Raw genomic sequence first — 114,024 nt, forward strand, 5'->3', positions numbered from 1 at the left:
GGCGGCCTCACCGAGGAAGATGCCGCATACTCCCATGAACCCATGCAACCGGCCGGCGGAGAACACCCGCGGCATCGGATCTCCGGAGGTGTCGCGGTCAACGTCGTGGTACGCCAGGTGCAGTGCCGTCCGGGCCCGCCGTTCCGCAGGTGGTGCCCCGCGTGCGGCGATCTCCGCTTGGAGGGCGTGTGCTCGCGCCCGCATCAGCGCGCTTTTACCGCGGCGAGCGTCGGCGACGGCCGCGTCCGCGATCCGGTGGGCGGCAGCGATGTCGCCCGTGGCGTAGTAGGTGACCATCGTCTGACTCGTTCGGATCAGTGCGCGCCGCTCCGGAAACGCCGGGTCGGCGGCCCGCACGGCCTGCCGGTACAGGGCGAGCGCCGCACGTCATCGTGGGTTCGAACGCGAGGCGCGCAGCCAGCGCGAACGCCTCCGCCGCGACTCGCCTCAACGCCCCCGCGACCGGGGCCGGGACAGGACCGGCGAGCAGATGACGGCACGCTTCGGTGATCGCTGCCTGGGCGAGATGCAGCCGGACGAACGGAATGGTTCCGATCTGCCGGTCGACGGCGACGGACGCGACGCCGAGTGCGTCGAGGACGGAGTGGTCCAGCGTCGCCGGATCGGCAGAGCGCGGCCGTCAACGCCCCACGCAACGACGGGTTGAGGAAGGCCAGCAGGTGTCCGCCGCTCCCGGTGACCGACGCGGTGACGGTCGAGGCCAGTTCGTCAATGGCGGCCTTCTCGACGCCGTATCCCGCATACGCGTCGAGCAGCTCGGCCATATCGGAGCCGGGGCCGAGCGCGACGTCTCCGGCCGGGGTGCGCGTGTAGACGTACGCGAGCAGCAGCCGATACTGCTCGTCCGGAACGGCCGCCCCGGCTTCCCAACGGGCGATGGCACGTCGCACGCTGGCCTGCTGCGCGGACGCGATCCGGTCGATGCGCAGCCTCCGCGCGGTTTCCCGCAGCGCAGTGGCGAGAGCGGACCACGACATGCCACGCGCGACACGCAGTCGTTGCAGCGTCGCGGCTGCGTTGTCCCTGCCGACAGTCACTCTCGCAGTACACCACTGACATCTCAGACGGGCAGCACCATCCGCGGTTTGTCCAGCTTCGCGGCGTAATCGAGGGTGTAGTAGGTACCGCCGGTGGTGGTTCCCGCTCGTGGGAAGCCGATGACCATTCCCGACCGGTCGACCATCCACCGGTTCCGCGCGTGATAGCCCGGCGTCGCCAACGGGCCGCCGAGCTCGACCACTTCATCGAGCCGGTCGGCGTCCTTCGCAGCAGCGATGGCCTGGCGTGCGTCTTCGGGTTGGTCGGCCAGCCGAGCCGGTACGGCGACCGTCAGGTGTACGCGGGTCTCCCGCGTCAGCCACAGCAGAGCCAAGCTGTCGATGCCTTTCGCGCCGCCCAGATAGAACCGGACGCCGTCAAGGGCGAACGGGGCGAGGTACTCCTCGAACAGATGCCGGTATTCCTCGAACGGGCGATGCTCCGTTGACCGTGTCCCAGTGATCGTCACGGCGCGCGGCATGACGTCCCTTCCCGTGTCACCAGATGTCATCTCCTGCCGACCGCGACCGCCCGATTCACTGATCCGCATGACCGCGTTGACAGCGCTGGACCAGCTTGCCAGCTCCCTTACCGCCCGTGGACCGGCCGCCGCTTCCCTGCTGGGGGTGGCCAGTGAGTAGCGCGACTGTCGGTTCTCAAGATCATCCGATGCACCGAGCGAGTGAGATCGGGCGGTTAGTTCTTGGAACCGTGGCCGACCGGAGGTGGCGATCGCTGCCGGCCGTGCCCGAATCGGTGGCGCAGGCACGTCGGTTCACCGAAGGCGTCCTCGCCGAGGTGGCCGCGACCGACGCCGACCACCTCGACGATGTTGTCCTGGTGGTGTCGGAGCTGATCACCAACGCCGTCCGCGAGGTCGCCAGGATGAAGCGCGCGCAAGACGATGGCAGACCGGTTCATCTCGGCCTTGCCGTCCGCCCCCGCTGGACCCACATCTCCGCAGTCGACACGGCACCGGACCTGCCCAGAGAGACCGGCCACGGGCCACTTCCGATCTCGGGCCGGGGCATCCCGATCATCCGCCACCTCGCGGCCATGACCTGGGTCGAGCGGGCCGATGAGCACAAGACGATCCACGTGGTCGTGGCCCGCACCGGCGTGGAGCTGACGCCCGAGGAGGGAAAGTCACTCAAGCCCTGAGCCGTTATCGCGCCCGGCGATGGCCGTGCCGGACGTCCCGCTTCTAATACTCGACTGGATCGGCTCTCCCCCATGTCATCTGCCATTCCTGACTTCGATGATCTGCTCACGCCGCGTGAGGCGGCCGCGTTGCTGGGCGTACGGACCACCACGCTCGCCCGGTGGGCGCGGGACGGGATCATCAAGCCTTCCCTCCATACGCCTGGCGGTCATCGCCGCTACCGGCGCGGCGAGGTGCTGGCCCTGCGGACCGCGAACACCACCGAGCGGCAGATCGGGGAGGATGCGGCCCGGCTGTACGACCAGGGCTGGTCGATCCGCCGGGTTGCGGCCGAGTTCGGCGTGAGCTACGGCATGATGCGCCGGATTCTCATCGAACAGACGGCGTTGCGGGATCGTGGCGGATGGTTGTGATGAGGCGGTCTCCACCTGTTGCGGACGGCGCTTGCCGCGGATCGCCCCATTCGGCACCCGGATGGGGCGATCCGCGGGGTCAGCCGAAGAGCGCGTGAGGGAGGCCCGGAAGTGCCGGCGTCTGTCCGACCCGCGCGACGTCATTTGGGGTCACGTCCAGTTCCTCCGCCGGAACCGCGCGGGGGTGCTCGACGTCCACGCCGAATTGGTAGAGGCCTCCGGTCGAGGTGGTTTCGCGTTTGATCTGCTCCAGAAGCGTGTCGCCCTGGGGGATCGCGAGTCGTCGTGGCGGGTTGGGGAGAGTTCCGATCGACAACTCGCTGGTCACCGGTTCATGCCGGTGGATCCAACGCGTGGTGGTGGTATCTCGTACGACGGTGAAGTTGACCACCTGCCGGAGCCGCATGGGTGCCGTCGCCGCCAGTACCTGACAACTCGTCGCCGCGGCGTTGAGAGTGGCGGGGTTGGCGACGACGTAGGCCTGGAAGACGTAGGCGACGGCGACGCGGCGCAGCAGCGGCTGGTCGCCAGGGCCCATCCGGCTGTGGAAGCTGAACTTCGGCCGGTCCAGCAGCCTGATGTTCGTGGGGCCTTGCTGTGCCGGATCGGTGCCGTCGTTGATATCGAAACGAACATTCTGGTTCGCGTCGAACCAGGGCGCCGAACTCGAGCGACTGTCGCGAGTCGAGTCCAGCGTCGCGCCGTCGAGCGACCACTGTAGGAACACCGGCGCCGGCGTCGGCCCCGGCCCCTGCCCCCAGTAGTCCGCACGGATGTACGCGGCCGTGCACAGCTGGACGAACCCGAAGGTCCACGGACCCGGAGCCGGGATGGTCACGGTGTTGTTCCGGCCGATGCCGGCACCGACTGTGGCGGTGAACTCATAGGTATTCCGCTGGGGGTCCAGCGGGTTTTCTGAGAGCCAGCCCTGGGCGAGTTCGTACCAGCGTCTGTCGGGAACCATCCGCGCGAAGACCTCGGGATGGCTCTCGTTCGGGGTGAGTGTGGCACCCCACGACGCCCTCTGCGGAGGTCCGGCCGCCGGTGTGAGGGGAGTCCCGCCGTCAGGGCTCGAAGCGCCGCGCGGCGGGCGCCGCTGGGTCAGGGCGGCGTCCGGCATGAGGTCGGAGCTCTTGGCGAGCGGCGCGTCGGGAAGCGCGGTCAGGGGAAGCAACGGGTTCGTCACATCGACCCGCCGGCGTCCGTACTCGTCCCGGAACCGGTTCCGTCGTTGTCGAGGGTCACGTTCACCGAGGCGCTCCCGACCGGCGGGAAGTACACCTTGCGGAAGGCGTCCGCCTGGTCCCCGGTGGCCGCGGAGACGATCTGACGGGCGAGCAGCTTGTGCGCCACGTCGGCCTCCCGGTCGCCCACGGCCGCGTCCTGGATGCCGTGCGAGTAGACGTCCAGGGCATCACCCTGTCCGAGCAGGGCGTCCACGATCACACCCTCCGTACGCATGGTGAACCGGTTGACGGCGGTGATCACGCCGTCGACCTCGAAGGCGTCCCCGGTGGAGGGGTCGGTGAAGGATGAACGCTGCGGGATGACGCGCCAATAGGAATCACCGTCCGATCCGGGAACCGTTCGCTGCTCCACGAAGGGCACCGGATTCCCGAGGTGGTTCCAGACGGTCCCGGCGGCTTCCATGATGACGGCCTTGGCGGCGGCCGTATCGCCGGCGCAGACCTGCTCCAGCAGGTCGTCCACCTCATGCAAAGGCACCTCCCTGGAGGATTCCCCGTAGCCGTTGAAGAATCCGACGTGGACGTCGGTGACGTGCAGGAGCGAAACGTGCTCCTGATTGAGCTGCCGGAAGACGAAGTTCAAAGTGCGCCCGACGTTGATATTGGCGATCTCCCGAGTGATCGAGGTTTCCTCCCCGGAGGACTCTTTGACCTCGGCGCTGGTGTTGACGTTCACATCCCGCTTGGCGGAGGACTTGCTCGCATGTTTGTTGACCGCGTTGGTGACGTTCTTGGACGTCTGCTCGTGCTGGGAGGCCATGCCGCCCTTGACACCGGCATCGACCTTGGCGGAGGCGAAACCCCAAGAGCCCGAGGCCTCGGCGTCGACGTGGTACTCGAAACTGTCCTGCTTGGCGTCCTTGGAGGTCTGCTCGTCCTGCACGGCGTTCTCGAAGTCCTGGCAGGCCTCCTCGGTGACGGAATCCAGGATGCTCGAGGCCTGCTTGCGTTCGGACTCCGTCTTCGTCCAGGTCTTCATGCTGATCGTGGTCTTCTCGCCGGGCAGCAGCGAGAAGGTCTTGAGAGTGCGGCCGGCGCCGTAGGCTCCGAGGAAGGAGGACAGCCGGTAGGTAAAGACCAGCATGATGCGCGGACGCGTCTGGGCCGGCTCGTCCAGCCAGTTGTACCGGTACGTGCCCCACAGCGACCGGAAGACGTTGAGCCGGCGTCCCTGCTGGGCCTGGGCCTGAATGTCCTCCACGCTGAGGTTGACCAGCGAGCGCTGGATGGACTGCGCCGAAAGCGTGTCGGTGGCCGAGGCCGCGGCGCCGACCGCCGCCGTAAGACGGGTGGGCGCCTGGTAGTAGGCCATGGACCCCACTGCCGTGGCGGCCTCGCGCACCGATTGCTCCGTACCCGCGGCGCCGGGAAGCGGAAAGGCCGCCGGGGCGACCAGATCCGACAGTGGCGGCAGCACGGATCGCCCCAGAACACCCTGTGCCAACAGCCTGATGGTGGTGTGATCCAGGCTCTGCCCCGCATTGGCCACCGCGGTCTGCGCGGCGAAGAGCTGCTCATGACCACCCGCCGGGTTGCGAATGCCGGGGAAGACACGCAGGTCGCCCGTTGTCAGGGCACGGCGGATCGCGGTGACGTCAAGCGTGCGGAGCTGGTCGGCCGGCATGCGCTCAGGCGGGACCTGGTAGGCGGCCTCGCTGAACTTGACCGGGAGATTGGCCAGTTCGACCACTGAGCGAGAGGAGAATGACACGGGCTCGGGCACGTTGTAGGACAACACAGGCGCCCGGCCGTCGGGTTCGTAACGCATCATCGGCGCAGGCGCGGAATTCTGATCGGCCACCCAAAGCCTCCCCGGGTAACGTATGGCTCCAAAAGCGGAACGCCGTGGAGCATGGGGAGCTTACGACCGCGGGAAAGGGCAGCGCCAGACTTGTCTTAACTCGCGGCCGTTTATGGCCGTAGATGGCAAAAAGGGCGGCTGGACGATAGGGGCTCGGTTTTCAGCGTTCTTGTGAGACCAGAATTTTCTTGTAACACAAGAACGCCGAAAACGGATCACCTCTGCCCTCCGAGCTCGCCCGCCCGTTCAGCGGACGGACAGCCCGCCGTCGGCACGCAGTAGCTCGCCGGTCATTCCCCGGGCCGCAGGTGAGGCGAGGAAGAGGTACGACTCGGCCAGTTCGGTGGCGTCCAGGACCGAGCCGAGCGGGTTCAGCGCGGCCACGCCCGCGACGGCCGCTGCCGGGTCGGTGAAGACCTCGTCGCCGGTCGACGCGCGCAGGCCGGTCGGGATGCCGCCCGGTGCGACCCCGTTGACCCGTACGTCCGGTGCCAGGCGGTTGGCCGCCCAGCGCAGGACGCCGACCAACGCGTGCTTGGCCGCCGTGTAGGCGATGCCCGCGTGGTTGTCGCCCACGAAGTGGGCCGCGTCCGACAGGGTCATGACGACGCAGCCCCTGGCCCGTACCAATTCGGCCGCGCCCGCCCGCAGTGCGAGCACGTAACCGAGCACGTCGACCTCCAGGACCCGCCGCGTTCGCTCGGCGAGTTCGGCCGGGTCGGCGTCCAGGCCGAGTTCGCCGTCGTGCACGCCCGCGTTGGGGACCAGGACGTCCAGGCCGCCGGCCGCCTCCCGGGCCGCCCGTACGGCGCGTTCGTGCACGTCCGGGTCGCGTACGTCGCCGGTGACCGAGACGTGGGCGGCCGGGCTCGGCGTCAGGTCGAGGCCCACCACGTGGTCGCCGCGGGCGGCGAACGCACGCGCGACCGCCGCGCCGATGCCCGAGGCGCTCCCGGTGACCAGCACCGACCGGGGCGCGCCGCCGTCCGCGGTCACTTGCCGCGGGTCGCTCGGCCGAGCAGCAGGCCGATCACCAGGGCGAACAGGAGGGCTGCGGCGGCCTGCACGTACGTGCGCGCCCGGCCCGCCATGACCGCGCCGAGCACGTCGAACGGCTCCGGTTCCGCAGGAGCCGTGGACGCCGCCGGAGCGGCGGCGGACTTCGGCTCCGGCTCGGCGGGCGGCGCCTCGGTGGGCTCGTTCGCAGGTGCGGTGATCTCCTTGGCCAGGTTGGCGGCGAACTGGTCGATCAAGCGGGAGGAGACGTCGGCGAGGATGCCCCGGCCGAACTGCGCGGCCTTGCCGGTGATGGACAGCTCGGTGGCCACCTCCACCCTTGTCCCGTCGTCGAGCGGGACGAGCCGCATCTCGACCTCCGCGGAGGCGCGGCCCGCGCCGCGCTGTTCCTTGCCGGACGCGGTGATCCGCGCCGTGTGGGCGGCCTCGTCGGTGACGGTCACGGTGGCCGTCCCGGTGTAGGAGGCGGTGATCGACCCGATCTTGATCTTCACCCGGCCCGCGTAGGCGTCGCCGTCCTGTCCGTCCAGGACCGTGCCCGGCAGGCAGGGGGCGATGCGCGGGACGTCGAGCAGGATGTCCCACGCCTCCTTCACCGAGACCGGGACCTCGAACGCGTTCTCCAGCCGCATTGGCTCACTCCTTCGATGTGGGGTCGTCGTCCAGCCCGGGCAGCGCGACCTCGTCGTGCAGGTCGGCCTCGTGCATGAGGGTCCACATCCGGGACGGCGACAGGGGCGTCTCGACCAGGCGTTCGGCGATCTCGGGGACGGCCGCCGCGACCGCGTTGCCCACGGTGACCGGGGACAGGATGGTGCCGCCCTCGCCCAGGCCCTTCATCCCGCCGGGGATGTGGGGCGCCGGCGTGCACATGTGAGAGACGTCCATGTCGGGGATGTCCTCGGCCGTGGGCATCACGTAGTCGAGGTACGACGTGGTGATCGGCTGCCCGGCGGGGTCGTAGCGCATCTCCTCGTGCAGCGCGATGCCGATGCCGTGCGCCACGCCGCCGACCACCTGCCCGTCGGCGATCATGGGATTGACCACGGTGCCCGCGTCGTGGACCAGCCAGTAGTCCTCGACGCGCACCTGACCGGTGTCGAGGTCGACGGCGACCGCGGCGGCGTGCGCGGCATAGGAGTAGGAGACGTTCTCCGGGTCGTGGACGTCCTTCTCCTCCAGGTCCGCGCGCTCGCCCGGGGGCAGGTTCCAGCCGAGCCAGGCCCGCTCGGCGACCTCGGCCAGCGTGAGCGAGCTGCCCGGCACGCCCTTCACGCTGAACACGCCCTCCTCCACCTCGATGTCGCCCGGATCGGCCTCGAGCCGGTGGGCGGCGATGCGGACCAGGCGCTCGTGCAGCCGCGCGCCGGCGCGGACGACCGCGCCGCCGCCGACCACCATGGAGCGGCTGGCGATGGAGCCGGAGGCCGAGTACGGCGCGGTGGCCGTGTCGCCGAGCCGGACCCGTACCGCGCTCATCGGCACGTGGAGCTGCTCGGCGGCGAGCTGTGCCAGAGTCGTCTCGATCCCCTGGCCCATGCCGACCACGCCGGAGCTGACCAGCACCGAGCCGTCGGGCTCCACCCGTACGACACCGGTCTCGAACCCGCCGAGGTGGAAGCCGACGAGCTGCTGGGTCTTGGACGGGCCGAGCCCGGTGAACTCCACGTGGGTGGCGACGCCGATCCCCCGGCGGATCCGCCCCTCCGACGGCCGTGACCGTTTCTCGATCTCCGCGCCGACCCGGCGCAGCGCCTCGGGGTAGTCGCCGGAGTCGTAGCGCTGGTACGTGCGGGTGTCGTACGGCAGGTCCCCGGGCTCGAGCATGTTGCGCAGGCGCAGCTCCACCGGGTCGACGCCCAGCTCGCGGGCCGCCTCGTCGACCAGGCGCTCGCGCACCCACGACGCCTCCTGCATGCCGAAGCCCCGCATCGCGCCGGTCGGCGTCGTGGTGGTGACGACGCCGCGGATCGTGGTGCCGGCGCGCTCGAAGCGGTACGGGCCGGGCAGCATGATGGAGGAGATCCGGAACGGCCCGGTGCCGACGTTGGAGGCGTGCGCGCCGCAGTTGCCGAGGATGTCGCTGTGGATCGCCAGGAACCGGCCGTCCTCGTCGAGCGCGAGACGGGCGCGGTGGACGACGTCGCGGGCGTGGAAGGTCGCGCCGAAGTGCTCGCCGCGGTCCTCGATCCACTTCACCGGGCGGCCGGTCGTCATGGCCGCCAGGCAGGCCAGCGCCTCGTCGGCGTACAGGTGCTCCTTGCAGCCGAAGCCCCCGCCCACGTCGCGAGCGATCACGCGGACCTGGTCGGCGCGCAGGCCGAGCACGATCGCCAGATGGTCGCGGATGTGGTGGGAGACCTGGGTGGAGATCCACACGGTCAGCGACTCGGTGCCCGCGTCCCACTGGGCCACCAGGCCGCGAGGCTCGATCGGGTTGACGGCCAGGCGCTGCACCCGGAGCCGGCGCTCCACGACGTGCGCCGCCCCGGCGAACACCGGCTCGATCTCCTCCCCGGTGTCGCCGATGTCGTACGAGGCGACCACGTTGGTGCCCCATTCGGGGTAGAGCAGCGGAGCGTCGTCGGCCAGGGCCGCCTCGGCGTCCACGACGGCGTCCAGCTCGTCGTAGCCGACGTCGATGACGTCGAGGGCGTCCTCGGCCGAGGCGCGGGTGTCCGCGACGACCACGCCGAGCGGCTGGCCGACGTACCGCACCTCGTCCGTGGCCACCGGCACCCGCGTGTGCCGCTGCTTCGGGGCCAGCCACACCAGCGGCAGCTCGTGGGTACGCGCCATCGCCTGCTCCGGGGTGATCACCGCGTGGACGTCCTCGTCGGCGAGGGCCTCGGCGGCGTCGAACCGGGTGACGCGCCCGTGCGCGATCGACGCGCGCACCATGACGGCGTGCAGCATGCCGGGCAGGGAGATGTCGTCGACGTACGTGCCGCGGCCGGTGAGCAGCCGCGGGTCGTTGATGCGCGCCACGCGGGCGCCGACGAGCCGGTTCACGCCGGGGCCTCCTCTCCCCGCGCCGCCGGCAGGGTCGCCCAGCGTCGTCGTACGGCGGCGCGGATGCCCTGGTAGCCGGTGCACCGGCAGACGTGGCCGCCGAGGACGTCGCCGCACGCCTCGGCGCAGGAGACGCCCGCGCGCTCGGCGGCGAGCATGCTCATGAGGATGCCCGGGGTACAGAAGCCGCACTGCAGGCCGTGCTCGTCGCGCATGGCCTGCTGCATCTGCGAGAGCTCGCCTTCGGGGGCGAGCCCCTCGACGGTCTCCACCGCCGCGCCGTCCGCCTGGACGGCGAGCGCCAGGCAGGAGCGCATGGGCACACCGTCCACCAGGACGGTGCACGCGCCGCAGACGCCGTGTTCGCAGCCGACGTGGGTGCCGGTGAGGCCGAGCTCATGGCGGAGGAAGTCCGACAGCAGCGTGCGCACCTCCGTCCGCCGTGTCATCTCCCGCCCGTTCACCGAGATCGTCACCTCGCGGGTCTCCGCTTTCACGCCGCCGTTCCTCTCCGGCCTCTCCGGCCCCTCTGGCTCCGGTCCGGCCAGGTCTCGATCGTCCGGCGTACGAGCGTGGCCAGGACCGCTCGCCGGAAGTCACCGCTGCCGTGCACGTCGGAGGGCGGGTCGACGGCCCGGCGCGCCAGCTCGCCCACCGCCCGCGCCGTCTCCGCGCCGAGCGCCGCCCCGGTGAGCGCGGCCTCCGCCTCGCGCAGGCGTACGGGCCGGTCCCCGACGCCGGTCGCCGCGAACCGCGCCGCCCGTACGACGCCGTCCTCGACGTCCAGTCCCAGGCAGACGCCGGCCACCGGGAAGTCGCCGTGGTGCCGGGCGAACTCGGTCCAGCGGAACTCCAGCTCGGGCCGTACGGGGAAGACGACCTCGGTCACCAGCTCCTCGGGCTCTCGCGCCGTGGTGAACACCGAGACGAAGAACTCCTCCCAGCCGACCGTGCGCTCCCCGTCGGCGGACCGGAGCACGACCGCGCCGTCGAGGGCGGCGAGGACCGCCGGCAGCTCCGAGGAGGGGTCGGCGTGGGCGACGTTGCCGCCGATGGTGGTCCGGTTGCGGATCTGCGGATGGGCGATGTGCCGTACGGCGTCGGCCAGGACGGGAAGCGCGTCCGCCAGGGCCGGGTCCTTCTCCACGGTCGCGGCGCGGACCAGCGCCCCGACCCGGACCGCTCCGGCCTCGACCCGCGACGCGTCGAGGCCCGGCACCCGGTTGATGTCGACGACCACCTCGGGCCGTGCCAGCCGCATGTTGAGCAACGGGACGAGACTCTGCCCACCGGCGAGCACACTGGCGTCGTCGCCGTGCTCACCCAAGGCGTCGAGCGCCTCCTCCACTGTTCGTGGATCCAGGTACGAGAACACCGCAGGCTTCACACGACCCCCTTTCGCGGGGAGACATCGATCAACTGGGTCGGTATTTTTGTCATCTGTATGACAGAGCGCAAGAGGTTGGCCTGGGAATTTATGTTACGAAGCACTGTGTGTGCCCGAGCCGGCCCGCCGACCTGCGCACTCGGTATGATGAATGACAAGGTTCCGAAGCACGCGAGGAGGACGTCACATGCCCGGCTCTCCGAGCCGCCGCGGCGGGCGCGGCGCCCCCGGCGTCCTGCCCCGCATCGGCAACGGCTCGCTTGCCGAGCAGACGACCCGCACCCTCCTCGAAGCGATCATGGAGCGGCGCTTCCCCGGCGACCGGCTGCCCAACGAGCCCGACCTCGCCGAGCAGCTCGGCGTCAGCCGCACCACGATCCGCACGGCCCTGCAGACCCTCGAACGCCTCGGCGTCGTCAGCCGGGCGCCCGCCCGCGGCACCCAGGTGCGGCCGCACATCGGCCGCGAGAGCATCCTGCTGCACCGGCTCATCGGCTTCCGGGGCATGCTCGAGGCGGGCCACGACGAGGTGCACCTCGAAGAACGCATGGACGTCCTCGACCACGGCACCGAGCCGGCCGTCCGGGCCCTCGGCCTCGACGAGGGCACCGCCATGGTCGTGCACGACAAGACCATCGTCGCCGACGGGCGGCCGGCGGTGCATCTGCTCCAGGAGGTCCCCCTGGAGTACGTCGCCGAGGACGTGCGCCGCAAGCTCGTCGCGGGGCGGCGGTTCGACATCCCCGACACGATCTTCGAGTTCAGTCACTTCTGGCCCGGCCGGGAGATCGACCACTCGGTGGTCGAGATCGTCCCCTCCGTCGTGCCGGACGACCCCGCCTTCCCGCTCGCCCTGGCGCCGGGCACCCCGCACATCGTCCTGTGCGAGACCCACTACACGTCCGGCAACGAACCGGTCGCCTACTCCCGCGAGATCGTGGACGACGAGCTGATCCGCTTCCGCCTGGTCCGCAGCCGCTGACCTGGCCTTTTCCCGGGCCCATGAAGACCGTCGCCGGACGTTCGACTATCTTTGTCATACATATTCCAAGGAGGCAGAGATGCGCGCCGTAACCGTCCGCGAACCCGGCGGTGAACCCCGGGTCCACACCTTCGCCGGCCCCGTGCCCGCGGCGGGCCAGGTCGTCGTCGACATGCTCTACGCGGGCGTCAACCCCATCGACGTCTGGATCGCGCGCGGAGAGCTGGGCGACGCCGTTCCGTTCCCCCATATCCCCGGCTGTGAGGGCGTCGGCACCGTCGACGGCACGCCGGTCGCCCTGATCGCGCCCGGGGTCGGCCGGGCGCGGCCCGGCACGTACGCCGAACGCGTGGTGGTGGGCGCCGACGAGATCGTTCCGCTGCCGGCGGGGATCGACCCGGTCCAGGCCGCGGGCGCGAAGACGGCCGGCCTGACCGCGATGGAGGTCCTGGGCAGGAGCGGCCTGACCGGCGACGACGTCGTCCTGGTGCTCGGGGCGAGCGGCGGGGTCGGATCGTTCGCGACCCAGCTCGCCAAGAGCGCCGGGGCCCGGGTGCTCGCGCACACCACGGGGGCGGCGAAGGCCGAGGCGCTCGGGCGGCTCGGCGCCGACCGGGTGGTGACGGCACCCACGCCCGACTCGCTCGCCGCCGCCGTCGGCGACGACCGGCCGAGCCTCGTCCTGGACGGCCTCGCGGGCGGCTGGACGCAGGCCGCCATGGAGGCCGCCGCCGAGGAAGGGCGCATCGCGGTGTTCGGCACGAGCGCCGACCGGCGGCTCACGCTCGACGCGCGGACCCTGTACGGCAAGCGTCTGCGCGTCCAGGGCGGCAACCGCGCCAAGCCCGCCACCGCCGTGCTCCGCGAGGAGCTCGCCGGGCTGCTGGCATTGATGGCCGACGGCAGGGTCCGGGTGCCGGTCGGCACGCCGCTCCCCCTCGACCGGGCCGCGGAGGCCCACGCCGCGATCCTCGCCCGCACCGCCCTGGGAAAGATCGTCCTGTCCGTACGGGACTGATCGGCGTCAGGCCGGAAGCCGCCTCGCGCGTCATGCTCGAAGCGGCTTCCGGCCGGAGCACAGAGCGTCAGGCGGCTTCCACGGCGTCCGCCTGCGGGACGCTCTCGACGGCGCGCGTCCCGGGCTCGCGCCCCGCCAGGCCGACCAGCGCGAAGACCATGGTGGCGACGCCGAGGAAGACCCAGGCCACGGTGTACCCGCCGCCGGGCACGATCAGCCCGAACACCCACGGGAGCACGAACCCGCCGACGGCCGTGATCGACAACATGAGGCCGACCGCCGTACCGATGTTCTCCGGGCTGACCGACCGATCCTCGCCGGGCACCGTCTGCCAGACGGCGAAGCTGCCGTTGAAGGCGAAGCCGACGATGAAGGCGGGGACCCAGAACCAGCCCGCGCCCGCCACCGGGACGAGCAGGAGGCCGACGGCCTGCAACGCGGTCATGGCGACGACCACCGGGCGCCGCCTGCCGAACCGGTCGGAGAGCCAGCCCGCGACCACGCTGCCGGGGATCCCGGCGAGACCGATCACCAGCGCGGCGGCGCCGGCCACGCCCGACCCGAACCCGCGCCCGTCCTCGCCGTAGGTCTGCAGGAGCTGCGATGCGGCGAAGTAGGCGCCGTAACCGCCGAGGAACGCGACGCCGTACACCCAGAGCAGCGGGTTGCCCAGCGTCTCCTTGACCGCCTTGCGGCTGAGGCTGACTCCCGCGAGGTTTCCCGCGCCGGGCGGCACCCGGAACACCACGCCCACGACGACCCCGGCCAGGGCGCAGAGCGCTCCGCTGAGAACGAGCGCGTGCCGCCAGCCCAGGGCCCCGACGACTTCGGCCCAGACGTACAGGCCCAGCGCGGCGCCCAGGCTGAAGGTCGCCGACACCACGCCCAGGGCGAAGGCGTGCCGCCGTCCCGTGAACCACACGCTCACCGCCGCGATGCCGATCCCCGCGTAGACCGACGCACCGACCCCGCAGACGATGCGCAGCACAAGAAGGAGACCGTAGTTTCCGGCCATGCCGGACAGCACCGCGGCGACGCCCTCCACTACCAGCCCGATGACGAGCGTCGCCCGCAGCCCGAGCCGCGTGGACAGGAAGCCCGCCGGGATGTGACAGATGCCGTAACCGGCGACGAACGCGGAGATCAGCAGGGCGACCTGCGGAATCTTCATGTGGAACTCATCGCTCACCGCGCCGAAGGTCGGCGCGATGTCGAACCAGTTGAGCGTCATGAGCACGAAGCCGAGCGACACGACGGTGAGCACGGCCCAGCGGCGCGCGTCGGATTCGGGTGACCGGGCGGAGTGAGAGACACGGGAACTGGGCATGGGCGGCCCCCTCGGGTTCCGGAGAGATGGTCCTGGATGGTGGTTCGTCACCGGCCGATGAACGATGAGGTGCGTTGGCTCTTCGTCGAGCTGCTCAACCGAAGCGGGTGCTGATCAGCGATCTTGATGCCAAATTCAGGAGTTCATACTTTGTATGACCAAGATTCGGCTGTCAAGGGTGTCCACGAGCCGTCCATGGGAAGTAGTGAGGGCCCCGTGCGGTCCAACGACGAAACCGCCGCCCCGTGAGGAAGAGGGGGCGGCGGTACGGCGATCGGTCAGGTCAGTGCGCGACCTTCAGGCCGGCGACGCAGCCGACGATGCCGGCGAGGAAGAGCAGCTTCAGCGCCGAGACGGGCTCGGCGCCGGTGAGCATTCCGTAGGTCACCGTGAGCACGGCGCCGATGCCCACCCACACCGCGTACGAGGTGCCCACGGGCAGGGCGCGCATCGCGTACGCCAGACCGGCCATGCTCGCCACGATCGCGACGGCGAAGACGACGACGGGCACCGGTTTGGTGAACCCCTGCGAGCGGTCGAGGGCCGTGGCCCACACCGACTCCAGGACACCGGACAGCACGAGCACGAGCCATGACATGAGGTGTGCCTCCACCAGTGCCGTCTTGTCGCTGGTCGGGTACGGCACCCCTCGTCCGAGAGCGCGGTCGGGCTCGCTCGAAGGGTATCAAGCGAGCCCGACCGCGCTCCGTGGGCCGACGGCCCGTCAGCTCAGGTGGTCGGCGATGATCCGGGCGTAGTTCGCCTCGCCGCGCTGGTTCGGGTGCAGTGGCGCGGCCGGGTTGAGCGGCACGTACCCCTCGACCCATCTCACCGTGGCCGACCGGCAGGCGTCGTGGCCGGTGCTCGGGGTCTCCACGTCCACGTACTCCGCGTTGTGCGCCCGGGCCTCCGCCTCGATGACGCCGTTCAGCCGGTGCACGTTGCCCTGCAGGTAGTCGGCGTCCACCGGCAGCACCGGCTGGAGCGGCCAGCAGCCGCCCGGCTTGACGTACAGGCCGTAGCCGGTCACCAGCACGCGCGCCTTCGGGGACCGCTGGTGGATGCCGTCCAGCACGGCGGCGAGCCGTGGCCCGACCGCGTCGACGCGCTGGGCGACCTGGTCCACGCCGCCCTCGGTGTACCGCGTCTTGCAGGGGGTCGCGGTCGGGTCGAGGTTGACGCAGTCCTCGGCGATGCCGACCAGCCCGGCGTCGTTGCCGCCGATCGTCAGGGTCACCAGGGTGGTGTCCGCGCTCAAGGCGTCGAACTGCGGCGGCGCGGTGCCGGTGGACACGCCGGCCACGCTGAGGGACTGCGACTCGGTCATGTGCTTCGTCTCGGCCCCGCTGCAGGTCACGTCGTGCAGTTCGGCGCCCAGCCGGGCCGCCAGTTCGTGCGCGTAGTTGTGCGTCGAACGCCCACAGCCCACATTTCCCGTGATGTTGGGAATGAGCGGTCCCGACGCCATCGAATCGCCCAGCGCGACGTACTTCTGCCCGGCCGCGGAGGCGGGCGGTGCGGCGACGCCAATGGTCACCGCGAACGCGGCGGCGGCGCCGAGAGTACCGGCGAGAATGCGACGGAGGCCGTGGACGGAGGGCGAGGGCATGGCGGCTCCCGGCTGTCATGGAATGCTTTGCGCTCATCATGCAGACTCACAACGGATCCTTTAACTGGTGAGTAAGGCAGACTTCCGCGGGAGCTTTTGTGACGGATCACAATGAGGGAATCTCGCCGCTGCGCATCGCGGGACGGCCGGTGGCCGGCTACCTGCGGGCCCGTGTTCCGTCGCTGACCCGGCGGGTGGTCGACCGGCTCCGCGCCGAACTCCCCGTCTACGCCGAACTGCCCGCCGAGGAGGTCACCGGCGATATCGCGGATATCGTCCAGCACAATCTGCGGCTGTTCGCCGACGTCATCGAGCGCCGCGCCGAGGCCGATGACCACCGGTTCGCCGTGCAGCGCGATTCGGCGGCGCAGCGGGCCGAGGAGGGCGTTCCGCTGGACGCCATCCTCAGCGCCTACCTTCTCGGCGCGGAAATGGGCTGGAATGAGATTTCGGCCGGGGCGGAACCGTCCGATCTGGCCGATCTACAGGAGACGCTGTCGCATTTGCTGGCTTTCCAGCGGCGGCTCGTGTCCGAGGTCACCGCGGCATATCTGGAAACGCGCCAGGTGCTGGATGTCCAGCAGCATCGCGACCGGCATTCGCTGATGGCGGCGCTGCTGGCGGGCGACCCGCCGCCCTCCCTTCCGGCAGGGACGCGACCGTCGCCGCTCTACGTGGTGATGACGCTCACGCTGGGCCGGCATCCCGACGAGAGCCGCCCGGGGCCGCGGACCAGGGTCGCCGCCCGGCGGAAGATCCGCCGGGTGCAGTCGACGTTCGACCGCTTCGCCGGCGAACCGGCCCTGACCGCGCTGGACGGCTCGGGCGGCACCGCCCTGCTGCCCGTCGGCGCCCCGCCCGCGTGGGAGGACCTGTGCGCGCTGGTGACCCGTGCCGCGCGGGCGGCCGACGTGCCCGTCACCGCCGCGGCCTCCGTGGTCGAGCCGGCGGGCGTGCCGGCCGCGGTCACGCAGAACACCGAGATCGTGGAGCTGGTGACCCGGACGGGCCGGGCGCCCGGCCTGTACCGGCTCGCCGACGTACTGCTCGACTACCAGCTCAGCCGGCCGGGCGAGGCGCTGACCGCCCTCGCGTGCCTCCTGCGGCCGCTGGAACCCAAGCCGGAGCTGCTCCAGACGCTGGAGACCTACCTCCGGCAGAACCTCGACCGGCGGCGCACCGCCACCGCGCTGCACGTCCACCCCAACACGGTGGACTATCGCATCCGCCGCATCACTCAGCTCATCGGCCTGTCCCCGGCCCGTGCGGCGGACCTCCCCCGCATCAACGCCGCCCTCGTCGCACGCCGCTCGGTCGGCCCGTACGGCGACGGCCCCCGCCCGGCCGCGGATCGGCCGGGCTCATGATCGCGGGCGCGCCGCGCGGGCCGGCCGTTTCTCTGCGACAATCCCATACACACGCCGATGTCCATTTGAGTAGGGCCGCTTGCCGATGGAACCTTTGCGGGAGGGCGATCCGCAGCAGGTGGGTGCGTATCGCCTGCTGGGGCGGCTCGGCGGTGGCGGGATGGGCCAGGTGTTCGTGGGCCGGTCCCGTGGTGGCCGACTGGTCGCCGTGAAGATCGTACGCCCGGAGCTGGCGGACGACGCGGGGTTCCGCCGGCGGTTCGCCGAAGAGGTCGCCGCGGCCGCCCGGGTCGGCGGCTTCTACACCGCCCAGGTCGTCGACGCCGACACCGCCGCCGATCCGCCGTGGCTGGTCACGGCGTTCATCTCCGGCCCGTCGCTCCAGCAGGCCGTCGAGACGTTCGGGCCGCTCCCGGCGCACGCCGTCGTGGTCCTCGGGGCGGGCCTGGCCGAGGGGCTGGCCGCGATCCACGCCGCCGGGCTGGTCCACCGCGATCTCAAGCCCGCCAACATCGTCATCGCCGCCGACGGCCCGCGCGTCATCGACTTCGGCATCGCCCGCGCGCTGGACGCCACCCACGCCTCCACCTCCGTCATCGGGACGCCCGGGTTCATGTCCCCCGAGCAGGCGAAGGGCCTTCGGGTGGGGCCGCCCAGTGACGTCTTCTCGCTGGGCTCGGTGCTCACCTTCGCCGCGACCGGACGCGGCCCCTTCGGCACGGGTACGGCCGAAGCGATCGTGTACCGCGTCGTCCACGACGAACCCGACCTGAGCGGGCTCCCGGGCGATCTCGCCGGACTGATCGGCGCCTGCCTGGCCAAGGACCCGATGAGCCGGCCGGGCCTGCCCCAGGTCCTCGACCGGCTCGCGGCGCACCCGGCACCGGACGGCACCTGGCTCCCGCCCGCCGTCAACGCGATGATCAGCGAGTACGACCGGGAGCTGCCGAGCCGGACCCGTACGCCGAAGTCCCCGTGGCGCCCCAGCCGCCGCGACGTCATGGTGGCCGGGCTGGGCGCCGCCGCCGTGGCCGCGGCCGTCCCTGCCGCCTTCCTGCTGCGATCGTCCTCGGTGGGCGCGAGCGGCCATCCGACTCCCACGCCGGGCAAGGCCGGAGGCGTCCTACGCCCCGGCTCTCCGGTGACGCTCCACGAGGGAGGGGTGTGGTCGGTGACGTTCAGCCCGGACGGCAGGACCCTGGCCAGTACGGGCGCCGACGGTAAGGCGAGACTGTGGGACACGGCGACGAAGACGCCGGCCAAGACCTTCACCCATCGGGCCACCAACCCCTGGACGAAGCCGATCGCACAGGTCACCGCCTTCAACCCCAGGTTCTCCTACACCCTGTCGGCCGCGTTCAGCCCGGACGGGGCCCGCCTCGCGGTCGCCAACGGCGACGGGACGATCGACCTGTGGGACCTCGCCACGGGCAACGCCACCACCCTCCCCTACCTCAAGCCCGTTGGCTGGAACACGGCCGTCGGTGGTGTGGTGTTCGACCGTACCGGCACGACGCCGGCCTCCGCCTACGACGACGCGATCGTCCGGCTGTGGAACGTGAGCACACGCAGGAACGAGGCCACGCTGACCACCGGCCCCGACTACTGGGTCCAGTCCCTGGCGTTCAGCCCTTCCGGCGGACTCCTGGCGACCGCCAGCGGCAACGGCAACCCCGGGAACACTCCCGACGACGGGCTGCTCCAACTGTGGGACTCCTCCTCCCATACGAAGATCGCCACCCTCACCGACACCAATTCCGACGTGAACTCGCTGGTGTTCAGCCCGGACGGGAAGACGCTGGCGAACCTCCGGAACGACGGGATGATCACGCTGTGGGACGTCGCGAGCCGTTCGAGCACCGGCGTCCTCGCCGGTTCCGGTTCCGGCGCGACCTGCGTCGCGTTCGGTCCGGACGGCATCCTGGCGAGTGGTTCCGAGGACGGCACCGTGCGGCTGTGGAACGTCCGCGACCGCCGGATCACCGCCGTTCTCCGCGCCGACGGCGAGACCCGGACCATCTGCGTCGCCGTCAGCCCGGACGGCAGGACCGTCGCCGCCGGAGGCACCAAGCTCACCGTGTGGACGCTCACGTAGGGCCGCTGCTCGACCGTCGAGCGGATCCGGCTCACCGCATGTCGTCTCCCGCGCGGCCGGACCGGTTTCGGATCACGGCCAGTACGTGCCGGAGTGTTCCGGCCGCCACGACCAGCCAGACGGCGAGGGCCAGCCAGGACACGGCGCGCCCGAGGTCCCACAACGCCTTCTGGTGGAACACCCGCGACATCCGCAGGCTGACCAGGCCCGCCATGCCCAGGGGAAAGACGGTCGACCAGCGCCGCATGTCGAACCGCGGCCGCGGCCAGATCACCTCCGAGAACGCGAGCGGCACATAGGCCGCGGCGGCCTCACTTGCCAGACATATCGTCACCACCCGTAACACACCTCGCGCGCCCTCCGGCACGCCGAACCGGGCCGTGGCCTCCACCAGCGTCGTGCTCGCGAGCGTACTGATCGCGAGCGCCCCGCCCAGCACCCACTCATCGCCGGCCCCGCGGATCACCTGCCGCAGATCGAAACGCGACGCCACCACCCCGTACAGCACCACGCCCAGCACGAAGGCGGCCGTCGCCGCGTACAGCTCCCAGCGCTGCCCACTCCGCCGGGCCAGCAGCCCCGTTAATACGGCGAGCGACTGCGTCGCGACACAGACCATGAAGCTCGTGCCGACCGTCGGAGTCGACCAGTGCGCCAGCACCACCGGCAGCAGCACCACGCACAACAGCACCGCCACCGCCAACAGCCCGTACGCCGGCCACGACCACCCCGCCCCGGCCGAGCGGCTCCCCAGCACGGCCGTCCCCGCCACCAGCGTCAAAGACGCCGGAAGCCGCGCCTCCCGCCGCCACCGAGCCGGGTCGGCACACCAGCGCGCCACCAGGACGGGCAACAGCACGGCCCACACCGCGGCCGCCACGGCGAACAGCGACCAGGACAGCCACGACGGCCCCGTCACCGAGAAGCACACGGACACGATGCCGCCGGCCATCACCACGGCCCCCGCACCGGGCGGCACGGCACCCGCCAACCGTTGGATCACCATCATTTGATGCCCCAACCCGGCGCCCGGGGCGCCGCACTCCCCGCCGGGCTGTCGCGGAGTGCTCACGGCCGGTGCGCCTCGCCCGAATCTTGCCCCGTACAATACTTAACATATGGAAACTAATCGCGATCTTCCAGCCGATGACACGAATGAGGCGGTCGAGGCCCTGCCGGCGAGCGGACGCGCACGGCATCTGGGCGATTTCAACGTCACAGCCCGGGTCCTGGTCATCACCGCCTGGGCGGTACCGGTGGGTGTCGCCGCGGCCGGTGCGGCGTACGTGCTGCTCCGGCTGATCGCACTGATCACGAATCTGGTTTTCTATCAGCGGCTCGACACGACCATGACGGCGCCGGGCCTGGCGCATCATTCCCCACTGCTGATCGTGGCGGCGCCGGTGGCAGGCGGCCTGGTGGTCGGGCTCATGGCGCGGTTCGGGTCCGAGAAGATCCGCGGGCACGGGATGCCGGAGGCGATCGAGGCGATCCTGACCGGCGGCAGCCGGGTCCAGCCGCGGGTCGCGCTGCTCAAGCCGATCTCGGCGGCCATCAGCATCGGCACCGGCGGCCCGTTCGGCGCCGAGGGCCCGATCATCATGACCGGAGGAGCGCTCGGCTCCATCCTGGCGCAGGTGCTCCGCCTGTCGGCGGACGAGCGAAAGACACTGCTGGTCGCGGGCGCGGCCGGTGGCATGGCGGCGACGTTCAACTCGCCGCTCGCCTCCGTGCTGCTGGCGGTGGAGCTGCTGCTGTTCGAATGGCGTCCGCGCAGCTTCATCCCGGTCACGACGTCCGTCGCGGTCGCCACCCTGCTGCGCGGCCCGATGCTGGGCTTCGGCCCCGTCTTCGGCGTGCCGCCGCTGCACGTGCACATGGACGCCACCACGGTGGGGATCTGCCTGCTGGCCGGGCTGAGCGGCGGCGCGCTCGCGGTCGCGGCCACGTTCCTGGTCTACTTCGCCGAGGACGCCTTCTCCCGCCTCCGGTTCCACTGGATGTGGTGGCCGGCCATCGGCGGGCTCATCATCGGCGTCGGCGGCCTGGCCGAGCCTCGTGCGCTCGGGGTCGGGTACGACGTGATCGGTGAGCTGCTGTCCGGGCGCGCGGCCCTGAGCCTGATCGTCGGGATCCTGATCGTCAAGACCCTCATCTGGTCCCTGTCCCTGGGCTCGGGCACCTCCGGCGGGGTCCTCGCACCGGTCTTCATGATCGGTGCCGCGCTGGGCGCCGCCGAGGGCCATCTCATCCCCGCCGCCACCCCGGCACTGTGGGCGATCGCCGGCCTGGCCGCCGTCGTCGGCGGTGTCATGCGCTCCCCGCTCACCGGGGTGATCTTCACCCTCGAGCTCACCCACGCGTGGAACACCGGCCCGGCGCTGCTCATCGCCTCGGCCTCGGCGTACGCGTTGTCCGTGCTGACCCTCAAGCGCTCGGTGCTGACCGAGAAGATCGCCCGCAGGGGGCTGCACCTGACCCGCGAGTACTCCACCGACCCGCTGGAGGCGTTCTTCGCCTCCGACGTCATGGCCACCGAACCGACCGTGCTGCGTCCCGGCCAGACCGTCCAGGAGGCGCTGCGGCACATCGCGGCGGCGGACGGAGGCGGCCAGCACCTGTACCCGGTCACCGGAGAGGACGGGCGGCTGCTCGGCGTCCTCCCGCACGCCCGGCTGCTGTCGGCGCAGGCCGGCGGCGCGCGGCGTACCGCCGTCTCGACGTTGCTGGAGTCGGGCCCACTGTCCGTCCGCGACGACGACACGCTGCGGCACGTCGCGTACGTCCTCGCCGAGCACGACATCACGCAGGTGCCGGTCACGGCCTCCGACGGCACCGTCAACGGCCTGATCGCACTCCCCGACCTCCTGCACGCACGGCTGCACGACCTCACCGAGGAGCACCACCGGCAACGGCTGCTGCCGGTACGCCCCCTGCCTCGCCGTCCGGCCGAGGGGCGGCGCGACACCCGCGCACCGGGACGCGGCACCGCCGAACGCCGCCAGCACCGGTCACGGCACCGCGACGCGACCTGATCCGATGCCCGTTACGAGCTGACGACGTCCGTGCCGAGGTGCCAGCGCAGGCGGCGCGTCTCCTCGCTCCCGAGCGCGGGTCCGGCCGCGTCGAGCAGGGAGCCGAGCCGCCGCAGCACCTCCGGTGCGGGAGGGCGGTAGACGGTCGCGGCGTCACCGTGCGACCAGGCGACCAGATCGGCGCGCGCTCGCGCGAAGAGGTCGGCGTCACGGGCGGCGAGGAGTTCGAGGTCGACCTGAACGCGGGTCCAGGTGCCGGAGGCGCACAGCAGCTCATAGGCCGCCTGCCGTACGTGGCGGGGCGAGCCGGCGGCCAGCAGTTCCCGCAGACGGGCGGCCGGCACGGCATCGGGCTCCGTGCGCAGTGCCGCCCTGACGGCACGAACGACCACCGGCGCCGGGTCGGCGAACATCCCCGCGACCCGGGCCGGTGATCCGCCCAGCCGGCGGATGGCCCGTACCGCCGCCGCCCGGACCCGGGGACTCGTGTGCCCCAGGAAGGGCGTCAGCACGTCGATGTCGGGCACCGCGCCGCACTCGCCCAGCCCGGCGACCAAGTCGCGGGCCCGGCCGGCCACCGGGTCCGCTCTCAGGGCCCGGCGGTAGAGCACCGCGGGGGTACGGCCCGTCCGCCGGACCGCCCACTGCGCGGTGGCACGCATGAGCGCCGACCGGTCCGCGAGGTGGTCCGCGCCGGCCTCGGGACGGCCGAGCCGCACCAGAGCGGTGAGCGCCTCGATCCTGACCTTGGCGGTGCCCTCGTCCAGCAACCGGTTCAGCACGTCGAGGCGTTCGTCGCGTACGGCCTGGGCCGCGAGCCACTCGGCGCACCGGAGCCGGCAGACGGGGTCCGGCTCGCGCAGCGCGGCGTGCATCACCTCGCGCCATGGGGCGCCGCCCCGCTCCAGCCACAGGTCGTACGCCATGCGCCGGAGCCCGGCGTCCCGGTGGGCGCGGGCCCGCGCGAGCACCTCCTCCGGAGCCGAGCGCAGCGCCGCGGTCACGACCTCCAGGGCATGCCCGCCCCGCGCCCACGACCCGATCGCGAGGGCGACGTCGGCGGCCCGCAACAGCCCGGGCCCGTCCACCGCTCCCGCCGTGGCGGCCGTGAACTCCCGCGCCCGCTCGCGGACCTGCGGCACCCAGTCGGCGGTGCGCAGCAGCAGGACGGGGAACAGGAGTCCGTCCACGACGAGCGCCCAGCGCGCTACCGCGGACTCCCGGCGACGGCCGTCCGGGGAGCAGGCCGCCACCAGCCACCGCAACCGGTCGCGCGGTCCCGTCTCGACCACGGCCGGCCCGTCGTCGTCCGGGGCCCTGCCGGTGCGGAACGCCCGATCGAGGGCGATCCAGGTCTCCGCGTCGGCGTCCACCAGCGTCGCGGCGACCTCGTCCGGGTCGTCCCGCCCGGCAGCGGCCTCGGCGACGCGGACGGCGAGCTCCGCGGGGCCGGAACCGCGCATGTCACGGGCCATTCTGGCTCCCCTGTGAAGCCTGGTGACGCAATCGGAGTTATGCGGTCATTTCTCCTGATCGCGAAGTGCGGTCGCGACAGCGGACAGGCCCGCCTCGCTGGAGGCCTTGACCAGGACGACGTCCGCCGGCTGTAGCAGCTCCTGGACGAGGGTGGTCGCCGCGTCGCGGTCCGGGACCTCGTGCACGGTCACGCCCGCGGCGCGAGCGGCCCCGGCCAAGGTCTCCGGGCCCTCGCCGGTTCCCACGACGACGAGGATCTCGACGCCCAGCTCGCCGACCAGCCTGCCGAGGGCGGAGTGGTGGTACGTCGTCTCCTCGGCCTGGCCGGTCATCTCGCCGAAGACGGCGATCCTGCGGCGGCCGGCCGCCATCGTGGCCGCGGTGCGGAGCGCCGCCCGCATGGAGACGGGGTTGGCGTTGTACGCGTCGTCGATGATCGTGACGCCGTCGGCCCGCTCGGTCACCTGGAAGCGGTTCGGCGAGCGCCGGACGGCGGAGCTGAGCGCCTCGGCGATCCGGTCGGTCGCGACGCCGATGACGCCGGCGACGGCCGCGGCGGCCAGCGCGTTGGCGACCAGGTGCTCGCCCGGCAGGCTCAGCCGTACGGGGGCCTTGCCCGAGGGGGTGTGCAGGGTGAACGACGCGTGGCCGTCGGGGTCGACGGTCACGTCCTCCGCCCGTACGGTCGCGTCCGGGCCGGTGCCGTAGAACACGACCTGCGCGAGGGTCTGTTGCGCCATGGCGACGACGCGTTCGTCGTCGGCGTTGAGCACGGCGAAGCCGCCCTTCACCGCCGGCGGCAGGGCCCGCGGCAGCTCCGCCTTCGCCTTCGCGACGCCCTCGACCCCGCCGAGCGTCATGATGTGCGCCGGCCCGACGTTGAGCACCAGGCCGAGCTGCGGCCGTGCCACCCGCATGAGGTGGGTGATGTCGCCCGGCTTCCCCGCGCCCATCTCCAGGACGAGGTAACGGGTCCGCCGGTCGGCGCGCAGGATGGTCAGCGGCAGCCCGATCTCGTTGTTGTACGAGCGGTCGGTGGCCACGGTCGGCCCGTTCTGCTCCAGGATCTGGGCGAGCAGGTCCTTGGTCGTGGTCTTGCCGACCGACCCGGTGAGGCCGATCACGACCGGGTCCAGCCGGTCCCGTACGTACACGGCCAGCTCGGTCAGCGCGTCGACCACGTCGTCGACCACCACGCAGGGGCCGTCGACGGGCCGGGAGCCCAGCACCGCGCTCGCGCCCGCGGCATAGACCTGGCCGGCGAAGTCGTGTCCGTCGCTGCGCGCTCCCACGATGGCGGCGAACAGCGCGCCCTCGGTCGCCTCGCGGGAGTCGATGACGACCGGACCGGTGACCGTGACGGGGCCGGAGGTTCCGTGCACGGTACCGCCGACGGCCCGTGCGATCTCTTCCAGGGTGAGTGTGATCAATGTCCTGCCTCGACGGTCTTGCTCTGCTTACGCGTGTGCCGGGCGAAGGCCAGGTCGATGAGCCGGGTGAGGATCTCCTCGTACGGGACCCCGCTCTCGGCGAAGCCTCGCGCGTACACCGAGCGGGAGGTGAACCCCGGCATGGTGTTGATCTCCCCGACGTAGAGCTTCCCGGCCGCCTCGTCGTACAGGAAGTCGACGCGGGCCAGCCCGCCCCCGCCGATGGCGCGGAACGCCCGGGCGGACAGCTCGCGCACCTCCTCGGTGACGTCGGCCGGCAGTTCGGCGGGCGACGTGATCGAGTCGGCCATGCTGAGGTACTTCTGCGCGTAGTCCGAGAAGCCGCCGATGATCTTCGCCTCGGACGGCACCGAGACCTCGGGCTCGTCCATCTCCCCGAGCACGCCGCACAGCAGCTCGCGTGCGGTGACGCCCTCCTCGACCAGGACGACGTCGTCGTAGCGGAACGCCTCCTCGACGGCGCTCACCAGCTCGTCCGGGCCGGTGACCCGCGAGATGCCGATGGAGGAGCCCATGTTGGCCGGCTTGACGAACCGCGGCCAGCCGAAGTCGCCGGCGAGCCGCAGCGGCTCGTCGCCGCCACGCCACTGCTTCTCGGTGAACCAGACGCCGGGGACGAACGGGATCCCCTCGGCGGCGAAGGCGCGTCTCATCGCCACCTTGTCCATGCCGACCGAGGAGGCGAGCACGCCGCACCCGGCGTACGGCAGGCCGAGGGCCTCCAGGTGACCCTGGATCACTCCGTCCTCGCCGTACGGCCCGTGGATGACGGGGAAGGCGACGTCGAGCCGCTCCAGGACGACGTCCGGGGCGTCGGGGGACACCAGGCGCCCGCCGCGTCTGAGCTCGACCTCGCCGCCCTCGACGGGCAGCCGGTCCTGGATCGCGGGCCCGGCGGACTTGCGGGCCGCGACCTCCTCGACCGTCTCGGCCGGGACCAGCACCCAGCGCCCGTCGCCGGTCACCCCGATCACGACCGGGCGGTACCGGTCCGGGCGCAGGCCGCGGACGACGGACAGCGCCGAGGCGGCGGACACCTCGTGCTCCGCGGACGGCCCGCCGAAGATCACGCCGACGGCGATCCGCTCGTCAGACATCGTCGCCTTCCTTCGCGAGGAGATTCACATCGTGCTGCCGGTACAGCGCGGCCGGGCTGTTCGTGCGCATCGCCCAGTAGCGGTCACCATAGGACCAATGCCACCACTCGGTGGGATAGTTCACCATTCCGGCGGCGGTGAGCACCGTGCTCAGCAGCTCCCGGTTGCGCCGTGCGCCGGCGGGGATCCCGGTGGCGGCGGTGTAGCAGTCACCGTCGCTCTCTTCCGGATTGGCGTTCACCTCGGTGCCCATGGGCAGTTCGGCGCCGTCCGCGTCGCACAGGGTGACGTCCACCGCGGCACCGGCCACGTGGGGCGCGACCTCCGGTGGCGCGACGAACCGGCTGGCCTGCGCGTGCACACGCGACGACGGCCACTCCGGATGCAGGCGGGCCAGCTCCGACGCGTACTCGTCGAAGTAGCGGCGCTGGAGCTCGGGCGGGCGGTACGCCTCGACGACGCGCAGCCGTACGCCGTCGTTCAGCATGCTCTGCGCCTCCAGCAGCCGGGTCGCCACACCGGCCCGCACGTGGGCGTACGCGCCCAGCGGATCGGCGAGCCGGTCGTCGAGCACGAGCTCGGGATGTCGTCTCAGATCGACGAACGGTTCGCCGATCTCGGCGACCGGAATACCGGCCACACGCTCGTCCGACATCAGCGTGATCTCCGTCAAGCTCCCCACCGGTTCTCTATGGCGCATCGGTTTCTGCGTGACGGTAGGGCGGGAGTGCACGCCGGGGATACCGGGCATTTCGGTGAAGTCAACCGGGCAATCCGGGTTTTCGCACCGAGTGATTTCCGCTGACGGCCTGAACAGTGCCGCGGCGGCCCCACGCTGGCCGCATGCACTCGATCATCGGGCGGACGGAGATGACGGACGTCGCCCACGGCACGCACGCGCGCATCGACCTGGCCGCGATCTCCGCGAACACCTCGGTGCTGGTCTCGGCCGCCGCCGGTACGCCGGTGATGGCGGTGGTGAAGTCGAACGCCTACGGCCACGGCCTCGTCCCCTCGGCTCGCGCCATGCTCGACGGCGGAGCGAGCCGGCTCGGCATGGCGCAGGTCGAGGACGCGCTGACACTGCGCCAGGCGGGCGTCGACGTGCCGATCCTGGCCTGGCTGCCGTGGCGTCAGGCCGACTACGACGCCGCCGTCCTGGCCGATGTCGAGCTCGGGGTGGAGGCGCCGTGGCGGCTCGCGCTCATGGCCGAGGCCGCCGAGCGGAACGGCCGTCCGGTCCGGGTCCATCTCGAGGTCGACACCGGGCTGTCGCGCGGCGGGGCCACCCGTGACGACTGGCCGCAGCTGGTGGAGGCGGCGCGGCGCGCGCAGGCGGCCGGGCACGTCACGGTGACCGGGGTGTTCTCCCACTTCGCCTGCGCGGACGATCCGGGGCATCCGTCCATCGCCGCGCAGATCAGTGCGTTCGACGACGCCGTACGGTACGCCGCGGCGTCCGGCGTGGAGCCGGAGGTGCGGCACCTCGCGAGCTCCGCGGCGGTGCTCACCGTGCCCGAGAGCCGCTACGACCTGGTCCGCGCCGGGCTGGCGCTGTACGGGCTGAGCCCGCTGGAGACCGGCGGGGACTTCGGGCTGCGCCCGGCGATGAGCCTGCGCTCGACCGTCGCGGTGGCCAAGCGCATCCCGGCCGGGACCGGAGTGATGTACGGGCTGAAATACCAGGTCGCGTCCGACAGCACGATCGTGGTCGTGCCCGTCGGGTACGCCGACGGGCTGCCGCGCGCGGCGGGCACCGCCGGAGTCGAGCTGCTCGTCGCCGGCCGCCGCCACCGCATCGCCGGAGTGGTCGGCATGGAGCAGACCGTGCTGGACGTCGGGCAGGACCTGCCCAGCCCCGGCGAGGAGGTGGTGCTGTTCGGCCCCGGCGACGAGGGCGAACTCACCCTCGCCGAGCTGGCCCGGCAGCTCGGCCTGCTGCCCGCCGAGATCCTCGCCCGGATCCCGGCGGCGCTTCCCCGGGTCTACGTGTCCTGACGCGCCGCCGCTTCCGGGCTCACGACGCGGCGTTGGCGCACAGGGTGAGTACTTCGCTGGTCAGGGCGGCCGCCGCGTCGGGCCGTCCCATGCTCCGCGCCCTCGCGGCCATGTCGGCGAGACGCGCGCGGTCGCCGAGGAGCCCGAAGAGCTCCTCGGCCAGCCGGGGCGGCGTGGCGTCCTCGCCGATCAGCACGCGGGCGGCGCCGTTCCCGGCGAGGTGCTCGGCGTTGCGGACCTGTTCGTTCCCGCCGGTCGGGATCAGCGGGATGAGCACCGACGGCTTCCCGATCGCGGTGAGCTCGCTGACCGTGCCGCCGCCGCTCCGCGCGATGACCACGTCGGCGAGGGCGAGCAGGTCGGCGAGCTCCTCACCGACGAAGCCGCGCACCATGTACCGGGGACGCAGGTCGGCGGGCAGCCGCTCGGCCACCGCGACCGCGGCGTCGGCCAGCTGGCTGCCCGCCTGGTGGAAGACGTTGGCGTGCCGCAGCAGGTCGGGCAGGATCGCGGCGACCAGCTCGTTGACCTGCCGGGCGCCGAGCGAGCCCCCCGTGACGTAGACCGTCGGCAGCGACGGGGTCCAGCCCGTCCAGCCGAGCCGTTTCGGCGCCTCGCCCGCGTCGCCGTCGCCCAGGCCGGGGCGCAGCGGGTTGCCGGTCACCACCGCGCGCCCCCGCAGGCGTTCGGGCAGGAGTTCCAGCGACGGCTCCGCGCTGAGCGCGATGCGCGTCGCACCCCGCATGGTGATCCGGTTGGCCAGTCCCACGCGCACCGTCTGCTCGTGCACGAGCAGCGGGCGGTGGCAGAACCGCGCGGCCAGCCCGACCGGCACCGACACGTAACCGCCCGTGCACAGCACGGCGTCGGGCCGGAGGTTGCGGACCACACTGATCGCCTCGCCGACGCCGGCCGGGACCTTGCCCGCGTCCTTGATGTTGGCCGCCGTCAGCATGGCCAGCGGGTTGCGCGCACGCCGCAGCTTCCCGGTGGGGATCGCGGTGAACGGTACGTTCTCCGCCTCGGCGATCCCCTTCTCGATGCCGCCCTCGCTGCCCACCCAGAACGGGTCCAGGGCCAGGCCGTACCCGCCCAGCGCCACACGGGCCGCCCGGATGACCGTGACGGCCGGGAACGTGTGGCCGCCGCTCCCGCCGCCGCTGACGACGAGCCGCACCGGGCTCCCGCGGTCGATGAGGGCCTGCGGGACGACGACATGCATCATTCGAACTCCTGGAAGAAACCGACTGGTCCGGACGCGGCGGCTCAGCAGGACAGGGCCGCGGCCAGTTGGGGTCGCCCGGTGATGCCGAGCTTGCGGTAGACGCTCGTCAGGTACTGCTCGACGGTGCGCTGTGTGAGCACCATATCGTCGGCGATCTGGCGGTTGGTCGCTCCTGCGGCGGCCCGTTCGGCGGCGGCGCGCTCCTGCGCCGTGAGCGCGGTCACGCCGCCGATCCGGCCCAGGTCCGGCCGGTCGCCGGCGCGCTTGATGTGCCGGGCCGCCCGGAGCCAGACGGGCCGGGCACCGACCACCCGGGCCAGGGCGAACCCGTCCTGGAGGTGCTCGCGGGCCCGGTCGGCGGCGCCGGTCTCCAGCTCGACCGCGCCCAGGTCCACCAGTGCCACCGCGCGGTGGAGCTCCGCGTCGATCCCGTCGAGGACCGTGACGGCCTCGATCGCCGCCTCCGGATCCACCGCGACCACGCCGGACGCGGCGAGGGCGGTGCTGAGCGCGCGGGGGCTCCCCCAGCGACGGGCGAGCTCCACCTCCTCCGCCGCCAGGGCCAGCGCCGCCGCGCGGTCGCCGAGCAGCGCGTGGCACCGCGCGGCCTGCGAACGCCACGGGAGGGCCGCCGGGTTGTCGATGCCGAGCGCGCGCAGGATCCGCCCCGTCTCCAGGAAGCCCTCCAGCGCCTCCTTGCGCTGGTTCCGCGCCGCGCACAGCGACGCACGGGCGAAGCCGAACACCGCGGTCGCCCACGTCGTGGCCGCGGGCGCCGCGGGGGTGTGCTCCCGGATCAGCCGGTCGGCGGTGTCCAGGTCGCCGAGGTCCGTCAGCACGCCCACCAGCCGGGCGACCCCGTCCGTACCGGCCACAAACGGGTGCTTCAGCGCCCCGCCGAGCGCCGCCCGGGCCACCTTGAGATCGCCGCGTCCGTACGCGAGGCGCCCGCGGAGGCAGGCCGAGACCGCCGCGTCGCCCGCGGCGCCCTGCCGGTGCCCGAAGCGGCCGTCGGTCCCGCCGAGATCGCCGACGAGGTCGTACTCCTCGGCGTCGATGAGCGCGCTGACGGCCGGCCACCGCAGCCGGAGCTCCCAGGTCCGCTGGTGGTCGATGGTCTCCAGCGCGGACCGCGCGCGGCGGACGCACTTCGCCCGGTCGTGCCCTCGCCGCGCGTCGGACCAGGCGTCGACCACGGCGGACAGCACGGTCAGGTGGGCGTCGCCGGCGGCCCGGTCCCGGAGCCGGGACATCCGCCGGGCGAGGAACTCCCCGGCGTCGGCGGAGGCCATGTACGCCGTGAAGGCGCCGAGCTCCGCCTCGGCGGCGAGCTCGTCGCTCCCCGGCGGCAACCGCGCGCAGACCTCGTCCACGATCTCCAGGGCCGAGGTGAGCGGGCGTCCGGCGAGGGCGTCCACGTAGGCCAGGTCGACCCCGATCCGCACCCGCAGGGACGGCTCGGTGGCGACCGCGAGGGCCTCGCGGAGCGTGCTCTCGGCGCCGGCGACGTCGGCGCCGATCTCGGTGGCGCCGATGCCGGCCAGCAGTTCGGCGCGCGCGGAGACGGGCATCGGCTCGGCGAGCGCCCGGCGCAGGTACCCGAGGGCCTGCTCGGGAAGCCCCCGGTCGAGGGCGGCGTCGGCGGCGGCCCGCAGCGTCTCCAGCGCCCAGGGCTCGCTGGACATGTCCACGGCCATCAGGTGGGCGGCGGCCCGCTCCGGTTCGGCGTAGTGGTCGCGGACCAGGCGTGCGGCGCGCAGCCGCCCCGAGGTGCGGAGCCCGGCGGAGATCCCCGAGTCCACCACCGCTCGTGTCAGCGCGTGGACATAGCGCAGCGGCGAGGTGTTGGTCAGGACGTCCAGTTTGATCAGCCGGTCGGCCGCCCGCGCGGCGGCGTCCAGGTCAACGCCCGCGAGCTGGGCGACGAGGACGAGTTCACTGTCCTCGCCGAGGACCGCCACCGCCTGGGCGACCGCCGGCGCCTCGGGCCCGCACCGCCTGATCCAGGACAGCACGCGGCGGGACACGGCGGCACCGCCGATGTCCTCGATCGCCGTCAGCGACTTTTCCACCGGTGGTACGGAGCGCGCCGCCAGAGCCGGCAGCAGGTCGGCGAGCAGCGCGGCGTTGCCGCCGGTGACCCGATGGCACTCCGCCACGAAGGCGTCGTCGGCGCCGGCGCCCATGACGTCGGCGATCCACCGGCTGAGATGGGCCGGGGTCAGCCGGTGGAGCGTACGCCGTTCACAGGAGGCGATCAGCTCGTCGAGCAGGAACTGCTGCTCGCTCATCTCCCGGGGGGAGCTGGCCAGTACGAGGGCGAGCGGCAGGTCCGCGCTCCGGTGCGCGAGGTAGGCGAGCCAGCGCAGGGACAGGGTGTCGCACCACTGCAGGTCGTCCAGTGTGATCAGCACCGGCGCGCCCGCGGTGACGTCGAACAGGTGGGCCGACACCAGTTCGAACACGTCGAAGGGCGAGGCGTCGTCCTGTGCCGGGCGGAGCGCGGGGACCGACCGGCCGTCCGGCGCGGGCGGAAGCCCGGCCAGGACCTGCCGCAGCACGCCGAAGTCGTTGGCGGCCTCGAGGATGGCCGCCCGGCCCGTGAGCACGGTCCACCCGCGCCGCCGCGCGTCCGCGCGCACCCGGGCCAGCAGGGCGCTCTTGCCCGCGCCCGCCGCGCCTTCGAGGGAGAGCAGCCGGGCGCGGCCCCCGGCGACCGCGTCCAGCGCGGACGCGAGCGCCGCCGTGTCGGGCTCCCTGCCGTAGAGCCGCCCGGAGACGTCCGGCCCGGCGTCACGGTCGTAGGGGCGCACCAGGCGCTCGACGCGCATGGCGCGCGGCGACACGCCGCCCGCCTTCGTGATCCGCGCGTGGTCCCGCATCGCCGCCACCGTCCCGTACAGGCGCCTGTCCACGATCCATCCCTCTTGTCGGCCCACACCAGTCTGGAAGACCGCCGACCGGTCGCCGAGGATAAACGCTAAGAAACACGACACCTCAACTGATGCCGGTGAGCCGACATCGGTTCGGAAGACTTCGGGAGACTCCGCGACCGCTGTCAGCGGGCGGCCGGCTCACGCAGGGCGACGCTCCCCCGCCGGCCGTCCCGGCGCGGGCGCCGGCACACGCCACCCCCGGCGCGATGAGAGTGGTGCGAATGCCGGACGGCTCGGCCTCGGCGGCCCGAGCGTCGTAAACGCCTTCGAATCCCCACTTCAGCGCATGTTACCGCGATAGCTGGCGAGGCGGTCCGGCCGCTCATGATCGCCGACCGCGTCAGCGATCCGCCGCACTTCGCGTGGCGACGCGCGGCTCTCCGTGTGGCGACGCGCGCCACTCCGTGTGGCGACGTACGGCTCCCGGCGCGGGCGCCGACCGGGCGGCCGGCGAGCCCCGGTCAAGGTCAGTGCGGCGACCGCCGCGGGGAGGGACGGAGGGCTCGATCTTTCTTGGAGGACTCTGAGAAAGCGTGGCTAGCTTCCGGACCGTTCGAACCGCTCGGATACCGGGAGGCCGCACATGCCGGAAATCGTGGATTATCTCATCATCGGAGCCGGCCCCGCCGGCCTGCAGCTCGGATACTTTCTGCATCGCGCCGGCCGGGACTATGTGATTCTCGAGGCCGGCGAGACCCCGGGAACCTTCTACCGCGATTTCCCGCGCCACCGGCAGATGATCTCCATCAACAAGCCGCACACCGGGTGGGACGATCCGGAGCTCAATCTGCGGATGGACTGGAACTCCATGCTCAGCGACGATCCTGAGCTGCTTTTCACCCGCTACACCGACCGCTATTTCCCGCACGCCGACGACTACGTGCGTTACCTGTGCGACTACGCGTCCCGGCCCGGGCTCAACGTGCGGACGAACACGCGTGCCGTCCAGGTGGCCCGGGACGACGGCGTGTTCGTGGTGACCGACGACAGCGGGAACACCCACCGGGGACGCCGGCTCATCGTGGCGACCGGGTTCGCCGCGCAGTACCTGCCGCCGGTTCCCGGGATCGAGCTCGCCGAGGCGTACGCCGAGGTGTCGGTCGATCCGGAGGACTTCACCGACCAGCGCGTCCTCATCATCGGCAAGGGGAACTCGGCGTTCGAGACGGCGGACAACCTCACCGAGAAGGCCGCCGTCATCCACGTGGTCGGGCCGAGCGCGATCAAGTTCGCCTGGCGCACCCACTTCATCGGGCACCTCCGCGCGGTGAACAACAACTTCCTGGACACCTACCAGCTCAAGACCCAGAACATGGTCCTCGACGGCACGATCCAGCGGATCGAACGCCAGGGCGACGAGTTCGTGATGACGCTGAGCTACGCGCGCCGCGACAAGGTCGTGCGGCTCGCCTACGACCGGGTCATCGCCTGTACCGGGTTCAAGCTCGACAGCTCGATATTCACCGACGGGTGCCGGCCGGAGCTGACGATAAACGACCGTTTCCCGGCGCTGACCAGCGAATGGGAGTCGGTCAACGTGCCGGGCCTCTATTTCGCCGGAACGCTGACGCAGGTCCGCGACTTCAAGAAATACACGAGCGCCTTCCTGCACGGGTTCCGCTACGGCGTCCGCGCGCTGTGGCACATGTTCGAGCGCAAATACGAAGGCGTCGAATGGCCGTCCAGGGAACTGTCGGCGCCGAAACCCTCCGAAATGGCCGACGAGCTGGCCGACGCCGTGCTGGCCCGGATCAACCGCACCTCGGCGCTCTGGCAGCAGTACGGCTTCCTCTGCGACCTGATCACCGTCGGGCCGGACGGGACCGCGCGCTACTACGAGGAGATGCCGTTCGACTACGTACGGGACAGCGACTTCGGCCAGGCCGACCGCTACTTCACGATCTCGCTGGAGTACGGCCGCGGCCACTCCTCGATCGACCCGTTCGACGTCGAGGCCGGCCGCGCATGGGAGGCCGACCCGAGCCTGGACGACCGGTACCTGCATCCGGTGGTCCGGCACCACCACCGCGGCCAGGTGCTCGCCGAGCTGCGGCTGAAGGAGGACATCTGCAACGACTGGTCGGGTGAGGAGGAGTACCGCCTCCCGCTGCGCGACTTCCTCGCGCCGAAGCTGGCGGAGGTCTGACCATGGACCCGGTGAATGTTCGCGAGTTCGAGGCCCTCGCCCGCGAACGCCTCGACCCCGTGCACTACGACTACTTCGCCGGCGCCGCGCAGGACGAGATCACGGTGCGGGCGAACGAGTCCGCCTTCGCCCGCCTCGCCCTCGTGCCCAGGGTGCTGCGCGGTGCCGCCGCGCCCACCCTCGACGTCACCCTGCTCGGCGCGGACGCGTCGATGCCGATCGTCATGTCGCCCACGGCCTTCCACCGGCTGGCCCACCCGGACGCCGAGCGCGCCACGGCCCGTGCCGCCGCGGAGGCCGGCACGATCATGATCGCGGCGATGCTGTCCACCGTGGCGATCGAGGACATCGCGGCCGAGGCCGGCAAGGTCGCCGCGGACCCCGCCCTGTGGTTCCAGCTCTACATCCAGCCCGACCTCGGGTTCACCGAGGCGATCGTCCGGCGCGCGGAGGCCGCGGGCTGCCGCGCCCTGGTGGTCACCGTCGACTCCCCCGCGCTGGGCCGTCACGAGCGCAACGACCGGAACGCCTTCCACGACCTGCCCGACGGGATCCGGTGTGAGAACCTGCGGGAGCTGCGCGGCGGCGAGCCGGGCAGCGTACGCCAGGTCGTGCTCTCCCCGGAGATCTCCTGGCGCCACATCGACTGGCTGCGCGAGATCACGCCGCTGCCGATCGTGCTCAAGGGCGCGCTGCATCCGCTGGACGCCCGCCTCGCGGTCGAACGGGGCGTCGACGCCCTCCTGGTCTCCAACCACGGCGGCCGTCAGCTCGACACGATGCCCGCGACGATCGACCAGCTCCCGCTCATCGCGGAGGCGGTCGAGGGGCGGGTGCCGCTGCTGCTCGACGGGGGCGTCCGGCGCGGCACCGACGTGGTCAAGGCGCTCGCCCTGGGAGCGCGGGCGGTCGCGGTCGGCCGGCCGGTCCTGTGGGGCCTGGCCGCCGACGGCGAGGCCGGGGTCGTGCGCGTGCTGGAGATGCTGCGCGCCGAGACCGCCCACACGCTCACCCTCTGCGGCTGCGACGGGCCGCGCGCGGTCACCCGCGACCTCGTACGGGAGACCCGGTGCTGCCACTGACCCTCACCGTTCTCGCGATCGTCGCCGTGGTGGGGAGCCTGCCGTACTGGCTGCCCCGGATCGTCGTGGCGCTGCGGATGTGGATCTTCGCCCGGATCAACGGCGACGAGGGCGTCCCGATCCCCGGCCGGAGCGTCGGCGTCCGGCACTTCACACGGGTCTACTCCGACCCGGCGGCCGACGGCCGCAGCCGGGGCGCGCGGCTGTCGGACCTGTTCTGGTACTGGCTGGCCCCCGGCCCCGAGGTGCACCAGGAGCATCTGGAACCGGGCGAGCGGTACGAGGAGGTCGCGCGTACCACCCGGCGGATCCTGGCCCGCCCCAAAGCGGAGGTCGAACGCCTCGCCGCCGCCTGCGCCGCCCGTACGCTCGACGCCACCCGGCCGGGCTTCGTCCGCCTGCGCGACCTGATGATGCCGATCTGGGCGGATCTCTACTACGAGCTCGTCTTCGGCCGGCCGTGCCCGCCGGAGGCCCGCGCCCTCATCGTCGGCAACGCCGACGACGTCGTGACCGCGCTCAAGTGCTGCGGCCTGCGGCACATGGACCGGCGCGCGCGGCTGACCGCGTACCTGCGGGAACGGCTGGAGGAGATCCCGCACGCGCTGCCGTCGTCGCTGTCGCGCGAGGAGCGGGTGTTCTACCTCCAGGGCGCCTTCTTCAACACGGCCGTCGTCCAGATGTCCGAGGCGATGGCGCACCTGCTGATGGCGATCGCCCAGCATCCGGAGGTGCAGGAACGCCTGGCGCGCGACCCGGGCGACGACGCGTACCTGGACCAGGTGATCAACGAGAGCCTGCGCCGCTACCCGCTGTTCGGCATCGCGCACCGCATCACTTCTGAGGACATCACCGTGGACGAGCGGACGACGTTGCCGGCCGGCTCGGTGCTGTGCTTCGACTACCCCGCCTTCCACACGGCCGGTTATGAGGACCCCGAGCGGTTCGACCCGGACCGCTGGCGGACGCTGCGGGTGCGCGAGGCCAACCACATCCCGTTCGGGGTCACCGCCAACCGGGCCTGCCCGGCCAAGGGCGTGGCGCCGCTGACGATGCGCGTGGTCGCGCGGGAGACGTTGCGCCGGTTCGCCGTCCGCTCGTCGGCCGCCCACACCCGGTCGCTGCCGAACCGGGGACCGTGCGTCCTCCTCCCCCGTACGGACGACGGCGCCCGTCCGGGAGACCGCGCCCTCCGCGCCCGGCTCGCGCTGCTCCGCCTGCGCGACCGGTGGGAGGACGTCTGGCGCAGCGTGGTCCAGCTCGGTTTCGGCACCTACATGGTCTGGGACGCCCGGCGCCGATCGCCGGCCGCCCGCTACTTCGCGGAGGCGACGCGATGAAACGGTACGGGTTCCCGGCCGGCTCGGTCCTCGTGCTGGCCGGGGTCGCGATGCACGTGCCCGACTATCTGATGGCCCGCCACGACCACTTCATGATGGCCGGCATGCCGATGAGCGGTCTCATGACCGCCGGCATGGTGCTGATCGCCGCCGGGCTGGTGCTCGCCGTCTGGGGCCTGCTGCCGGGCCGCGCCGAGCTGGCCGCGCGAGCGCGCCGGGTCCCGGCGACGCAGCGGTACGCGGCCCTGGACCGGGCCGAGCTGAGCCCGGCCCACCGTGTCCTGGCGATCGTGCTGTTCGTCGGCCTGGTCATCGACACGATGAAGCCGGCTTCGCTGGGGTTCGTCGCCCCCGGCATGGTCAAGGAGTACGGGCTCGACCGTTCGGAGATCGCGTCGCTGCCGTTCGCCGGCATCACCGGCACCGTGGTCGGCTCGCTGCTGTGGGGCTACCTCGCCGACGTCTTCGGCCGCCGGTCGACGATCCTGTTCACCGGGCTGATGTACGTCGCCACGTCGATCTGCGGCTTCATGCCGTCGTTCGGCTGGAACCTGGCGATGTGCTTCGCCATGGGCATCGCCGCCGGCGGCATGCTGCCCGTCGCGTACTCGCTGATGTCGGAGTCGATCCCGGCGCGGCAGCGGGGCTGGCTGCTGGTGCTGCAGAGCGGTATGGCCGCCGCGCTCGGCTACCTCATCGCCAGCGGCGCGACCTCGCTGCTGGTGCCGCACCTGAGCTGGCGCGTGCTCTGGCTGCTCGGGGCGCCGACCGGCGTGCTGCTCGTCGTGCTCACCCGGTGGATCCCCGAGTCGCCGCGCTTCCTGCTCGCCTGCGGCCGGGACGAGGAGGCGGCCGAGGTGATGCACCGGTACGGAGTGCGCGCCGTCCTCGCCGATCCCGCCTCCGCCACCGGCGCTCCCCCGCTGCGGCTGCCCGCGCTGCTGACGGGGTCGCTGCTGCCCCGTACCACCGGCATCCTCGTGTACGGGCTCGGCTGGGGCGTCGTGAACTGGGGTTTCATCACGTTCCTGCCGGTGTTCCTGCAGACGGCGGGCTCGGGGACGCGGCCCAGCGACCTGCTGCTCCTGTCCTCGGTGTTCGCGCTGCCGGCCACCGCGGTGGCCGCCGTGGCGTACGCCCGGTGGAGCAGCCGGCGGGCCATGCTGGCCTACGCGGGGGTCACGGGGCTGGTGCTCCTGCTGTTCGGCGTGCTCGACCCGAGCGGGCCCGGTCACGGGGCGCTGCTCGTCGCCCTGATCAGCCTCCTGCTGTCCGGCGCGGCCGGCATGATCGCGATGCTCGCCCCGTACGCCGCCGAGGTCTACCCCACGACGCTGCGCGCCACCGGCAGCGGCGTGGCCGCCGCGTCGAGCAAGGTCGGGGGCATGCTCGGCCCGGTGCTGCTGACCACGGCACCGCGCATCGGGACGCTCGCGCTCGTCTCCGCCGTCCCGGTCGCCGCCGCCGCGTACGCGCTGTGGCGCACCGGCATCGAGACCGCCGGCCGGCCGCTCGTGGAAGCCGTCACACCCGTCGAACAGGAGGGCTGAGACCTCATGGACCTGGACATGGAGGAGTTCGCCGAGACGCGGCTCCGCAAGCCGAACAACGCGCCGCACGACCGGTTCCTGGACGCGTACCGCGCCCGCATGGGCTACCGCGCCGAGCCGCTGCACCCGCCCGCCATCCGCGGCGTGGAGGGAGCGATCGACATCCACTGCCACGCGCACGAGGGGCAGCAGGACGCACTGGCCATCGCCAAGCTGGCCTCGGCCAGCGGCATGGGCGGACTGCTGTACAAGAGCGTGCAGGGCATGAACAAGCCGGCGGCGGCCGGCCCCGCCGCCGTCGTCCGCGAGATCGAGCGGGACCTGGCCGCCTGGAGCGGGGAGACCGGGATCGAGCCGATCCGGGTGTGGTCGGGCTGGATCGCGACCGACACGCGTGGGCTGCCGCTCGTGGAGGCGGCGCGCCGGCACCTGGACGACGGCGTCTCCGCGGTCTGGATGCCGGTCTTCCGCAGCGCGAACACCTTGAGCAAGGTCGGCGGGCCGCCGATCTGGTGGGGCGGCAGCACCGATCCGAAGGAGTGGAGCGATCCGCTGCCCTGGGACCAGGCGCTGAAGGTGGGCGCGTACACGCTCGACGAGCACGGGCGGCTCAAGCCCGAGTACAAGGAGATCTTCCGGATGGTCGCCGACCGGGACGTGATGGTCTCGTTCGCCCACGCGACACACGAGGAGATCTTCGCGATGGCCGAGGAGGTGCGGAACCTCGGCATCACCAAGGCGGTGATCGACCACCCGTTCAGCCCCTTCATCGACCTCTCCCTGGACCAGATGAAGGAGCTCGCCTCCGCGGGCGTGTACCTGAACTTCACCTACGACGAGATCTCGCCGCTGCTCGGGGTGAATCCGGCGGACATGTGCCGGACGATCCAGGCGCTCGGCACCGACCACGTGACGCTGTCCAGCGACGCCGGTGAGCCGCTGTTCCCCCACACTGTCGAGGCGCTGCGCCTGCTCCGGGCGCACATGAACGCCTTCGGCCTGACCGAGAAGGAGGTCCATCAGGTCAGCTCGGTCAACCCCGGAAGGCTGCTCGACATAACATGACATTCCTCCTCTCGCCGAGCCGATCACCGTGCGATGCTTTACCTCGTGGTGACCGAGCTGTCAGACCCACCGCGGCGAATGCTCATCGTCGAGGACGACACAGAGATCGCCGAGATGCTGAAGGAACTCCTCACCGGTGAGGGCTACCAGGTCGACACGGCCGCGGACGGCCAGCGCGGCCTGCACCTGTCGCTGACCCGGGCGTACGACGTCCTCGTCATCGACCGGGTGCTGCCCGCCGTCGACGGCCTCGACCTGATCCGGCGGATCCGGCGCAAGGGGATCGCCACGCCCGTGCTCGTGCTCACCGCTCTCGGCACGGTGGCCGACCGGGTCGCCGGGCTCGACTCCGGGGCCGAGGACTACCTCGTCAAGCCGTTCGACATCGAGGAACTGCTGGCCCGGATACGGGCGCTGCACCGGCGGCACCGCGACGCCACCCGCACGCTCCCGCTCGGCGCCGCCGAGATCGATCTGGTGCGCCGGCGGGTGCTGCTGCCGGACGGCGAGGAGGTCGAGCTCTCCAAGCGGGAGTTCGAGCTGCTGCGGACGCTGGCGAGCCGCCCGAAGGCGGTGCACACGCGCGAGGACCTGCAGCTGACGGTCTTCCAGGACGCGGCCACCGACTCCATCGTCGACACCTACGTTCACTACCTTCGCCGTAAGCTCGGCCGCGGGGCCGTACGCACCGTCCGGGGCTTCGGCTACCGGCTGGGAGAGCTATGAAAGGACCAGAGGAGTCCGACGGCCGGTCGCTGGCCAGGGCGCGATGGTTGCTCACCGCGCAGCTCGCCGGCGCGATCACCGGTGTGGTGCTGGTCGTCGGGGCGCTGATGTTCCTCACGACCACCGGGGGCCAGCAACGCGACGCCCAGCGTGACCTGCGGTTCTACGTGGCCCGCAGCAGCATCGAGAGCCCGCCGCCGTGTGTGTGGATGTTCGCGCAGGACCGCGGCTCGCTCCGCGGTACGCCGAGCGCACCGGCCGACCTGCCGGTCCGCTCCAGCCTGCGGCGGGTGGCGAACGGCGGCGCGACGCTGGTCGAACGTCGCAGGATCGGCGGGATCGACTACCTCATCCGGACCGGACGCCGCGGCGACATGGTCGTCCAGGCCGCCATGGACCTGCGGTACCAGCAGCAGGAACGGCAGCGGCTCTACCTCGCGCTCACCGTCGCCGAACTCGCCGGGCTGCTCGCCGCGCTGGTGACCGGGCAGGTGCTGGCACGGCGCGCCATCTCGCCGCTGGAGGAGGCGCTGCGCAGGCAGCGCCGCTTCGTGGCCGACGCCAGCCACGAGCTGCGCACGCCGCTGACCCGGCTGCACACGCGCGCGCAGCTGCTCGCCCGCCGGGCGGCCACCGCGGACATCGACAAGGACCTGCGCACGATCGTCTCCGACACCCGGCAGTTCGGCGAGGTGATCGAGGACCTGCTCATGTCCGCGCAGCTGGGCCAGGCGACGGCGCGCCGGGAGCTCGTCGATCTCGCGGCCGTCGTGGAGTCGGTGGCCGACGCCGAGTCCGCGCGGGCGCAGGCCCGGTCCATCGCCCTGGAGGTGCGCCGCGACCCCGGCGCGTACCTGGTCCTCGGCGTGCCCGCCGCCCTGCGCCGCGTCGTGGGCGCGCTGGTCGACAACGCCCTCGACCACACGACGCCGGGCGGGCACATCGAGCTGACCCTCGACCGTACGGGCAAGCGCCGCGAGGTGGTCCTCACCGTCCGGGACGACGGCGTCGGTTTCGACCAGGCCAAGGAGCGGCTGATCTTCGAACGCTTCAAGCACGGCAACGCCGGTGACGGGCGCCGGTTCGGCCTGGGCCTGGCCCTCGTACGGGAGGTGGTCGACAGCCACGGCGGCCGGGTGAGCGCGACCGGGGAGCCGGGCCGCGGGGCGGCGTTCACGGTGCGCCTGCCGTCGGTGTCCGTGGAGGCCGCCGCGGCCCGCTGAGCTCGCGGACGGGTCGGTCAGGACGGGCCGGTGAGCCGCGCGTAGTGAGCGCGTGCGGCCGACGTCCGGCCGTTGCCGTAGACGCGAGCGGAATATCGTGTGTGCCGTGGCGGAAGCGGTGGTCGGACGGTTCACTCTCGTCGATCCCATCGGGCGCGGTGCGACCGGGCAGGTGTGGCGCGCCTACGATCACCGTGCCCGGCGTTACTGCGCGGCCAAGGTGTTCCGGCAGCGTGACGCGGGCGGCCTGATCCGCGTCGTGCGCGAGCAGGGTGTGCGGCTGCACCACCCCCACGTCGTGTGCCCGTACGCCTGGGCCGCGGACGACGGCGACGTCGTGATCGCGATGGAGCTCATGCGGGGCGGCTCCCTGCAGACGCTGATCCGCGACCACGGGGCGCTGCCTCCGCCGTACGCCGCCCGGATCGCCGGGCAGCTGCTGTCCGCGCTCCGGCACGTTCACGAGGCCGAACTCTTACACCGCGACGTCAAGCCCGGCAACGTCCTGCTGGAGGCGACCGGTACGGGTGAGCCGCAGGCCCGCCTCGCCGACTTCGGCATCGCGCTCCAGGTGTACGAGGCGCCGGTGACGGACACCGGCGTCATTCTCGGCACGCCCGGCTACCTGCCGCCGGAGGCATACGAGGGAGCTCCCCCGGACCCGGCCCGCGACGTCTACGCACTCGGGGTCGTCGTGCGCCAGATGCTCACCGGGGAGGACTCACCGGAGAGGAGCGCGGCCCTTCCGGCGGCCGAGCCGCCGAGCGGTGTTCCGCCGATGCTGTGGGACGTCGTACGGGCGATGTGCCACCCGGACCCCGCCCACCGCCCGGCCAGTGCACGGGCGGCCGCGGAACTGCTCACCACGGTGTCCCTTCCGCTGGAGGTCCCCGCGTACAACGCGGACGGCGAGCCCATCGAGGTGTTCGACCAGCTCGGGCCGCTGCCCGCGAACTTCGGGCCCGAGGGGCCGGTGGGCCCGTCCGCCGCCGCGCCGCCGTCGCCCGGCGCCGACCTTCCGCGCCGCCGTGCGCGGGGCCTGCGGGGCCGTCGGGGGTTCCTCGCGCTCGGGGCACTGGTCGCGATGCTGACAGTCGCCGGGGCGGCGGGCGCCTACTCGCTGCGCGACCGCGGCACGCCGGCGACCACCGCGGGGCTCAAGGTCATGACCTGGGCGACCTGTGCCGACGGCGGCCCGTCGGCGGATCCGGCCCAGGCGAACGCCATCTGCGTCAACGGCCGGCAGACCGACAAGGTCGCGTACGGGATCCGCTGGCACATGCGCGCCGTGGCCGGCCTGCACGTGGTCTTCCTCCAGGAGCTGTGCTCGGCCGACCTCGAAGCGCTCGAACGCCTCGACGGGATGTCCGGCTGGCGGTTCCGTTTCGCCCCGATCCTCGACCAGGGCAGCGGAGCGACGCCGAACGCCAAGGCCGGACCGCGCCTCTGCCACCCGCAGAACGGCGCCTCGCGCGGCTACTTCGGCATCGCCGTCGGCGTCCACGAGAACACCTCGTTCGACGTCCGTTACTACCCGGACGCCGACGTGCCCCACACGCGCGACCGCTGGGGACACTGGAACGTCCACCAGGTCGCCGTCTGCGCCACGGTGCCGACGTACCGGGCCGGGGTCTGCGGCACCCAGCTGACGCCGCTGCTCGGCAAGGACCCCGCGGCCCCGGACGCGTTCTGGAAGGCACAGACGGCGCAGGTCACGGACCTGATCAAGGACGCTGGCGGCCAGGGCCGCGTCGTGCTCGGGGGCGACCTGAACTCCATCGCGCCCGACGCCAACGGGGGCGCCGGCGACCGCAGCCCGCTGGTCCCGCTGTACAGGAGGTACAAGGAGTGCGACCAGTCCGCCCAGGGCGGGGCGCGCACCGGCCGCGGCACCTACCAGCACGAGAACGGCACCCGAGGCGCCAAGCTCGACTACCTCTTCGTCCCTCGCGACGCCTCGGTCTCCTGCGGCGTCACGTCCCAGCACGTCAAGACGTCGGATCAGGTGCCGGTGATCGCCACCGTCGCCTTCCCCGCGTCCTGACCGGCGGGGCTCCCGAGATACCCGGCGCCGGCGATGCGCTGGTCTCCGGGCCTGGTCACCAGGCGTACGCCTCGGGCGCGGGCTTGGCCCCGTTGGGTGCGGGCGGCGGGAAGAGCTCGTCCAGCATGGCGAGCGTGTCGTCGTCCAGGGTGATCCGCAGCGCGCGCAGCGAGCCGTCGAGCTGTTCGGCCGTCCGCGGTCCGATGATCGGTCCGGTCACGCCGTCCTGCGCGAGCAGCCATGCCAGTCCGACGTGGGCCGGGTCCTCGCCGAGGTCGGCGCACAACTTCTCGTACGCCTCGACGGATTCCCGCTGCTCGGCGAACGCGGCGGCCCAGAGACCCGAGCCGCTGCGGACGGCGCCTCCCTCACGCTGCTTGCGCAGGACGCCGCTGAGCACTCCCCCGTGCAGCGGCGAGTACGGGATCACCCCGACCCCGTACTGGCGCGCGGCGGGCAGCACCTCAAGTTCGACCCAGCGTGACATCAGGTTGTAGATCGACTGTTCGCTGACCAGTCCGAGGAAGTGCCGGGACCGGGCGGCTTCCTGCGCCTGGGCGATGTGCCAGCCGGCGAAGTTGGACGAGCCGAAGTAGAGGACCTTTCCCTGCCGGTGCAGGACGCTGAAGGCCTCCCAGATCTCGTCCCACGGCGTGTTCCGGTCGATGTGGTGCATCTGGTAGAGGTCTATGTGGTCGGTCCGCAGGCGCTTGAGTGAGGCGTCGACCGCGCGCCGGATGTGCAGCGCGGACAGCCCGTTCTCGTTCGGCCCGTCGCCCGTTGGAAGAAAGACCTTGGTGGCCAGGACGGTCCTGTCGCGTCGGCCGCCACCCCGGGCGAACCATCGGCCGATGATCGCCTCAGTGGCGCCTTCACCCTGCTGCTCGCCGTAGACGTCGGCCGTGTCGAAGAAGTTGATGCCGTGCTCGTGCGCACGATCCATGATCGCGTGACTGTCCTCTTCGGACGTTCGCGACCCGAAGTTCATGGTGCCGAGGACGAGCCGGGACACCGTAAGGCCGCTGCGGCCGAGGCGGGTGTACTCCACGTGTTCCAACCTTTCCGAGGGCGCCCGCTAGACGCGTCGTCAGGGGCGCATTAAAAGTAGAACACGCAACATTGATGACGCAACTATGCCGTGAGCAGTGACACTGCCGTATGCTTTCCCCATGAAGACACAGCGGCCGCCGGCGCCCGCCGGCGGCCGACCGCTACGCGCGGACGCCGAACGCACGATGAGGGCGATCCTGGAGGCGGCCGAACGCACCCTCAGCCGCGATCCCGCGGCCACGATGGAGCAGATCGCCGAGGCCGCCGGCGTCGCGCGCACCACCGTGCACCGGCGCTTCGCCACCCGCGACGCGCTCATCGACGCCCTGGCGGTGTGGGCCACCCAGCGGTTCGCCGCGGCGGTGGACTCCGCCCACCCGGACACGGCTCCGCCGCTGGTCGCCCTCTACCAGACGACGGCGAACGTCCTCAGCGTCAAGATCAGCTGGGGCTTCGCGATGAGCCAGGCCTCCTCGGCCAACCCGGAGGTGGCACGCGTCTACAGCGAGATACGGGACACGTGCGAACGACTGCTCCGCCGGGCCCGGGAGGCAGGCGTCCTCCGCACCGACGTCGACATTCCCTGGACCCGCCGCGTCTACTACGCCCTTATCCACGAGGCCGCGCAGAGCAGGGACGACCAGGACACCGACGCCCTCGCGACGCTCGTCGTGGACACCCTGCTCCGCGGCGCGGGCGCCCCACACCCCGACCGCCTGTGACACCGCCCCGCCCCTGAGCGAGAGCCGGTCCGGCGATCAGCCACCGACGTTCGCTCGCCGGGCTTGTTCTCCTACCGTCCCGCGCTCAGCCGGTGACCGGGAGGTCCATCGGGACCGGAGTGGGACGCGGCGCCTCCTTGACGGGCACCGTGGACGGCGTGCCGCCGGCGGCGGCCGAGTCGGACGAGGAGGAGCTCTTCGTGCCGGGCACGGTCGGGGTCGGGGCCGGCTTGCCGTCCGCGCGTCCGCAGGTGGCGGAGGCGAGGTCGATCGTCTGGATGCTGCCGCCGATCGAGATGTCCAGCTCCAGGGCGATGACCGTCAGCGTGCCGTCGGGGTTCTGGACCTGCTTGTCGGGCGTCACGCGGAGGCCGAAGCCACGCGTCGGGATGACGACGTCGGTGTTGGGCGGGCCGCCGATCGGCACGTCGTGGCCCGCCACCGAGATGTCGGCGAGGTGGGCCGAGCCGACGCCGTTGTCGCACTTCGCGGCGATCGCCTGGGCGGAGAGCAGCCCGGTGGGGAGCTTCGTCTTGAGCCCGGGATGGCTCAGCTTCAGGTCCAGGACGCTGGCCGACGCGTGGTGGCCCTTGGCCTCCACGGTGAACAGCGCGAGGTTGAACACCGGGTTCTTCGGGAGCTCCAGCGCCTTGCGGTGCGGCTGGGTCGCGGAGGTCACCGCCGGCTGTGCCGGAATGGCCAGTGCGCCGCCGGCGTAGATGCCGTAGGCCGAACTCGCCGGGCCGGACGCGGAGGCCGGGCTCGCCACCGACAGGGGTGCGGCCAGTGCGCCGGCGAGGGCCGCGTACTTCGTCAGACGCGTCGCGCGCATGATTTCTCCCGGGGGACGGAGAGAGGCGGTACTTGACCGTACCAGTCGAACGGTACGTCGGTGTACCAATCGGTTGGATCTCCTCGGAAAGACGCGATCGCGCGACCGGACGGGTTCACGCCGAGGGAGCGGAAGCCTCCTCGCGATCGCGGCCCGCCCGTTCGAGACCCTCCATCATTGCCTCGCTATCAGTTTAATTCACGCATTTTCCGGCGGTTGTCGCCGCGATATTTTCCACTCTTTCGCCATCCCAATCCACCGGAGTATGCCCTGCTAGAGCGCCATAAAAAGGAGATACCGGCACCGGAGTCGCCAATTCTATGGCGCCAGAGAGCGTCGGCTATTTACGTTGTTCAGCGTCCGGTCTACGGCACATGCACTCCCTGGAACGCCGTAACCCGAAACAGAAGGAGAAGCTCATGCGCACACCGCGTCTCGCGGTTCGTATCGGCGCCGGCGCCCTCGCGCTCTCCGGCGCGGCGGCGGCCGTGTACGGGCTCACCGCGACCCCGGCGTCGTCCCTCTCCGAGACCGGCTCGACGAACCTCACCGTGCTGGCCGCGTCGCGGGACACGGGCGTCACGCGGCTCGCGACCATCAGTCGCGCCCGGGTGCTCGCCAACGCGCAGACGTGGCACCCGCACACCGCCATGCGCGTGCCGTACAGCCAGTCGAGGACGCACAACGGCTACCGCACCGACTGCTCGGGCTACGCCTCGATGGCCCTCGAACTGGGCAGGCCCGGCCTGAACACCGTCGGCCTGGCCGCGCCGTCGGTCAGCACGCGCATCTCGATGTCGCAGCTGCAACCGGGCGACCTGGTGATCGACGCGACCGGCGACAGCAACACCCGCCACGTCGTCATCTTCGAGAAGTGGGCGAACACCGCGCACACGCTCTACTGGGAGTACGAGCAGCGCGGCGGCTACGGCACGGACCACCGCACCCGCGACTACGGTCTGTCCGCAGGCAGCCAGTACCACGCCTACCGCCCAAAGAAGATCGCCTGATCCGGATGGCTCGGGGAGGCGGGGTCCGCCGCCCTCCCCGAGCCATCCGGCGCCGTTATCCGGCCGCCGCCCGCAGGTGCCGGCTGACGTCCCCGACGAGGTCGATGTGCACGCGCCGCTCGGTGAACCGCCAGCTCGTGCCGTCGCAGGCGAACCGGTCGTGGTAACGCCCGACGGCGATGGGCTGAAGGGGAAGTTCGGGTAGCGCCTGGTACACGGTGACGTACGACCGCGCGGCGGCCGTGTCCTCGTCGAGCTCGATGATGACGTTGGTGGTGACGTGCTTGGTCCGGGGCGTGCCGTCGCCGTACACGATCAGCGTGCGGCGGAACATCTCCTCGATCGCGTCCGCTCCGCTCACGGGTGAGCCGCTACCGGTGAAGGTGGCGCCGGCCAGGAGTGCACCGAGACCGGCGAAGTCACCGCCGTCGACGAGTTCGGCGTACCGCGCGATGAGATTCTCGATGGCCCGATGGCTCGCGGCCGGGTCGGGCCGGGCAGGCGCGCGTGGGGTCAGGGGCACGGTCGCTCCTCCGGGCCGCCGTCCCCGTCTTCGCCCCGGCCCGCCGGCTGACGGTGGGCCAGGAGGGCGATCGAGGCCTGGACGGCGACCTCGCTGACGTCGCGTACGCGACCGCTGTCCTCGACCGTGATGGCGGTGAGTTCGCGCAGGCCGCCGAGGAGCATGATGGTCAGCTGCCGCGAGACCGGGCCGGGGCCGTTGGCGCGCCACTCGTCGGTGTCGCAGAGCGTCTGAATCATGGCGATGAAGGCCTCGGTCATGTCGCGCTGGAGGCGGCGTGCGGCGTCGCCCAGGGACGGCACGTCGCGGATCCAGCTCAGCATGATGGCGGGTTCGGCCTCCGCGCAGTCGATCCACTCCTCGATCGCCTGGCGCACCTGGACCTTCCACGGGGCGGCCGGGTCGACGGCGGCGAGGATCCGCTCGATCATCTCCGCGTTCGCGGCGGTGAGCAGCGCGACGAAGCAGGCCTCCTTGCTGGAGAAGTACTCATAGAACGTCCGCCGGGAGGTGCGGGCGCGGCGGACGATGTCGGCGATCGTGGTGTTGCGGTAGCCCTGTTCCTTGATGGACGTGGCGAGGCCGTCGAGCAGCCGGCGGCGGAAGCGGCCGGCGTCGTCGTCCGCGGTCGCCGTCTCGTCCTGAAGGCGCCGGACAGTCGTCATCGGGCTCACGCTATACCTCTCACCTCGCACGAGGCCTTGAACCCGATCGTACGGGCATGGGGCCTTGAACCAGATGGTACGGCGGCGTACCGTGCGGCTGGTACCGTCGCGTACCCCCAGGGGAAGGTGCCATCGGACATGACGACCGCGACGCTCCCTCCTGGCCCGCCGAGCCCCCGGTTCCTGCAGGGCCTCTTCTCCCTTCTCGCACCCATGCGCGGGATGCGGCGCATGCGCGACCGGTACGGCGACGCGTTCTCCGTCAACGTGCCGGTCTTCGGCCGGGCCACGGTCATCAGCGCCCCCGCGCAGGTCAGGCAGCTGTTCACCGCGGGGCCCGACGTCGTGGAGAACGTCGAGCCCAACCTCGGGCGCGTGCTCGGGCCCGGCTCGCTCTTCGCGCTGACCGGAGCGGAGCACCGCGAGCAGCGCAAGCTGCTGGTCCCGCCCTTCCACGGCCGCCGGCTCACCGCGTACGAGGAGATCATCGAGGAGGAGGCCGTGCGCGAGATGGCCTCCTGGCCGCAGGACCAGGCGTTCGCCACGCTGCCGTCGATGATGCGCATCACGCTGAACGCCATCCTGCGCGCGGTGTTCGGCGCGGAAGGTGCCGAGTTCGCCCGGCTGCGCACGCTGCTCCCGTCGGCCGTCGCGCTCGGCTCCCGGCTGGCCGTCCTGCCCCTGCCCAAGGTCGACCTCGGCCGGTGGAGTCCCTGGGGGCGGTTCTGGATCGCGCGCCGGGAGTACGACGCGATCGTCGAGAAGCTGATCTCCAAGGCGGAACAGGACGACCTCGACCGGCGCGACGACGTCCTCGCGCTGCTGTTGCAGAGCCGCTACGAGGACGGCTCCCGGATGAGCCACGGCGAGATCGCCGACCAGCTGCTCACCCTGCTCGCCGCCGGGCACGAGACGACGGCGACCACCCTCGCCTGGGCGGTCGAACGGCTCCGCCGGCACCCGGACCTGCTCGGGGAGCTCGTCGCGGAGAACGACGCGGGCGGCCACGCGCTGCGCGAGGCGACGATCCTGGAGGTGCAGCGCACCCGCCCGGTCATCGACCTCGTCGGGCGGAAGGTCACGGCCGACGTCTTCGAACTCGGGCCGTGGGTCCTGCCGAAGGGGTCCACGGTTCTGGTCGGCATCTCGCTGATCCACGACGACGAGTCGATCTTCCCGAACCCGCGGGCCTTCGACCCGCACCGCTTCCTCGACGCGAAGCCGGACCTGCACCAGTGGATCCCGTTCGGCGGCGGCACGCGGCGCTGTGTCGGCGCGGCGTTCGCGACCATGGAGATGAACGTCACCCTGCGCACGCTGCTGCGTGACTTCACGCTGGTGCCGACGGCCGAACGCGACGAGCGGTGGCACTCGCGCGGCGTCGCCAACGCTCCGGCGAAGGGCGGCCTCGCGGTCGTACGCCGCCGGCGGTCCCCCGCGTCGCCGCCCACCACCGTGACGGCCGAGGCCCGGCCATGACGACGAGCTCCCTGACGGTACCCGCGACAAGGAGGGTGCCCTGGTGACCGAGCACTTCGACGTCCTGATCATCGGAGCGGGCCTGTCCGGCGTCGGCGCGGCGTACCACCTCCAGTCGGCCTTTCCCGGACGGACCTACACGATCCTGGAGGCCCGCGACGCGATCGGCGGCACCTGGGACCTGTTCCGGTACCCCGGCGTACGGTCGGACTCGGACATGAACACCCTCGGGTACCGGTTCCGGCCGTGGACGGAGGCGAAGGCCATCGCCGACGGCCCGTCGATCCTGCGCTACATCCGCGCCACCGCCACCGAGGCCGGCATCGACCGGCACGTCCGGTTCGGGCACCGGGTGGTCCGCGCGGAGTGGTCCAGCGCGGACGCCCGCTGGACGGTCGAGGCGGTCCACGAGGGCGAGACGGTACGCCTGACCGCCCGCTTCCTGTACGCCTGCAGTGGCTACTACCGCTACGACGCCGGCCACACGCCGCACTTCCCCGGCGTCGAGCGGTTCCGGGGCACCGTCGTCCACCCGCAGCACTGGCCGGACGATCTCGACCACACCGGCAAGGACGTCGTCGTGATCGGCAGCGGCGCGACGGCGGTGACGCTCGTACCGGCGATGGCCGAGCGGGCGGCCCGGGTGACGATGCTGCAACGCTCGCCGACGTACATCATCGCGCTGTCGTCCGAGGACGCGATCGCGGGCGTTCTGCGGCGGCTGCTCGGGGACCGCCGCGCGTACCCGGTCACGCGGTGGAAGAACGTCGTGACGACCTCGCTGTTCTATCGGCTCAGCCGCCGTCGGCCGCGCGTGGTCCGGTCGATCATCCGCCGGGCGACGGCGCGGCTGCTGCCGCCGGGGTACGACGTCGACACCCACTTCAAACCGCGTTACCAGCCGTGGGACCAGCGGCTGTGCGTCGCGCCCGACGGTGACCTGTTCGCCGCCATCCGCGGCGGACGGGCGTCGGTGGTCACCGACCGGATCGAGGAGTTCACCGAGAACGGGCTGCGTCTCGCGTCCGGCATCGAGCTGACGGCCGACATCGTCGTCACCGCCACCGGCCTGCGGCTGCTGCCGCTCGGCGGCGTACGCCTCACCGTCGACGGCCGTGACGTCGCGCTGCCGGAGACCATGGCGTACAAGGGCATGATGCTCAGCGGCGTGCCGAACTTCGCCTTCACGATCGGGTACACCAACGCGTCGTGGACCCTCAAGGCCGACCTGGTCAGCGAGTACGTCGTGCGGCTGCTGCGCCACATGGACGCCCACGGGTACGACCGGTGCGTCCCGGACAACGACGACCCCACCGTGACCGAACGCCCGCTGATGGACTTCCAGGCCGGGTACGTACTGCGCTCCATCGATGAGTTCCCCAAGGCCGGGTCGCGGCCTCCGTGGCAGCTCGGCATGAGCTACGCGCACGACGTGCTCAAGCTGCGGTACGGGCGCATCGACGACGGAGCGCTCCGGTTCTCCCGCCGGTCCGTGACCCCGGAGACGGGTGCCCGGTCTTCCACCACCGACACGCGCGCAGAGGAGACGACGCCGTGAAAGTACAGATCGACTCCGGACGCTGCCAAGGGCACGGCCGCTGTTACGACCTCGCCCCCGAGGTGTTCGGGGACGACGACGAGGGCTACGGCACGGTCCTCGGCGACGGCGTCGTCCCGGCGGGCCGGGAGCCGGACGCGCGCCTGGCCGCGTCGAACTGTCCCGAGCGCGCGATCGACCTCCTCGAAGAGGGCTGACGACATGACCGACCGGTTCGCCAAGAACTACGCGGAGCTGCGGGACGACCAGCCGCTCGGCACGCGCAGCGAGATCGTCACCGGCCCGGTCGCGGACTGGGCGACCGACTTCTCCCACCTGGAGCCCGAGTGGGCCGCCGACCCGTACCCGATCCTGGACGACCTGCGGCAGCGCTGCCCGATCGCGCATACCGACCGATTCGGCGGAGGGTGGCTGCCGACGCGGTACGAGGACGTCGCGTCGATCGCGTACGACACCGAGCACTTCTCCTCGCGGTCGATCATCATGAGCAACTTCCGGCCGCCTCGTGAGCTGGCGCCGGTGGGCGGCACGCCGCCGATCTCCTCCGACCCGCCGTTCCACCGGGACGCGCGCAAGCTGCTCCTGCCCGCCTTCACCAAGACCGCGGTCGGGAGGCTGGAACCGGCCACGAGGGCGTTCTGCCACTCCCTCATCGACGGGCTCGCCGGGCAGGACGTCATCGACGCCGCCCGCGACTACGCCCAGCACATCCCAATGCGCGTCATCGGTGACATGCTCGGCTTCCCTCCGGAGGACGGGCCGCGGTTCCGCGAGTTCGTGGAGAACACGCTCGAAGGCGTCAACCTGCCGCCGGAGGAGCGCATCGCCCGGATGGAGCAGCTGTTCGACTACCTGCTCGAACAGATCCGCGACCACGTCGCGAACCCCCGCGAGGACCTGACGACCTACCTCGTCGACGCCGAGTTCGGCGGTCAGAAGCTGGCGCCGTCGCACGTCGCGGGCACGATGGCCCTGCTGCTCATCGCCGGCATCGACACGACCTGGAGCGCGATCGGCGCGTCGCTGTGGCACCTGGCCAAGACCCCCGCCGACCGCGAGCGCCTCGTCGCCGAACCCGGCCTGCTGCCCACCGCGATGGAGGAGTTCCTCCGCGCCTACGCACCGGTCACCATGGCGCGCCTGGTCAAGGAGGACACGCACTGGTCGGGCGCCCAGATGAAGGCCGACGACTGGGTGCTGCTGTCCTTCCCCGCGGCCAACCGCGACCCCGCGCAGTTCGACCGCGCCGACGAGGTCGTGATCGACCGGGAGGTCAACCGGCACGCGGCGTTCGGGCTGGGCATCCATCGCTGTGTCGGCTCGCACCTGGCGCGCATGGAGCTCCGGGTCGCCCTGGAGGTCTGGCTCGAACGGATCCCGGTCTTCACCCTCGACGACCCGTCCGCGGTGACCTGGGCCGCCGGCCAGGTCCGCGGCCCCCGTACACTCCCCGTCCGCGTCGGCTGACGAGGGGTCAGGTGGCCTTCGGGGCGCCGGTCAGGTAGTCGGCATTCCCCTCGTCGTCGAGCTCGAACGAGCCTTGGGGGATGATGCAGAACTCGTTCCCCTCGGGATCGGCCATGACGAGGAAGCCTCCGGGGTCGTACTCCGTCAGCCGCCGTCCGCCCAGCGCCTCCACCCTCGCCTGCTCGGCCGCCGGGTCCTCCGACTCCAGATCCAGGTGCAGCCGGTTCTTCCCGGCCTTGGAGCCGTCGGTGCGCTGGAAGCCGACGCCCAGCCCGTTCCTGCGTTCGAGCCAGACGTACGGCCCGATCCGCCCGGTCACCGGCCGGTCGAGCAGCTCGCTCCAGAAGGCCGCCAGCCGGTCCGGGTCGGCGGAGTCGACGATCACGCAGTTGATGTCCATGGTCATCAACCTTCCAGTGCGAGACCCGAAAGCCCAACCGAGGATCAGCGGGCGCCGGCGGGCCCACGGGTCCCGCGTCCTCTCTTCCACCGCCGACCGGATGGCGCGGGTCGACTACTCTCTATGACATACGTCATGGAAGGTGGGAGTCCGTGTCGGGCGAGGAGCGGCCGCCGCGGGAGCGGATGGTCTACAGCGCCGCGCAGCTGGTGCGGTCGCGCGGGGTGTCGGCGACCGGCGTACGCGACGTGGTGGCGCACGCGAACGCGCCCCGCGGGTCGTTCCAGCACTACTTTCCCGGCGGCAAGGACCAGCTCGTCGGGGAGGCGCTGGCCTGGTCGGCCGACTACGCGGCGCGGTGGGTCACCTCGTACGGGCGGCACGCCGAGAGTCCGTCGCCGTCCGGGCTGTTCGCGCACATGGCGCGGCAGTGGCGGGAGGAACTGACCGCGCGCCGCTACGAGCGCGGCTGCCCGATGATGGCGACCGCCGCGGAGCTGGCCGGCGGCGACTCTCCGGTCAACGAACCGCTGCGCGCCGCCGCCGGCCGCTGGGAGCAGGCCGTGGTGGACGAGCTGGTGCGCATGGACGTGCCGGCCGAGCGGGCACGAGGCCTGGCCACCCTGATGATCAGTGCGCTGGAGGGCGCGATCATGCTGGCGCGGGTGTGCCGCGACGTCGGCCGGCTCGACACCGTCGTCAGCGAGCTCGCGCCGGTGCTGGACTCCTACGCCGGTTGAGCGGCGGCACCGGAACGGCCACGTCGACCGTCAGGTCGCAGCCCGACGCGCTGCTCGCCACGACGTCCGCGCGGGCGTACACGTACGCGATCAGGGACGGCTGCGACCGGCAGAGCTCGAAGCGCATCCGCTCCACCCCGGCGGCGTGCGCGTCGGCGAACAGCCGGGCGAGCAGCAGCCCTCCGACGCCCCGGCGCTGCCAGGCGTCCTCGACGAGGACACCCACCTCGTGGACGCACGGGTCGTCGAGGGCAGGACCCGAGCTGGCGAGGCCGACGATGTCGCCGCCGCCCGTGGGTTCGGCGACGAAGGCCCGATGCGGCCCGTCGAGACAGCGCCGCAGGTAGGACGCTGGAATCTCGGCGACGGGACCGTGAAAGCGGCGGTAGCGGGTCTCACGCGAGCAGCGCCCGAACATCGCCGCGAGCGCCGCGGCATCCCCCGTCCGGACGGCTCGGATCACGGCCATGCGTTTTCCCCTCGGCCCGCGGGCGTGACGGCGGCGTGCCGGGCCGTACGCTTCTCGATCGCGCGGACGACCGCGACCATGTCCGCCCCGCCGTGGCCCATCGCGACGGTCTCCTCGTACAGCGCGTGGCAGACGTCCAGCAGCGGCGAGGCCAGGCCGGACTCACGCGCGGCGCCGGCGACCAGCCGGTTGTTCATCAGGACGTCGGCGGCCGCCGCCTGGGCGGCGAAGTCCTGAGCGAGAAGCTTGTGAGCCTTTCCCCGGGAGACCGGGCTCGCCATCGGCCCGTTGTCGAGCACCTCCACGAAACGCCGCATGTCCAGCCCGTGCCGCTCGGCGAAGTGCGCCGCCTCGGCCAGGCCGGTGACCATCGTGATCAGGTACAGATTGACGGCGAGCTTCATGTACAAGGCTCCCGGGACCGCCCCGCAGACGGTCGTCTCGTGGCACATGGGCGCCAGCAACGGGCGTACCGCGCGCACCGCGGCCTCGTCACCGGCCAGCATGGCCACGAGCCGTCCCTCCTCGGCGGGCGTACGCGACCCGGAGACCGGGGCCTCGACGTAGACGCCGCCGGCGGAACGGACGTCGGCCTCGAGCCCGCGCGAGTACGCGGGCGAGGTGGTGCCCATATGTACGATCGTGCGCCCGGCGACGCGCGCGCCGAAGTCCGGGGTGCCCCGGGCCAGCACCTGATCGACGGCGTCCTCGTTCGCGAGCATGAGGATGACGGTCCGGGCACGGGCGAACAGCTCGGCGGCGCTCGCGGCGACCCGCGCGCCGGCGGCACGGAGCTCCTCACACTTGGCGGCCGTACGGTTCCAGACGACGAGCGGCGTGCCCGCGCGGGCCAGGTTGAGCGCCATGGGCCGCCCCATGAGCCCCAAGCCGGCGAACCCGATGTCCATGCGCCCTCCCGCGAAGCCCCGTTATGACGTTCGTCATGATAATCATGACACCCGTCATAGTCCACGCCGCGCGCAGCAGGTGGACCTGGCGACACCATGCGGCCGACCGCCCAGCCGCACCCGAGGACGCCTCCTGGAGCCAGGGCGCCGACCCGGTCGCCGCTGGAGGCTTGGTCTCGCCGGAACGAACAGAGGAGACCCACGATGAACGTCGAACTGCGCGAGATCGCCACACTGACCCAGCGGCTGCTGCGCCCCGACCAGGTCGCGCTGGACGAGACCGAGCGCGACCACGCCCGCCACCGCGTCGAGGACGCCGCGTACGCCGGTTCGCTGGACGACGAGCGCGCCAAGACCACCCTGGCCCACGTCGCGAACGCCCGTACCCGCGGCGACCTCCGCCGGGCGATGCGCGTCGTACCGGGAGGAGCCGCACCTTCCGGCCTGGTCAACGCCCTGCGCGGAGTGAGCGCCCTGTGGCTGGCGGGAACGGCGGTGCAGTTCGCCATCTGGACGCTGATCAGCCTGATCGGCTTTCACTGGACCGAACCGTGGTGGCTGTGGACGCTGGTCACCGGCCCGTTCGTGGCCGGCCCGCTGTGGTGGCTCACCGAGACGTATTACCGCCCGGCCCCGGGACCGGCCCGCGCCATCGGCACCTCCCAGGGCTGACGACACCGGGCACACGGCTCACCGGCACCCCGACGCCGGTGGGCCGCCCTGCTCCGGACACGGCGATCAGCGCGGCGGCGTATCTCTCACGAGGACCGTACGCGGAACCACAGGTTGGTCACGTGCGGCAGCTCGGTGACGCGGATCTGTTCGAGGTCGACCGGGTCCCCGTCCGGCCGGGCGAACATGCGGACGCCGTCACCGAGCAACACCGGGGCGACGATCATGATGATCTCGTCCAGCACTCCGGCTTCCAGGCACTGCCGGGCGACGTCGGCGCCGAGGATGTTGACGTACTTGTCGCCCGCCGCGGCCTTGGCGGCCTTGACGGCGGTGTGCAGGTCACCGGCGAACGTGACGCCCGGGATCACCGTTTCGGGCGCGTGATGGGTGAGGACGAACTGTGGTCCCTCCCAGCCGCCGCCGAACGCCTTGCCCTCCTTGTCGGTCCCCCGGTGCGGATCGTCGCCGCCGAAGGTGCGGCGGCCGACGAGAAGGGCGCCGATCCGGCCGATCAGCTCGTCGATCTCCGGGTTCGGGCCGAGGTGGCGCGTGAGCCAGGACATGTCCCCACCGGGACCGGCGATGAAGCCGTCGAGGGACATCGTGGCCGAGTACAGCAGCTTTCCCATGAGGTACCTCCGTGGAAGCGGTCGGGTACCCCGTTGAGACGGCGGGCCGCAGAGAAACTCATCGGTGCGCGGACGGCAGTTCCAGCGGCAGGCCGAACGCCGGAAACAGGCCGGAATCGTGGAACGCGGTCGCCTCCACGATCAGGTCCCCCTCAATCCGCAGGACGGCGATCGCGGCGGCGCGGTAGACCGGTGATGAAGGCTCGCGCAGATAGGCCGCCGCGGCCGGCTGCCGGTTGGCGGCGGCCGGCAGCATCGCGAACCGCCCCACGTACGCGGGAGAGGCCGGGTTCCAGCCTTCGGCCAGCGCGGCCAGTACGGCGCCGCGCCCCTGGAACCACATCGGGTACGGCGGCATCGTCGTCCGTACGTCCTCGGCCAGCAGACCGGCCATCGCGGTCACGTCGGCGTGTTCGACCGCGTCCATGTACCGCCGCAGCACCGCGCGCTCCCGTGGTGTGGGCTCGGCCGCCGCCCGCCAGTCGAGGCGGCGTTCGGGCAGGTGTTCGCGCATCGTCGCACGAGCCCGCTGGAGCGCGCTGTTCACGGACGCCACGCTGCCGTCGAGATGCTCGGCGGTCTGCCTGGCCGGCCAGCCGAGGACATCGCGCAGGATCAGCACGGCCCGCTGCCTCGGCGGCAGCCGCTGGATCGCGGCCAGAAAGGTCAGCTCGATCGTCTCGCGGGCCACCACCACCGCCTCCGGCTGGGCATCGGCCGGCGCCAGCCGGTCGGGAAACGGCTGCAACCAGGCGATGTCCGTACGCGGCGGGCGGCCGGCTCTCGGGTCGGAGGGCCCCTCGACGTGGTGCGGCAGCGCCCGGCGCGCCCGCCCATCGAGCGCGTCGAGGCAGACGTTCGTCGCGATGCGGTACAGCCAGGCGCGGAACGTCGAGCGGCCCGCGAAGCCATCGAGGTTCTTCCACGCACGCAGGAAGGTCTCCTGCACCAGGTCCTCGGCCTCCTCCAGTGAGCCCGTCATCCGGTAGCAGTGCACCCGCAGTTCCCGCTGATGGCGCTCGACGAGCGCCGTGAACGCCGACTCGTCGCCCGCACGAGCGGCGGCCACGCCGTCATCCGCCGTACCCATCGGCCCCTCCTCGCCCCTCGACACCGCCTTCACCGCGAGGGCGGAAGGCGCGACCGTATCGTCACCGGATCCCTGACGGTAGCCGGGAGCATCGACATACGAGCCGAGGTTCACGCTCTGACCCGGCGGCCCCTCAGCGCCGGCGGGGGCGGCGGCGGTGGCTCGTGTCGCACAGCGGAAAGCGGCGGCTCCGGCCACAGGCGCAGATCGCGACCATGAAACGGTCGGAGACGACCGTCGTACCGTCGGCGAGCACGATCTCGACCGGTCCCTCGACCAGGATGGGCCCGGCGGGTACGACGACCACGCGCCTGCGGACCGCGCCGCGGTGCCCACACGGCGTCGCGCCGGGCTGTTCGTATGACGCCGCGCCGGGGTCCGGGGGCGGCTCATCGTTGCCGTTCGGCACGGATCACCGCCAGTTCCTCATAGCGCTGTTCGGGGCAGATCAGCCCGCGCTCCTCCAGGTCGCGGGCCCGGGCCATCATCACCGGGCCGAACGGCTGGCGGCGGCGCGGCCCGACGGTCACGCGCAGGCCGGCCGTACGGAGGAGGTCCACGGTGCTGTCGATCCCGCACAGCGCCGACTGGACGATCAGCAGCGTGCCGCCCGGGGCCAGCAGCGCGGGCGCAGTGGCGCAGAGACGGTCCAGGACGACGCGCCCGCCGGCACCCCCGTCCCAGGCGCGTTTGGGCCCGCGCGGCCGGACGGGATCGGTGGCCGTGGAGCAGACGTACGGCGGGTTGGCGAGGATCAGGTCGAACGCCTCATCGCGGACGGCGTCCACCAGATCGCTCTGGACCACCCGTACGGGAAGCCTCCGGAGCCACGCGTTGACCCGTGCGGAGAACACGGCCTGGGCGCACACGTCCACGGCGATCACCTGACCGGCACCGCTGCGCGCGGCGGCGAGCGCCAGGGCTCCGGTGCCGGTGCCGACATCCAGCACCCTGGCTCCGAGCCGTACGGTGCGCAGGGCCTCGGCCAGAAGCCAGGTGTCACCCTGCGGTCGATAGACGCCCGGCGGCCTGAAAAGCCACACGAACAGCACATACCGCATTTATGGTGCAAAAATACGCAGGCGACGGTTCAAGAAGCCGTGGAGATCTCTTGGGTTCTCGATGAACCGCGCCGTCCGGCGGCCCGCCGATCGGAACAGGATCAGGCGAGGACGGGGGCGCGGAGCGACGACTCGCCCGCGCGCCAGGCGCCGAGCAGCCGGCCGCTCAGCCGGTCCTCCAGCATCGCGGTCGCCTGCGCGCCGAATACGACGTCCTCGGCCAGGTACGGTTCGGCCGCGAGGAGGTCGCCGACGACGTCGCGGCGGAGGACCTGCTCGTGCACGGCGTCGGCCTCGACGTGCTCGGTGAAGAACACACCGGCACGTGTCCCGGCGCCCAGGCGTTCGAGGGCGTCGGCCAACCGCTGGGCGCTGGGCGGGGTGCTGATCTCGGCGGCCGCGAAGTGCCCGACCATCGCTCCGCGCAGAGCCCGGTGCAGGCCGAACAGCGACATCATGTTCACGGTCGCCAGCGTCACGGCGGGAACCACGTCGAGATAGCGCCCGTACGCGGGGTCGAGCCCGGTCTCCCGCATCAGCTCAGCGAACAGCCGCGCGTGCATCCGGTCCCCGCGCCCGCCCCCGAACTCGTCGTACTCGACGGCGACGAGCGAGGCCTTCGCCTGCCCGCGCAGCCGCGGAATCACCCAGGCGTGCGGGTCGGCCTCCTTGAGGTGGTAGATCGAGCGGTGCACCAGGTATTCGCGCAACTGCCACCACTCGCCGTGATCGCGCAGGTGGGCGCTCACCCCCGTGGGCTCGGTGGCCTCGGCGGTCACCCGGCGCAGCGCGGCCTCCACGTCGTCGCCCCCCGGGACCTCCCTGCGGATCGCGCCGAGGAAGACCCGCTCCATCCCGGCCCGCAGCCGCAGCAGCCCCGGCTCCCACTCCCACTCAGGGTCGACCCGGTCGAAACCGCGATAGTGCAGCTCGTAACAGGTGTAGAGCGCGAGCTGCAGATCCTCACCGAAGGGGTCCGCGCCGAAAAGGGCCGCATCCAACCTGACCACGGAGGCCGGCGTGCCGTCCCGCAGCGCGGAGACGACCGCCGCCGACAGCGGCCCACGCGCCTCCGGCAACAGCGGAGCGACGACGATATTCGACGTCACGATGTCCCTCCCTCCCTGACAGCATCACGGGCGGCCCGTTTGCTGGACGAGCATGTCGACGACGCTTCGCAGGCCGTGGACGGCGGCGATGCGCTGGCGGGCCGCGCCGGTGCCGCCGTAGCCGATCTTGCGGATCAGGGCGCGGACGGCCCGCAGGTCGCCGGTCTCCTCCAGGGCGGGGCGGATCCGGCGCAGGAGTTCCTCCAGCAGGTCACGGGCGGTCGTCCGGCGCTCCTCGATCGGGTGGATGCCCTGGCCGGTCAGGCCGTAACGGGCCGCCGACCACAGCGCGGCCGTGCACAACTGCTCGCCGACCGGCGGCGCCTCCCTGCCCCCGGCGAGCTCGCCGAGGGCGGTCACCACGAGTGCCCGTACGAGGGCCGCCTGCAGCACCGCCTCGTCGACCGTCGCCGCCGCGTCGCTCGCCCGTACCTCGATCGTGGGCAGCCTCGGCGAGGGTCTGGCCAGCCAGAACGTCGTCGCCCGGTCCGCGAGGACGCCGAGTTCGACCATGCGGTCGAGGAACTCGTCGTACGCGGCGGCGGAGGCGAACCTCGGCGGAACGCCGCCGCCGGGAAACCGCGCCAGCACCTGGATCCGCCAGCTCCCGTACCCCGAGTCGCGCCCGTGGTCGAACGGCGAGTTGACCGACAGTGCGACCAGCGTCGGCAGCCAGGGCCGCAGATGGTTCAGCACGCCGACGGCCAGTTCGCGGTCCGGGACGCCGACGTGCACATGGCAACCGCAGGCCTCGTGGCCGACGACCGTGCCCGCCAGGATGTCGGCGATCCGCGCGTAGTGCGCGCCGGGCATGAACGGCGCCGCGCGTCCGGGCAGGACCGGGTTGCCCGTCGAGACCAGTCGCACTCCCTCGGCCCGCGCCGCGCTCGACAGGCAGGTACGGGCGGCCCCGAGCTGCCGGCGGAGGGTCTCCAGGTCATCGCACACGCCGGTCGCGGCCTCGACCTGGGTGGCGACCAGTTCCGCCTGGAACGCCACCTCCGGCAGCGACGCCTTCGCCGCCCGGGCGAGCACCGCCGCCGCGTGCGGCGAGGTACGGCGGGTGACGGGGTCGACCAGGAGGAACTCCTCCTCGACCCCCATCGTCCGACCGTTCCTGCCCACCAGACCGCACCTTCCCGGCTCCGAACGGAAGAGGTTCCATCCACGGAAGGAGTCCCCGCCCGTACGACGCCGATGGCCACCCGCACTCCCGCCAGGAGGCACCGTCGCGTCCCGTGACGCCCGCCCGGCCGCCCGGGAGCCGCCCCATGCCGGCGACCCCCGGGACGCTCTCGATCCTGGTGATCGTGTCCGCCGCGCCGGGCTGCGCCGAAGGTCTTCTTCCTGGGGAGATGCCCAGCGGTGGCCGACGTCATACCGGTACGGCCCGAGCCTCCGCCGGACCAGATCCAGCCGTCACACCCGGCCCCAGCCCTCCCGGACCAGATCCAGCCGTCACATCGGTACGGCCAGGCTCCCCGCACCAGGTCCAGCCGTCATACCGATACGGCCGGCCCCCGAAACCAGGTCAGCTGACCGGCATCTTCTCGCGGGCGCGGCTCTTCATCCTCTCCACCCGCTCCGACGGCATGGTCTCGCCGAGCTCCTCCTCCATTCGCATCGCGTTGCCGAGCGCGAAGAAGGTCGGGGCCCACTGGCCGACGAAGATGCCCCACCGGTCCGCGCGGGCGAGGCCACGGGACTCGATGTTGCGGGACATCATCCAGGACGCCACCGACATGCCGATGGACGCGAACCCGGCGGTGTAGAGCATCGAGGACGAGATACCCGCTCTGCGGAGCATGCTGATCATGACGATTCCCCCCCTGAACTGTGCAATTGCCTGCCGTAGCAGTACCCAGCCCGCCCCCGCGCCACCCCCGCCCGCGACGCCGCCGGCCACGGCGAACGGGATCAGCCCGCCAGCGCCTGGCTGATCAGGAAGCCGTTGAGCGCGGTGATCAGGGCGGTGACGACCGCGCCGGCGACGACCGTACGCTGGCCGTTGACCAGGTCGCCCATCAGCGTCCGCCGGCTCGTCAGGGCGATCAGCGGCACCAGCGCGAACGGGATGCCGAACGACAGCGCCACCTGGCTGAGGATCAGTGCCCGGGTGGGGTCCACACCGGCGGCCAGGAGCGCGAAGGCCGGGGCCATCGTGAACAGCCGGCGGGCGAGGACCGGGATCCGCCGGCGCAGGAAGCCCTCCATGATGACCTGCCCCGCGTACGTTCCGACGCTGGAGGAGGCCAGTCCCGAGGCGAGCAGGGCGACGGCGAAGGCCACCGCCGCGCCGGGTCCCAGAACGTCACCGAGGCCGTCGTGGATGGCCCGCAGGCCGCCGGGGTCGTGGCCGTGGAAGGCGGCGGCGCCCACGGTCAGCATCGTGATGTTGACCAGCCCGGCGACGCCGAGTGCGACGACGATGTCCACGCGGCTCGACCGCAGCGCCGTACGGCCGGAGTCGCGGCGGGTCAGCGCCGAGTGCAGGTAGATCACGTGGGGCATCACGGTGGCGCCGACGATGCCCGTCGCGAGCAGGAGGCTGTCCGGGCCGGCGAGGCGCGGGACGAGCCCGCCCGCGGCCCCGGCGAACGACCCGGCCCGCAGCGCCTGGTACAGGAACCCGGCCAGGACGATCGCCAGCATGCCCCCGATCACCACCTCGAACCCGTGGCGTCCGCGGGGCGCCAGCGTCAGCAGCGCGCACGAGACGACCGCGGTGATCGCCGCCGCGGGCAGCAGGGCGACACCGAACAGCAGGTTGAGCGCGATCGCCCCGCCGACGAACTCGGCCAGGTCGGTGGCGGCGGCCACCAGCTCGGCCTGGGCCCACAGCATCCAGGTCAGCGGGCGCGGCAGGTGGTCGCGGCACAGCTCGGGCAGGGTACGCCCGGTGGCGATGCCGAGCTTGGCGGACAGGGCCTGGACGAACATCGCCAGGACGTTGGCGACGGCGATGACCCACAGCAGCAGGTACCCGTAGCGGGCGCCGCCGGACATGTTGGTCGCGAAGTTCCCCGGGTCGACGTACGCCACGGAGACGATGAACGCCGGTCCGCACATGCCGGCGATACGACGGATCCGCCGGGTCCTGGGGACGTCCGGCGCGGCCACCGGGCGGGGCGCGACCGGTGGCGAGGTCTGCTGGTACTGAGCCGGATCGAGCACGAAGGTCACCTGTTCTCCTCATGGCCGCGGAACCTCGGCCGGGGCGAGCCGGGAGAAACCCGGTGCCGGAGACCACGAGGACCTCCGGCACCGCTCGGATCTCAGGTGAGCTTGTCCTTGATCTTGCCCAGGGGGCCGGTCTCGGTGCCGAGGACGGGGCCCTTGGGTTCGCCCATGCTGCCGTCGTAGGTGGCGTACAGCTTGGGGTCGGGCGGCGGTGCGGAGGCGAGGTCGCCGAGCGCCTCGGGGTCCATCAGGTAGGTGAACTCGTGTTCGCCGTCGGGCTGCGGGCCCGTCGCCCAGCCGCCCTCGGCGGCGGCGGCACCGTCGGACAGGTGCCAGATCGTCTGGGCGTGTTCGGCGTACTCCTCGTCCAGGAGGGCGTTGGGCGCGACGGTGGTGGGTTCCAGACCGTCGGCCTGGAGCTCCTCGATCGCCTTGAGCCACATGTTCTGGTGGAGGGTGTCGCGGGCGAGGTTGAACTTCAGCATGTGCTTGACGCCCGGGTCGTCGGTCATGTTGTACAGCCGGGCCGTCTGGAGACGGCCCTGGGCCTCGGCGGCGGCGTTGGCGCGGAAGTCGGCGAGCAGGTTCCCGCTGGCGACGATGAACTTGCCGTTCCAGGGGTAGCCGTTGCTGTCGACCGGCATGGCCCCGCCGCCGGCGACGATCGCCTGCTGGGGATCCATGCCGCCGATGACGGCACCGATGACCGGGTCGGCCATCGCCGCCTTGGTCGTGGCGGTGGCGGGAGCGCCCTCCAGGAGACGGGCGACCATGACCGCGAGCATCTCCACGTGACCGATCTCCTCGGTCGCCACATCCATGATCAGGTCTTTGTACTTGCCGGGCATCCGGCAGTTCCAGCCCTGGAACAGGTACTGCATCGTCACGGTCATCTCGCCGTACGCACCGCCGATCAGCTCCTGAAGCTTGTGCGCGAACACAGGGTCGGGCTTTTCAGGCTTGGCGTCGAACTGCAGGTGGTCGGTGTGCCGGAACAAGGTCACTCCTCACGATCGGTTGGGCGGGCGGAGCGATGCCGGCCCGTGCCGCGAGGACACGGACGGCCGAATCCTTCAGACGTGGAGGACGCTATGCAGCACTCGTCTCCGGTCCGTCACCCTCGCGTCGCCGCCCCCGCGAACGCCCCGGCCCCGGCGAGACCCGGACGCCGGTGACCGGCCGTCCGAGGCGGTGACGGGCCCGTGACACGCGACCGGAGACCACGCTCCGTCACCACGGCCTTACCAGTACACAGACGGGCATTTGCCTCATAGCGGGTAGGCGACGTCTCAAGTGCGTATTTCGACTTCCGCCACCCGGAGGACGCGATGGCCGCCATGCCGCAGGCAGAGCACGTCACCGCCGGCTACACGGTGCGTCTGCTCGGTGGGTTCGAGCTCGGGCAGGGCGACCGGAGCATCGCCGCCAGCCCGTCCGCGCAGCGGCTGCTCGCCTACCTCGCCACCCGGCGTGCCCTGGTCAACCGGGCGACCGCGGCACGGGCCCTATGGCCGGACTATCCCGACCCGCGCCCCGCGGCCAATCTGCGGTCGGCCCTGTGGCGGCTGCGGCGGGAGCACGGCGGCGGGCCGGTCCTGTCGACCGTACGGGGGCTGGAGCTGCGGCGGGACACCGTCGTCGACGTCCACACGGTCCACGCGAAGACCGCCGCCCTGTCGTCCGCCCCGGACGCGGCGTGGGACCTGGACCTGGCGGTGCTGCGGCAGGACGTGCTGCCCGACTGGGCCGATGAGTGGCTGCTGCCGACGCGCGAGTGGTTCCGGCAGGTCCGGCTGCACGCGCTGGAGACCCTGTGCACGCGGCACTGCCGGTACGGCCGGTTCGACGCGGCGCTGGAGGCCGGTCTGGCGGCCATCGACTGCGAGCCGCTGCGGGAGAGCGCGCACCGCGCGATCGTCCGGGTGCACCTCGCCGAGGGCAACCCGGCCGAGGCGCTGCGCCAGTACGAGGTGTACCGGCGGCTGGCCGGCAGCGAGCTGGGCCTGCGCCCCTCACAGCAGTTCCGGGCGCTCATCGCCCACCTGCTCGGCCGCCCGATGGACGCCCACGCGACCTGAGCGCCCGGACGCGCCTCCGCACGGTCCATGGGCCGGGCGAAGGCCCGTCGGCCCTGCCCGTCAGGGCGTCAGCAGCACCTTGACGGCGCCGTCCTTCTTCTTCTGGAAGAACTGATCCGGTGGATCCGCGACATGCGGAGCCCCAGGCGTACCCGCTAGCTGACCTGCATGTCAGCAGCGGTCATCGGCTGTTGTTGGTCGCCCGTGGCCAGCCTGTGACGGCCCAGGGACGGCCCGGCGCCCTCGATCGCTATGCGTGAAGCAGGAGTCTCGCTGATCGATGTCGAGATTCTCCGCCTGTCCGACCCGCGGCACGCTACCGGTCCAGGGAGTCGGCACCGTCGTAGCGCTGCCGGGCGGCCTCCAGCGCCGGGGTGTTGGCGCTGAACCAGCCCAGTAGCGCGCACAGCTGCTGAGCCAGGCTCTGCCCGAGTGGCGTCAGGCTGTAGGTGACCTGCGGCGGGACGGTCGGCTCCACCAGGCGTTCGACCAGCCCGTACCGCACCAGCGACTTGAGGTACTGCGACAGCATCTTCTGGCTGATGCCGCCGATGTGCTGATGAAGGCCGGAGAAGCGCATCGGTCCGGGAGCCAGCGCAGCGATGATCAACGCGCCCCACCGGCCGGTCACCTGGGCCATCAACGGCCGCGTCGGACAGTCCTTGGCGAAAGTCTCCGCCGGAAGCCGGTCCTTGAACTGCTCGCTCACCGTCATGCCACCAGCTTACAAAAAGGTACGTACTTACGGAAGTACACCGACACTCCTAGAGTCGTCCACGGAACCGGCGGTCAAAAAAGATGAATGGATTCAAGATGGACACAAGCCGTGTATCCCCGGCCTTCCTGGGCTGGGACCTTGGAGGCGTCGTCGTACGCCGAATCGACGAAATCGACATGTCGCCGGCGACCAGTCAGTGGCTACTGCCCGATGCCACACCGGAGCACTTGCAAAGCCCCTGGCTGCAACCCCACTTCACCGACGGCACAGCCTTTGCGATGCACGTACACCTCTTCGCGATCGAGACGAACGGCGTGCGCATCCTGGTCGACACCGGCATCGGCAACGGCAAGCCCCGGCGAATACCCGACGCCGACAACCTCCAGACCTCGCTGCTGCACCGGCTGACCGCCGCGGGCTTCTCCCCGGACACCGTCGACTTGGTGATCACTACGCACATGCACGTCGACCACATCGGCTGGAACACTCACCTGGTCGACAGCCGCTGGACACCGACCTTCCCGAACGCCCGCTACCTCACCGACCGCAGGGAATGGGACTACTGGACCGCCACCGCCGAAAGCGACGAGGAAGTCGCCCAGGCGCACCGCGACTCCCTGCGACCCATCCGTGACAACGGCCTGTACGACCTGCTCGACATCCCCGCCGCAGGCCTTGAGGTGGCCGACGGTGTCCGCCTGGTACCGACACGCGGCCACACGCCCGGCCACCTGTCGGTGAAGCTGACCGGCGCCGGCCGCAACGCGCTGATCAGCGGCGACAGCCTGCATCATCCCGTGCAACTGGCGTACCCCGGCATGGGCAGCGTCGGCGACGTCGACCCCGCCGAGGCACGAACGACCCGCCACCGCCTGCTCACCGAACTAGCCGCCACCGACGACCTGCTGCTGGGCACCCACTTCACCCACCCCACCGGCGGCCGCATCCAGCACCAGGACAACCGATTCCAGCTGCTGACCGATTCCCCTGCACTTCTCTCGCCCGCCTCGTTCTGAAGGGCCACGGGCCGGCACCAAGCGGCCCCTCACCTACGGCGTTATATGCAGGTGAGGGGGCCTCTACCTGGTCAGTCAGGGCGTCAGTAGCACCTTGACGGCGCCGTCCTTCTTCTTCTGGAAGATCTCGTAGCCGTACGGCGCCTCGTCGAGCGGCAGGCGGTGCGTCGCCAGGTCCTCGACGCCGAGTGGGTCGGCGTCGCCGGTGACGAGTGGCAGCAGGTCGTCGATCCAGCGCTTGACGTTCGCCTGGCCCATCCGCACCTGGATGCCCTTGTCGAACATCTGCAGCATGGGCAGCGGGTCGGCCATGCCGCCGTACACGCCGCTGATCGACAGTGTCCCGCCCCGCCGTACCGTCTCGATGGCCTGGTACAGCGCGGCGAGCCGGTCGACGCCCGCCTTCTTCATGAGCGCTCCGGCCGCGGCGTCGGGCAGCAGGCCCGTGAGGCTCTGAGCGATCTTCGCACCCGGCGAGCCGTGTGCCTCCATGCCGACGGCGTCGATCACCGAGTCGGTGCCGCGCCCGTCGGTCAGGTCGCGTACGGCGGCCGGCACGTCGTCGCCGTCCCGGGCGTCCAGCACCTCGATGTCGTGGCGGCGGGCCATCTCCAGCCGCTCCGGCACACCGTCCACCGCGATCACGCGGTGTCCCAGGTGGCGGGCGATGCGGGCGGACATCTGCCCGATCGGCCCCAGCCCGAACACGGTCACGCTGCCGCCCTCGGGGATGTCCGCGAACGCGACCGCCTGCCAGGCCGTCGGCAGCACGTCGGACAGGTAGACGAACCGCTCGTCGGGCGGGCCCTCCGGCACCTTGACCGGTCCGAAGTGGGCCTGCGGCACCCGGAGGAACTCCGCCTGCCCGCCGGGCACCTGCCCGTACAGCTTGGTGTAGCCGAACAGGCTCGCTCCCGTGCCCTGCTCGCGGACCTGCGTCGTCTCGCACTGCGCGTACAGCTTCCGGTCGCACATGAAACAGCGGCCGCACGCGATGTTGAACGGGATCACCACCCGGTCGCCCGGCCCGATGTGGGTGACCTCCGCGCCCACCTCCTCGACCACGCCCATCGGTTCGTGCCCGAGGATGTCTCCCTCGTCGATGAACGGCCCGAGCACCTCGTACAGATGCAGGTCCGAACCGCAGATCGCGGTCGTCGTCACCCGGATGATCGCGTCCGTCGGCGCCTCGATCGCCGGGTCGGGCACCTCGTCCACGCGTACGTCGCGCCGCCCGTGCCAGGTCAGTGCCTTCATCGTCGTTCCTCTCCCTTCCCGACGTCGTCCTCCTGATGGCTGGGCGCTACCCCGGCATCCGGCGAACCAACAGTTCAGGGCAGGGCGGCGTCAAGGGCACGCCAAGGCGAGGCCGATCCGGAGCCGCCCGGTGTTGGCTGGTACCCGGGACACGCCGGGCCGCACTGGGGGGGGAGCATGCCGGGCCAGCACAGACTCGACCTGAGCATCACGCAACTCGTCGCCGGCGGCGCCGCCACGATCACCGCGACGGTGGCGGCGTCGTACTTCGGAGTCGGCGGCACTCTCATCGGGGCCGGGGCGGTCAGCGTGCTGTCCACCGTGGGCGCCACCGTCTACCAGCACTTCCTGGACCGCGGCAAGGCGCGGATCGCGGCGAAGATCCCGGTACGCGTCGGCGGCGGCCCCGGCGCGGATGACGGACCGCCGTCTGGAGCAGCGGCGCCGGCACGGCCGTGGCCGAAGTGGTACGTCGTGCTCGGCGCGGCGGCGGGGGTCTTCCTCGCCGTGATGGGGCTCGTCACGGCGTTCGAGCTGTTCACGGGCAAACCGCTGTCCAACACCGTACGCGGCAGGGCCGGTCAGGGCACGTCCGTCGACCCGGTCGTGGCGCCCGTACGTCCCACGCCGACGCCACCGGCCTCCCACCGGGCCACTCCGGAGGCCACCGCGACGTCCTCGGTGGCCCCGCTGCCGGCGATGACGGCCCGCCCCACGCCGACGCCCTCCCCGACCGGCACGCTCCGGCCGGTGCCCGGGGAGCGCTCCGCCGAGGCCGGCGCCGGTCCACCGGACGTCCACTCGGCGGCGCCACCGGAGACGCCCGATGACGGCGGCTCCTCGCAGACGCCCTGACCCCGGCCGAGCGCGGACCGCGAATGGCCGATAAGCGCGATAACCGCTTTTGACAGAAAGAGTCAGGAGGCCCGTCACGGATGTGACGGGCCTCCTTGCCGTGTACTGCTCTGTTATGCACTCACGCGTGGGCTACCAGCGATACCACCGGCCGCGCGAGCCCGACGACCCGGCACTGCGGAAGACGAACCCGAGCAGCCAGAGGACGAGGACGATGATCGCGATCCACCAGAGTGCCTTGAGGGCGAAGCCCGCCCCGAACAGGATCAGGGCCAGCAGGAGTACCAGAATCAAAGGAACCATTTCTCATTACCTCCCGGCCAACCCGTTACCCGCGTTCGAAGGGTTCATGCAACCCGCTTGAATCATTTCCGCCCGTTTCCGCCCCGGCCTGAGCCGATCACGACGGAAACGTTTGTGTTCGGCGTCCGGGGTAGCGGGGCGAGGATGAGAAGGCAGGAGGAAGGGCGTCACGGTGTCATGGATGAAGACCTCAGCTACAGCATGGAGGCGCGGGTGCGGGTCGCGTTGTCGGCCAGCGCGGCCGAGATCAGCGCCCTCGCGACCTCGCTCGTACCCACCCACGACGAATACGGCTGCCCGCGCGGCGAGCTGGCCGAAGTCTCCGGGCGGCTGGTCGCCGGCGCCACGGAGGCGCTGACGTACGCCGTCGCGTGCGAACGCCGGCGCGGAACGAGCTGGGAGCGGATCGCCGAGGTCCTGGACGAGGACGTCGCGGCGGTCCGGCGGCGGTTCGAGGAGCCGGTGGCACGGCTCGACCGCACCCTGGTGGATGCCTGGCTCGACCCCGATCGGTCGGGGCACCTGCCCGAGGGCGCCGACGACCCCGCCGGGCGGGCGGCACGCCTCGACCGGTGGCTGACCGGGGACTCCCGGCTCGACGACGCGTTCCGGCACCATCCCGACTCGGAGATCCGCGAACACCCGGTCAGCTCCGGGCTGGCCGTCATGTCCCTGAGCGAGCACTACGAACTCCTCGCCTCCGCCGCCCGTGTGATCGACGAGGAAGGCCATGACCGCGAGGCGACGATCAGCCTGCACCGGCGGCGGATCGCCCTGCTCGAATGGCTGCTGGCCGAGGAGCTCCTCGACCCCGAGATCGGCGAGGACGTCGACGAGGACACCCTGCGCACCCTCCTGACGGCGGCCCGGCGCCGCCTGGCCCGATTGTAGCCGCCCCTCGGTAGGTCCGTACGGCAGGCACTCATGACCAGGGCGATCCGGGGTAGCGGTCCTGTATGAGGATCGTCATTCTGGGCGCCACGGGCAACGTCGGTTCGAGCACGGCACAGGCCCTGGCGGCCGACCCGGCCGTCACGTCCCTGGCGTGCCTCGCCCGGCGCACTCCGGACCTGGAGTTGCCGAAGGCCGAGTGGACGGCCGCGGACGTCACCACGACCGACCTGGTCCCGCTCTTCCGCGGCGCCGACGCCGTCGTCCACCTCGCCTGGGCCTTCCAGCCCACCCACGACCCGGCGGCGACCTGGCGCACCAACGTCCTGGGCAGCCGGCGGGTCTTCGACGCGGTGGCCGCGGCGGGCGTGCGCTCGCTGGTGTGCGCGTCCTCGGTCGGCGCGTACTCCCCCGGGCCCAAGGACCGGGCCGTCGACGAGTCGTGGCCGACCGACGGCTGGCCGGGCGCCTCCTACACACGGGAAAAGGCGTACGTGGAGCGGATCCTGGACACCTTCGAGGCCGAGCATCCGGGCATCCGCGTCGTACGGCTCCGCCCCGGGTTCATCTTCAAGCGGGAGGCGGCGCAGGAGCAGCGCCGGATCTTCGCCGGGCCGCTGCTGCCCAACGTCGACGCCCGCGCACTGCCGGTCGTCCCGGACATTCCGGGCCTGCGGTTCCAGGTGGTGACCACCGCGGACGTCGCCGAGGCCTACCGGCTGGCCGCGCTCGGCGACGCTCACGGCGCGTTCAACGTCGCGGCCGACCCGGTGATCGGCACTCCCGAGCTCGCCGAGCTGCTGGACGCACGGCCGGTACGCGTCCCCGCCCGCCTCGTACGCGCCGCGGTCGCGGCCGGCTGGTGGCTCAACCTGCTCCCGGCCTCACCGGGCCTGTTCGACGCCCTGCTGCGCCTGCCGATCATGGACTGCTCCCGCGCGCGTGACGAACTCGGCTGGACGCCGCGCGGCAGCGCGATCGACGCGCTGGAGGAGTTCGTCATCGGCCTCCGCGAGGGCGCCGGCACGGTCACGCCGCCGCTGGCCGCCCGATCCGGCAGCCGGGTCCGCGAACTCCTCACGAGCCGCCGGCCGCTGTCCTAGAAGGTTCAGGGACGCATCAGGGACGATCCGGCGCCGACGCGGCGAGCGGTGCACGGCCCCGACGGTGCGTTCGGCGACGTCGCCGCCGCGCACGCGCTCGGGGACGGCCGCCGCGGCAACCGTCCCCGAGCTGACCGGCGCGCTGGTGGTCTCAACGCACCGGCTTGGTATTCGCCGCTACCCGCCCCGGGCCCGTCGATTCATCCCTCACGAATCCTTGAGCAACTCGGCCTGGAGCTGGGCGAGCGTGCGGGAGATGAGCCGCGACACGTGCATCTGCGACAGGCCCATCAGGTCGGCGATCTCGGTCTGCGTCTTGTTGCCGTAGAACCGGTACAAGATGATCATGCGCTCCCGCTCGGGCAGCTTGTCGAGCAGCGGGCGTACCGCGATGTGGTCGACGGCGTCCTCGATCGCCGGGTCCTGCGCGCCGATCAGCTCGCCGAAGGAGTCGGCGTCCTCCTCGTCGCCCACCGGCGTGTCGAGTGACATCGGCCGGTAGGCGTCGAAGGCGCCGATCACCTCGATGGCCTCCTCCTCGCTGATGTCGAGGACCTCGGCGATCTCCGGCACCGTCGGCGCGCGGTTGTGGTCGCGGAAGAAGTCACGCCGGGCCTCACGCATCGCCAGCCGCAGCTCCTGCAACCGGCGGGGCATGCGCAACAGCCACGTACGGTCGCGAAAGTGCCGTTTGACCTCACCGGTCATCGTCGGGCCGGCATAGGCGAGGAACCGCTCCCCGCGCTCGGCGTCGTACCGGTTGATGGCCTTGACCAGGCCGAGCATCGCGGCCTGTTGTACGTCCTCGATGGGCTCGTCGTACTGGGCGTAACGCCGGGCGATGCCGCGGACGATCGGCATGTGCATGCGGACGAGTTCCGCGCGGATGTCCTCGCGCCGTGGATCCTCCTGCGGCAGGCTGCCGAGCTCGCCCAGCAGAGCCTCGGCGTGGCCGTCGTCGTAGTCGATCTGGGTCGTCATGTGATCTCCCAGGAAGAGTTGCGGGACTAGCGGTACGCGCTGTTGTGTCGGGCGGGCCGCTAGGTCTCTTCGCCGGGTCGCCGGGCCGAGACTACGATCACCGGTCGCATGCGCAGCCGTCACCTCACGTTCGTCGGGGCACGTGAGGGCCACGCTGCTGGACCCTTCGTCCGGCGCCGGGCCGGATCGGTATTCCACCGCCTACCCGGTCCGGCGTTGGTCAATCCGACTAATTCCGCCCGTTCCACGAAACCGCTGCCGGGCGGGTCCGTCTCGAAGCCGGAGACGGCGGGGCTGCGGGGAGAGGCCTCAGTCGACCTCGGCGCTGCCGCTCACACGGAGCTTGCGGCGCGCGCGTTCGTAGAAGGTCGTGCCGCCCAGGCGCACGACCTGGGCCGCCGCGGGCAGCGCGGTCACGGCCAGCCGGTCGCCGGCCGACATCTGGGCGACGACCGCGCCGTCCACCTCCACGGCGAGGTCGCCCGAAGCCGGCAGCAGGTCCAGCGCCACCGCCTCGTCGGCCGAGAGCATGATCGCCCGGTTGAACGCCGAGTGCGCCGCCGCCGGAATCACCAGGAAACCCTCCACCGTCGGGGAGACGATCGGGCCGCCGGCGGAGAAGCTGTAGGCGGTCGAACCGGTGGAGGTGGCCACGATGACCGCGTCCGCGGCGTACCGGACGAAGGGGTGGCCGTTCACCGACACCGACAGCGCCGCGAGCCCGTCGCCCGGGATCCGCACCAGGGCGATGTCGTTGAACGCGGTCACGACGCGCCCGCCGGGCAGTTCGGCGCATACCGCCATGCGCGGCTCGACCTGGTAGTGGTGCGCGTCGATCGCGGTCAGCGCGCCGGCCAGGCCGTCGACGTCGATCTCCGCGAGGAACCCCAGCTTGCCCAGGTTCACACCGAGCACCGGCGTGGACGGCCCCGCGGCCAGCCGCATGGTACGCAGCATCGTGCCGTCACCGCCCAGGCTGACGAGCAGGTCGGCCCGCTCGATCATCTCCTCGGGCGGCACCGCGACCGCGCTGCAGTCGATCCGGCCGATCTCCTCGGGCAGTCCGAGAACCGTCCCGCCCCGGGTGGCGGCCCACTTGAGGATCGCGTCGATGGCGACCTCCGAGTCGCGCTTCGGGTGCAGCACGAGCCCGAGCGTGTTCACCATGCCCATGCCCGAAACTGTACGAGCCGCCGGGTGGTTCCCGGGCCGCCGCCTCGCGCCGGGGCTTCCGGATGGCGACATAATATGGCCGCACCATCTGGCGACGAGGCGTACGGCGTCCGCCGAGCGGGAGGAACACGTGGCGCGGCTCACCAGAGCGGAGACCCAGGAGCGCAACCGCGCCAAGGTGCTGGCCGCCGCGCGGGAGGAGTTCGCCGAGCGCGGCTACCGCGACGCCAAGGTCGACCGCATCGCCGAACGCGCCGAACTCACCCGCGGCGCGGTCTACTCCAACTTCCCCGGCAAGCGTGCTCTTTACTTCGCCGTGCTGGCCGACGACGCCGAGCGCGCGCCCCGGCCGGAGCGGCCGGGCCGTACCCCGTCCGAGGCGCTCGGCGCGTTCGCCCGCGCATGGCTCGCCCGGCTCCCCCTCTCCGGCGGCGAACCCGGCCGGCTCGGCCTCGAGCTCCTCCCCGAAGTGATCACCGATGACCGGACCCGGCAGGCGTTCGCGCAGCTCACGCGCCTCGACGCGCTGCTGCTCGGCCTCGCTCTCGAAGAGCTGGACGGCGGCGCGCTCCGCATGGTCCGGGCCGCGGAGACGGCGCTCACCACCCTGCACGGGGCGAGCCGCCTCGCCGCGGCGGCGCCCGGGTTCGTGGAGCCGTTCACCGTCGTCAGCGCCTGCGAGCGGCTGACCGACCTGGACCTGGGCGACGGCTGGCCGCCACCGCACCTGCCGTACACCCCCGACGCCCGCGCCGTCGACGAGCCGTGGGCCGCGCCGCCCGTGGTGGACGCCGTACGCGGCGAGCCGGCCCGGCTCGACGGCGACGGCGTGGTGGCGATCCTCGGCCTGCACCGGCTCGGCGCCGCCGAGGAGGCCGTACGCGCGCTGCCGCCGGGAGAGACGGTCACCGTCGTCCTGGTCAGCGGCGATCCGGGCGAGCTCGCGCCGCTCGCCCGGCTCACCGTCGCCGACGTGTGCGGCTGCCTGCGCCAGGCGTTCCCGTCTCCGCCGGCGCCGCGGGTCGTGCACGACCCGGCGGGCACGGTCGCGGCGGCGGCGGGCGTCCCGGCGGTGAGCGACGTCACCGAGACCGCGATCCGGGTCCGCGCGGGCCGGATCGTCGCCCGCGCCGACGGCCACGGCGCCTGCCACGCGGCCGCCTCGGTCTGAGAGACCGCCCGGAAAAAGCGCTCTTTCTCCTATGATCGCCACATTCGCCGTTGATCGCTAAAGTGACCCCGAAGGGGCCGGGGCCACCTCCGACAAGCGCGTGTGGGAGATGCGATGGAGCCGCTCGCGCCGGGGGATCCCGCGTCTGCCGGTCCGTACGAGCTGGTCGGCCGCCTTGGCGCGGGCGGGATGGGGCGGGTCTATCTCGGCCGTGACACCGCCGGCCGGCAGGTGGCCGTCAAGGTGGTACGGGCCGAGCTCGCCGAAGAACGTGACTTTCGCCGCCGGTTCGCCCGAGAGGTCAAGGCCGCCCGCGCGGTCGACGGCCGGTACACCGCCGCGGTGCTGGGCGCCGACCCCGATGCCCCGACCCCGTGGCTGGCCACCGCCTACATTCCCGGCCCCTCGCTGACCGACCATGTCGCCGACCACGGCCCGATGGGCGAGGGTGAGCTGCGCCGGCTGGCGACGGGCCTGACGCACGCCCTCGCGGCGATCCACGCCGCCGGGCTGATCCACCGTGACCTGAAGCCGTCCAACATCCTGCTCGCCGCCGACGGCCCTCGCGTGATCGACTTCGGCATCGCCCGGGCGGCCGAGGCCAGCGCGCTGACCCGCACCGGCGCGACGATCGGGTCTCCGGGATACATGTCCCCCGAGCAGATCGACGGCAGGCCGGTCCAGCCGTCCAGTGACGTGTTCTCGCTCGGCGCGGTCCTCGCGTATGCCGCCACCGGCCGCTCCCCGTTCGGCGCGGGTGCGACCCCCGCGTTGCTCTACCGGGTGGTGCACAACTCCCCTGACCTGGCGGGCGTGCCCGCCGCTCTGCTGCCGCTGATCACCGCCTGCCTGGACAAGCGGCCCGAGGCCCGCCCGACGATCCCCCAGATCCTGGCCACCGTCGTCCCCCCGGCGACGGTCGCCCCGACGGTCGCCGAGCACACCGGCACGCGCGTCGCCACCAGGACGCTGCCCGCGGCGGCGCCGGTGCTCAGCCGCCGGCGCGTCCTGGCCGCCGGCGGCGTGGCCGCGGTCGCCGTGACCGCCGCGGTCGCCGCTCCCGCGCTGCTCAGCGAGGTCCGGAACCGAACCGGGATGAAGCGAGGAGGTCCCCGGCCCGTCAACACGCGTCAGCCGCGCGTGGCCTGGAAGATGGTGACCGAAACCGACACCGGCGGGGTCGCCGCCAGCGTCGATGTCGATACGGTCTTCGTGGTCAGGCGCGAGGGCGATTACGTGCTGTACGGCCTGGACCCCACAACCGGCGCGCAACGCTGGACGTGGACCAGTCCCACCAAGATCAACGGCATCGTTGAGGACCAGGGCATGATTTTCGTGTCCGCCGGGTCCCGCATCCACGCGATGGACGGCCGGACGGGGAACAGGGCGTGGTCTGCCCGGCTGAGCACCTCCGTCTTCGGCGCGTCGTCCGAGGGCGTGGTCGGGTGGGACGCGGACGCCGACACCCCGACGCTGGCCTTCCTGAATCGCAAGGACGGCGACCGACGATGGACCTACCGCGCGGGCGCCGGTGCCGACACCACCGGCATCAGCGTCTCCGGCATGGTGGTGGCCTTCAACGACCACGCCGTGGCGGGCGCCGTCCAGCACCTTCACACCGTCGATGTGACGAACGGACACAAACGGTGGCTCTTCACCGCCGCCACGGCCCTCGGATCTCCGCTCGCCCTCGGCCAGCAGGTCTTCGTGGGCGAGAGCGGGTCCTTCCATTCGCTGGACGCCTCGATCGGCACGGTCGGCTGGACCGCCCCGTTCGGGCAGAACACGGCGCCCCCGGTGACCGACCTCCTGTCGGTGTACGTCATCGACCGCAGCGGCGGCACGCTGCACGCCCTGGACGCCGTGACCGGCGTGGAGCGTTGGAAATTCGAAGGCCGCGAGCTCCGGGGCGTCTGGGGACCGGTCAACGACACCGTCTACCTGGCCGGCTCTGACGTGGTCTACGCTCTGGCCGCCCAGACCGGGCACCCGGTGTGGAGCCATCACGCGACCGGACCGCAGCAGGTCGTCGCCGCCAAGGCCGCCACCGTCGGGGTCGTGTGCTTCACCGGCGGGATCCGCACGCTGTACGGCCTCCAGCCGTGACAAGCCGGTCCAGACGGCCCAGCACCAGCCAATGAAGATCGACGTCCTGCTGGGGACGGCCTGCGGTCTCGCCGTCGTGAGAGCCGCCCTGGCTCCGGCGATCCCCGGCGGACCGGATGAATGATCTCCCTCGTACGGGTATGGCTGCGTGTGTGACGGAAGGAGTGGTGATGGGCGACAAGAGCGACAAGCACGGTGCCCGGCTCGACGACGAGCTCCGGCACGAGACCGAGGGCCTCGTACGCGGCGGCGGTCCGACGCATGCCGAACGGGACCACGATCCCGAACCGGTGGAGACGGACGCGGGCCGAGATCCGACGGTTGCGGGTTCGTCGCGCACCGTGGGCAGCCCGCCCGGCATGTCCGCCGGCGACGTGGCCGCCCGTAGCGAGTTCGCCAAGGCCCTGGCCGGAGCGCGGTACCCGGCGACACCGGAACAGCTGTCCGCCCACGTGGCGGGCGAGGGCGCGCCGGACACGGCGGTGAGGGCGCTCGGCGACCTGCCGAAGCGGGAGTACGACGGCCTCCGGGACGTGATGGACACGCTCGGCTACGGCCACGAGACCGAGAGGTTCTGAGCGGGCGTACGGAAACGGGCCCGGCGCGGCGCCGGGCCCGTTTCCGCGTGCGTGTCTCAGAAGGCTCCGGTGCCGTTCGGCGTGCCGAGGCCGGTCGGACCGTCCCAGCCGGTGCCCGCCTTGCACCACTTGGTGGTGGAGCAGCTGCCGTTGCTGCCCGAGGTCACGTCGAACAGTGACGAGGAGTGGGTGTAGGGGTAGTTGTTGTCGATGTTCGCGGCGTTGCCGGCCAGGCCGTACACGCCCGCGATGACCGGTGCGGCGACGCTGGTGCCGCCGAAGACCATCCAGCCGCTCTGGCCCTGGTAGGCGGTGCTGTCGTAGACGGCGACGCCGGTGGCCGGGTCGGCCACCGCGGAGACGTCGGCGACGGCGCGGCGGGAGCAACCGGTGAGACCGGACTGGCCGCTCAGCGCGGTGTTGTAGCTGGAGCAGCCGCTGCCGGCGCCGCTCCAGGCGGTCTCGGTCCAGCCGCGGCTGTTGCTCGCGGTCTTCAGGGAGGTGCCGCCGACGGCGGTCACGTAGTGGGAGGACGCCGGGTACTCCACGCCGTAGCCGGAGTCACCGGAGCTGACCGTGATGGCCTTGCCGGGGTGGTTGTAGTAGGAGCCGTAGCTGGAGTCGGAGGCGTCGGAGCCGCCGTAGCTGTTGCTGATGACGTTGGCGAGCCGGGCCGCGGTGTTCTCCGCGGTGCCCAGGTTGGCGAAGGACGCGGAGCTGGCCTCGACGAGGACGATCTTGCAGTTCGGGCAGACCGCGGAGACCATGTCCAGGTCCAGGGAGATCTCCTGCGCCCAGCCGCCGTCCTTCTTCGGGTAGGACGTGCCGCCGTTCTGGTCGACCTTCTTGAAGCAGCCGTTCGCGGTCGTGCAGGCCGGCAGGCCGTACTGGCTGCGGTAGACGCCGAGGTCGGCCTCTGCGGTCGGGGCGTCGTACGCGTCCACGATCGCGACCGTCTGGCCCGAGCCGGCGCTGGAGGACGGCAGCTTGTAGGCGCTCTGAAGGTTGGCGGGCGAGAGGCCGGACGGGGCGGCGGCCGCGGCACGCAGGGTCGTCGTGCTCGTGGCCACGTCGTTGCGCACGAGGGCGTTACAGCTCGCGTACCCGGCCCGCGCCGTCGCGCACGAGTGGTGGAAGGAGTGGGAGACGGCCGGCGCCTGGGGCGCGGCGTCGGCCGCCGAGGACAGGAAGGGGACCAGGGCGAGAACCAGTCCGCCCAGGATGGTCCCGGACACGCGTCGTCGCATGGGCTCTCCTCAGAGCTGGCGGGGGAACGACGAGCGAATCCTGACATATAAGGCATCGCGCCATGAAGTACTAAATTCAAGCCGGATTTGCGGCGAGTTGGGCACTTCTGTCAGAAGACGGTCGAGGCCGCCGGCCGCACGGCCAGGGTGAGGAGAGTCAAGGATTGGCAAAGTCACCTGATGCGGCGCCGTGCGCTGCGTCGCTCGTCAAGGCGGCACGATCGCCGGCAACCGCGATTGACGCTTCCTGTCAAGCGAAATCAACGACGGTGTCGGACCACTGTCGGCCAGGAGCAGCGGCGGTCGCGTGCGGAAAAGCGCGGTCAGAAAGCCCATGGAGACCGCGCCCGTCGGACGGACCTTCCAGAACATGCCAGGGCCGCCCCGACGTCCGGAGACAGGGGGCGGCCCGGTGGTCGTCCGGTCAGCCTTCGCGTTCCACCCGGATCGCGGCCTCCTCCGCGGTGAAGCCGCCCGTGTCCGGGCCGACGTCCTCGGCGACCTCCTCGCTCTCGGTGTCGTCGCGTACGCCTTCGTCCTGCTGGACCAGCCGTCCCGCGCCACGCGGGGTCTCCGTGGCGCCGCGGGCGCCGACGTCGGGCTCCTCGCGGCTCAGCCGGCCGTCCAGCGACTCCCCCTCACGCTCCTCCTCGGCGGTCGTACCGAAGTCCTCCACCGCCACGGGTTCGTCGCCGGGCACGGGCGCCTGCTGGGGATCCTCGGCCCACTGCTGCTCGGGATAGCCGTCCTGCAGGTCCGGAATCCCCTGTTCCTCCAGCTCCGAACGCGGATCACGGTTCGTCATGTCGGGCCCCCTCAAAGGGATCGCAGGGCCGGGAGGAGTTCACGCTCCGCCCAGCCGAAGAATTCGTCCTGGTGGTCGGCGCCGATCTGGACGAGGGCGATCTCGTCGAAACCGGCGTCGACGAACGGCTTGATCTTGCGGACGTGCTCGTCGACGTCCGGGCCGCAGGGCAGTTGCTCGGCGACCTGCTCGGGCGTGACGAACTCCGTCGCGGCCTCGAAGGCGGTCGGGCCGACGAGGTCCGCGTTGACCTTCCAGCCCAGTCCGAACCAGCGGAACTGCTCATGGGCGCGCTTCACCGCGGCGTCGCGGTCGGCGTCGTAGGCGACCGCGATCTGCCCGACGCGGGGCTTGCCCGCGCCGCCGGCCGCGTCGAACATCTCGCCCAGCTCCCGCTTGGGCTCCGTCGCGATCATGAGGTCGGCCTTCTCGCCGGCGAGGCGGCACGAGCTCTTGCCGGACACCGCGACGCCGATCGGCACACGGGTCTCCGGCAGGTCCCAGAGCCTGGCCTGCTCGACGTCGAAGTACTCGCCCCGATAGGCGACGTCGCCGCCGTCGAAGAGCTTGGAGATCACCTCGACCGCCTCGGTGAGCATCTCGTGGCGTACGCCCGCCAGGGGCCAGCCCTGCCCGACGACGTGTTCGTTGAGGTTCTCCCCCGCTCCGAGCCCGAGCCGGAACCGCCCGCCGGACAGGATCTGCACGGTCGCCGCCTTCTGAGCCACCACGGCCGGGTGATAGCGGACGATCGGGCAGGTCACGAACGTCATCAGCGGGATCCGCTCGGTGGCCTGGGCGGCGGCGCCGAGGACGGACCACGCGTATCCGGAATGGCCCTGCGAGTGCAGCCAGGGCTGGTAGTGGTCGCTGATCACTGAGAAGTCGAAGCCGGCCCCCTCGGCCGAGCGGACGTCGCGCACCAGCTGGTCGGGAGGTGCCTGTTCGCACATCATCGTGTATCCGAAAGCGGTCATCTCGGCGTTCCTTCCCTCCTCCGTGCTACGGGCGCCTGCCGGTACGGCCCGGTACGGCGAGCCCTACCCGGGCACGCCTCACGCATTCGAGGGTTACGGCCGGGTCCGCATCTTCAGGCGGCGGCGCCTGCGGGCTCTGATCAGGGACCGGCGCTGCTGCTCGGTGCGCCCGCCCCAGATGCCGTGCGCGATGCGGTTGGCCAGGGCGTAGCGGAGGCACTCGGCCTGCACGTGGCACCCTTCGCAGATGGCGCGGGCCCGGTCGACCTGGTCGGCGCCGGCCTGGCTCGCGCTGATCGGGAAGAACAGTTCGGGGTCCTCGTCCCGGCAGGCGCCCTCGGTCATCCAGGGCGCGGGGGCCATGTCGATGAGCGTGGTGGTCATGATTCCGTCTCTCGGGGAAGATTCGCGGGCGTACCCGCTCGTCAGGTGGTGCGCGGGGCCGGAGCCGGGCGGGAGGGAGGACCGTCCCACGGTGAGGACGGCCTCGCCTCCCGATGAATCAGGGCTCCGGGCGGTCGACGTTGCCCCGCCAGGCGCCGGTCTCGCGGCCCCGGCGCTCGATGAACTCCTTGAACCGCTTGAGGTCGGACTTGGCCCGCCTCTTGAGCAGCCCCGCCTTGTCCGCGGCGGTCTCCAGGAACCCCTCGGGGTCGACGTCCATCTGCGTGGTGACACGCGTGGTGTCCGGGCCCGTGCGGTGGAACGTCACGACACCGGCGTGCTCCGGCCCCTCGGTGGAGTGCCAGGCGACCCGCTCGTCGGGGATCTGCTCGGTGATCTGCGCGTCGAACTCACGCGTCACCCCGGCCATCTTCACGCGCCAGTGCGTCATCGTGTCGGTGACCTGGTTGACCTCTTCGACGCCCTCCATGAACTCCGGGAACTCCGCGAACTGCGTCCACTGGTTGTACGCCGTATGGATCGGTACGTTGACGTCCACACTTTCGGTAACGGTACTCATCGTGTACCTCCACTGTTCGTGTTCGGGTACATGGCTCGCGCTACCCGGGCTCACCTGGGACAAACAGGACGTCCCAAGATCCCTCCAAGTTGGGCAAAAGCACCGCTGACCAGGGCGTTGGCCCGCAGGCGCCACGGTCGCTGAATCAACGTCCGCCGGAGGGGGTAGGGCGGGCGCATGACCGAAAAAGAAGAACTTGGCCACGAACCCGAAACGACCGACGACCGCCGGTTCGCCCCGGTGAACCGCGGATCGGACGCCCGCGGCCGTACCGTCCCGCCGGAAGAGGAGGGCATGTCCCGGCAGGAGGACGAGGCGGGCGGTACGGGAGTGCCCGGCGTGGACGTGGGGCACCCCGACGCGTTGCCGCCCGACGACGAGGGCGTACGCCGGGCGGAGGAGCACGACGACAGCCGGTGAGCGGCCGGCCTGGGTCACCGTCGGTGAATCTCTCGGAATCGAGATTGATCGCCTCCGCCGCGGGTAACGAGAGCCTCCGGCCGGTCAGCGGCGCCCGCTGACGGCGTCTCACTGGTCGAGAGGTGGTGACCATGGCGGTCCGCCGGCAGCACACCGAGTCCGTCGAAGAGGTCCGTGTCCGGTTGCTGGCACGGTTTCCGCACGAGGCCGTCGAGGTGAACCGGCAGTTCGACCTCGCGATCGCGTGCGCCGACCACCTCGGTGTCCGGCTGACCCCGCAGATGCTGGAGAACCTCGTCGTCGAACGTCTCCAGGCCAAGGCCGCCTCCCGGCCGGCCCCGGTCCGCATCTCCCCGGCCGTCCCGCTCGTGTGCCGTGGCCCGCGCACCCCCGACGCCGGTTCCCGCCGGCCGGGTAGCGCCGCGCCGACGCGGGGAGGGAAGCGAACAACGTCGTCCACGGGGGATGCATGATGAGAGACCACCTGATCGCGGGGGTGCTGGCCGGAGCGGCCGGCACGGCGGCGCTGAACGCCGTCACGTACATCGACATGGCGGTGCGCGGGCGGCCCGCCAGCGACATACCGGAGGAACTGGCCGGCCGCGCCACGGACTGCGCCGGCCTGGACCTCGGCGACGAGGAGACCGCCGCGAACCGCCGCCAGGGACTCGCCGGCCTGCTGGGCATCGGCGTGGGCGTGGGGGTGGGCGCCGCGTACGGCCTGCTGGACGGCCTGGTCGGCGGCACCCGGTCCTCGGCGGGCGAGGTCGCGGCGGGCGCACTCGCCCTCGGCGTCGTGGCGATGCTCGGCAGCGACACCCCGGCCACCGCCGCGGGCCTGACCGATCCGCGCGACTGGCCGGCCTCGTCCTGGATCTCCGACGCGGTGCCGCACCTGGCCTACGGCGCGGTCGCCGCGATCGCCTACGACCGCCTGATCCGGCGCCGGTACCCCGGTTGACGTGCCCGAGCTGCCCGACGTCGAGGGCTTCCGCCGCGTCGTCGCCGACCACGGCACCGGCCGGCGGATCACCTCCGTACGGGTGGACGACCCGCAGGTGCTGCGCGGCGTCGGCCCGGAGAAGCTCGCCGCGACGCTGACCGGGCTGTCGCTCGGCGAGCCCGAACGCCACGGCAAATGGCTGGCGGTGCCGCTGTCCGGCGACCCGGTCCTGCTCCTGCACTTCGGCATGACCGGCGCGATGGTGTGGGACGACGGCACGTCACCGGCGCACGCCCACGACCGGGTGACCTTCGTCCTGCCCGACGGCGAGCTGCGCTTCCGCGACATGCGCAAGCTGCGCGGCATCTGGCTCGCCGCCGACCGCACGGACGCCGACCGGCTGCTCGGATCGCTCGGCCCGGACGCCCTGACGGTCGGCCGCGAGGAGTTCACCGAGGTCGTACGGGGCCGCCGTCAGGTCAAGGCGACGCTGATGGACCAGTCGGCCCTCTCCGGCCTGGGCAACCTGCTGGCGGACGAGATCTGCTGGCGTGCGCGCGTGCACCCCCGCCGGCGCGGCGACGACCTCACCGAGGCGGAGCTCGCCACGCTGCGCCGGGCCATGCGCCGTGTCCTGCGCGGGGCGATTCCGACGGGCCGCGTCCCCGGCCGCCGTACGTGGCTGACCGGCCGCCGCGGCGACCCGGACCCGGTCTGCCCCCGCTGCGGCGCCCGCCTGGCGCACGGGCGCGCCGCCGGCCGCACCACCGTCTGGTGCCCCCGCTGCCAGCCGGAGCCGGGGTCCCGCTGACGGAACCACCCGCGGCCCGAGATCCGCTCACGCGGGTTCTTCCGGAAGATCGTCGCTCTCCCGAATCATTCACACCTTTGACGACGTTCCGCTTGCGGATGACTGCGTTGCGTAGCACCATCGAGAGTCCCCAGACCTCCGAGATCGGTACGGTCGAAAGAGGCACACGTGAAGACACCAGCGCTATTCCAGGCTTTTCGGAACGACACTCTCCCCGCTGGCGCGCAGTTGCTCCAGGCCGAGGATCCGGTCGCGGTCGGTGGCCACCGGCTGGCCGGGCGGCTCAGGTCCGGTGGTGCCGGGCTCGTCTACGTCGCGCACGGGCGCGGCTCCGGGCTCGTGACGGTCAAGACGGCCCACCCCGGCGCCGCCGCCGAGCCCGAACCGGTCCGCGCCCGCCTGCGCGCGGAGGCGGCGTGCGCGCGGCGGCTGCCGTCCTCCTGTTCGGTGCGGCTGCTCGACGACGGCACGGATCACACCCCGCCGTACCTCGTCAGCGAGCACCTCGACGGTCCCTCACTCGAACAGATCGTCGACGTCAAGGGCCCGCTGGCACCCGCGCTGGTCACGGCGCTGGCCACCGACCTCGCCCAGGCCCTCTCCGCCGTGCACGCCGCGGGCGTCATGCACGGCGACCTGGCTCCCGGCAACGTGGTGTTCACCAAGAACGGCCTGCGCATCCTCGACTTCGGCGTCGCCGAGGACATCCCAGGCGATCCGGCCGAGATCGGCGCCGTCGCCGACAACCCCGGATGGCTGGCGCCGGAGCTGCTCACCGGCGGCACGCCCGGCCCGGCCTGCGACGTCTTCGGCTGGGGCTGCCTCGTCGCGTACGCCGCCACGGGCCAGAGCCCCTACCGCGAGACCACGCCCGGCGAGCCCGCCCGGTTCCGGCCCGTCGACACCGGCGCGCTCCGGCAGCCGCTCCGCGCCCTGGTCGACGCTGCGGTCGCCGAAGATCCGGCCGTCCGCCCGTCCGCCACCGACCTCGTCGTCCGGCTCGCCGCCCACGCCGAGCCGGACGATCTTCCGGTCTTGGCGGCGCCGGCCAGGCCGGCGACCATGCCCCCTCCCGTCGTGCCGCACCACGTACGGCCCCCGCGCTCGGGGCGGGGCCGCGCCCTCGTGTCGGTGCTGCTCGTGCTCGCGGCGATCATCATCGTGGTGCCCGCCGCCACCGAACGACCGGCCGCACCGCCGCCGCCCAGGCTGAAGGGCCCCGCCGCCCCGCCCGCGAAACCCCGTCCGCGGCGCTCCTCCAACGCCGCCGCCATCGCGCTGTACAGCCGTCCGCGCACGACCGCACGGCGCACCCGGCCCACCCCGCACCGGCCGCCGCGCCTGCCCGGCGGCACCCTCTGGATGTCCTGCTCCGGCAACCGCCCGAGCTGGTGCACGATGTCCGGCGCGCCGGACGCCTCTCCCCCGTACTCCGGCTGGCGGTTCAGCTGGGGCGCGGGCGGCTGAGCCGTTCGATCCGTCTGCCGCCGGTCCGCATCGGCACGCCCCGCATGGGGCAGGGCTTGTGGGGTAGCGCGGGCCGGGACGCCGGAAGGAGAGGACCATGAACACCGTGACCGACGCCGCCCGTCAGGAGCGACGTGAGTACAGCCAGGGCGAAGATCGCCCGCTGGGATCGTACGCGGCGACACTCGCCGTCTACGGCCTCACCGTCGGCGGCGGCGCGCTGGTCGCGCGGCTGACCGGACGGCGCCCACCCGACCTCGGTCTCCGGGACGTCACGCTGATGGCGATCACCACACACCGGATCGCGCGGACCCTCGCCAAAGACCCGGTCACCAGCCCGATCCGCGCGCCGTTCACCCGCTACGCGGGCGTGTCGGGTCCCGCGGAGCTGAAGGAAGAGGCCCGTGGCACCGGCGTACGGCACGCGGTGGGCGAGCTCATCTCGTGCCCGTTCTGCCTGGCTCAGTGGGTGGCGACCGCGTACGCCGCAGGCATGATCTTCGCCCCGCAAACGACCCGTTTCGCCGGCGCGACGGTCACCGCGGTGGCGGCGGCGGACTGGCTGCAGCTCGCCTACGCCAAGCTGCAGCAGTCGGCCGAGGGCTGATCGACCAGGGGCCTTGCGATCAGCCCGCACCGGGCAGGCGCACCCGGAGCCGAGCTGGGGGTGTTGCTGGAGCAGGCCCGTGGGCTGCTGACCGATCCCACACAGTCGATGCTGGAGTTCGGCGCCGAGCCGAAGCCGACGCAGGATGGGGGAGCCAGCTGATGTTCGCCAATCTCACCGAACCATCAGCGCTGATCGTGCCGCCGGTTGTAATGAGGGCAGTCTGCCGATCGGCATCATTGCCGCGCTAGGACCCGTACGCTGCGATCGATGCCGCGATGAAGGACTCGACGTGGTCATCTGCGACGTTGAAGTCTCTTACCGGCTGACGAAGCGCCTCGTCATCGGCCCCAGAGTCAGCCATCCCGGCGACCCGCCTGGCGACGTCGACAGCTCCTTGTTGATCATGTGCATTGATTCCAGCCTTTTGAATGGCCATCAAGAAAGCGGAGTCAGGCGCATACGGCGAATAAGCTGCGATCGACGCCGCAATGAAGGAGTCAACATGGTTATCTGCGACGTTGAAGTCTCTTACCGGCTGACGAAGCGCCTCATCACTGGCCCCAGAGTCAGCCATCCCGGCGACCCGCCTGGCGACGTCGACAGCTCCTTGCTGATCATGTGCATTGATCCCGACCCTTTGAATGGCCACGAGGAACGAATGATCGGTGGCTGTTTCAGCTGATGTCGTACCCGGACCGAGTATCGCGACGACGAACAACCCAAAGGCGGCAAGGATAGGCCCTAGCCTAGGATTAGAATTTGATCCCTTCCCCATGATTACGATCCCCTCCGATGGATGCCAGGCATCTCTTCATGACACGAGATCGAATCCGCTATATCGCTATGTATCGTTCCGAGGATAGCCACCCCGGTACGCGATTGAGTTCGCCTGCCAGCCTCCACTTGCCACATTGCATACCGTAATTAATCATGATGGTCGCTGACGCTCACAGCCAGGGTCGAAGGTCCCATTAAACGTGCCAAGTACTACGGGAAGGGTAAATCTTCCTTGACCCGATCGAGTCGAACTTACATTCGACCACCCCAGACGTCCCGTATGAGTACCCCCTAACGATCAGGCCACGCGGATCGCGACAACCGCATACAGATCCAGGAAACGCGAGAGCGAGGCGTGTCCAAAGCGGACGCGAATGTCGTTTAGGTGCACCTTCTGGGTACTGTCATTATTGTGGCCGATGGATGGGATGGCGCTCCGCCCGCGACCTCGCCGGATTACGCAGTCTGGCCGCTGGCTCTCGCACTGGCGCTGTCGCCAATGGCGGCGTGTGTTGCGTCCGGTGGCGCCGGCAAGCCACAGGAACGGCCTTCTGTTCATGGCGCCACCCCACGGTCCCCGAAGGTCCGACGTGCCATACCGCTTGGAAGGTCGGTCGGCGGACGCCTCGTCGTCGCCAACGAACTCGGCGATCCGGCCAGCCCGCGGAGGGTGCTGGTCGTCGGGTGCATCCACGGAGATGAATCGGCGGGCGTCGCAGTCGCCCGTGCTCTGGCGGCCGGCCCCACTCCGGCCAACGCCGACCTATGGGTGATTCCGGAACTGAACCCGGATGGGATGGCGGCTCGGACGCGAGGCAACGCCCACGGCGTTGATCTCAATCGGAACTTTCCCGCCGGGTGGCGTCCTCTCGGGCCGCCAGGATCGGCTGAGTTCGCAGGTAAAGGACCACTATCGGAGCCGGAGACCCGTTTGGCCGCTGCGCTGATTCATAGAGTCAGGCCGACCGTAGGGATCTGGTTCCATCAGCCTATGGCCGTGATCGACACCTCCCAGGGGCCGAAGGCTACCGAGCGGCGTTTCGCTCGCCAGGTGGGGCTGCCCGAGCGTTCGTTGACCGTCCATCCAGGTAGCGCCACTCGCTGGGAGAACATGACCGTTCCGAACAGTGCGTTCGTGGTCGAGTTACCAGCCGGCTCGCTGTCCACGGCAAGCGTACGTCGCTTTGTTTCAGCTGTCCGAGCGATCATTGCTTATGGCTAGTGTCATGCGCCTAAAGTCCGGCAGCAAAATCGTACTAGTGATTCGCTGATCGCTTCAGCGGTCTTGGTCCACATAAACGGCCAGCGCGCCACGTGTGCCGGTGTAGCGCCATCATCAGGTGCTACAGACGCCCATGAGGCGGCTTCGAACGCCTCGTCATCGCCGCCCTGAGCAGCGACCGTGCGCGCCACATCGGCCGCGAACCACTCACACTGACAGGCGCACGAGTTCAGTCGTCGTCGGCCCTGCGCCGTCCACGGTGTACTTGGGCGATGGCGTCATAGGCAGCCTTGCCGTTCGCGCCGCACGGATCGCCAAAAGCGGTCCACAGACAAGCGGAGTGTCACTCTCAGACTCATAGTGCGGAGAGCCCAAGCTTCAGGTGGCCGCTTTAACGAAATCAGGGAGCATGGCGATTGGCGGTGGGCTCTGCGAGGGAACTCGCCGCCATTGTGCTCTTCACACCGCGCACGATCCGCTTCGCCGGCGCGACGGTCACCGCGGTGGCGGCGGCGGACTGGCTGCAGCTCGCCTACGCCAAGCTGCAGCAGTCGGCCGAGGGCTGATCGACCAGGGGCCTTGCGATCAGCCCGCACCGGGCAGGCGCACCCGGAGCACGCCGTCCCGTACCTCCGTCTCGAACACCGGCTGCGGCGCGGTGGCCGGGCCACGGGCGACCGAGCCGTCGGACAGCCGGAACACGCTGCCGTGCCAGGGGCACGTGACGCATCCGTCGCTGATCTCGCCGTCGGACAGCGGCCCGGACAGGTGACTGCACCGGTCGGCCAGCACGTCGGCGTCCTCGCCCCGCCGCAGCACCAGCAGCGGCACCTCGCCGAGCATCCTGCGCACCGGCCGCCCGTCGGGTAGATCGTTCAACGTGCCGAGGTCGTGCCAGCCGGGCTCCACCAGGTGCGGCACCGGCTCGGCGTGATTGACCCCTCCGGCCTGGCGGAACGACAGGCGCCCGCCGAGCAGCGCCCCGATGCTCGCCACACCGAGACCCGCGTACCGCAGCGCCCTGCGACGCGCGGGCGTACGAGCGAGCAGCGACGCGCCGTACAGCCCGATCGCGGTGCCGTTCGCCAGCGCGTGCACGACACCGACCCGCATCTGCTGTTCGTGCTGCTCGGACCAGTCGGCCGTACCCGCCAGCACGGCGGGCGCCGAGATCAGCAGCCCGAACGCGGCCAGCCGCCGGGCCGCGTCGTCACCGCCGCGCCACAGGTCGAGCACCCCGGCGGACAGCCAGGCCCCGACGGAGGCCTGGACGAGCATCGGGTGAACGGGATGCCCCAGCCAGGTGCCGTGCAGAGTGTCACGCACGGGCCCGCGAGGCAGCCGCCGCGCCACCTTCTGCGTCGGCTCCACGACGCGATCGAGGACTTCCGCGTCCTCCAGCTTGTTAAGGATGTCCATGAGAGGCCGCTTCCCCCACGCCCGTGATCGAACCATCAGCGCCGTACGACCGGCGCCGCGCCATCGACACACTGCCGGGCGTTCATCGTCTTTCGGTGAGTCGTGAGGGAGGCCGCGATGACGTAGAGCGTGTCCCCAGGCTCACTTACCTGCAGTACTACCTCCTTAAAGTGGAGATACCAGGTGATCCGGTCATATCGAGATCGCCCGTCTCGTCCGCGTCGATATAATTTGGCCGTCTTGGCAGCTTACTGCCGCATCATCGCGCCTTACACTTTCATTGAGCGGCACTTTCCATTCCACCATCTCGCTGGTCTCTAGAAATTTTCACAAATCACTTACATGTCATATCCGCGTTTTCTACCCTCCGTATCGACCGGTCAGCTGGACATACGGGGAAGAGAAATGCCGATCGTGCGAGAGCCGCTCAATCCCAAGATCTCTCTGTGGCACATGCTCGCCCATCTGCTCAGGTGGGAGCGCGAGAAGAACGGTCTGTCGCAGGCGCAGTGGGGCAAGATCGCCAGTGCCGCGCCGTCGTCCGTCGCCAACATCGAGGCCGGCCGGAGGAAGATCGACGAACGACAAGCGAAGATCATCGACAAGCACTTCCGAACCGGTGGCCTCTTCCAACTGCTGCTCTGGTACGCCCGAAACGGTCACAACCCCGACTGGGCCCAGTCGGTGGCCGCGTACGAGTCCGTCGCCCGGCTGCTCAAGATCTACCAGGGGCAGTATGTCCCCCCACCGTTCCAGACCGAAGAGTACGCGCGGGCGCTGTTGCGGGCGAGCAGCGACGTCAAGGACATCGAAGCAACTCTCAAGGCCAGGATGGCACGGCAGGCCGCAATCCTGGACCGGCCAGATCCGCCATACGTCTGGTTGCTGCTCGATGAGAGCGTGTTGGATGACCGCATCGGCAGTGTCGAGATCATGCAGTCTCAACTCCGTCACCTGCTGGAGTTGATGGCACACCCGCGCATCTCCGTCCGGATCGTCCCACAGTCGGCAGGCGCCCATGTCGGGAAAGATGGTCCTTTCCGTGTCATTACTGTCGATTCCCGCGATATTGCCTACGCTGGTGCACGGCGAGGCGGTCGGCTGATTGAGATGTGCAGCGAGGTCGACGACTTTCGGCTGGACTTCGACTTGATCGGACAGAAGGCAGCGTCCGACGACGCCTCAAGAGCCCTGGTCGAACGGCGATTGGAGGCCATCGAGTGACGACGCAGTGGCGCAAGAGCTCTGCCAGCGGAGGAGTCGACGACGAGGCGTGTGTCGAGGTCGCGCCGGTTTCTCGCCAGGAGGTCACCGACCTGATGACGCGATTCGGGGCCGCCCAGGCCCAGTCGACGAGTTCCGACTGGGCTTCCACCTGATCGGGTAGAAGGCCACGTCGGGTGATGCTCGCGTGTCCTGATCGAACGGCGATTGGAGGCAAGCGGATGACGGTGCAGTGGCGTAAGAGTTCTGCCAGCGGTGGAGTCAACGACGAGGCGTGCGTCGAGGTCGCCGGTTTCCCGGCAGGAGGTCGCCGCCTTGACGGCGCGGTTCGCGGGTGGCGGCGTCGGTCGCTGAGTCGTACGGGACGATGGTCGGTCGCCCGGTCACCGATACCTTGCCCCTGGAAGCGAATGAAGGGCGGGGATGTCGGTGTCCGGTGGACTGACCAACTGGGCGGGGAGCGTCACCTTCCAGGCGGAGCGGGTGGAGCGGCCCGGCTCGCTCGACGAGCTACGGGCGCTGGTGGCGAGAAGCTCCACGGTCCGGACGCTCGGCAGCGGGCACTCCTTCAACGACATCGCCGACACCTCCGGAGTGCTGCTGTCGCCGTCCGCCCTGCCCGGGGTCTTCGAGATCGACGACGCCGCCCGTACGGTCCGGGTCGGGGCGAGCCTGCGGTACGCGGAGCTCGGCCGGCGGCTGCACGAGGCGGGGTACGCGCTGGGCAACCTGGCCTCGCTCCCGCACATCTCGGTGGCCGGTTCGATCGCCACGGCCACCCATGGCTCCGGCGACGGCAACCGGAACCTCAGCGCCGCCGTGGCCGGGATGGAGATCGTCACCGCCGACGGTGACCCGGTCACGCTGCGGCGCGGCGACGAGGGGTTCGAGGGCGCGGTCGTCGGGCTGGGCGCGCTCGGCGTCGTGGTGACGGTGACGCTGGACATCGTGCCCGCCTTCGACATGCGCCAGTACGTCTACGAGGACCTGCCGTTCGCGACGCTGGAGGACCACTTCGACGACGTCTTCTCCAGCGCGTACAGCGTCAGTCTCTTCACGGGCTGGCGCGGCCCGGCGATCGACCAGGTGTGGATCAAGCGCCGCACCGACCAGGACACGAGCCCGCCCGGGGACTGGTTCACGGCGCGGCCGGCCGGCGAGCCCCGGCACCCGGTGCCCGGCATCTCCGCCGCGCCGTGCACCGAGCAACTCGGCGTGCCGGGCCCCTGGTTCGCGCGGCTGCCGCACTTTCGGCCGGAGTTCACGCCGAGCAGCGGTGTCGAACTCCAGTCGGAGTACCTCGTGCCCCGCACGCGTGCCGTCGAGGCCCTGCGGGCGGTGGACGCGATCCGCGACCGGGTGGCCCCGGTACTCCAGATCTCCGAGATCCGCACCATCGCGGCGGACGACCTGTGGCTCAGCACCGCGTACGGGCGCGACTCGGTCGGCATCCACTTCACCTGGGTGAAGGACCTGGACGGTGTGCTGCCGGTGCTCGCCGCCCTGGAGGAGTGCCTCGCGCCGTACGAGCCCAGGCCGCACTGGGGCAAGCTGTTCACCATCGCACCCGAGGCGCTGCGCGCGGCCTACCCGCGGCTGCCCGACTTCCAGGCGCTCAGGCACCGCTTCGACCCGACCGGCAAGTTCACCAACGCGTTCCTCACCCGCCATCTACTCACCTGAACACGAGCCGACCAGCACGGAGGCCACGGAGGCAGCAGCGAGATGGCGCCCTCGCGGCTGTGAGGGTGCTCCTCACCATGCCACGCACCGGTTACCTCGGAGCGGCCACTCTCCCAACTCGGACCAGGTGAGAATGCCCCTCACCATGCCAGGCCCGGGTGAGGGTGCCCCTCACCATCCCAAACCCGGACGAGGGTGCCCCTCACCATCCCAAACTCAGACGAGGGCCCCATCACCATCCCAAGCCCGGGTGAAAATGCCCCTCACCATCCCGGGCCCGGACGAAAGTGCCCCTCACCATGCCAGGCGCTGGTCAGCCTGGGACGGCCATCTCTCCCAGTTCGGACCAGTCGTCCTGGGGCACCGTGGTGTTCACGATGCGCGGGGTCTCGGAAAGGTGCGGCGGAAGCGTTTGCTGCGCCGTCTTGAAGTGGTCGGACTGGACGTGGGCCGCGCCGGCCTCGCCGTCGCGGAACGCCTCGACGAGGACGTACTCGTTCGGGTCGTCCAGGCTGCGCGACCAGTCGAACCACAGGCAGCCGGGCTCGGCACGGGTCGCCTCGGTGAACTCACGAGCGATCTCCGGCCACCGATCGGCGTCCTCGGGCCGAACTCGAAACTTGGCGGTGATGAAGATCATGAGAACTCCTCATGCTCGGCTACGCCCCCACGATGCCAGACGGCCCACGGCTCACGAAGGGCCGGAAGGCCCGTGTCTAGGATCAAGAACATGGAATATCGACAGTTGGGACGTTCGGGCCTGAAAGTGTCGGCGCTGACCATGGGCACCATGACCTTCGGCGGTCAGGGGAACTTCGCCAACGTGGGTGACACGGACGTCGACGAGGCGCGGCGGCAGATCGACATGTGCCTCGAGGCCGGTGTCAACATGATCGACACGGCCGACGTGTACTCGTCCGGCCGCTCGGAGGAGATCGTCGGCGAGGCGATCAAGGGGCGCCGGGACGACGTGCTGCTCGCCACCAAGGTCCGGATGTCGATGGGGCCCGGCCCCAACGACGCGGGCCTGTCCCGCCACCACATCGTGGCCGGCTGCGAGGCCAGCCTGCGGAGGCTCGGCACGGACCGCATCGACCTGTACCAGGTGCACGAGTGGGACGGCGTCACCCCGCTCGAGGAGACCCTGGAGGCGCTGGACTCACTGGTCCGCTCCGGCAAGGTGCGGTACGTCGGCGCGTCCAACTACACCGGCTGGCAGCTGATGAAGGCGCTCGGCACCGCGGACCGCCTGGGCTACCAGCGGTTCGTCAGCCAGCAGATCTTCTACTCGCCGCAGGCGCGCGAGGCGGAGTACGAGCTGATCCCGGCCGCGATCGACCAGGGGCTGGGCGTCCTCGTGTGGAGCCCGCTCGCCGGTGGCCTGATGTCGGGCAAGTACCGGCGCGGCCGTACGGCGCCGGAGGGGTCCCGGCTGCTCACCGAATGGAACGAGCCGCCGGTCCGTGACGAGGACAAGCTGTACGACACGGTCGAGGTGCTCGTCGACATCGCCGAGGGGCACGGCGTGTCCGCCGCCCAGGTCGCGCTGGCGTACGTGCTCGGCCGCCCCGCCGTGACGTCACTGGTCATCGGCGCGCGTACGAGTGAGCAGCTCGCCGACAACCTCGCCGCAGCGGACCTGACGCTCGGCGAGGAGGAGCGCGCCCGGATCGACGAGGTCAGCGCGCTGCCGCTGATCTACCCGTACTGGCACCAGGCCGCCACCGCGCGGGACCGCCTGTCCCCCGCCGACCTGGCCCTGCTCGGGCCGTACCTCGGCTAGGCCGAGCAGTTCCGCGGAGCCGCCTTACGCCGCCGAGGATTCGACGGCCCGTGCACGGACCGCTGCGCCGTTCGGGCGTCTCGTGGCCGTGCGGCACTCCTGGCTCGTCTCCGGCGCGGAAGGCCGGCACAGGCAAGGACTGACCTGCGCTCTCCTCGGCGACGCCGGTGTGCCGGTCAGTGAAACCGGGGCACGATCAGGTTGATCCCGTACGTCGCGATGGCGGCGCAGGCCGGGAAGCACAGACCAGCGGCGACGGACGCCCCGGCGGCCACCGGGGCGTCCGGCTCGGAGTCGCGAAGATCATCCGCCCAGGGGCGGGCGACGAGCAGGTCCGCCCAGCGCGGGCGGACGGCGACCGCGCCGTCTGTGACGAGAGATGGCCGTCCCGGGCGGACCGGCGCCTGGCATGGTGAGGGACCCCCTCACCCGGGCCCGGCATGGTCAGGGGCACCCTCACCCAGGCCCGGCATGGTCAGGGGCACCCTCACCCAGGCCCGGCATGGTCAGGGGCACCCTCACCCAGGCCCGGCATGGTGAGGCGCACCCTCACCCAGGCCCGGCATGGTCAGGGGCACCCTCACCCAGGCCCGGCATGGTGAGGCGCACCCTCACCCAGGCCCGGCATGGTCAGGGGCACCCTCACCCGGGCCGAGCTGGGGGCGGCCGACCCACACGAGCGCCTCGGAGTGTAACGCCATAGGGCGCTGTGACGCTGAGAAGGTGTTGACATCGGGATAACTGTGAGCATTGGGATTAAATGGGACAGAACCGGCCTGCGGTGACGCAGGTGCTGGAGCCGGAGCCGGTCTTCGTCGACCGGACGGGCAGGCGCCGGCGGCTTGCCCGTAACGTCGGCATCGCCGTCGGATGTCTACTCGCCGCCTACCTCGCGGTCGTCGCCTTCGGGCTGGTCAGCGGCGCCGACGCCCCCATGGCTCCGTGGCCTGGTCCCAAGCCCTCACACCGCGCCGCACCTCCCCGTCATGGCCGGATCGCGGCTCGGCCGGACACCCCGCGGCCGGACGACCGGCCCACGCCGAGCGCCACCGCGCGAAGCCAAGGCGCGCACTCGCCCGGCAGCACTCCCACCACGGCGCGGTCCACCGCACCGGCCGCCGCGTCGTCGGCCCAGCCCGGGCAGGGCCACGCGTACGGCCGCACGAAGAGCCCGAACCCCCGGAAGCCCTGATGGCCGGCCGAAGCCGGCGCCGCGATCCGCGGGGGCACTGGATCCTTCTCATCCTCTGCGGATTCATCCTGGCCGCCGGGCTGCTCCTGCAGGGATACGCCCACGGCGCGGTGGGAGAGTCATCCGGGCACGACCACACCGGCGCCGGCCCGGCGCCGGCCGCCGTGACCCACGGCGGCCCCGTGCTCAACCTGTCCGGCGGACGACCGCAAAGCGTCCGGACGCCCCGGCACACCATCGCGCTGACCTTCGACGACGGGCCCGATCCTCGCTGGACCCCGCAGATCCTCGATGTACTGCGCCGTCACCGGGCCCACGCCACCTTCTTCGTCGTCGGGGCACGCGCCGCCGATCACCCCGGCCTCGTCCGCAGAGCCCTTCGCGAGGGCAACGAGATCGGCTCCCACACCTACACCCACATCGACATGGCCGGTTCGCCGGCGTGGCGGATCCGGCTGGAGCTCGGACTGACGCAGCGGGCCCTGGCCGGCGCGGCCGGTGTCCACACGCGGCTGCTCCGCATGCCGTACTCCTCGTTGACCGCCGACATGTCCGCGCCCGAGTACCGCGCCGCGCAGGAGGCCGCGCGGCTGGGCTACGTACTGGTGAGCACCGACCGCGACACCGACGACTGGAAACGGCCGGGCGTCGCGCACATCGTCCAGGCCGCGACCCCGCGGAACGGAGCGGGCGCGGTCGTGATGATGCATGACGCCGGCGGCGACCGCGCCCAGACCGTACGGGCGCTGGACACGCTCTTGACCGACCTGTCCGCGAAGGGTTATCGCTTCACCACACTGAGCGCGGCGACGCACCTGCCGGCCGCCGACGTGAGCGCCTCGACCACCGCGAAGGTGACCGGCGCGGCACTGGTCGACGGTCAGCGGGCCGCCGGCGGGCTGACGAGCGCGTTCGCCGCGCTGTTCGCGGTGGCGGCCGCACTCACCGGCCTGCGGCTGCTGGCACTGCCGATCTTCGCCCGCACGCACGTCCGGCGCACCCGGCGCGAGCGACGGCGCCGCGCCAAGCCCTGGCTGGCCGCGGGCACGGCACCGCCCCCGGTCTCGGTCGTCGTTCCCGCCTACAACGAGGAGGCCGGCCTCGCCGCCACCGTACGGTCGCTCGTGCGGACCGACTACCCGGCACCGATCGAAGTGATCATCGTTGACGACGGCTCGACGGACGACACTCCGTTCATCGGCCACCGGCTCGCCCAGGAGTTCCCCCATGTCGAGCTGGTACGCCGCCCGAACGGCGGCAAGCCGGCCGCGCTCAACACCGGCATCGCCCGTGCCCGGTACGACATCCTCGTCCTCGTGGACGGCGACACCGTCTTCCAGCCGGACACGATCGGCAAGCTCGTCGGGCAACTCGCCGACCCCACGGTCGGAGCGGTGAGCGGCAACACGAAGGTCGCCAACCGGAAGGGGCTCATCGGCCGCTGGCAGCACATCGAGTACGTCATCGGCTTCAACCTCGACCGCCGCATGTTCGACGTCCTCGAATGCATGCCCACCGTGCCCGGGGCGATCGGCGCCTTCCGCCGCCGCGCCCTCGCCGCGGTCGGCGGCCTGAGCACCGACACGCTCGCCGAGGACACCGACCTGACCATGGCGATCTGCCGCGCCGGCTGGCGCGTGGTGTACGAGGAGAACGCCATCGCCTGGACCGAGGCGCCCTCCTCACTCCGGCAGCTCTGGCGGCAGCGGTATCGCTGGTGCTACGGCACCCTGCAGTCGATGTGGAAGCACCGGCGATCGCTCGTCGAGCGTGGCCGCTCGGGCCGGTTCGGCCGCCGCTGCCTGCCGTACCTGACGATCTTCCAGGTCGTACTCCCCCTCTTCGCGCCCGTGGTCGACATCTTCGCCGGCTACGGCCTGATCTTCCTTGACCCCCTCACCGTGACGGCGTCGTGGCTGGCGTTCGCGGGCGCCCAGGCACTGGCCTCCGTGTACGCCCTGCACCTCGACGGTGAGCGCCTCCGTACCCTCTGGGTACTCCCGCTCCAGCAGGTCGTCTACCGTCAGCTGATGTACCTCGTCGTCATCCAGTCCTTGGTCACCGCGGTCCTGGGCGCACGACTCCGCTGGCACGTCATCCGCCGCACCGGCACCTTCTCCGAGGAAGACCCCCTGCCGTCCCAGGCCAACGCCTGAGACCGTCCGACGGCCGGGGCCCAGGCCCCACGGGACGAGAGGCGGCCGGCGAGTGCCCGGCAGAAGAATTCTCCGGCGATGGGCTGCCAGGATGTCGAGAAACCGCGGCCGGCTTCTACCTGTGGGTGAGAGCGTCGGGAGGCGGCGCGACAGGGAGAGGACGAGACCGTGAAGTACATGATGCTGATGCAGTTCAGCGCCGCGCAGGCCGACTTCCCGAGCATCGACACCTGGTCGGCGGAGGAGGTCGCGGCGCATGTCGACTTCATGCGGCGCACCAACGAGGAGCTCGTCAAGTCCGGTGAGTTCGTCGACGGGCAGGGTCTGGCCATGCCCGACCAGGCCAAGATCGTACGCGCGGGCGACGGTGGCCGGCCGGTGGTCAGTGACGGGCCGTTCCCCGAGACCAAGGAGTTCCTCGCGGGCTGGTGGATCGTCGACTGCGAGACGCCCGAGCGCGTGGTCGAGCTGGCCGCCGCCGTGTCGGCCGCGCCCGGCCCGGGCGGCCGGCCGCTGAACATGCCGATCGAGGTCCGAGCGGTGATGGCGGCCCCGACCGAGGAGCTCTGACCTGGAGACGGGAGCCGATGACCTGCTGCGGACGCTGGCGCCGCAGGTCATCGGCGTGCTCTCCCGCCGGTTCGGCGACTTCGAGGCCGCCGAGGACGCCGTGCAGGAGGCGCTGCTGGCCGCCGCGACACAGTGGCCGGCCGAGGGCGTGCCCGCCAACCCGCGAGGGTGGCTGATCCAGGTCGCCGCACGCCGCATGACCGAGCAGGTGCGCGGCGAGCAGGCGCGGCGGCGCCGGGAGGACCTGGTGGCCCGGCGGACGCCGGACGACCGCCGGTCGGCACCGGCCGCCGACGAGGAGTACGCGGCGGACCGCGACAACACGCTGACCGTGCTGTTCCTGGCGTGCCACCCGTCGTTGACCCCGGCGTCGGCCATCGCGCTCACGTTGCGGTCCGTCGGCGGGCTGACGACCGCCGAGATCGCGGCGGCCTTCCTGGTGCCCGAGGCGACCATGGCGCAGCGGATCAGCCGGGCCAAGCAGCGCATCCGGGCCTCCGGCGTGCCGTTCCGCATGCCGTCGGAGCAGGAGTGGCCGGGCCGCCTGCGGTCGGTGCTGCACGTCCTCTACCTGATCTTCAACGAGGGCTACACCGGGACGACCGGTGCCGACCTGCACCGCGTCGAGCTGTCCCGGGAGGCGATCCGGCTGGCCAGGGCGGTGCACGCGCTGCTGCCCGACGACACCGAGGTGGCCGGGCTGCTGGCGCTGATGCTGCTGATCGAGGCACGGCGGCCGGCGCGCACCGGCCCGTCCGGGGAACTGGTGCCCCTCGCCGAACAGGACCGGAGCCGATGGGACGGCGCGGCGATCGCGGAGGGCGTCGCGCTCATCACCGCGGCCCTGTCCCGGGGCGCGGTCGGCCCGTACCAGCTCCAGGCCGCGATCAACGCGGTCCACGACGAGGCGGCCACGGTCGAGGAGACCGACTGGCCGCAGATCCTCGCGCTGTATGGCCTGCTCGAACGCATGTCGGACAACCCGATGGTCACGCTGAACCGCGCCGTGGCGGCGGCCATGGCCGACGGCCCGGCGGCCGGTCTGGCGCTCCTCGACGCGCTGGAGTCCGACGGCCGGCTCTCCGGCCACCACCGGTGGCACGCGACCCGGGCCCACCTGCTGGAGATGCGCGGCGACCGCGCGGAGGCCGCGGAGCACTACCGCACGGCCGCCCGGCTGACGATGAGCCTGCCCGAACGCCACTACCTCATCGGCCGCGCCGCCCGTCTCGCCGAAGGGACCCGGTAGACGTCCCGGTGATCCGCGCCGCCTGACCCGTTCCCGGTGCGGGTACGGATGAGGCATGGGGGATTCCGGAGTCGTACGGTGAGGGCGGTCGTCTTCGGGGGCACCCGTGCGGTCGCGGTCGAGAACGTGCCGGACGCCCGGATCGAGGAGCCGTCCGACGCCCTGGTCCGGGTGACCTCCAGCGCGATCTGCGGCACCGATCTGCACATGTACGACGGGCGTACGGGCGCCGAGCCCGGCATGGTCCTCGGCCACGAACCGCTCGGCGTGGTCGAGAGCGTGGGCGACGCCGTACGGATGGTCGGGCGCGGGGACCGGGTGGTGATCCCGACCCACCTCTACTGCGGGGTGTGCGTCAACTGCGCGCGCGGGCTGTCCGCGGCGTGCCTGCGCGTGCGTCCCGGCGGGATCGGCGCCGCGTACGGCTACGCGGGGATGGGCTGCTACCGGGGCGCGCAGGCGGAGCTGCTGCGCGTGCCCTTCGCGGACGCCAACTGCGTCCCGGTGCCCGGTGAGCCGGACGACGTGTACGAGGACGACTTCGCGATGCTGCCCGACGCGTTCGTGACCGGCTGGCACGCGACCGAGCTGGCGTCGGTGTCCGCCGGGGCGTCCGTCGCGGTCTTCGGCGCGGGCGCCATCGGGCTGCTCTCGGCGTACAGCGCGCTGCTCAAGGGCGCCGAGGAGGTCTACGTCGTCGACCAGGTGCCCGAGCGGCTGGACAAGGCGGCCGAGATCGGCGCCACCCCCGTCGACTTCCGCGCGGGCGACCCGGTCGAGCAGATCCGCGACCTGCGCCGCGCCTCCGGGCCGCCGCCGGGTGAGGAGGCGCTGAGCGGGGTGGACGCCGGCATCGACGCGGTCGGCTTCCAGGCCCGCGACCGCCTCCGGCCCGGCGAGGAGAACCCCACGCAGGTGATCAGCGACCTGGCCCACCTGGTGAATCCGGCCGGGCACCTGGGCGTCATCGGGGTGTACGCCGAGAAGGACCTGTCCCCCGCCCCGCGCGGCCATACCGACGGCCGGCTCACGGTGCCGTGGGCCACGCTGTTCGCCAAGGGCGTGTCGGTGCGGTTCGGCCGTACCCACGACCGGCGCTACACCGTGCTGCTCCGGGATCTGATCCTGTCCGGCCGGGCCCACCCGGGCATGGTCGTCACCCACCACGGGCCGATTGAGGAGGCGCCGGCGCTCTACCGGGCCTTCGGCCGGCGCGCCGACGGCGTCATCAAGGCCGTGCTTCGCCCCTGACGGGCGGTTCGTCCAGGACGGCGAGGTCCGGCGGGACCAGCGTGGTGGACAGGAGCAGCTCGCGGATCAGGTTGTGGTTGAGGGCGTTGCCGACCGGCTCGCCGATCTCGGCGCGGGTCAGGCCCGCGACGCCGCCGGCGGACAGCCGGTTGCGGACCCCGAGGACGAGGTGCTCGACCTTCTTGCGGGTCCAGCCGGCGTCCGGTCGCAGCTCGGCGAGCTGCGCGGCCGCCACGTGCCAGGACAGGGGCTGCGGGCGCGGCTCGTGCAGCAGGTAGCGCTGGCCGAGGACGATCAGCGCGAGGCGTTCGTCCTCGTCGAGCGCCCACATCCTGGGCGGCCGGGTGACGTCCTCGTGGCGGGGGGCGGGCCGCCGTCCGTCGGCGCCGGCGACGTACACCTCGAGCAGGTGCTCGCGCTCGTTGGAACCCCGGACGAACAGCGGCGTGTATCCCTCGGCCAGCGGCACCGGCTCCTCGTTCCCGAACAGCAGGCGCGCGCCGGGGAGCCGGATCGGCAGCCGTCCGGTGTTGTGCAGCCACCACTGCCGGTCGCGGTGCACCAGGCTGCCGTGCCGGCGGCTCACCCGCAGGTCGTCCTCGCCGAGGCAGACATGCACGTCGGGCCGGTTGCGGCCGAAGATCACCTCGCGGCCCTCGCCCGAGCCGAGCGCGATGCCTCCGGCGAGGGTCAGGGTGAAGATCGTGCCGGGCGCCGAAGGCGGGACACCACGGGCCAGGCTGCCGTGGCTCTCCGGCAACCTCGTGCCGCCGTCCATGGGCCGAAGCGGACTCACCGGTGTCCTCCCGTCATCGTGTGACCCGTGTCTTCGATCGACTCATTCGCTCGGTCATCGGCATCCCGGCTCCGCTCACGCCTTGGGCAGGCCGGCAGCGGCGGATGACGCGAGGGCCTTCGCGTCGGCGCAGAGCCGGCTCTCGGATCGCGATCCGGACACCACGAGGAAGACGATCTCGGCGGTCGTGTGCCCGCCGGTGTCGGTATAGGTGCGGTGCGTCACCTGGGCCACGCACGTGCCGTGGCCGTCGCCGCCGGGCTGGATGAAGGCGGCGTGGCCGGCGAGGCGCACCGGCGTGCCGTCGTCCGCGGTCAGCGGGCCGTTGCGGTCGAAGCGCAGCTGGACGCCGGTGCCGCCGGTGCCTTTCCAGTGGCAGTCCCAGCGGGCGAAGCCCGGGTCGGCACGGCCGGCGCCGACCCGCGACAGCGCGGCACGGGTGAGCAGCGCGCAGGCGTCCAGGCGGCCCAGCGACGCGGACGGCAGAGGCCGGGCGCGCCGTGGCATGACGCCCCGGGCCAACACCGCCGCGGCCCGGTCGGTGGCGACCGTCGCCGCCGCGCACAGGTCGATCGGGCCGGGGCCCGTGCGCTGCGCGGCGACCGCGACGACGTGCCCGTCGGCGAGCGTCAGCTCCTCGTCGCACTCACCGTCGCCGAGCGGCTCGCGGATGATGCCGACCGTCCCGCGCCGCTCGACCCGGTCGCGTGAGCCCGGCTCGGGCGCGGGGCCGTTCTCCAGCTCGACCTTGACGTCGGCGAGGTCGTCGTCGCCCCGCTGGATGAGCACGTCGCAGCGGTTGAAGTTGCCGTAGTCGGTGGACAGCTCGGTGCCGCCGAACCGCCGCAGGGACGCCGGGTCGACCAGAGCGCAGGGCTCGGCGGTACGGGGATCGCCGACCCCCGACGCGGGTGGGCCGGCCGACCGCGCCGGTGCGTCCGCGGAGGAGGAACGGCTCGCCCGGACGATCATCACGGTCGCGGCGGAGGCCAGGACGACCGTCGCCACGGCCGCGGCGACGGCGACGCGCCCCACCCGCCGGGGCTTCACCGGGCGCGGCGGCGGAACGGCATCGCCGGATTCGAGCAGGCGGCCCGCCTCGGCGGCGTCCGGCCGGTCGTCCGGATCCAGGCGCAGCATCGCCGACAGGGCGGCGCCCAGCGCTCCCGGCGCGGTGGGCGCGGCGACGTGACCGGACGCCGAGCGCCAGACGGCGGTCATCGGACCTCCGCCGTCGCCGAGCGGTGATTCGCCCTCCGCGGCGGCGAACAGGGTGGCGCCCAGCGAGAAGACGTCGGCCGCGGGAAGGGGCTTCGCGCCGCGGGCGACCTCCGGGGCGACGTACGCCGGGGTGCCACGGAACAGGCCGCTGTCGCTGACCGTCTCGTCGGCCCAGAGCGCGCGGGAGACGCCGAAGTCGGTGAGCTTGGCGTCGCCGGACTCGGTGATCAGGACGTTGGCCGGCTTCACGTCGCCGTGGACGATGCCTTGCGCGTGCACGGCGGCGAGCGCGTCGGCGAGATGGCGGCCGATCCGCGTGACCGCCTCCGGGCTGAGGACGCCGTCGGAGGCGATGACGTCGGCGAGGTCGCGCGAGGGGACGTACTCCATCACGAGCCAGGTCGCGGCGTCCTCGGTGACCAGGTCATAGAGGGTCACGACGCGCGGATGGTCGATGCCTCCGACGATGCGGGCCTCACGGGAGAGCTCGCGCAGACGCCGCTCGTCGGCGGCCGGGTGCGCGCGCTTGAGCGCCACCGGACGGTCGAGGCGCTCGTCGCGGGCGAGCCAGACGGCGCCCATCCCGCCCGAGCCGATCTGGCGCTCGACCCGGTATCGGCCCGCGACCAGCGCACCGATCCGTACCGTCACTCGTCTCACCCCACCGGGGGTCGTGGGTGCCCGCCTGTCACCGAAAGACTACGGCGCGGCGCCCCCGCATGGGGAGGGATCACCCGGACCGTTGGATTCCGGTCAGGCCGTCACCGAGCCGGCCGCGCCCGATTCCCGAGCCGTTCGCGCTGCTCGTGCGGGCCTGCGATTCCCGGCGTTTCGCATGGCGGTGTTCAGCCGATCAGGCCGACGAGCACACGGCGCGCCAGCCGCTCGAACTGGGGCTGGGGAGCGGCGAGGGCGTCCGCCTGACCCGCCAGTGCCTGCGCCAGGAGTGGATGACGTCCTGCGACGGCAGCATTGGCCAGGTAGGCGGCCTGGGCCTGTTGCCGGCCCGTGGATGAACGTTGAGCGTGCAGTTCGGCCCGCGAGAACTGTGTCACCAGTCCGTTCAACAGGCCGATGGTCTCAAGCTTGGCCTGGTCGGACAGCGACGCGGGAGCCAATGCCCGTAGCGCGTGTTCGAGGTAGTCGAGGCCGTTGGGCCCCAGTCGTAGGGGTTCGGACGGAACGTCCAGAAGCCACGGGTGGCGCAGCTGGATGGCCTGCGACTGGACGGCCAGGGCCAGGAGATCCTCGACCGGGTCACCACTGAGCCGGACGCCGAGGTCGATCTCCCCCACCATGGCATCGACCATCAGGTCCAGGATCTCGGCACGACCGGCGACGTATCGGTACAAGGAGGCCGGTCCGGTGGCCAGCTTCGTGGCCACTCGCCGCATGGACACCGCCGCCAGCCCGTCGGCGTCGGCGAGTTCGACCGCCGCTGCGGTGATCTGCGCGCGGCTGCGTTCGGGCCTGGGGCCACGCGCTCCCCGTTCGGGGCGTTCCCATACCGTCAGCGGTTCCTCGGCCACCGACCCTCCCCTGTCCCTTGTACGACCTCTCACTCTAATATTGCGAACATCGATCGCAGTAATTCGGAAGGATGTGAGGAGTGTGTCCTCGACGGAGGCATGGACCCCGGTCCGCTGGGCGGAGAACGGAAAGATCCGGTTGGCCTACGACCGACTGGCCACAGGTGGCGACGGAGAACCCCTCCTGCTGATCACAGGGCTGGGGGCCTCGCGTCGGTGGATGCCGGACGGGATGTGCGAGCGGCTGGCCGCTCAGGGCTTCGCCGTGGCCCGTTATGACCAGCGCGATGCCGGAGAGTCGACGCATCTGCCGCCGGCCGCCACCCGCAACCCCTTCGCCGCGTTGTTCGGCAAGCGCGGGGACGCCTACACCGCCGAGGACACAGCCGATGACGCGATCAGCGTCCTGGATGCTCTGGGATGGCCCTCGGCACACCTTTTCGGCCAGTCCCTCGGCGGCGCCGTCGCCCAACGCATCGCCCTGCGCCACCCCGACCGCGTCCGCACTCTGACCTCGATGTCCGCCGTCCCCGGGGACGCCGCGGGCCTGGGAACACTCCGCTACCTGCGAATGGGCACCCTTGCCAGGTTCACCCGCGTGAAGTTCCCCGACACGCCGGAAGGCGCCGTCGAGGCCGGCCTCGCCGTCGCTCGTATCTGCGCCTCACCCGGCTATCCGTTCGACGAACGGAAGGCACGCGAGACGGCCGAACGCATCGCCGACGCCGGCATCCACGACCCGGGAGCGCAGAGCCGCCAGATCGGCGCGCAGTGGAGCGGCCCCTCGATCGACTCGATCACCGTGCCCACGCTGGTGCTGCACGGCGACGGCGACCCCCTGATCCGGCTCAGTGCCGCCCGCAAGACGGCGGCACGCATCCCCGGCGCGCGTCTGATCGTCCTGCCCGGCGTCGGACACGAGATCCCCAGGCCCGTGTGGAACGAGATCGCCGTCCAGATCCGCGAGCTGGCGGATACCTCATCCGAGCAGCGAGGTCGCAACGGGGAGACCGCCGGCCACTGACGCGCCACAGGGGCTTCGCGGCCTCGGTGGAGAAAGGCGCATCGCGCCGGAGCATGCCCGACTCTCGACCAGAGCGGTCGGGGTCCCGGCGGCGGCTGTGGCCCTACGGTGAGGGCCGTTCGCGCTGCTTGGACGGGCAACCGATTCCCGACCCATCGGCCGTTATGGGTGACAGTGCTGGTGCGAGTTGCTTAACTAATGACCGATCTTGTCGTGAATCGCCGCCCGGTCCCAGGTCGGCGCCCACTCCGCGGAGGTGGTTGATGCGAGCCGGACCGCCCCTGATCGTGGCGTGGTTGATCATTGGCGGGCTCGCCGCGGGACAGCGCCACTACTACTCCCACTTCGACGCCAGCTGCGGCAGGTTCGCCACCATCGGCGTCACGATCATCTCCGGCCCGCTCAACTACGCCGGCCTCAACCCGTGGGTGGCCTGCAAGGTTCCGCAGCCCAGCCGGTGACGCCGCCCGGCCGTCCCACGATCGGCCCGCAGCGCACCGGAAGCGCGTCCTGAGCGGCTCGGAGGCCCTGGGCGCGCCGTTCCGACCCACCCGGCCAAGCTGTATACGAAATCCGTAACCTGCCCAGGTGGCTGATACGGAACTGCCCATAGAAACGAACAATTCAAGTGTGTCCTCGTCCCGGAGGCCCGCGCCGCGGACGTCCGGCCCACTGAGCCCGGCTGGGGGCGGCGGCTCAGCGGTCCGGAAGACGTGACCGGCGGCCCGACGTCGCCGCGGACCCGGCGAGGATACGGGCCGGCGGAGCCTCAGCACCGTTTCGGGGGGGTGTGCTGAGGCCCGCCGGCCGGACCCGCCCCGGCCCACTCCCGTGGCCCCGGGCTCCGGGACCGCCCGCACGACCGGCGCACACCCACCCACGCCGGACCGTCTCATAGGGGCCCTGACCAGGTAGGTTGTAAGTCTGGTGGCTGATGGACCCACGGCGGCGAGCATCCCGCCGCATGCCTTCGATGCTCAGACCGGAGTCGACCTCGAACGCTCGTCGCGGCGCGGCTGGCGTGGCCGCGGCCGGGAGTGGCAGGCCGTCGCGGCCGCGATCGAGGCCGCCCAGCACAGCCGGGGCGGCGTGCTTCTCGTCGAGGGCCAGTCCGGCATGGGCAAGAGCCGGTTGCTCTGCGACGCCGTCGAGGCGGCGGCCACCCGCGGATTCATGCTCGCGCACGGCGCGGCGGACGAGCCGAGCCGGCTCGCGCCGCTCGTCCCGTTGATGACCGCCCTCGGGGAGTCCCCGCAGACGTTGCGCGAGGGCCTGGACGCCGGCGTGGAAACGGCCGACCTGCGGCTGCGGCTGCTCGATCGGTTGCAGAACCGCCTGGAGGAGCGCGTGGCGCGCGGCCCGTTCCTGATCGCGCTGGACGACCTGCAGTGGGCCGACCCGACGACCCTGCTCGCGCTCCGGTCGATCGTTCCCGAGCTGGCCTCCTACCCGCTGGTGTGGATCCTGGCACGGACGACGGGGATCGCCGCGTCCGGCGCCGACCGGGTGTTCGAGATCCTGGCGCGGGACGGAGCCGTCCGCATCGCCCTGGAGCCGCTGAGCGAACAGGCGGTGGCCGAGGTGATCGGCGACCTGCTCGGCGCGGCGCCCGGACCCGACCTGCTCGCGATGACGGCGGCGGCCGGCGGTAACCCGTTCCTGCTGGTGGAGCTGTTGCGCGGCCTCTACGACGAGCATGCGGTGCGGGCCGCCGACGGCCGGCTGACGCTGGTCTCGCGACAGTTGCCCCGGCGAATGCAGGAGATCGCGCGCAGCCGGCTGGGCCGGCTGTCCCCGCACACCCGGCACCTGCTCCAGGTCGCCGCCGTACTGGGGCGTTCCTTCCGCGTGGACGACCTGGCCGAGATGTTCGACGAGCCGCCCAGCCGCCTGCTGCCCGCGCTGGAGGAGGCGGAGTCGGAGGCCGTGGTGGCCGCCGCGGGCGACCAGCTGACGTTCCGGCACGAACTGGTCTGGCAGGCCGTGACCGAGACCGTCACCGTGCCGGTCCGCCACGCGCTGCACCGGCAGGCCGCGGAGATGCTGCTGAGACGCGGCGGCTCGGCCATCCCGGCCGCCGCTCACCTCATGCACTACGCCCGGCCCGGCGACGCCCACGCGCTGAAGGGGCTCGACCAGGCCGTACGCGAGGTGCTGCCGTCCTCCCCGCAGAGCGCCGCCGACCTCGCCGTACGGGCCCTCGAACTGACCGCGCCCGGCGATCCGGACCGCGTCGACCGTACGGTGACGGCCGTCTACGCGCTGACGACCTGCGGGCGGCTGCCCGAGGCCGCCGACTTCGCCCGTACCGCGATGGGCCAGGCCGATCACCCCGGGCAGGCCGCGCGGCTGCGGTCCGAGCTGGCGTACGCCCTGCTGCTGGCCGGCCGGCCGGCGGACGCGGTGCGCGAGGCCGAGAAGGCGCTCGCCCAGCCGGACCTGACCGGCGACAAGCGCGGCCTGGCCGAGCAGGTCTTCCTGCGCGCCCTGTACGCCACCCACGACTTCCGGCGGGGGCGGGAACTGGCCGAGGAGATCATCGACTCCGGCCGGCAACACAGCCGCGCCGCCCGGGTGGGCGCGCGGATGCTGTTCTCCTACCTCGCCTGGGGCGACGGCCACGCCGCCGAGGGGATCAGCCACGTACGCGAGGCGGTGCGCATCGCGCCCCGCGACGACGTCGACGCACGGCGCGTGCACCCACGCCTGCACCTGGCCACCCTGCTCACCGAGATGCGGAGGCTGGATGAGGCCGAGACGCAGCTCAGCCAGGTCACCGAGGAGATCACCGAGTTCGGGCAGGCCGCGTACGCGGCCACGCCCGCGATCTTCCGGGCCCGGCTGCGGCTCGCTCAGGGGCGGCTCGACGACGCCGCGGCGGAGGCGCAGGCGGGACTGGCGATCGCCGACCAGATGGGCACGCACGCGTTCGTGCTGCTGGGGCACGCGGTGCTGATCTCCGTCGCCGTACGGCGCGGGGACCTCGACGCCGCCGCCGGTCACCTTCAGCGGTACGAGGAGCGGTTCCGGGCGGGCGCGAGGTTCGGGCTGGCCTGGGGCCGGTGGGCCGTGGCGACGCTCGACGAGGCGCGCGACGGCCCGGCCAGGGCCTTCGAGACGCTCCGTCCCATCTGCGCCGACCCGGCCGAACGACGCTGGCTGCTGATGTCCGAGCCCGACGCCGCCGCCTGGCTGGCGCGTACCGCGCTCGCCGCCGGGGACCGGCCCTCCGCCGAGGCCGTCACCGTGACGGCCGAGCAGCTCGCCCGCGAGAACACCGGTTTTCCCGCGCTGGCGGCCTCGGCCGCGCACGCCCGTGGCATCCTGCGCGGCGACCGGGTGACGCTGGCTCATGCCGCGGCGTCCCATCCCTGCCCGTGGGGACGTGCCTCGGCCGCGGAGGATCTCGGCGTCCTTCTCGCCAGGTCCCGAGGGGTGCACGACGGCGCGCCGATCGAGGCCCTGGACCGGGCGCTGGAGGGCTACCAGCGGCTCGGCGCGCTGCGCGACGCCGCCCGGATCCGGGCCCGGCTGCGCCGGCTGGGCGTACGGCGGCGCCACTGGACCCAGTCCGAGCGTCCGGTCTCCGGCTGGTCGAGCCTGACCGAGACCGAGCGGAACGTCGCCGCCCTGGCCGCGCAGGGCCTGACCAACCCGCAGGTCGCGACGCAGATGTTCGTCTCACCGCACACGGTGAAGTTCCACCTGCGCCAGGTGTTCCGCAAGCTGGGGATCGCCTCGCGGGTCGAGCTGGCCCGGCTGGCCACCGAGCACGCCTCGGAGCCCCCGCGTTCCGAGGCCTGACGCCCGGTCGTGATCAGCCCATGGTCTTGGCCCCGTCGAGGGACTCGCGGATGATGTCGGCGTGGCCGGAGTGCTGCGCGGTCTCGGCCAGGATGTGGATCAGCACGCGGCGCGCCGACCAGCGCTCGCCCGGCTTGAACCAGGGCGCCTCCGGCAGCGGGCGTGAGACGCCCAGGTCGGGCAGGCCCCGTACGATCTCCTCGGTGCGGCGGGCGGCCTCCTCGTAGCCGGCCAGCACGTCCGCGAGGGTCTCCCCCGCCGACATGCGGAAATGCTCCTCCCAGTTCCCACCACCCGTGGCGACGGTGTCGGTACCGTCGACGACGAAGTCCATCCAGGCGTTCTCGACCACTGTGACGTGCTTGATCAGCCCGCCGAGGCACAGCTCGCTCGCCGTCGTACGGCGCCCTGCCTGCTCGTCGGTCAGGTCGCGCACGGTGTGGCGCAGGAAGAACCGCTGCGTGGCCAGGGCCTCCAGCAGGGTCTCGGCCTCAGCGGTCGCGGTCGTGGCGGTCTCGTGCGTGGTGGTCATGTCCTCGCTCCTTCTCTCTCGGCGGTCACGAATGACACTAGGGACGATTGCGGCCGGTTTCCGTCCTCAATGACCGCCGCCGCGAAAAGAGGCCCCCGGGTTCGCCGGGGGCCTCGTTCGCGTGGCGTTCGGTCCGCTACCGCGTCTTGCCGCTGCTGGTGGCGGCGGGCGGCGTCGGGTCGCCGAGCTGCGAGACGTGCACCGTGTCGGTCTTCGGCAGGGTGCCGTTCAGGAAGTAGGCGTCGAAATAGGAGTCGACGCCACCGGGGCGCAGGTCGCCGCGGTGGACGATGCAGTGCGTACGGTCACCGTCCTGGACCACCAGGTGCGAACCCCGGAGGATCTTGTGCAGCTCCAGCGCGCCCGCGTACGGCGTGGCCGCGTCGTCGGTGGCCTGGAACATCAGGATGTTGTTCGGCAGGTTCTTGCTCTGGCCGACCTTGACCGGCGTGCCGGCCTTGGCGCCCCAGAACATGCACGGCGCGTTGAACCAGACGTTGCTCCAGGTCAGGAACGGGTTGTTCCGGTTGACGCGGACGGCGTCGGCGTGCCACTTGGCCCAGCTCTTCGGCCACTGCGTGTCGGTGCACTGGACGGCGTTGTAGACGGCGAAGGTGTTGTCGTCGCTGCCGCCGGTGGTCGGGGCGCCGAACGTCCCGGCGAAGGTCGCGACGTCACCGGCCTTGTAGGCCGACAGCGCCGCCGCGTACGAGTGCCAGACCGCCTGGCTGCGGCGGTAGGCCGCGTTCTGGATGTTGTCCACCAGCTCGTCCTCGCCGACCGCGACGGTCTTGCCGCCGGAGGTGTACGTCAGCGGGTGCGCGGCCAGCTTGTCCTGGAGGGAGTAGTAGTAGCTCCGGACGGCGGCCTGGGTGGTGCCGAGGTGGTAGGTGGAGTCGTACTTGGCGATCCAGCCGAAGTAGTAGTCCATGTTCTTGTTGAACGCGACGTCCTGGGTGAGCTGGGCGTCGTACCAGACGTTCTTCGGCGTCACGTTGCCGTCGAGGACCATGCGGCCGACGTTCTGGCCGAAGACCGTGGCGTAGACCTGGCCGAGGTAGGTGCCGTAGGAGGCGCCGTAGTAGTCGAGCTTCTTGTGGCCCAGCGCCTGGCGGATCGTGTCCATGTCGCGGACCGAGTCGATCGTCTTGATGTGGTCGAGCAGGTCGACCTTGGCACCGCTGCCGAACTTGCGCGTGCACGCGTCGGCGTAGTCCTTGGACTTCTCCAGCCAGGCGGCGTCGTCCTGGCGGCCGCCCGTGCCGTACTCCGGCCGCGGGGCGTCGCTGTAGTCGACGTCGCAGCTCAGCTTGGGCGTGCTGAACCCGACACCGCGCGGGTCGAAGCCGATGACGTTGTACGCCGCCTGCATCGGGGCGGAGTTGCGCGCGTAGACGCTCGCGCCGAACAGCGCGCCCTCGCCGCCCGGGCCACCCGGGTTGACCAGGATGTCGCCCTTGGCGGCGCCCGAGCCCTGGTGCGGCAGGCGGGTCAGCTCAAGGGTGATCTTCTGCCCGTCCGGGTGGGCGTAGTCCAGCGGCACCTGGAGCTCGGCACACTGAATGATCTTCGACACCTGGACGGGGCCTGCGCTGTCGTAGGCCTTGGCGCCGTTGACGATGTCCGCCCGGCAGGTGTGCCAGGCGAGGCTCGCCGGGTGGAACGCCCCCGACGTTCCCGTGGTCGCGGACGCGCTTGTGGCGCCGAGGCCGAGGCCGGTGAGGCCCAGCCCGGCCGTCGCGGCCACGGCAAGAAGCTTCTTCACGAAACCCCCTTACAGGTCGGGCTACGTTTCGCCCGAAATGGTGAACAAGGGGTGATTGTCGCGAGACCCCATGGTCGACTGAAGACAACGGTGCAGATGGTTGCCGAATCGTGACAAATTACCCAATCCGGTACAGCACCGTCGAGAGCCGTAATTTCGCATCAGATCGTACGTTTCCCCTGTTGAGTCTCAGTAACCCCAGAAATATGCCGAGACACGGAGATAACGGAGTTATCGCAGGACTCTCGCGTGGTGGGGGACGGGCACATCTCGGCCACCTCGGCGGATGAGGCGACGAAGGTCCGCGGTCAGGAGATCACCGACGACGTTTCCGCAATGTTTCCCGGCACGGTGCCGCGGCGCGGTCACGCCGTAGCGCGACACGGTCACGCTCACGGCCGTGAGGATCGCGATTGTCACTGAGTCGTTCCTGCCCCACGTCAACGGCGTGACCAACTCCGTCTGCCGGGTCCTGGAGCACCTGGCCCGCCGCGGGCACGAGGCGCTCGTGGTCGCGCCGGGCCCGGGCCCGGACGTCCGCGACGACCGGCTGCGGCTGACGGCCGGGGTGCCCCTCCCCTTCTACCGCTCGTTCGTCGTCGGCCTGCCCAGCCGGCACGTGACACCGGCGCTGCGCGACTTCCGGCCCGACGTCGTGCATCTCGCCTCGCCGCTGATGCTCGGCACCTCCGGCGTCGCGGCCGCCCGCCGGCTCGGCGTGCCGGCCGTGGCCGTGTTCCAGACCGATCTCGTCGGGTTCGCCCGGCGGTACGGCCTGCGCGGCGCCGACTCGCTCGTGTGGGCCTGGCTCCGGCACATCTACGAGCGGGCCGACCGTACGCTGGCGCCCTCCCGGCCGACACTGGACGAGCTGCGCAAACGCGGGTTCCCCCGGCTGGCGCTGTGGGCCCGCGGAGTCGATGACCAGCGTTTCCATCCCCGGCACCGGTCGACGGAGCTGCGCGAGCACCTGGCGCCCCGCGGCGAGGCGCTCGTCGGATACGTCGGGCGGCTCGCCACCGAGAAGCGCCCGTGGCTGCTCGCGCACCTGGCCGATCTGGCCGGCGTACGTCTCGTCGTCGTCGGGGACGGCCCGGCCCGGCGGCGGCTGGAGCGGCTGCTGCCCGAGGCGATCTTCACCGGCTTCCGCACCGGCCAGGAGCTGGCGAAGCTGACCGCGTCCCTGGACGTGTTCGTGCACACCGGCGCCGACGAGACCTTCGGCCAGGCGGTGCAGGAGGCACTCGCCGCGGGTGTGCCGGTCGTCGCGCCCGCCTCGGGCGGCCCGCTGGACCTCGTACGGCCGGGGCACAACGGCCTCCTCTACCCGCCCGACGACCCCGCCGCGATGCGTGCCGCAGTCGCGACACTGGCGTCCGACGCCGCCCTGCGGGCCCGGATGGGCGCTCACGCGCGGCTGTCCGTGCACGGCCGCGGCTGGGCCGGCGTCTGCGACGAGCTGATCGGCCACTACCAGGCGGTCCTCGGAGCGACGCCGGCCGAGCACGCGGCCTGACTCCGGCGGATGGCGATTCCGGAGCAGGGCCCGCGCGTCATGGCGCCGGTCAGAGTCCCGGCATGAGGCCAAGAGCGGTCAGCACGGCCGGCACGGCGACCAGGAGGGCGCCCAGCAGCACGGGCGCGCCCACGACGCCGAGCACCGCGACACCTCTGCGCAGCCCCTGACGCCGCTGGTAGGAGACCGTCAGGATCCCGTAGCCGGCGGCGAGCGACAGGAAGAAGAGCACGTAGGCGACGCTGCGGACGGTGAGCTGGTCGGTGCTGCCCATCAGGCCCAGGCCGATGCCGACCGCCTCGACCACGCTGCCCAGCACGTACAGGGTGAGCAGCGCGAACGCCCCCCACAACAGCACGCCCAAGCGCTCCGGGGACAGGAGCCGCGAGCGCCTGGCGATCGACAGCAGGGCCACCGCCGCCCCCAGCACCTTCAGCCCGACGACGAGCCAGTTCATCACGGCGATCCCGGACACGTATCCGGCGTACGGACCGTCGGCGAAGCGGTCCGTGATCTCGAAGGCGACGTTGACGACGGCGAACCCGAGGCAGAGCAGGGCCACCAGAGCGCCCGTCACGACGACACCGGCGCCGGGGCGCGCGCGTGGGTCGCGGCGATCGGTTACGGAAGCGGTCAGAGCCATGCCTAACAGTGAATTCGGCCCCGGCGACCGTGTCCTCCCCCGCGTGGGGGAGTTCGGTGACCGGGGCCGCTCCGGAGGGGGATCAGGCGGAGATCTGGACGGGAGTGCCGAGCGGCAGCATCTTCGCCAGCTTCGTGATCATCGTGTTGCTGATGCGGACGCACCCGTGGCTGACCGAGGTGCCCAGCAGCTCGGGCCGGTTGGTGCCGTGAATGCCGATGACCGGGTCATGGCCGTTGAACTGGGTGAGCGCCGTCGACTGCCCGGACAGCCCGTACGCGTACGGGCCGTAGTCGCCCTTCGGGTTCGGCGGCTGGAGGAGTTCGGTGAGGTAGTAGGCGCCGCCGGGCGTCGGGGTGTCGGACTTGCCGATCGCCGCCGGGGTGCTGATCAGCACCTTCTTGCCCTGGTAGAGCTTGAGGCGGTGGGCCGACCGGAGCACCTGGATCCAGTAGCCGGTCTTGGCGGTGCGGACCTCGCGGGTGGGAATCCAGCCGGTGCTGCCGTTCGGCTGCACCGGGAGGAAGGCGTGCAGCCATCCGGGCTTGCTGTCCATCACGAGGAACACGCGCGGTGCGCCGTCGGGGTTCGGGCTGTGCAGCTTCATGCTCGGCGACGCGTCGCCGGCCTGCTGGTAGATATCGACCGTCGCGTTCCGCGCGGTGGCGATCGTGCTGGGGCCGTTCCCGAAGTCGTACGACGCCGTGGTCGGCTTGACCTTCGGGGCGCCGCCGGAC

Annotated in this window: 108 protein-coding genes, 2 pseudogenes and 1 riboswitch (2 of these 111 cut by a window edge); of the genes and pseudogenes, 55 read left to right on the forward strand and 55 right to left on the reverse strand. The window is 71.7% G+C overall.

Annotated elements, in window-relative coordinates; all coding sequences use genetic code 11:
- Together OG417_RS48735 and OG417_RS48740 are read right to left on the reverse strand one after the other, a co-directional pair.
- Nucleotides 1-297: the beginning of a hypothetical protein gene (locus OG417_RS48735; protein ID WP_329244953.1), read on the reverse strand. Its footprint begins 297 nt before the window's first position; the window shows 297 of its 594 coding nt (coding positions 1-297); its start codon is at nt 295-297; its stop codon lies beyond the left edge, outside the window.
- A 784-nt stretch (nt 298-1,081) separates the two neighbouring features.
- Nucleotides 1,082-1,540: a hypothetical protein gene (locus tag OG417_RS48740; RefSeq protein WP_329244958.1), complete on the reverse strand. Its 459-nt coding sequence runs from the start codon at nt 1,538-1,540 to the stop codon at nt 1,082-1,084.
- Between the two features lie 188 nt (nt 1,541-1,728).
- Here OG417_RS48740 and OG417_RS48745 point away from each other — a divergent pair, with 188 nt between their 5' ends.
- Together OG417_RS48745 and OG417_RS48750 are read left to right on the forward strand one after the other, a co-directional pair.
- A complete protein-coding gene (locus OG417_RS48745) occupies nt 1,729-2,220 on the forward strand; it encodes an ATP-binding protein (protein WP_329244961.1) in 492 nt (163 codons plus the stop codon).
- Between the two features lie 72 nt (nt 2,221-2,292).
- The gene (locus OG417_RS48750) at nt 2,293-2,634 is read left to right on the forward strand and encodes a helix-turn-helix domain-containing protein (RefSeq protein WP_329244964.1); all 342 of its coding nucleotides are present in this window, start codon (nt 2,293-2,295) and stop codon (nt 2,632-2,634) included.
- Between the two features lie 79 nt (nt 2,635-2,713).
- Here OG417_RS48750 and OG417_RS48755 read toward each other — a convergent pair whose 3' ends face one another.
- The 7 genes from OG417_RS48755 to OG417_RS48785 all read right to left on the reverse strand — a co-directional run bounded on the left by OG417_RS48755 (nt 2,714) and on the right by OG417_RS48785 (nt 11,098).
- A complete protein-coding gene (locus tag OG417_RS48755; protein WP_329244966.1) occupies nt 2,714-3,820 on the reverse strand; it encodes a hypothetical protein in 1,107 nt (368 codons plus the stop codon).
- Nucleotides 3,817-5,571, reverse strand: a complete 1,755-nt coding sequence (locus OG417_RS48760) for a hypothetical protein (RefSeq protein WP_329244968.1) — start codon at nt 5,569-5,571, stop codon at nt 3,817-3,819. The genes OG417_RS48755 and OG417_RS48760 overlap by 4 nt, the downstream gene beginning before the upstream one ends.
- 357 nt (nt 5,572-5,928) lie before the next feature.
- Nucleotides 5,929-6,678 carry an SDR family oxidoreductase gene (locus tag OG417_RS48765; protein ID WP_329244971.1) on the reverse strand — a complete coding sequence of 250 codons (750 nt, stop codon included), beginning with the start codon at nt 6,676-6,678 and terminating at the stop codon, nt 5,929-5,931.
- Entirely contained in the window at nt 6,675-7,331 is a 657-nt protein-coding gene (locus OG417_RS48770; RefSeq protein ID WP_329244974.1) for an SRPBCC family protein, read from the reverse strand. Before OG417_RS48770 ends, OG417_RS48765 begins: the two co-directional genes overlap by 4 nt.
- Nucleotides 7,332-7,335: 4 nt before the next feature.
- Complete coding sequence (locus OG417_RS48775) at nt 7,336-9,711, reverse strand: xanthine dehydrogenase family protein molybdopterin-binding subunit (RefSeq protein ID WP_329244976.1); 2,376 nt, start codon at nt 9,709-9,711, stop codon at nt 7,336-7,338.
- Nucleotides 9,708-10,208 (reverse strand): (2Fe-2S)-binding protein, encoded by a 501-nt coding sequence (locus OG417_RS48780; RefSeq protein WP_329244979.1) that lies wholly within the window; start codon nt 10,206-10,208, stop codon nt 9,708-9,710. The genes OG417_RS48775 and OG417_RS48780 overlap by 4 nt, the downstream gene beginning before the upstream one ends.
- Nucleotides 10,205-11,098: an FAD binding domain-containing protein gene (locus tag OG417_RS48785; protein ID WP_329244983.1), complete on the reverse strand. Its 894-nt coding sequence runs from the start codon at nt 11,096-11,098 to the stop codon at nt 10,205-10,207. The genes OG417_RS48780 and OG417_RS48785 overlap by 4 nt, the downstream gene beginning before the upstream one ends.
- A 187-nt stretch (nt 11,099-11,285) precedes the next feature.
- On the opposite strand from OG417_RS48785, the gene OG417_RS48790 reads away from it, so the two are divergent.
- Both OG417_RS48790 and OG417_RS48795 read left to right on the forward strand, forming a co-directional pair.
- Nucleotides 11,286-12,080: a GntR family transcriptional regulator gene (locus OG417_RS48790; protein WP_329244986.1), complete on the forward strand. Its 795-nt coding sequence runs from the start codon at nt 11,286-11,288 to the stop codon at nt 12,078-12,080.
- A gap of 79 nt (nt 12,081-12,159) precedes the next feature.
- On the forward strand, nt 12,160-13,098 hold the full coding sequence (locus tag OG417_RS48795) for a quinone oxidoreductase family protein (protein ID WP_329244989.1): 939 nt from the start codon (nt 12,160-12,162) through the stop codon (nt 13,096-13,098).
- A gap of 67 nt (nt 13,099-13,165) precedes the next feature.
- On the opposite strand, the gene OG417_RS48800 is transcribed toward OG417_RS48795, so the two are convergent.
- From OG417_RS48800 to OG417_RS48810, 3 genes are all read right to left on the reverse strand, one after another.
- Complete coding sequence (locus OG417_RS48800) at nt 13,166-14,425, reverse strand: MFS transporter (protein WP_329244992.1); 1,260 nt, start codon at nt 14,423-14,425, stop codon at nt 13,166-13,168.
- Nucleotides 14,426-14,708: 283 nt separating this feature from the next.
- Nucleotides 14,709-15,023, reverse strand: coding sequence for a DMT family transporter (locus OG417_RS48805; protein ID WP_329244994.1), 315 nt, complete (start codon nt 15,021-15,023; stop codon nt 14,709-14,711).
- 14 nt (nt 15,024-15,037) lie between these two features.
- Nucleotides 15,038-15,105, reverse strand: a riboswitch (guanidine-III (ykkC-III) riboswitch).
- Nucleotides 15,106-15,149: 44 nt separating this feature from the next.
- The gene (locus OG417_RS48810; protein ID WP_329244997.1) at nt 15,150-16,034 is read right to left on the reverse strand and encodes an SGNH/GDSL hydrolase family protein; all 885 of its coding nucleotides are present in this window, start codon (nt 16,032-16,034) and stop codon (nt 15,150-15,152) included.
- 98 nt (nt 16,035-16,132) lie between these two features.
- On the opposite strand from OG417_RS48810, the gene OG417_RS48815 reads away from it, so the two are divergent.
- Entirely contained in the window at nt 16,133-17,401 is a 1,269-nt protein-coding gene (locus OG417_RS48815; protein ID WP_329245000.1) for a PucR family transcriptional regulator, read from the forward strand.
- Between the two features lie 85 nt (nt 17,402-17,486).
- Nucleotides 17,487-19,496: a WD40 repeat domain-containing serine/threonine protein kinase gene (locus OG417_RS48820; RefSeq protein ID WP_329245003.1), complete on the forward strand. Its 2,010-nt coding sequence runs from the start codon at nt 17,487-17,489 to the stop codon at nt 19,494-19,496.
- Nucleotides 19,497-19,527: 31 nt separating this feature from the next.
- Here the strand turns inward: OG417_RS48820 and OG417_RS48825 are convergent, their stop codons facing one another.
- Entirely contained in the window at nt 19,528-20,499 is a 972-nt protein-coding gene (locus OG417_RS48825) for a tellurite resistance/C4-dicarboxylate transporter family protein (RefSeq protein WP_329245005.1), read from the reverse strand.
- Nucleotides 20,500-20,614: 115 nt separating this feature from the next.
- Between OG417_RS48825 and OG417_RS48830 the strand changes: the two genes are divergently transcribed.
- On the forward strand, nt 20,615-22,531 hold the full coding sequence (locus OG417_RS48830; RefSeq protein WP_329245009.1) for a chloride channel protein: 1,917 nt from the start codon (nt 20,615-20,617) through the stop codon (nt 22,529-22,531).
- 11 nt (nt 22,532-22,542) lie between these two features.
- Here OG417_RS48830 and OG417_RS48835 read toward each other — a convergent pair whose 3' ends face one another.
- The 4 genes from OG417_RS48835 to OG417_RS48850 are packed head-to-tail and all read right to left on the reverse strand — an operon-like array spanning nt 22,543 to nt 27,237.
- Entirely contained in the window at nt 22,543-24,006 is a 1,464-nt protein-coding gene (locus OG417_RS48835; RefSeq protein WP_329245012.1) for a hypothetical protein, read from the reverse strand.
- Between the two features lie 45 nt (nt 24,007-24,051).
- Entirely contained in the window at nt 24,052-25,437 is a 1,386-nt protein-coding gene (locus OG417_RS48840; protein WP_329245015.1) for a UDP-N-acetylmuramoyl-tripeptide--D-alanyl-D-alanine ligase, read from the reverse strand.
- Nucleotides 25,434-26,555, reverse strand: coding sequence for a D-alanine--D-alanine ligase family protein (locus tag OG417_RS48845; RefSeq protein ID WP_329245018.1), 1,122 nt, complete (start codon nt 26,553-26,555; stop codon nt 25,434-25,436). Before OG417_RS48845 ends, OG417_RS48840 begins: the two co-directional genes overlap by 4 nt.
- Nucleotides 26,548-27,237, reverse strand: a complete 690-nt coding sequence (locus tag OG417_RS48850) for a M15 family metallopeptidase (RefSeq protein WP_442875626.1) — start codon at nt 27,235-27,237, stop codon at nt 26,548-26,550. The genes OG417_RS48845 and OG417_RS48850 overlap by 8 nt, the downstream gene beginning before the upstream one ends.
- A gap of 161 nt (nt 27,238-27,398) precedes the next feature.
- Between OG417_RS48850 and alr the strand changes: the two genes are divergently transcribed.
- The gene (alr, locus tag OG417_RS48855) at nt 27,399-28,553 is read left to right on the forward strand and encodes an alanine racemase (RefSeq protein WP_329245022.1); all 1,155 of its coding nucleotides are present in this window, start codon (nt 27,399-27,401) and stop codon (nt 28,551-28,553) included.
- A 19-nt stretch (nt 28,554-28,572) separates the two neighbouring features.
- Here alr and OG417_RS48860 read toward each other — a convergent pair whose 3' ends face one another.
- Nucleotides 28,573-29,778, reverse strand: a complete 1,206-nt coding sequence (locus OG417_RS48860; protein ID WP_329245025.1) for a UDP-N-acetylglucosamine--N-acetylmuramyl-(pentapeptide) pyrophosphoryl-undecaprenol N-acetylglucosamine transferase — start codon at nt 29,776-29,778, stop codon at nt 28,573-28,575.
- A 41-nt stretch (nt 29,779-29,819) separates the two neighbouring features.
- On the reverse strand, nt 29,820-32,693 hold the full coding sequence (locus tag OG417_RS48865; RefSeq protein WP_329245027.1) for a helix-turn-helix transcriptional regulator: 2,874 nt from the start codon (nt 32,691-32,693) through the stop codon (nt 29,820-29,822).
- A gap of 604 nt (nt 32,694-33,297) precedes the next feature.
- Here OG417_RS48865 and OG417_RS48870 point away from each other — a divergent pair.
- The 8 genes from OG417_RS48870 to OG417_RS48905 all read left to right on the forward strand — a co-directional run bounded on the left by OG417_RS48870 (nt 33,298) and on the right by OG417_RS48905 (nt 43,890).
- Nucleotides 33,298-34,860: an NAD(P)-binding domain-containing protein gene (locus OG417_RS48870; protein ID WP_329245030.1), complete on the forward strand. Its 1,563-nt coding sequence runs from the start codon at nt 33,298-33,300 to the stop codon at nt 34,858-34,860.
- Between the two features lie 11 nt (nt 34,861-34,871).
- A complete protein-coding gene (locus OG417_RS48875; protein WP_329245032.1) occupies nt 34,872-35,942 on the forward strand; it encodes an alpha-hydroxy acid oxidase in 1,071 nt (356 codons plus the stop codon).
- Nucleotides 35,930-37,282, forward strand: a complete 1,353-nt coding sequence (locus OG417_RS48880) for a cytochrome P450 (RefSeq protein WP_329245035.1) — start codon at nt 35,930-35,932, stop codon at nt 37,280-37,282. Before OG417_RS48875 ends, OG417_RS48880 begins: the two co-directional genes overlap by 13 nt.
- Nucleotides 37,279-38,832 carry an MFS transporter gene (locus OG417_RS48885; protein ID WP_329245037.1) on the forward strand — a complete coding sequence of 518 codons (1,554 nt, stop codon included), beginning with the start codon at nt 37,279-37,281 and terminating at the stop codon, nt 38,830-38,832. Before OG417_RS48880 ends, OG417_RS48885 begins: the two co-directional genes overlap by 4 nt.
- A 6-nt stretch (nt 38,833-38,838) precedes the next feature.
- Nucleotides 38,839-39,897: a DUF6282 family protein gene (locus OG417_RS48890; RefSeq protein ID WP_329245040.1), complete on the forward strand. Its 1,059-nt coding sequence runs from the start codon at nt 38,839-38,841 to the stop codon at nt 39,895-39,897.
- Nucleotides 39,898-39,930: 33 nt separating this feature from the next.
- A complete protein-coding gene (locus OG417_RS48895) occupies nt 39,931-40,623 on the forward strand; it encodes a response regulator transcription factor (protein ID WP_329245043.1) in 693 nt (230 codons plus the stop codon).
- Nucleotides 40,620-41,846, forward strand: a complete 1,227-nt coding sequence (locus tag OG417_RS48900) for a sensor histidine kinase (RefSeq protein WP_329245045.1) — start codon at nt 40,620-40,622, stop codon at nt 41,844-41,846. The genes OG417_RS48895 and OG417_RS48900 overlap by 4 nt, the downstream gene beginning before the upstream one ends.
- Before the next feature lie 106 nt (nt 41,847-41,952).
- On the forward strand, nt 41,953-43,890 hold the full coding sequence (locus OG417_RS48905) for a serine/threonine-protein kinase (protein WP_329245049.1): 1,938 nt from the start codon (nt 41,953-41,955) through the stop codon (nt 43,888-43,890).
- A 55-nt stretch (nt 43,891-43,945) separates the two neighbouring features.
- Here OG417_RS48905 and OG417_RS48910 read toward each other — a convergent pair whose 3' ends face one another.
- Nucleotides 43,946-44,938: an aldo/keto reductase gene (locus tag OG417_RS48910; RefSeq protein WP_329245054.1), complete on the reverse strand. Its 993-nt coding sequence runs from the start codon at nt 44,936-44,938 to the stop codon at nt 43,946-43,948.
- Nucleotides 44,939-45,059: 121 nt separating this feature from the next.
- Here OG417_RS48910 and OG417_RS48915 point away from each other — a divergent pair, with 121 nt between their 5' ends.
- Nucleotides 45,060-45,662, forward strand: coding sequence for a TetR/AcrR family transcriptional regulator (locus OG417_RS48915; RefSeq protein ID WP_329245057.1), 603 nt, complete (start codon nt 45,060-45,062; stop codon nt 45,660-45,662).
- An 85-nt stretch (nt 45,663-45,747) separates the two neighbouring features.
- Here OG417_RS48915 and OG417_RS48920 read toward each other — a convergent pair whose 3' ends face one another.
- Nucleotides 45,748-46,494, reverse strand: coding sequence for a choice-of-anchor P family protein (locus OG417_RS48920; protein WP_329245059.1), 747 nt, complete (start codon nt 46,492-46,494; stop codon nt 45,748-45,750).
- Between the two features lie 419 nt (nt 46,495-46,913).
- Between OG417_RS48920 and OG417_RS48925 the strand changes: the two genes are divergently transcribed.
- Entirely contained in the window at nt 46,914-47,504 is a 591-nt protein-coding gene (locus OG417_RS48925; protein ID WP_329245062.1) for a hypothetical protein, read from the forward strand.
- A gap of 55 nt (nt 47,505-47,559) precedes the next feature.
- Here the strand turns inward: OG417_RS48925 and OG417_RS48930 are convergent, their stop codons facing one another.
- Entirely contained in the window at nt 47,560-48,027 is a 468-nt protein-coding gene (locus OG417_RS48930; RefSeq protein ID WP_329245064.1) for a nuclear transport factor 2 family protein, read from the reverse strand.
- A complete protein-coding gene (locus OG417_RS48935; protein ID WP_329245066.1) occupies nt 48,018-48,692 on the reverse strand; it encodes a TetR/AcrR family transcriptional regulator in 675 nt (224 codons plus the stop codon). Before OG417_RS48935 ends, OG417_RS48930 begins: the two co-directional genes overlap by 10 nt.
- Before the next feature lie 138 nt (nt 48,693-48,830).
- On the opposite strand from OG417_RS48935, the gene OG417_RS48940 reads away from it, so the two are divergent.
- The 4 genes from OG417_RS48940 to OG417_RS48955 are packed head-to-tail and all read left to right on the forward strand — an operon-like array spanning nt 48,831 to nt 53,196.
- Nucleotides 48,831-50,171, forward strand: a complete 1,341-nt coding sequence (locus OG417_RS48940) for a cytochrome P450 (RefSeq protein ID WP_329245069.1) — start codon at nt 48,831-48,833, stop codon at nt 50,169-50,171.
- Nucleotides 50,172-50,214: 43 nt separating this feature from the next.
- Nucleotides 50,215-51,729 carry a flavin-containing monooxygenase gene (locus OG417_RS48945; RefSeq protein WP_329245071.1) on the forward strand — a complete coding sequence of 505 codons (1,515 nt, stop codon included), beginning with the start codon at nt 50,215-50,217 and terminating at the stop codon, nt 51,727-51,729.
- Nucleotides 51,726-51,926, forward strand: coding sequence for a ferredoxin (locus tag OG417_RS48950; RefSeq protein WP_329245074.1), 201 nt, complete (start codon nt 51,726-51,728; stop codon nt 51,924-51,926). Before OG417_RS48945 ends, OG417_RS48950 begins: the two co-directional genes overlap by 4 nt.
- Nucleotides 51,927-51,930: 4 nt before the next feature.
- Nucleotides 51,931-53,196: a cytochrome P450 gene (locus OG417_RS48955; protein WP_329245076.1), complete on the forward strand. Its 1,266-nt coding sequence runs from the start codon at nt 51,931-51,933 to the stop codon at nt 53,194-53,196.
- 7 nt (nt 53,197-53,203) lie between these two features.
- Here OG417_RS48955 and OG417_RS48960 read toward each other — a convergent pair whose 3' ends face one another.
- On the reverse strand, nt 53,204-53,596 hold the full coding sequence (locus tag OG417_RS48960; RefSeq protein WP_329245078.1) for a VOC family protein: 393 nt from the start codon (nt 53,594-53,596) through the stop codon (nt 53,204-53,206).
- Between the two features lie 152 nt (nt 53,597-53,748).
- Between OG417_RS48960 and OG417_RS48965 the strand changes: the two genes are divergently transcribed.
- Entirely contained in the window at nt 53,749-54,336 is a 588-nt protein-coding gene (locus tag OG417_RS48965; RefSeq protein WP_329245080.1) for a TetR/AcrR family transcriptional regulator, read from the forward strand.
- Here the strand turns inward: OG417_RS48965 and OG417_RS48970 are convergent.
- Both OG417_RS48970 and OG417_RS48975 read right to left on the reverse strand, forming a co-directional pair.
- Nucleotides 54,296-54,805: a GNAT family N-acetyltransferase gene (locus OG417_RS48970; protein ID WP_329245083.1), complete on the reverse strand. Its 510-nt coding sequence runs from the start codon at nt 54,803-54,805 to the stop codon at nt 54,296-54,298. The genes OG417_RS48965 and OG417_RS48970 overlap by 41 nt on opposite strands.
- On the reverse strand, nt 54,796-55,713 hold the full coding sequence (locus OG417_RS48975; protein WP_329245086.1) for an NAD(P)-dependent oxidoreductase: 918 nt from the start codon (nt 55,711-55,713) through the stop codon (nt 54,796-54,798). Before OG417_RS48975 ends, OG417_RS48970 begins: the two co-directional genes overlap by 10 nt.
- 204 nt (nt 55,714-55,917) lie before the next feature.
- On the opposite strand from OG417_RS48975, the gene OG417_RS48980 reads away from it, so the two are divergent.
- The gene (locus OG417_RS48980) at nt 55,918-56,385 is read left to right on the forward strand and encodes a hypothetical protein (protein ID WP_329245089.1); all 468 of its coding nucleotides are present in this window, start codon (nt 55,918-55,920) and stop codon (nt 56,383-56,385) included.
- A gap of 86 nt (nt 56,386-56,471) precedes the next feature.
- Here OG417_RS48980 and OG417_RS48985 read toward each other — a convergent pair whose 3' ends face one another.
- The 9 genes from OG417_RS48985 to OG417_RS49025 all read right to left on the reverse strand — a co-directional run bounded on the left by OG417_RS48985 (nt 56,472) and on the right by OG417_RS49025 (nt 64,455).
- Nucleotides 56,472-57,017 (reverse strand): dihydrofolate reductase family protein, encoded by a 546-nt coding sequence (locus tag OG417_RS48985; protein ID WP_329245092.1) that lies wholly within the window; start codon nt 57,015-57,017, stop codon nt 56,472-56,474.
- A 58-nt stretch (nt 57,018-57,075) separates the two neighbouring features.
- Complete coding sequence (locus tag OG417_RS48990; protein ID WP_329245094.1) at nt 57,076-58,107, reverse strand: sigma-70 family RNA polymerase sigma factor; 1,032 nt, start codon at nt 58,105-58,107, stop codon at nt 57,076-57,078.
- A 133-nt stretch (nt 58,108-58,240) separates the two neighbouring features.
- The gene (locus tag OG417_RS54710; RefSeq protein WP_442875627.1) at nt 58,241-58,516 is read right to left on the reverse strand and encodes a CDGSH iron-sulfur domain-containing protein; all 276 of its coding nucleotides are present in this window, start codon (nt 58,514-58,516) and stop codon (nt 58,241-58,243) included.
- Nucleotides 58,497-59,150 (reverse strand): HemK2/MTQ2 family protein methyltransferase, encoded by a 654-nt coding sequence (locus OG417_RS49000; protein WP_329245097.1) that lies wholly within the window; start codon nt 59,148-59,150, stop codon nt 58,497-58,499. Before OG417_RS49000 ends, OG417_RS54710 begins: the two co-directional genes overlap by 20 nt.
- A 119-nt stretch (nt 59,151-59,269) precedes the next feature.
- Nucleotides 59,270-60,277, reverse strand: coding sequence for an iron-containing redox enzyme family protein (locus OG417_RS49005; RefSeq protein WP_329245100.1), 1,008 nt, complete (start codon nt 60,275-60,277; stop codon nt 59,270-59,272).
- A 24-nt stretch (nt 60,278-60,301) separates the two neighbouring features.
- Entirely contained in the window at nt 60,302-61,402 is a 1,101-nt protein-coding gene (locus OG417_RS49010; protein WP_329245103.1) for a carboxylate-amine ligase, read from the reverse strand.
- A gap of 406 nt (nt 61,403-61,808) precedes the next feature.
- Nucleotides 61,809-62,093 carry a hypothetical protein gene (locus OG417_RS49015; protein ID WP_329245108.1) on the reverse strand — a complete coding sequence of 95 codons (285 nt, stop codon included), beginning with the start codon at nt 62,091-62,093 and terminating at the stop codon, nt 61,809-61,811.
- 101 nt (nt 62,094-62,194) lie between these two features.
- Nucleotides 62,195-63,460: an Nramp family divalent metal transporter gene (locus OG417_RS49020; RefSeq protein ID WP_329245112.1), complete on the reverse strand. Its 1,266-nt coding sequence runs from the start codon at nt 63,458-63,460 to the stop codon at nt 62,195-62,197.
- Between the two features lie 92 nt (nt 63,461-63,552).
- The gene (locus tag OG417_RS49025; protein WP_329245113.1) at nt 63,553-64,455 is read right to left on the reverse strand and encodes a manganese catalase family protein; all 903 of its coding nucleotides are present in this window, start codon (nt 64,453-64,455) and stop codon (nt 63,553-63,555) included.
- Nucleotides 64,456-64,794: 339 nt separating this feature from the next.
- On the opposite strand from OG417_RS49025, the gene OG417_RS49030 reads away from it, so the two are divergent.
- A complete protein-coding gene (locus OG417_RS49030) occupies nt 64,795-65,535 on the forward strand; it encodes an AfsR/SARP family transcriptional regulator (RefSeq protein ID WP_329245116.1) in 741 nt (246 codons plus the stop codon).
- A gap of 316 nt (nt 65,536-65,851) precedes the next feature.
- Here OG417_RS49030 and OG417_RS49035 read toward each other — a convergent pair whose 3' ends face one another.
- Nucleotides 65,852-66,250, reverse strand: a complete 399-nt coding sequence (locus tag OG417_RS49035; RefSeq protein ID WP_329245119.1) for a winged helix-turn-helix transcriptional regulator — start codon at nt 66,248-66,250, stop codon at nt 65,852-65,854.
- Between the two features lie 281 nt (nt 66,251-66,531).
- On the opposite strand from OG417_RS49035, the gene OG417_RS49040 reads away from it, so the two are divergent.
- Complete coding sequence (locus tag OG417_RS49040) at nt 66,532-67,269, forward strand: MBL fold metallo-hydrolase (RefSeq protein ID WP_329245121.1); 738 nt, start codon at nt 66,532-66,534, stop codon at nt 67,267-67,269.
- A 75-nt stretch (nt 67,270-67,344) separates the two neighbouring features.
- Here OG417_RS49040 and OG417_RS49045 read toward each other — a convergent pair whose 3' ends face one another.
- The gene (locus OG417_RS49045; protein WP_329245124.1) at nt 67,345-68,526 is read right to left on the reverse strand and encodes a zinc-dependent alcohol dehydrogenase; all 1,182 of its coding nucleotides are present in this window, start codon (nt 68,524-68,526) and stop codon (nt 67,345-67,347) included.
- Between the two features lie 177 nt (nt 68,527-68,703).
- Here OG417_RS49045 and OG417_RS49050 point away from each other — a divergent pair, with 177 nt between their 5' ends.
- Complete coding sequence (locus tag OG417_RS49050; protein ID WP_329245126.1) at nt 68,704-69,381, forward strand: hypothetical protein; 678 nt, start codon at nt 68,704-68,706, stop codon at nt 69,379-69,381.
- 132 nt (nt 69,382-69,513) lie between these two features.
- Here the strand turns inward: OG417_RS49050 and OG417_RS49055 are convergent, their stop codons facing one another.
- Complete coding sequence (locus tag OG417_RS49055; protein ID WP_329245129.1) at nt 69,514-69,684, reverse strand: DUF5670 family protein; 171 nt, start codon at nt 69,682-69,684, stop codon at nt 69,514-69,516.
- A 177-nt stretch (nt 69,685-69,861) separates the two neighbouring features.
- On the opposite strand from OG417_RS49055, the gene OG417_RS49060 reads away from it, so the two are divergent.
- Nucleotides 69,862-70,575, forward strand: coding sequence for a hypothetical protein (locus OG417_RS49060; protein WP_329245132.1), 714 nt, complete (start codon nt 69,862-69,864; stop codon nt 70,573-70,575).
- 65 nt (nt 70,576-70,640) lie between these two features.
- Entirely contained in the window at nt 70,641-71,678 is a 1,038-nt protein-coding gene (locus OG417_RS49065) for an NAD-dependent epimerase/dehydratase family protein (protein ID WP_329245134.1), read from the forward strand.
- Between the two features lie 207 nt (nt 71,679-71,885).
- Here OG417_RS49065 and OG417_RS49070 read toward each other — a convergent pair whose 3' ends face one another.
- Together OG417_RS49070 and OG417_RS49075 are read right to left on the reverse strand one after the other, a co-directional pair.
- On the reverse strand, nt 71,886-72,659 hold the full coding sequence (locus OG417_RS49070) for a SigB/SigF/SigG family RNA polymerase sigma factor (protein WP_329245136.1): 774 nt from the start codon (nt 72,657-72,659) through the stop codon (nt 71,886-71,888).
- Nucleotides 72,660-72,968: 309 nt separating this feature from the next.
- A complete protein-coding gene (locus tag OG417_RS49075) occupies nt 72,969-73,832 on the reverse strand; it encodes an NAD(+)/NADH kinase (RefSeq protein WP_329245139.1) in 864 nt (287 codons plus the stop codon).
- Nucleotides 73,833-73,962: 130 nt separating this feature from the next.
- On the opposite strand from OG417_RS49075, the gene OG417_RS49080 reads away from it, so the two are divergent.
- The 3 genes from OG417_RS49080 to OG417_RS49090 all read left to right on the forward strand — a co-directional run bounded on the left by OG417_RS49080 (nt 73,963) and on the right by OG417_RS49090 (nt 77,687).
- The gene (locus OG417_RS49080; protein WP_329245142.1) at nt 73,963-75,003 is read left to right on the forward strand and encodes a TetR/AcrR family transcriptional regulator; all 1,041 of its coding nucleotides are present in this window, start codon (nt 73,963-73,965) and stop codon (nt 75,001-75,003) included.
- 114 nt (nt 75,004-75,117) lie between these two features.
- Nucleotides 75,118-77,109 carry a protein kinase domain-containing protein gene (locus tag OG417_RS49085; protein ID WP_329245145.1) on the forward strand — a complete coding sequence of 664 codons (1,992 nt, stop codon included), beginning with the start codon at nt 75,118-75,120 and terminating at the stop codon, nt 77,107-77,109.
- A 170-nt stretch (nt 77,110-77,279) separates the two neighbouring features.
- A complete protein-coding gene (locus tag OG417_RS49090; RefSeq protein WP_329245149.1) occupies nt 77,280-77,687 on the forward strand; it encodes a DUF2795 domain-containing protein in 408 nt (135 codons plus the stop codon).
- Nucleotides 77,688-77,743: 56 nt separating this feature from the next.
- Here the strand turns inward: OG417_RS49090 and OG417_RS49095 are convergent, their stop codons facing one another.
- The 5 genes from OG417_RS49095 to OG417_RS49115 all read right to left on the reverse strand — a co-directional run bounded on the left by OG417_RS49095 (nt 77,744) and on the right by OG417_RS49115 (nt 81,680).
- On the reverse strand, nt 77,744-78,934 hold the full coding sequence (locus OG417_RS49095; RefSeq protein WP_329245152.1) for a S53 family peptidase: 1,191 nt from the start codon (nt 78,932-78,934) through the stop codon (nt 77,744-77,746).
- Between the two features lie 424 nt (nt 78,935-79,358).
- Nucleotides 79,359-79,739 carry a DUF5709 domain-containing protein gene (locus OG417_RS49100; protein ID WP_329245155.1) on the reverse strand — a complete coding sequence of 127 codons (381 nt, stop codon included), beginning with the start codon at nt 79,737-79,739 and terminating at the stop codon, nt 79,359-79,361.
- A gap of 11 nt (nt 79,740-79,750) precedes the next feature.
- On the reverse strand, nt 79,751-80,716 hold the full coding sequence (locus OG417_RS49105; RefSeq protein ID WP_329245158.1) for an LLM class F420-dependent oxidoreductase: 966 nt from the start codon (nt 80,714-80,716) through the stop codon (nt 79,751-79,753).
- A gap of 93 nt (nt 80,717-80,809) precedes the next feature.
- Nucleotides 80,810-81,100, reverse strand: coding sequence for a WhiB family transcriptional regulator (locus OG417_RS49110; protein WP_329245161.1), 291 nt, complete (start codon nt 81,098-81,100; stop codon nt 80,810-80,812).
- Between the two features lie 118 nt (nt 81,101-81,218).
- On the reverse strand, nt 81,219-81,680 hold the full coding sequence (locus OG417_RS49115; protein ID WP_329245163.1) for an SRPBCC family protein: 462 nt from the start codon (nt 81,678-81,680) through the stop codon (nt 81,219-81,221).
- Nucleotides 81,681-81,857: 177 nt separating this feature from the next.
- On the opposite strand from OG417_RS49115, the gene OG417_RS49120 reads away from it, so the two are divergent.
- From OG417_RS49120 to OG417_RS49145, 6 genes are all read left to right on the forward strand, one after another.
- A complete protein-coding gene (locus OG417_RS49120) occupies nt 81,858-82,100 on the forward strand; it encodes a hypothetical protein (protein ID WP_329245165.1) in 243 nt (80 codons plus the stop codon).
- A 131-nt stretch (nt 82,101-82,231) separates the two neighbouring features.
- Nucleotides 82,232-82,573 (forward strand): hypothetical protein, encoded by a 342-nt coding sequence (locus OG417_RS49125; protein ID WP_329245167.1) that lies wholly within the window; start codon nt 82,232-82,234, stop codon nt 82,571-82,573.
- On the forward strand, nt 82,573-83,061 hold the full coding sequence (locus OG417_RS49130) for a hypothetical protein (RefSeq protein ID WP_329245170.1): 489 nt from the start codon (nt 82,573-82,575) through the stop codon (nt 83,059-83,061). Before OG417_RS49125 ends, OG417_RS49130 begins: the two co-directional genes overlap by 1 nt.
- A 1-nt stretch (nt 83,062) precedes the next feature.
- The gene (locus tag OG417_RS49135) at nt 83,063-83,854 is read left to right on the forward strand and encodes an Fpg/Nei family DNA glycosylase (protein ID WP_329245173.1); all 792 of its coding nucleotides are present in this window, start codon (nt 83,063-83,065) and stop codon (nt 83,852-83,854) included.
- Between the two features lie 228 nt (nt 83,855-84,082).
- The gene (locus tag OG417_RS49140; RefSeq protein ID WP_329245175.1) at nt 84,083-85,321 is read left to right on the forward strand and encodes a serine/threonine-protein kinase; all 1,239 of its coding nucleotides are present in this window, start codon (nt 84,083-84,085) and stop codon (nt 85,319-85,321) included.
- Between the two features lie 97 nt (nt 85,322-85,418).
- On the forward strand, nt 85,419-85,928 hold the full coding sequence (locus OG417_RS49145; RefSeq protein WP_329245177.1) for a DUF1360 domain-containing protein: 510 nt from the start codon (nt 85,419-85,421) through the stop codon (nt 85,926-85,928).
- Nucleotides 85,929-86,175: 247 nt separating this feature from the next.
- Here the strand turns inward: OG417_RS49145 and OG417_RS49150 are convergent, their stop codons facing one another.
- Complete coding sequence (locus tag OG417_RS49150) at nt 86,176-86,649, reverse strand: DUF732 domain-containing protein (RefSeq protein ID WP_329245180.1); 474 nt, start codon at nt 86,647-86,649, stop codon at nt 86,176-86,178.
- 558 nt (nt 86,650-87,207) lie between these two features.
- On the opposite strand from OG417_RS49150, the pseudogene OG417_RS54715 reads away from it, so the two are divergent.
- From OG417_RS54715 to OG417_RS49160, 3 genes and pseudogenes are all read left to right on the forward strand, one after another.
- A pseudogene (locus OG417_RS54715) lies at nt 87,208-87,684 on the forward strand (M14 family zinc carboxypeptidase); the annotation flags it as partial.
- A gap of 15 nt (nt 87,685-87,699) precedes the next feature.
- Complete coding sequence (locus tag OG417_RS49155) at nt 87,700-87,930, forward strand: hypothetical protein (protein WP_329245182.1); 231 nt, start codon at nt 87,700-87,702, stop codon at nt 87,928-87,930.
- 422 nt (nt 87,931-88,352) lie between these two features.
- On the forward strand, nt 88,353-88,496 hold the full coding sequence (locus OG417_RS49160) for a hypothetical protein (RefSeq protein WP_329245185.1): 144 nt from the start codon (nt 88,353-88,355) through the stop codon (nt 88,494-88,496).
- A gap of 19 nt (nt 88,497-88,515) precedes the next feature.
- Here the strand turns inward: OG417_RS49160 and OG417_RS49165 are convergent, their stop codons facing one another.
- Entirely contained in the window at nt 88,516-89,349 is an 834-nt protein-coding gene (locus OG417_RS49165) for a Rieske (2Fe-2S) protein (RefSeq protein ID WP_329245188.1), read from the reverse strand.
- Between the two features lie 405 nt (nt 89,350-89,754).
- Here OG417_RS49165 and OG417_RS49170 point away from each other — a divergent pair, with 405 nt between their 5' ends.
- From OG417_RS49170 to OG417_RS49175, 4 genes and pseudogenes are all read left to right on the forward strand, one after another.
- Nucleotides 89,755-90,573 carry a helix-turn-helix domain-containing protein gene (locus OG417_RS49170; protein ID WP_329245191.1) on the forward strand — a complete coding sequence of 273 codons (819 nt, stop codon included), beginning with the start codon at nt 89,755-89,757 and terminating at the stop codon, nt 90,571-90,573.
- On the forward strand, nt 90,570-90,728 hold the full coding sequence (locus OG417_RS54720; protein ID WP_442875628.1) for a DUF397 domain-containing protein: 159 nt from the start codon (nt 90,570-90,572) through the stop codon (nt 90,726-90,728). Before OG417_RS49170 ends, OG417_RS54720 begins: the two co-directional genes overlap by 4 nt.
- Before the next feature lie 66 nt (nt 90,729-90,794).
- Nucleotides 90,795-90,875: pseudogene (locus OG417_RS54725) on the forward strand (DUF397 domain-containing protein); the annotation flags it as partial.
- Between the two features lie 121 nt (nt 90,876-90,996).
- Complete coding sequence (locus OG417_RS49175) at nt 90,997-92,256, forward strand: D-arabinono-1,4-lactone oxidase (RefSeq protein WP_329245194.1); 1,260 nt, start codon at nt 90,997-90,999, stop codon at nt 92,254-92,256.
- A 313-nt stretch (nt 92,257-92,569) separates the two neighbouring features.
- Here the strand turns inward: OG417_RS49175 and OG417_RS49180 are convergent, their stop codons facing one another.
- On the reverse strand, nt 92,570-92,896 hold the full coding sequence (locus tag OG417_RS49180) for a putative quinol monooxygenase (RefSeq protein WP_329245196.1): 327 nt from the start codon (nt 92,894-92,896) through the stop codon (nt 92,570-92,572).
- Between the two features lie 90 nt (nt 92,897-92,986).
- Between OG417_RS49180 and OG417_RS49185 the strand changes: the two genes are divergently transcribed.
- The 6 genes from OG417_RS49185 to OG417_RS49210 all read left to right on the forward strand — a co-directional run bounded on the left by OG417_RS49185 (nt 92,987) and on the right by OG417_RS49210 (nt 100,457).
- Nucleotides 92,987-94,039, forward strand: a complete 1,053-nt coding sequence (locus tag OG417_RS49185; RefSeq protein ID WP_329245199.1) for an aldo/keto reductase — start codon at nt 92,987-92,989, stop codon at nt 94,037-94,039.
- A gap of 760 nt (nt 94,040-94,799) precedes the next feature.
- The gene (locus tag OG417_RS49190) at nt 94,800-95,231 is read left to right on the forward strand and encodes a hypothetical protein (RefSeq protein WP_329245201.1); all 432 of its coding nucleotides are present in this window, start codon (nt 94,800-94,802) and stop codon (nt 95,229-95,231) included.
- Complete coding sequence (locus OG417_RS49195; RefSeq protein WP_329245203.1) at nt 95,231-97,387, forward strand: bifunctional polysaccharide deacetylase/glycosyltransferase family 2 protein; 2,157 nt, start codon at nt 95,231-95,233, stop codon at nt 97,385-97,387. The genes OG417_RS49190 and OG417_RS49195 overlap by 1 nt, the downstream gene beginning before the upstream one ends.
- A 177-nt stretch (nt 97,388-97,564) precedes the next feature.
- Entirely contained in the window at nt 97,565-97,957 is a 393-nt protein-coding gene (locus OG417_RS49200) for a YciI family protein (RefSeq protein WP_329263073.1), read from the forward strand.
- Nucleotides 97,958-97,982: 25 nt separating this feature from the next.
- The gene (locus OG417_RS49205) at nt 97,983-99,206 is read left to right on the forward strand and encodes an RNA polymerase sigma factor (RefSeq protein ID WP_442875792.1); all 1,224 of its coding nucleotides are present in this window, start codon (nt 97,983-97,985) and stop codon (nt 99,204-99,206) included.
- A gap of 78 nt (nt 99,207-99,284) precedes the next feature.
- Nucleotides 99,285-100,457, forward strand: coding sequence for a glutathione-independent formaldehyde dehydrogenase (locus tag OG417_RS49210; protein ID WP_329245205.1), 1,173 nt, complete (start codon nt 99,285-99,287; stop codon nt 100,455-100,457).
- On the opposite strand, the gene OG417_RS49215 is transcribed toward OG417_RS49210, so the two are convergent.
- The 3 genes from OG417_RS49215 to OG417_RS49225 all read right to left on the reverse strand — a co-directional run bounded on the left by OG417_RS49215 (nt 100,435) and on the right by OG417_RS49225 (nt 104,003).
- Complete coding sequence (locus OG417_RS49215) at nt 100,435-101,253, reverse strand: FHA domain-containing protein (RefSeq protein ID WP_329245208.1); 819 nt, start codon at nt 101,251-101,253, stop codon at nt 100,435-100,437. The genes OG417_RS49210 and OG417_RS49215 overlap by 23 nt on opposite strands.
- A gap of 75 nt (nt 101,254-101,328) precedes the next feature.
- The gene (locus OG417_RS49220) at nt 101,329-103,125 is read right to left on the reverse strand and encodes a serine/threonine-protein kinase (RefSeq protein WP_329245211.1); all 1,797 of its coding nucleotides are present in this window, start codon (nt 103,123-103,125) and stop codon (nt 101,329-101,331) included.
- A gap of 194 nt (nt 103,126-103,319) precedes the next feature.
- Nucleotides 103,320-104,003 carry a TetR/AcrR family transcriptional regulator gene (locus OG417_RS49225; RefSeq protein ID WP_329245213.1) on the reverse strand — a complete coding sequence of 228 codons (684 nt, stop codon included), beginning with the start codon at nt 104,001-104,003 and terminating at the stop codon, nt 103,320-103,322.
- Between the two features lie 82 nt (nt 104,004-104,085).
- Between OG417_RS49225 and OG417_RS49230 the strand changes: the two genes are divergently transcribed.
- The 3 genes from OG417_RS49230 (at nt 104,086) to OG417_RS49240 (ending at nt 108,831) form a co-directional block, all read left to right on the forward strand.
- Nucleotides 104,086-105,027 carry an alpha/beta fold hydrolase gene (locus tag OG417_RS49230; RefSeq protein WP_329245216.1) on the forward strand — a complete coding sequence of 314 codons (942 nt, stop codon included), beginning with the start codon at nt 104,086-104,088 and terminating at the stop codon, nt 105,025-105,027.
- 263 nt (nt 105,028-105,290) lie between these two features.
- A complete protein-coding gene (locus tag OG417_RS49235) occupies nt 105,291-105,488 on the forward strand; it encodes a hypothetical protein (RefSeq protein WP_329245219.1) in 198 nt (65 codons plus the stop codon).
- A gap of 466 nt (nt 105,489-105,954) precedes the next feature.
- Nucleotides 105,955-108,831: a helix-turn-helix transcriptional regulator gene (locus OG417_RS49240; protein ID WP_329245222.1), complete on the forward strand. Its 2,877-nt coding sequence runs from the start codon at nt 105,955-105,957 to the stop codon at nt 108,829-108,831.
- A 13-nt stretch (nt 108,832-108,844) separates the two neighbouring features.
- Here OG417_RS49240 and OG417_RS49245 read toward each other — a convergent pair whose 3' ends face one another.
- Nucleotides 108,845-109,363 (reverse strand): DinB family protein, encoded by a 519-nt coding sequence (locus OG417_RS49245; protein WP_329245224.1) that lies wholly within the window; start codon nt 109,361-109,363, stop codon nt 108,845-108,847.
- A gap of 136 nt (nt 109,364-109,499) precedes the next feature.
- The gene (locus OG417_RS49250) at nt 109,500-111,128 is read right to left on the reverse strand and encodes an alpha/beta fold hydrolase (RefSeq protein ID WP_329245227.1); all 1,629 of its coding nucleotides are present in this window, start codon (nt 111,126-111,128) and stop codon (nt 109,500-109,502) included.
- Between the two features lie 400 nt (nt 111,129-111,528).
- On the opposite strand from OG417_RS49250, the gene OG417_RS49255 reads away from it, so the two are divergent.
- Nucleotides 111,529-112,644, forward strand: a complete 1,116-nt coding sequence (locus tag OG417_RS49255) for a glycosyltransferase family 4 protein (protein ID WP_329245231.1) — start codon at nt 111,529-111,531, stop codon at nt 112,642-112,644.
- Between the two features lie 49 nt (nt 112,645-112,693).
- Here OG417_RS49255 and OG417_RS49260 read toward each other — a convergent pair whose 3' ends face one another.
- Both OG417_RS49260 and OG417_RS49265 read right to left on the reverse strand, forming a co-directional pair.
- Nucleotides 112,694-113,287: a hypothetical protein gene (locus OG417_RS49260; RefSeq protein WP_329245232.1), complete on the reverse strand. Its 594-nt coding sequence runs from the start codon at nt 113,285-113,287 to the stop codon at nt 112,694-112,696.
- An 82-nt stretch (nt 113,288-113,369) separates the two neighbouring features.
- Nucleotides 113,370-114,024: the 3' portion of a L,D-transpeptidase gene (locus tag OG417_RS49265; RefSeq protein ID WP_329245234.1), read on the reverse strand. 110 nt of this gene lie beyond the right edge of the window; only the last 655 of its 765 coding nucleotides appear in the window; the start codon falls outside the window, past its right edge; its stop codon occupies nt 113,370-113,372.

The organism is Actinoallomurus sp. NBC_01490 (assembly GCF_036227085.1).
Taxonomy (GTDB): domain Bacteria; phylum Actinomycetota; class Actinomycetes; order Streptosporangiales; family Streptosporangiaceae; genus Actinoallomurus; species Actinoallomurus oryzae.

Bases quoted from the DNA above. Each gene is read 5' to 3' on its own strand.
- OG417_RS48740 (WP_329244958.1), bottom strand. From the start codon at position 1,540: ATGCCGCGCGCCGTGACGATCACTGGGACACGGTCAACGGAGCATCGC.
- OG417_RS48745 (WP_329244961.1), top strand. From the start codon at position 1,729: ATGCACCGAGCGAGTGAGATCGGGCGGTTAGTTCTTGGAACCGTGGCC.
- OG417_RS48750 (WP_329244964.1), top strand. From the start codon at position 2,293: ATGTCATCTGCCATTCCTGACTTCGATGATCTGCTCACGCCGCGTGAG.
- OG417_RS48770 (WP_329244974.1), bottom strand. From the start codon at position 7,331: ATGCGGCTGGAGAACGCGTTCGAGGTCCCGGTCTCGGTGAAGGAGGCG.
- OG417_RS48790 (WP_329244986.1), top strand. From the start codon at position 11,286: ATGCCCGGCTCTCCGAGCCGCCGCGGCGGGCGCGGCGCCCCCGGCGTC.
- OG417_RS48795 (WP_329244989.1), top strand. From the start codon at position 12,160: ATGCGCGCCGTAACCGTCCGCGAACCCGGCGGTGAACCCCGGGTCCAC.
- OG417_RS48800 (WP_329244992.1), bottom strand. From the start codon at position 14,425: ATGCCCAGTTCCCGTGTCTCTCACTCCGCCCGGTCACCCGAATCCGAC.
- OG417_RS48805 (WP_329244994.1), bottom strand. From the start codon at position 15,023: ATGTCATGGCTCGTGCTCGTGCTGTCCGGTGTCCTGGAGTCGGTGTGG.
- OG417_RS48810 (WP_329244997.1), bottom strand. From the start codon at position 16,034: ATGCCCTCGCCCTCCGTCCACGGCCTCCGTCGCATTCTCGCCGGTACT.
- OG417_RS48820 (WP_329245003.1), top strand. From the start codon at position 17,487: ATGGAACCTTTGCGGGAGGGCGATCCGCAGCAGGTGGGTGCGTATCGC.
- OG417_RS48830 (WP_329245009.1), top strand. From the start codon at position 20,615: ATGGAAACTAATCGCGATCTTCCAGCCGATGACACGAATGAGGCGGTC.
- OG417_RS48835 (WP_329245012.1), bottom strand. From the start codon at position 24,006: ATGGCCCGTGACATGCGCGGTTCCGGCCCCGCGGAGCTCGCCGTCCGC.
- OG417_RS48845 (WP_329245018.1), bottom strand. From the start codon at position 26,555: ATGTCTGACGAGCGGATCGCCGTCGGCGTGATCTTCGGCGGGCCGTCC.
- alr (WP_329245022.1), top strand. From the start codon at position 27,399: ATGCACTCGATCATCGGGCGGACGGAGATGACGGACGTCGCCCACGGC.
- OG417_RS48860 (WP_329245025.1), bottom strand. From the start codon at position 29,778: ATGATGCATGTCGTCGTCCCGCAGGCCCTCATCGACCGCGGGAGCCCG.
- OG417_RS48870 (WP_329245030.1), top strand. From the start codon at position 33,298: ATGCCGGAAATCGTGGATTATCTCATCATCGGAGCCGGCCCCGCCGGC.
- OG417_RS48885 (WP_329245037.1), top strand. From the start codon at position 37,279: ATGAAACGGTACGGGTTCCCGGCCGGCTCGGTCCTCGTGCTGGCCGGG.
- OG417_RS48890 (WP_329245040.1), top strand. From the start codon at position 38,839: ATGGACCTGGACATGGAGGAGTTCGCCGAGACGCGGCTCCGCAAGCCG.
- OG417_RS48895 (WP_329245043.1), top strand. From the start codon at position 39,931: ATGCTTTACCTCGTGGTGACCGAGCTGTCAGACCCACCGCGGCGAATG.
- OG417_RS48900 (WP_329245045.1), top strand. From the start codon at position 40,620: ATGAAAGGACCAGAGGAGTCCGACGGCCGGTCGCTGGCCAGGGCGCGA.
- OG417_RS48915 (WP_329245057.1), top strand. From the start codon at position 45,060: ATGAAGACACAGCGGCCGCCGGCGCCCGCCGGCGGCCGACCGCTACGC.
- OG417_RS48920 (WP_329245059.1), bottom strand. From the start codon at position 46,494: ATGCGCGCGACGCGTCTGACGAAGTACGCGGCCCTCGCCGGCGCACTG.
- OG417_RS48925 (WP_329245062.1), top strand. From the start codon at position 46,914: ATGCGCACACCGCGTCTCGCGGTTCGTATCGGCGCCGGCGCCCTCGCG.
- OG417_RS48935 (WP_329245066.1), bottom strand. From the start codon at position 48,692: ATGACGACTGTCCGGCGCCTTCAGGACGAGACGGCGACCGCGGACGAC.
- OG417_RS48940 (WP_329245069.1), top strand. From the start codon at position 48,831: ATGACGACCGCGACGCTCCCTCCTGGCCCGCCGAGCCCCCGGTTCCTG.
- OG417_RS48955 (WP_329245076.1), top strand. From the start codon at position 51,931: ATGACCGACCGGTTCGCCAAGAACTACGCGGAGCTGCGGGACGACCAG.
- OG417_RS48960 (WP_329245078.1), bottom strand. From the start codon at position 53,596: ATGGACATCAACTGCGTGATCGTCGACTCCGCCGACCCGGACCGGCTG.
- OG417_RS48970 (WP_329245083.1), bottom strand. From the start codon at position 54,805: ATGGCCGTGATCCGAGCCGTCCGGACGGGGGATGCCGCGGCGCTCGCG.
- OG417_RS48975 (WP_329245086.1), bottom strand. From the start codon at position 55,713: ATGGACATCGGGTTCGCCGGCTTGGGGCTCATGGGGCGGCCCATGGCG.
- OG417_RS48980 (WP_329245089.1), top strand. From the start codon at position 55,918: ATGAACGTCGAACTGCGCGAGATCGCCACACTGACCCAGCGGCTGCTG.
- OG417_RS48985 (WP_329245092.1), bottom strand. From the start codon at position 57,017: ATGGGAAAGCTGCTGTACTCGGCCACGATGTCCCTCGACGGCTTCATC.
- OG417_RS48990 (WP_329245094.1), bottom strand. From the start codon at position 58,107: ATGGGTACGGCGGATGACGGCGTGGCCGCCGCTCGTGCGGGCGACGAG.
- OG417_RS49015 (WP_329245108.1), bottom strand. From the start codon at position 62,093: ATGATCAGCATGCTCCGCAGAGCGGGTATCTCGTCCTCGATGCTCTAC.
- OG417_RS49030 (WP_329245116.1), top strand. From the start codon at position 64,795: ATGCCGCAGGCAGAGCACGTCACCGCCGGCTACACGGTGCGTCTGCTC.
- OG417_RS49035 (WP_329245119.1), bottom strand. From the start codon at position 66,250: ATGACGGTGAGCGAGCAGTTCAAGGACCGGCTTCCGGCGGAGACTTTC.
- OG417_RS49040 (WP_329245121.1), top strand. From the start codon at position 66,532: ATGCACGTACACCTCTTCGCGATCGAGACGAACGGCGTGCGCATCCTG.
- OG417_RS49045 (WP_329245124.1), bottom strand. From the start codon at position 68,526: ATGAAGGCACTGACCTGGCACGGGCGGCGCGACGTACGCGTGGACGAG.
- OG417_RS49050 (WP_329245126.1), top strand. From the start codon at position 68,704: ATGCCGGGCCAGCACAGACTCGACCTGAGCATCACGCAACTCGTCGCC.
- OG417_RS49055 (WP_329245129.1), bottom strand. From the start codon at position 69,684: ATGGTTCCTTTGATTCTGGTACTCCTGCTGGCCCTGATCCTGTTCGGG.
- OG417_RS49060 (WP_329245132.1), top strand. From the start codon at position 69,862: ATGGATGAAGACCTCAGCTACAGCATGGAGGCGCGGGTGCGGGTCGCG.
- OG417_RS49065 (WP_329245134.1), top strand. From the start codon at position 70,641: ATGAGGATCGTCATTCTGGGCGCCACGGGCAACGTCGGTTCGAGCACG.
- OG417_RS49070 (WP_329245136.1), bottom strand. From the start codon at position 72,659: ATGACGACCCAGATCGACTACGACGACGGCCACGCCGAGGCTCTGCTG.
- OG417_RS49075 (WP_329245139.1), bottom strand. From the start codon at position 73,832: ATGGGCATGGTGAACACGCTCGGGCTCGTGCTGCACCCGAAGCGCGAC.
- OG417_RS49085 (WP_329245145.1), top strand. From the start codon at position 75,118: ATGGAGCCGCTCGCGCCGGGGGATCCCGCGTCTGCCGGTCCGTACGAG.
- OG417_RS49090 (WP_329245149.1), top strand. From the start codon at position 77,280: ATGGGCGACAAGAGCGACAAGCACGGTGCCCGGCTCGACGACGAGCTC.
- OG417_RS49095 (WP_329245152.1), bottom strand. From the start codon at position 78,934: ATGCGACGACGCGTGTCCGGGACCATCCTGGGCGGACTGGTTCTCGCC.
- OG417_RS49100 (WP_329245155.1), bottom strand. From the start codon at position 79,739: ATGACGAACCGTGATCCGCGTTCGGAGCTGGAGGAACAGGGGATTCCG.
- OG417_RS49105 (WP_329245158.1), bottom strand. From the start codon at position 80,716: ATGACCGCTTTCGGATACACGATGATGTGCGAACAGGCACCTCCCGAC.
- OG417_RS49110 (WP_329245161.1), bottom strand. From the start codon at position 81,100: ATGACCACCACGCTCATCGACATGGCCCCCGCGCCCTGGATGACCGAG.
- OG417_RS49115 (WP_329245163.1), bottom strand. From the start codon at position 81,680: ATGAGTACCGTTACCGAAAGTGTGGACGTCAACGTACCGATCCATACG.
- OG417_RS49120 (WP_329245165.1), top strand. From the start codon at position 81,858: ATGACCGAAAAAGAAGAACTTGGCCACGAACCCGAAACGACCGACGAC.
- OG417_RS49125 (WP_329245167.1), top strand. From the start codon at position 82,232: ATGGCGGTCCGCCGGCAGCACACCGAGTCCGTCGAAGAGGTCCGTGTC.
- OG417_RS49130 (WP_329245170.1), top strand. From the start codon at position 82,573: ATGAGAGACCACCTGATCGCGGGGGTGCTGGCCGGAGCGGCCGGCACG.
- OG417_RS49145 (WP_329245177.1), top strand. From the start codon at position 85,419: ATGAACACCGTGACCGACGCCGCCCGTCAGGAGCGACGTGAGTACAGC.
- OG417_RS49155 (WP_329245182.1), top strand. From the start codon at position 87,700: ATGGCCGTGATCGACACCTCCCAGGGGCCGAAGGCTACCGAGCGGCGT.
- OG417_RS49165 (WP_329245188.1), bottom strand. From the start codon at position 89,349: ATGGACATCCTTAACAAGCTGGAGGACGCGGAAGTCCTCGATCGCGTC.
- OG417_RS49170 (WP_329245191.1), top strand. From the start codon at position 89,755: ATGCCGATCGTGCGAGAGCCGCTCAATCCCAAGATCTCTCTGTGGCAC.
- OG417_RS49175 (WP_329245194.1), top strand. From the start codon at position 90,997: ATGTCGGTGTCCGGTGGACTGACCAACTGGGCGGGGAGCGTCACCTTC.
- OG417_RS49180 (WP_329245196.1), bottom strand. From the start codon at position 92,896: ATGATCTTCATCACCGCCAAGTTTCGAGTTCGGCCCGAGGACGCCGAT.
- OG417_RS49185 (WP_329245199.1), top strand. From the start codon at position 92,987: ATGGAATATCGACAGTTGGGACGTTCGGGCCTGAAAGTGTCGGCGCTG.
- OG417_RS49190 (WP_329245201.1), top strand. From the start codon at position 94,800: ATGGGACAGAACCGGCCTGCGGTGACGCAGGTGCTGGAGCCGGAGCCG.
- OG417_RS49195 (WP_329245203.1), top strand. From the start codon at position 95,231: ATGGCCGGCCGAAGCCGGCGCCGCGATCCGCGGGGGCACTGGATCCTT.
- OG417_RS49200 (WP_329263073.1), top strand. From the start codon at position 97,565: ATGATGCTGATGCAGTTCAGCGCCGCGCAGGCCGACTTCCCGAGCATC.
- OG417_RS49235 (WP_329245219.1), top strand. From the start codon at position 105,291: ATGCGAGCCGGACCGCCCCTGATCGTGGCGTGGTTGATCATTGGCGGG.
- OG417_RS49245 (WP_329245224.1), bottom strand. From the start codon at position 109,363: ATGACCACCACGCACGAGACCGCCACGACCGCGACCGCTGAGGCCGAG.
- OG417_RS49260 (WP_329245232.1), bottom strand. From the start codon at position 113,287: ATGGCTCTGACCGCTTCCGTAACCGATCGCCGCGACCCACGCGCGCGC.